Origin of the sequence: Pseudomonas sp. JV449, from assembly GCF_032424295.1 — a bacterium.
GTDB classification, from domain to species: domain Bacteria; phylum Pseudomonadota; class Gammaproteobacteria; order Pseudomonadales; family Pseudomonadaceae; genus Aquipseudomonas; species Aquipseudomonas marginalis.
Window position 1 is genome coordinate 173015 of the sequence record NZ_VYKD01000014.1, and the last position, 115343, is coordinate 288357.

The following is a 115343-nucleotide window of genomic DNA, read 5'->3' on the forward strand; positions in this document are numbered from 1 at the left end:
GTCAGTTGCTGGTTCAGAATCATCGACGCCTGGTGGTCGAAGATGGAGCCTTCGGGTTCGTAACGATTACAGGTAATCGTGCTGGCCTGGTAGTGCGCCGCCAGGCGCTCGCCCCAGGCCTGCAAGAGCGCGTCCATTGAGGCAAAGGATTCGACTTGCCCGTTTGGCGCACACAAAAGGGCTGGCGCCACGCCGTTGATGGCGCGGGTCAGCACCATGTGTTCGGTCAGTTGGCGATCGGCCTGGCCATTTCTGCTCAGCGTGGTCTCAAGCCCATAGGCGAGCACGCTGTGGTCGCCGTGTTTGGCCAGGCGTTGTGCACGGTCCGGGGTGGTGATGAGTTGGTCCAGGGTTTGCCAGGCGGCCTCGTCCAGTTCCGGCTGGCGCAGGGTGCTGGCGCGCAAGGTGCTCCTGAGCATGTCGCTGAGCCAGCGCCAGCGGCTGACTGTTGTGTCTGACGGGGCATTCCAGTACTCGGCCAATGCGTCTTGCAGGGCAATGGGCAGGGTGGGCGGCAGCGTCTTGATCAGCGCCTCAATGACTTTCATGTCCGGCCCAGGCGTCTCGGTGCCGGGTAGCTTGAGGCGCTTGGGCGGGACATCCGACAGGTAGTAGGGCAGATGGTCGACTTCGTTGAAGTCCAGTGGTCCACCTTCGGCCAGGTAGCGCTGGATAACCGTCATCAAGGGGGCCAGGGTCCAGCCACCTTTCCCGGTGGGGGTTGCCAGGCGTGTGCGCGACAGGTCGATGATCAAGTCGGGGTATGTTTCGGCAATGGCTGCGCCGAGTAAGGGTTGGATCACCGCCTCCAGGGAGGGGCGACTGGCAAATTGGGCACTGACGGCCTGGGCGGTCAGCGCATGAGTAGTGGGTGTTGCGTGCATCGACATAAAAATCCTTTTTATGGGCGGTCAGCCCGACGCGGGGCTTATTCAGGTATCAGGAGGAGGAACAGTTGTTGGTCCAGCGGCCGGTTGATGGGGCTGTAGAGGTCATTGACGATCACGTGGCTGTCCGGGCCTGCCTTGGCGATCAGGTCCTTGAAGGTGGTGAACCGGTGTTCCGGGCGTTTGAGGTGGGCGGCGGTGTAGTCGCCGCGCGGGCTGTCGGCGCTGCTGTAGTGAAAATGCGCGTACCACAGCACGTCGACGCGGTTCCTTTCGCGAATGGCAAACTCCGAGACATAGTCATTCGCGGCAGTGCGCTGCGGGCCATGCACCAGGCCGATATCCACGGCGGCATGGCGACGCAGGTAATCAATGTTTTCCTGGCGCGGACGCTGGGCCTTGTAGCCTTCTATGCAGTGTTGCTCACCCTGACGGCGCAGGTCCGTTGCACGCATGCGCAGGCGCTCCAGGGCCTGGGGGACATCAGGCTTATCCAGGTGATGGGCCTGGATTTCATCGGCAATCGCCTCGATTTTCCTGGCTTGGTGGCCGAACATGTCATTCCAGTCTTGTGGGTTGACGTCGTCACGGCGCTGCGGGTCGGCCAGTTTGCGTTTCTGAAACTCGATGGATTTTTCCAGGGCGGTGATTTGATCGATCAGCCGCTGAGCTTCCGTACGCAGGGTCGCCAGGGCTCGCTGGCGTGGCACGGGTGCCGGGCGCTGCGGCGGTGCGTCGACGATTTCCACCCAGCCTTCATGGGGATGCTCCATGAACCGCGCGCTGATTTCGTCGGTCAGCGGGTTTTTGACCACAATGGTTGGAAAGGGCATCTCGGCGTCGGGGGGCAGCAGGTTGCCCACCAGTGTTCCTTTGTCCCGCGACCGGAACACGCGCTTGGTCGGGGATGGCAGTTGCGCTGGTTTGAAACGCACGAACTGGGCAGGCAGGAATTCATCCTCGCGAAGTACATCCGCCAAGTCTGTCTCGGCTGCGGCGCGCAGGGTTTCCAGGCGCTCGATCAACAGCGGCATATAGCGCGGACGCAGCAGTGTCGAGTCCAGTTCCATCAGCATGCGGTAGGCCTGGAGGCGCCGGCTGTAATGCTCGATCACATTCACCAACACCTCTTTGCGCTCGGCAGAGGTGAAGCCTTGGGTGGTCAACAGGTCGATGTACGAGTGCTCTACGGAGACCTGAGGGAAGTGCAAGGTCTCCAGCCGCGCCATAAAGTATTCTTCCTGGGCGGTGGCTGGCTCCCTCAGCTCATCAATGCTCAACGCCGCCAGCAGGTCGAGCGGCTCGACAATGGCACAGAGGCGGTTGTAGAAGCGCCGATGGGGCATGGCATTGAGGAACTTCAGGCGCTCTGCCGGCCCGGTCTTGAGGCGGTTCGCCATCTCTTCCAACGTCATGTCGATAGCAATCAGGGACTCGGCATGGCGCTCGGAGGTGGCAAAGTGCATTTCAGTCATATCGAGCAACCGCTGATTGGCCGGCTCGTCGCGCTCCATCCGCAACAGGTCGTTCATCAGCTCGCCCCGATCAGACACAAACGTGGCGGTGTGCAGTGACGCCAGGAAGCTGACATCCACCTCCTGCGCCGCCAGCAGGGTTTGGTACTGTTCCAGGCAACTGGACTCATAATCGAACTTGCCATCGGCCGCCTTGACCTGCGCGTAGGCGTCGATTATCGCGCGGCGATTTTGCTGTAACTGCTCGGTGACCGGGGCGTACTTTTCATAGGCCACGAGAAAGTGCAAGCGAGCCCGGGTCCTGTTACGCGCCTCAACGGCGTGGGCGCTGACGGCTGACGGGTCATTAGGGGACAGGCGCAGGCGTTGCATTGCATGGGCCAACTCGCGGTCGCGCACTTCAAATTGTTTCTTGGTTGCCGTCACGGTGTCGAACAAATGGGCGGTTTGGTCAATTTGTTCAAGGATTTGGCTTTCCAGGCGAGTGACCTTCAGCCACGCCTCTGCACGTTGCTGTTCAATTTGCGCCAACTTGGCCTTGAGTCGGTTTTTCGGCCCCCCTCCACGCAGTTTGAGACCCAGGTCCAAGGCCCAGCGTCCTTGCCCGTCGTAGCTGAGCTTAAAGCCTGGGTGCAGGTTTTTTTGTGGATTGACGATGAACACTTCGCCTGCGTCGGGAACGATGCTGACCTGGAACAGCAGGCCGGCTACCGAGGCATGCCACTGCTGACCAATGCGGTACAACCCTTTGAAGGCACCCAACTCGACCGGAGAGGGAGCGGGCACCGGCCAGGCTACGTGGTGCTCGAGCAACGCGTTGAACAGACGGCGTCGGGAACCGTCACGCGCGGTGGAGTGGATGAAGTCCACCTCGGTACGATCACTCGCAGGCGGCTCGGACGGCAGGCCAACCGGGCCTTGTTCAATCTTTGGCGCAACGTGTGCAGACGGCGTGGGAGGTCGTCGCAGCAAGGTACTCAAGGCCTTGGACACGGGCGGTTTGGCTGGGGTGAAAGCGGGCTCGATTGATGGATGTTGCGCCGACGCCCTGTGTATCAGTAACAGGCCGATATTGAGCAGGACATCGACCCAGGCCAGTTCGCGTGCGACCGGGTCATCGCCGTGCAAGGCCTCCAGGTCATGTTGCAGGCTGACGGCCAGTTGTACCATCCAGCCCGCGACCATGGCGGGGCCGCGCAGCAACGGCAGCAATAGTGCGTTGAACAGCAGCCAGCCACCCTCCAGCAAAATCGCCCAGCGGCTTTCGGCGTTGGACACGGCGTCACGGTCGGCCAGGTCGACCAGCGCCCGCGCGTTGCTGCCGTACAGGTATTGGGTCAGGTTGCCAGCGGCCAACGACTGGGCGAGAGACCCCAGCACTGCATCCCCGTTGCTATCGTCCGCCAACTGCGCGGGTGCCGGTGCCGGCCATTGCACGGTGTCGTCGCCCTGGCCAAAACGGATGATATGCGGGCTGACAAAGCCATTGTTGCTGTAGATCGGCCGGGCGTGGTCGGGTAGCCAACTGAGCACACTGTCTTGCAGGGGGCCAGGCTCAGCAATGGCGCCCAACAGCGCGTCACGGCTCGCAAACTGGCGTAGCGAGTCCGGATACAGCGGCCGGTAGAGGATATGCGGACCGACCTGACGGTCCGACGCCTCGATAATGAACATGTTGTTGACCACATCCGGCTTGGAATGCGGTGTGCGGTGGAAGGCCAGGGCGTGAATCACAATGCTCAGGTCGTCGACCACCCGGTCCGCGGCGCTGCGCTGCATCAACGCCTGCACATAACGGTAGCCTTGCCAGGTCATGCCATGCTCGCCCCGTATCTTGTGCTCCAGGGCCTGCAGTGGCAGGCGCACGCGCAATGCTTGGTCGAACAACGCTTCACGGCGTTGGGCTTCACTGTCGTTGCCCAACAACAGGGCCCTGAGGGTGGTGGGGTAGCGTTCGCCGATATTGGTGCGAGCGATCAGCCCCTGGGTGCTGGTGAACAGGCCTTTTTCTCCCAGCAGGTAGTCGGCGTTCATCCAGGCCGGTATCGTCGCGCCGGATTTGGAGCGCAGGGTCAGGCTTCCCTGGGGCGCGGCCGCCAGGTTCTTGATCGCCAATTGCGTCAGGCTCATGGACACGGGCGTGAGGTAGCCGCTGCCCAGGTCGCCGACGGGTACATGGAAGGTCAATTCAAGGTCGTCCGGATCAATCGTCGTGACCTCGGGATGATCGGCGTGGATCTGTTCGAGCAAGGTATTGCGCGTGAAGTCATGCAGGTTCTCGACGCCATCCAGAAACGAAGCCCCCGCTGTTTGCCGGTGTACGCGTGCCAATTCAGCCAGCTGTTGGCGGTAGGCAAAACGATCACCGGGTGTCGCTGTTTGCAGCCACACGGGAAGGTTCGCCTGGAGGGTGTGCTCAAAGGTCGGGCTCGGCGCCGGGGCCTGGATGAACCAGGGCGTGGGGTCTGTGGTGTCGGCAATGCGCTGTTCCAAGGCGTTCAGGCCGTCGCTGGCCGGCAGCACGACGGTGCCGAGCGCTTCCAGTTGTTGGTTAAGCAGCAAGGCCGCGAGGGTGTCGAAGCTATTGCCGTCGGGCTCATAACGTTTGATGGTCACGCTGTCGGCCAGCACCTGGCGCGACAGGTCCCGCCCCCGCGCCTGGGTGAAGGCTTCAAGGGAATCATGGAACTCCAATGTGCCGTTGCTGCGGTACAGCATGACGTTTTGTGCCTGCACCACCAGCAATTCGGGTTCCATGATGTTGGCGGTGTGGCTGCCCTGGACGATGCTCGTTTCCAGGCAATAGGCATGCACCCCGCCTTGCACCGGCGTCGGGCGCGTTCTTTGGTCCGGGTAAGCGGTCAAGTGGTGCAGGGCTGTTTGTTGTTGCTGGTATTGGGTCGGTAACAGGCTGGCGGTGCTGCTCAAGCCTGTGGCCAACAGGTCGCCCAGCCATTGCCAGCGGATAGGGCCGGTATCGCCCGGCTGGTTCCAGTAATCTGTCAGAGCGTCCTGGAATACCGTCATCAGGGTGGGTGTCAGGTCGAGGATTTTTGCCTTGATCAGTTGCAAATCCGGCTCTCTGATCGCTTCGGCCTCATAGGTCAGGGGATGGGGCGCTCGGTTGGTCAGGAAGCAGCGGCGCCCGTCGATGACCGTGTCCGTGTCTAACAGCGTACCGCTGCCCACGTAATCGAGCGCCACATCCAGCAAGCGCTTAAGGTCCCAGCCCCCGACCAGGTTAGGGACCGCTAGCCGGGTAAGCTGCACGTCAAGGTCCAGCGGCGGGTATTGCTCTTTGATCGCTTTTTGCAGCATTTGCCCGAACACCGCTCTCAGGCTCGGGCGCGAGGCGAACTGACGGCTGACCGCCTGGGCCGGGGCGTCGCTGTGTTGGGTAAAGGTCGGGGGTGTGGGCGGCAGCGGGGGGGGCGTAGTTGGCATAGCAGATTCCATTCCGTGGCTGAAGAAGTGTCGTATCGGCCCAAGCATGGCGACTGGTTGGCGGGGAAAGGTGGTAGTCGATTACCGCAAGAGGGGAAACGCGCGCGAGATTGGCCTATCATCAGCGTCTTTATGAACTGATGAATGATCCTGATGACTGCCGACAACCTGAAAACCGTCCTTGAAGCCAGCGATATGCTTGAAATCGACGGGCTGCACGCCTTCGACTTCCAGCTCGCTGATGAAAAGCTGCTGATCACCGCCATGGACGGCCGTGCCGAAAAACGCTGGAGCTTCAGCACGGCGCAGGTGCAGGCCGCCACCTTCGACGAGCCCTTGCAAAGTTGGACCCTGACCGGTGAGTCGGGCGAGCACCGCCTGATCTGCATGAGCGCGTTCACCGGCAACAATAACGATGAGGACCCAGCCGATGATGATGCGTAAATTCTGGCCGCTGCTGATGGCCGGCAGTGTCGGTGCGATGTCGGTACACGCCGCACCGGCTGACACCTACGAGCTGTTGGTCGGCAGCTACACCGCCGGTACCAGCGAAGGCATTTACCGCGTGCAGTTCGACAGCCGCACCGGCCAATTCCAGGGCGCGCCGGTACTGGCGGCCAAGGCAGCCAACCCATCGTGGCTGACGGTCTCGAAGGATCAGAAACACCTGTTTGTGGTCAACGAAAACGGCCCAGGGCAGAAAGACGCAGTGGGGCGTGTGAGCAGTTACAGCATTGACCCGCAGAGCCACCAGTTGACCTTGATCAACCAGGTCCAGAGCCTGGGCAACGAGCCCACCCACTCCAGCGTCGCCGCTGATGGGCGCTACCTGTTCGTCGCCAACTATTCGGTGCTGCAAGATCCGGGCGGCAGCCTGGCGATCCTGCCGGTGGACGCCACCGGCAAGCTGTCTGCGCCCGTGCAGTTGAGCGGGCACCCCGCCAGCCGCGTGAACCCCGAGCGCCAGGCGTCCAACCATGTGCACTCGGTGGTGTCGTCGCCGGATGGCAAGTACGTGTTTGTGCAGGACTTGGGTGCCGACAAGGTGTTTGCCTACCGTTATGACCCCAAGGCCAACCACGAACTGCCGTTGACCCCGGCCAACCCGGCCTCGGTGCAATTGCCTCCAGGCAGCGGCCCGCGTCACTTGCTGTTCAGCGCAGATGGCAAGCATGCCTGGCTGACCACCGAGATGAGCGCCCAGGTCGCGGTGTTCGATTACCACGACGGTACGCTCACACAGACCCAGTTGCTGGACTATGCGCCGGGGCAGCCGGTGTCGGACAAAGCCGGCGCGGCGCTGCACGCGTCAAGCGATGGCAAGTTCCTCTACGTGAGCAATCGTGGCACGGCCAATCAGATCCTGGTGTTCAGCATCGACCCGGCCACTGCGCACCTCAAGCAGGTGCAGCAGCGCTCGGTGGAAGGCGATCACCCGCGAGAGTTCAGCCTGGACCCGAGCGGCAAGTTCCTGCTGATCGCCAACCAGAAGAGTAACGAAATCGTGGTGGTCGAACGTGACCCCAAGACCGGCCTGCTGGGTAAAACCGTGCAGAAATTGCCGATCGATGCGCCCAGCGACCTCAAGTTCCTGGTGCGTCAATAAGCCACAGGCCCCGCCATGCGGGGCCTGACCCTTAGTATTAATTGTATTAATAGCGGCTACTGTTTCAAAGCATTTCTAAGGTTCAACCCTCGGGCGTAAGTTGGGTTCCAAGGCCTTCCCCGGCCACCCAACCGAACGAACATAAGGGTTACCGACATGAACTTGAATCTCTTCTCCATCATCGCCGCCTCCGCCGTTTCCGCCACCGTGGCCCTGCCTGCCGCCGCCAGCGTGGAAGTCAGCGGCAAAAAATCCAGCACCAGCGCCTACACCCAGAAATACCTGCAACAGAGCGCCAACTTCTACGCCGCCCTGGATCACAAGACCCAGCAATGAGCGCTGATTGACCCTGCACACAAGCAGACGCCAAACCACTGGAACGTAAACGCGCGTTCGAGTGGTTTGGCGTTTGTGCAGCTGTCGAAGAAAAAAATGAGGTAATGGCGCATTGCCATGTGTTTAAATTGACGCTTAAATATTGACGCGCTCTTTCATGGAATCGACAGCATGGCACTTCGACTCGCCGCACTTATCCTCGCCCTTTATTCCACCCCGATCCTGTCATCCGTGCAGTTGACGGACGGCGAACCGGAGATCGCTCGCGAGCGGTTGTTGAGTCTGATCGAAGGCTAAGCCTTCGCCATCACGCCGATAAACAGTGGCGATTGCAGGAATTCTTCCAACCAGCGTTGCAACGCTTTGTACGGCGTACCGGCAAACCATTCGCGGTCCACGTGGGCAAACTGCCGTATAAACGGCGCAAGCGCCATGTCCGCCAGGCCAGGGTGGTCGGCCAGCAGATAGGCGCGCTGGGCCAGCAACCCCTCGAGCTTCTGCAAGAACACCTCGCCTTCGGCTCGATAGTGTTCCACCGGCTGCTCGGGATAGCGCTCGGGGTACTTGTATCGATTCAAGTGATGTTTAAAGGTTGAATCGTTCTCGGCGATCAGCTCAAGTACCGCTGGATCCCCCTGCAATAACCAGTTATCCGGATCATGCCGGGCCAAGGCCCATTGCATGATCGCCAGGCTCTCGTCGATCACCACGCCATCCACCACCAGCACCGGCACCGTGCCCTTGGGCGACAGTGCCAGCATCTCCGCCGGCTTGGCCTTGAGGCTCACCTCGACAATCCGCACCGCCACCCCCGAGTAGCGCAGCGCCAGGCGTGCGCGCATCGCATAGGGGCAGCGCCGGAACGAATACAGCAGCGCCTCGCTCACTTGACCTCCAGGGTGCTCAGGCCATTGCCCTGGCGCTTGACCTGGATCTGCACCGGGATGCGTTCGTGCATTTCCTGCACGTGGGAGATCACCGCCACCTTGCGCCCCTGGGCCTGCAAGCCGTCGAGGGCGTCCATGGCCAATTGCAGGGACTCGGGGTCGAGGCTGCCAAAGCCTTCGTCGATAAACAGCGATTCGATCTTCAAGGTGCTGGACGCCATCGACGCCAGGCCCAGGGCCAAGGCCAGGGACACCAGGAACGTCTCGCCGCCGGACAACGAATGCACCGAGCGCAGTTCATCGCCCATTTCCGTGTCCATCACCAGCAGGCCCAACATGCTGCCGCCGCGCTTGAGACGGTAGCGGCGCACCAGTTGGCGCAGTTGCACGTTGGCGTGGTGCACCAGCAGGTCGAGGTTGTAGGCCTGGGCAATCTTGCGGAAGGTATCGCCGGTGGCCGAGCCGATCAGTGCGTTCAGGCGTGCCCAGCGTTGCCACTCGTCATAGGCCTTGGCGATCTGTTCGGCCAGGGCACTGTTGGCGTCCTGGCGACGCTGGTCTTCGGACTGGCGCGCGCGCAGTTCGGCGCAGTGTTTTTCGCCGTCGGCCAAGTGTTGATTGAGCGCAGCCAGGGCGCCGTCGAGTTGTTCGGCGTCCAGGTTGCCGTTGTGCAGGGCCTGGTGTTCGGCGAGGCGTTGTTCGCGTTCCTGCAGCAATACCTTGGCTTGCTCGACGGCTTTTTCGCTGCTGTGCAGATGCTCGCGCAGCGTGGCGATGTGTGTGTCATCGAACGCCAGCAGACGCGCCAGGCCCTCGTCATCCAGCTCTGGGTGCAGGGCGCGCCATTCGTGGGTGCGGGTCTGGAGGGCCTGCTGCTCGGCTTCAAGGGATTGCCGGCGCTCCTGCCGGGCATTGAGGTCGGCGGCCAGCTGGATCAGTTGGTTGCAGATGTCCTGCAACTGCTGGTTGGCGTCCGTCTCGCTCTGGCGTGCCTGCACCACGGCCTGTTCCAGTTGTTGTTGCCAGTGTTCGGCGCTGGCGTGCTCGCCCAGCAAGGCCCCGAGTTTTTCCTGGGCGGCCTGTTGCTGCGCGGCCAGCTCGGTAAATTGCTGGTTCAGGGCCTCGAGCTGCTGTTGGCGATGCTGCTGGTGCGTGTGCTCTTTCTCGATGGCCTGCTGGCGTTCCTGCTGCTCGGCCAGCTCATCCTTCTGATGGCCCAGTTGTTCAAGGCGTTGGCTGACCTGCTGGTCCAACTGCATAAAGGTCGCGGCCGGGTCGCTGCGCAAGCCTTCCAGGGTGTCGGCGGGGAGCAGGTTGGCGAAGGCGTTGAGTTCTTCGTCGAGGCGCTCGCGGTCGTTGGACAGCTCGCGCTGTTGATCCAGCATTAATTGGCGGGTCTGCTGGCTACTGTCCTGAGCGGCTTGCAGTTGTTGCTGCAAGCGCCCGGCGTTTTGCTGCAGGTTGAGCAGGGCGGCCTGGCGCTGTTCGTCCTGGGTGATGCTTTGGGTCAGTTGGCTGAGTTGCTGGGCCAACCAATGGCTGCGTTTGGCTGCGTCCTGATTGAACAGCGAGGCCGCCAGTGGGTGTGCGTCCAGGCTGGGCTGGAGCGCCTGCTGTTGGGTGACCAGGTGTTCCTGTTGTTGCAGGAATTCTTTCTGCTGGGCGATCAGGCCGCCGACTTCACCGCGCAGTTCGGTGAGTTTTTCCTTGAGGGTATCGACCGCTTTCTGCGCCGTGGCCTCTTCGTTGTCGTCGTGGCGCCCGAGGCTCTGCAGCAGGGCTTCGGGCTGGTGGTACGGGTGTTCATGGCTGCCGCACACCGGGCAGGGCTGGCCGTCCTGCAATTGTTCGCGCAATTCCTCGACGCTGGCGCTGCGGGCCAGGCGCTGGCGCTCCAAGAGTTGCTTGGTCACCGTCAGGGTCTGTTCAGCCACGGCCAGCTCGGCCTTGGTTTGCAGGCCGGTCTGGTTCAGTTGGTCGCGTTGCTGGGCGGCATCGGCGAGCTTTTGCGTGAGGGCAACGGCTTGCTGCTCCAGTTGCTGCTGGCTGTCCCACAGGCGTGACAGGTCTTCGAAGGCGCGCTGCTGCTTGCGATTGTCCTGCAACAGGCTGGCCAGCAGTTGCACCTGTTCGGCCACGGCATGGGGTTCGGCGCCGGCTTCTTGATACAGCAGGTCGAGGGCTTCGCGTTGCTGGGCAAATTTTTCTGCGGCGCTGGTCGCACGCTGTTCAAGTTGTGGCAGTTCGGCCTGGCCTTTTTTCAGGCGATTTCCGATCAGCATCAACTGTTGCAAGCGATCGCGGTAGGCGTTCCAGGCATCGCTGAGCGGGGCGAGGGCGCTGCTGCGTTCAAGTTCGGCGGCCAGGCGTTGCAAGCGCTCGGCAACGTGGGCGTGTTTGTCCTGCAAACCCTTGAGCAGCGTCTGGCCTTCGGCACAGGCGGCTTCGTGTTGCTGTTTTTCCTCGTTGCGCTTGGCCAGGTCTCTGGTCAGGTGGGCAAGGGTGTTTTGTGCTTCAAAGGCCTGGCGCAGCAACGGCACCGCATCGCCCTGGGCCTTGAGCGCTTCGGCCAGTGCCGCCTGGGCGGATGCCTGCTGCTGTTGGGCCTGCGCCTGGCGGGTATGCAATTCGGCCTGTTGCTCGATGTGCGCCTGAATCTGCGTAGCCAGCGGTGTGAGCAAGGTGTCGAGTTCTGCCTGGCGCGCAAACTGATGCCGCTGCGGCGCCAATTGGTCCAGGCGGCTCAGGTCTTGGCGCTGTGCATCCTGGCTGTCCCAATCGGCCTGTGCGCGCTGGAGCTGCTCGGTGGCACTGCGCTGGCGGTCCTGCCATTCGCGCAGTTCCTTGAGCCAGGTGTGCTGCAACTCCAACTGCTTGAGCTGCGCCTGCTGGGTCTTGAGCTGCTGCTGGGCCGCGTCGAATTGCTGGTCCAGTTCGGCGCGCGCTTCAGGGGCCAGGGGCACTACGCCGGTAGCCTGGTCCTGCAGGTGTTTGTGCGTATCCTTGGCCTCCTTGGCCTTGTCGAATGCGCGGCGGCCGAGCTGGGTGTACAGCGCGGTGTCGGTGAGCTTTTCCAGCAGTTCGCTGCGCTCATTGTCGTTGGCCTTGAGGAAGGCGCTGAACTCGCTTTGCGCCAGCAACACCGCGCGGGTGAACTGCTCGAAGTTCAGGCCCAGGGCCAGTTCCAGCTGGGTTTTGTATTCGGTCTTCTGGCTGGCCAGCAGTTGGTCGCTGTCCAGGTCGATCAGGCTCTGCCGACTGTTCTGCAATTTGCCGCTGGCCTTGTCGCGGGCGCGATTGGCTTCCCAGCGCGCCCGGTAGCGACGGCCGCTGACACCGACAAAGTCCACTTCGGCGTAGCCGCCACCGGTGCCACGCCGGATCAGGGTGCGTGGATCGCCGATGGAAATATCGCTGTCGGCATCCGGCATCTTGGCCTGGCCGGTATCGCCCAGGCGTGGCACGGCGCCAAACAGCGCCAGGCACAGGGCATCGAGCAGGGTGCTTTTACCGGCGCCGGTCGGCCCGGTAATCGCGAACAGCCCGGCACTGGCCAGGGGCTCGGCAGTAAAGTCGATCTCGAACGGCCCGGCCAGGGAGGCGAGGTTTTTCAGGCGGATGGCAAGAATCTTCATGGCTGTTCACCTGCCTGTTGCACTTCCTGGAGCAGCACGGCGAAATCCTTCAAGGTCTGTTCATCCACTTCACTGCCGTAGCTGTCCTGCCAGGCACGGCTGAACAATTCCTGGGGCGTGAGCTGGTCGAGTTCGATCAGTGCGTCTTCGTTGCTGTCGTCGCGGCGGCCTTGGCCGGCGTATTCGGCGGCGATGCGCACCAGGCGCACGGCCTTGCCTTGCAGGGCGGTTTCGATTTGCTGGCGCAGGTCCGGTTGCGGTTCGTCGAGGCGTACGCGCACTTCCAGCCAGGGATGGCGCTGGGTTTCGGCGAGCAGGTCGATATCGGGCAGCTCTGCCAGCTGTTTAAGAATATCCGCCAGCGGCGCGGCTTCCAGGCGTTGCAGGTCGACCGAGCGGGGAATCAGCAGCGGTTCGACACTCGCCAGGCATTGGCCTTGGAACGTCACATCGAGAATCTGGTGCTTGTAGCCGATTTCGGAAAACGACAGTGGAATCGGTGAGCCGCTGTAGCGAATGCGCTCCTCGCCATTGACCTTTTGCGGCTTGTGCAAATGCCCGAGGGCAACATAGCCGACACTTTTGTCGAACAGTGTGGCCGGCAGCGCCTCGGCGTTGCCGATGATCAGGCTGCGCTCGGAGTCTTCCGACACCGAACCACCGGCCATGTGCGCATGGCTGATGGCAATCAGCGCCTGGCCTTTTTTGCGTTTGGCGTTGGCGGCGGCGATCAGCCATTCATGTACCTGGCCGATACCCTGCAGGTAGTCATCACCCAGGTGGGCACCGGTGACTTCCGCCGGGCGCAGGAACGGCAGCGCCAGGCACCACGCGGCGACCTTGCCCTTGGCATCCGGCAGGGGAATCAGCAGGCGTTCGGCGTCCAGCTGGCCGTCGTCCAGCCACAGCACGCGGCCCAGCGCATGGGTGCGCAGGCGCCGCATCAACGGCGCGGGCAGTTCGATGCGCGAGCCGGAGTCGTGGTTGCCGGCGATCATCACAATGGTCAGCTTGGGGTTTTGTTCGTGGGCGCTGATGATGAAATCGTACAGGCGCTCCTGGGCCTTGAGCGGCGGGTTGACGGTGTCGAAGATATCGCCGGCGATCAACAGCACATCGGGTTGCTGGGCCGCGATCTGGCGCAGCAGCCACTCGAGGAAGCAGGCGTGTTCGAAGTCGCGTTCCTGGCCGTGGAGGTTTTGGCCCAGGTGCCAGTCGGAGGTGTGGAACAGACGCAAGGCGAACTCCGTAGAGGAAAAGAGGATGAATGGCCGCCGAAAACAAAGCAGGGCGATAAAGCTGGAGAGTTTACCTGTAAATACCCTGTTACCAGGCGCGCTTGGAACTGACCGCTGATGAACATGCACTCAAAACAGGTCCCACCTGAAGGTGGGATACCTATGAACTGTTTGAAGGATAAATTGAATATGAGTGCAATTAATCCCGGTGGTGATCACCTTCTTTACTCGTTCACCTTACCTCCCGTACATCATCAGTCGCCGGAAAAAAAAAGCGAGCCAAAGGAAACACCAATGAATCCCAGGGATTGGCTTGAAAGTGTGACCAATGAAAAGCGCGATCCAAAACTGGCTGAGGCTGGCGCTGATTACGCGCGGTTTATGGTCAACTGGTTCGATTCCGGAAAACCCACATAAGGAGCCGATGCAGGAGTGCTCATCGGCATTGTCTGCCAATCAGTAAGGCCTGCTTTAACGCCTTTAGACGGTGGATGTCCTTTGATTGATTATTTCCACGCCCCACGCGGGAATATTCAAAGGAGGGCGTCCACCCTGGATGCGGCCCGCCGCTCCGTCGGCGAGGCTATTGGCGCTGCTGATCAAATGCACGTCCTGCAATTTTAACGAACTATGGATTGCTGGCCTTTAACAATACAGGTCCCCCAGGCAGCACAAGTCAAATCTGGGAGGGCTTATTTGGGATACAGCGGCGGCAAACTGGTGGTGTCCGTCGCCGGGCCCTGCTCGCGCTCGGCCATGGGGATGGCCTTGACCGCACGCCACAGTTCTTCACCCAGCCAGTATTGACCGCTCTCGCTGTACAGCGCGCCATTGAGCCCATCCAGTGCATCCGACAACGGCACAAACCGTGCCGCCATATCCGCCAGGGTTTCCGGCTGTTGCCGCGCCCAGGCATCCAGTGCCTGGCGGGTGGCCTGGGGGTCGTTGGCCTGGGTGGCACGCTTGAGGTCGTCGAGCAGGGTGCGCGGGCTCGGGCCGGTTTGCGCGGCGCGCAGTACCGCCGGTTGCCGACGGGCCCGCCACCACAGGCCGAAGCCCAGCAAGGTGGTGCAGGCCAGGAGCAGGGTGCTGAGTTGCCACAGCCACAGGCGGCTGTCGTCCGGTGCGGTGATGATGGTCGGGATGGCCGGCGTGTCCACCGCCAGGCTGGGGTTGTTGGCCACTTGCAAGGTGCGGGCCGGCAGGCTGGTGCGTTCCAGATGGTCCTCGTGGGTGTTCCACCACACCACCTCGACGGCAGGCAGTTCCAGGGCGCCGACACGGTTGGGCACCAGGGCCTCACGGTCTTCGCGACTGCCGATCAGGCCACGGTCACTGGTCTGGTTGCCGAGCACCGGCTGGTCAGGGTAGCGGCGCAGGCCGTTGATGTCGGTGCTGGGCAGGGCCGGCAGTTGGGCGCTGGACAGGCCTTCGGCCTTGACGATCAGGCTGCGGGTCAGGGAATCGCCGACTTGTACATGTTCCGGCTCCGGGTTCCAGCTCTCGGTGAGCGTGAGGCTGCGAGCCGGCAACCAGGGCGCATCGACGGGGTACAGCGCGGGCTTGGGCTTGACCGCCAGTGGCAGCGCCGCCGAACTCACATGGATCAGCTTGCCGGGCTTGGTGCCCTGCAGTGTGTTTTCCTGGGGCGGACGCGACTCCACCAGCGTGGCGCTGAACGTCTGCGCGGGAATCTCCAGGGTGCCGCTGTGCTGCGGGTAGATCGCGTAGCGGGTTTCGATCACGCCATGGCGGATGCTGTTGATGACCTTTTCATAGGTGCGCGACTCGCCCAACTGTTCGACACGGGCATCGGGGATCTGCAACGGCGTCAAGCTGCTGTCGTCATACAGCGACACCGAGTGGTACACGCGCACGGTCAACAGTGCCTGGGCCTGGACGTACACGCTGGTCTGGTCGAGGTTGGCTTCGACAAACACCGGGGCCAGTTCGGCGTTGGTGTCCTGGCTGGTGGTTTCCAGCACTTGCAGGCTGATCGGCTGGGTCGTGTACTCACCCACTTGCAGCGGCGGAATCACCACCGTGCCGTTCTGTTTGGGCAGCAGGGTAATGATCCAGCGTGTGGTCGCATGGTTATCGCCACCCAACGTCGTGAGTTGGTTGAGCTGGCGCGTGCCACTGACTTCGAATTGCGCATCCAGGGGCGACAGGTCGGGCTTGCCGAACTGGGTGACATCGCTGGATTCCACCGTCAGTTCCACCGTTTCCCCGGAATTGAGACGGTTGCGGTCGACGCTGGCGACCAGGCTGGCCGCCTGGGCGTGGCCTGCCGACAACGCGAGCAGAAGCAGAAGGGTGGTGCGGCGGCTCATCGAGTCTTGTCCTGATGCTGTTGCTGTTCGTACCAGAATTTGCGTCGCAGCAGTTCGCCGGGATTGTCCGGGATCTCCTGCAGCCATTGTTCCAGGGCCTGGCGGTGTTCACCGTCGAGGTTGGCGTCGGCAGCAAGCAGCGGCGGGGTGGTGGTGTGCTCATCGCCCAACTCGCTGCCCGGCACGTCGTTGCCAGCGGCTGGCGGCGGGGTGCCGGCCTGGGTATCGCCGGTGCCGGCTTCGCCCTGGCCCTGGGACGACTGCTCACCACCTGTGGCATTTTGCCCAGTGGCGCCCGGTTGCGCAGTTTGGCCGGGTTGGGTGGTTTCGTCATCCTCGTTTTTTGCCTGCGTTTGCGGCTCGGGTTCTGTCTGTTCCTGGATCAGGGCTTCTACCAGGGCCTTGTTTTTCAGTGCCGGTTGCAGGTCGGGCTGGGCTTCCAGGGCTTGTTCGTAGGCGTCGATGGCCGCTTCGAGTTCACCGGACCTGGCCAGGGCGTTGCCGCGATTGTAGTGGGAATAGGCGTCATTGCCCTCGGCAAACCGCTTGATGGCCTCGGCATAGTTGCCGGCCGCGTACAGGGCGACGCCTTGCCACTGCGGATCCTGGAAGTGCTCTGCGGCCTCGGCGGGGCGTTTCTGCTTGAGCAGGTATTGGCCTTGCTGGTCCGGCCGCAGCCACAAATCCTGGAATTCAAAGGCATAGCTGGGTTGTGGCGCGCCCAACAGCAGAAGCGGTAAAAAGAACAACCAGCCGCGCCGCCCGGCGCAGGCGGCCAGCAGCAACAGCGGCAGCAGCAGCCAGTATCCCTGGTCGGCCCAGGTGTCGAGGTGCAGTAACTGGCCGTCGTTGCGCAGGGCTTGGGGCGGGTCCAGCACGCCGAGCTGGCGCAGGTCTTTATCGTCCAGGCGTGCGGCCCGGTAGCGGCCGCCCATTTCGTTGGCGAAGGCCTTGAGTGTCGGGCTGTCGAGGCGCGGTACCAGGATCGCGCCTTGTTCGTCCTTGAGGAATTCGCCGCTTTCCTGGGTCACCGGCGTACCTTCACGGCTGCCGATGCCCAGGATCGACAGGCTCGGCGCCTGGTTGCCCTGCAGCAGCAGGCGAATGCCCTGGCGTTCCTGTTTGGACAGCGATGAGCCGACCAGCAGCAGGCGACCCTGGCCCAGGCCGCCATGCTTGAGCAGGTCCAGGGCTTTCTCCACCGCCAGGTCGGCGCGGTGGCCGGACTCCGGCATGATCGAGGGGCGCAGGGCGTCGAGCAGGTTGCGGCTGGTGGCCAGGTCGTCCGACAGCGGCACCAGGGTGTGGGCGCTGCCGGCATACACGACGATGGCGGTTTGCGCATCGCTGCGCGCCTGCAACAAGTCATAGAGCTTGCGCCGTGCCTGTTCGAGGCGGTTGGGCGGGCTGTCGGTGGCGAGCATTTCCGGGGTCAGTTCGAGCAGCACCACCAACGGGTCGGAGGGTTTCTGGCTGGTTTGTTCAACCCGTTGCCAGCTGGGACCCAGCAACGCCAGCACCGCCAACAGCCAGGCGAGGCCCAGCAACACCCACGGCGATTTGCTTTCGCGCCCGCTGCCACCGCTGAGCAGTACGGCGTGAAAGGCCGGCGGCAGGATCATCTGCCAGCGCCCGGCGCGCTTTTGCCGATGCCACAGTTGCCACAGCAACCAGCCGAGCAGCGGCAGCAGCAACAGCCACCAGGGACGGAACCAATGTGGCCACAGGGCGATCATCGACGCCTCCGTAGACGCAGGCGTTTAAGGCGCTGGCGCCATTCCGGATGCTGTTGCAGGAAGATTCCCTTGCTCGACAGTTTGTTGAACCCGCGTTGCAGGGCGTTGTTTGGCCAGCGTTCGTGGATCACCAGCAACATGCTCAGGATCAGCGCCAGGGCCAGCGGTCCGCTGTACAGCGCCTGCGCCGGGCGTGCCTGGGTCGGTTGCTGTTCGACGGGCTCGAGCTTGTCCAGTGTCTGCTTGATCGCTTCCAGCTCCTGGCCATCGCGGGCACGGAAGTATTGGCCGCCGGTGGCCTCGGCAATCGCCCTGAGTGCCGGCTCGTCGAGGTCCAGGCTCGGGTTGACGCCAAGGATGCCCAGGGAACCGGTTTGCTCAGGGTCGGCGCCGATGCCGATGGGGTAGATCTTCACCCCTTCTTCGGCCGCCAGGCGCGCGGCGATCAGGGGCGCGATCTGCCCGGCGTTGTTGGCGCCATCGGTGACCAGGATCAGCACGCGGCTTTGCGCAGGCCGCTGACGCAGGCGTTTCAGCGCCAGGCCTATGGCATCGCCAATGGCGGTGTTCTTGCCGGCGATGCCGATGCGCGCCTCATCCAGCCAGGTGCGCACGGTGCGGCGGTCAAAGGTCAGCGGTGCCTGGAGGTAGGCCTGGCTGCCGAACAGGATCAGGCCCACGCGGTCGCCTTCGCGGCCTTCAAGGAAGTCGCCGAGCAGGTGCTTGACCAGGTTCAGGCGGCTGACGTCTTCGTCCTGCCAGTGCATGTCGGGAAAGTCCATGGAGCCGGACACGTCCACCGCCACCAGCAAATCGCGGCCGCTGGCGGCAATCGGCAGTGGCTCGCCCAGCCATTCCGGGCGCGCAGCTGCGCTCAGCAGCAGCAGCCACAGCACCACGAAGGGCGCCTGTTGACGCCAGCCCGGCAGGTTCACCCGCGCACGGCGGCGGGCCAGGCTTTCGAGATCGCCGAGGTAGCTGACTTTAAGGGCGGGCTCGCCGCTGTCGGCCGCCGGCAGGATGAACCGCATCACCCAGGGCAAGGGCAACAGGACGAAGATCCACGGCCAGGCGAACTCAAACATGTTTGCGAATCCAGGTGTCGACCGCTTGGGTCAGGCCGGCGATGGCCTTGTCGTCGAGTTTGCATTCGGGTTTGTAGGCACCCTCCACCAGCACCATCCAGCGCGTGAGGCCGGCGGCCGGGCAACGGTTGTCGAGGAATGCCAGCCATTTGCGGCCGTTGAGGGTATGGCTCTGGCTATAGGGATAGTCGTTGCGGCACAGGCGCTTGAGCAGGCCATTGAGCTGTTGCAGCCAGGCACCGGCGGGCGCGCCATCGTAGGGTTTGGGCATCAGCGCCAATTCCGCCAGGGCGGCGATGCGCAGCGGGTCCAGCGGCTGTTCGGCACGGGCCAGGGGGCGTCGAGTCGGCAAGAAGCGGCGCAGCGACCACAACCCCCAACCCAGCAGCGGGATGACCAGCAGCAACAGCCACCAGCCCGGCGCGGGCGGCCAGAAGCCGATGGGCGGCGGGGCGATCAGCGGTTGCAGTTGGTCGAGGCTGCTCATTGCTTTTTAACCGGGCGTTGCGGGTTGAGGTATTCGCGCAGTTGTTCGACCATTTCGCTCTGGGTGCTCAGGGGCATCAGCAGGATCCGCAGTTTCTGCGCGAGCAGTTCCCAACGGGCGATGCGCGCTTCGGCCTGGGCCTTGTAGGCCTGGCGCAAATCGAAGTTCAGCGTATCCAGTTCCAATTGCGCCCCGCGTTGCGCAAAACGCAGCAGCCCGGCGGCGGGGAGGGCGTGGTCCAGCGGGTCGGAGATCGGCAACAGCAGCAAGTCGCAATGGCGTGACAGCAGGCTCAATTGCTGCTCGGCGCCCTCGGTGAGGGCACGTTCGTCGCAGATCACGATTACCAGGCTGCCGGGACGCAGCACTTCGCGGCCACGGCGCAGGGCCATGCCCAGGGCGTCGGCCTCCGGGCGGCTTTCGGTGTCCAGGCTCTGGTTGACGCGCACCAGGCGGTTGAGCAATTGCAGCAGGCTTTGCTTGCTGCGGCGCGGCTTGATTTCGTAGTGCTCGTTGTCGCCAAACACCAGCCCGCCGACGCGGTCGTTATGCCCCAACGCGGCCCAGCCGATCAGGCTGGCGGCTTGAGCGGCGAGCACCGACTTGAACATCTGCCCCGAGCCGAAAAACAGCCGGCAACTTTGCTCCACCATGATGAAAATCGGCCGTTCGCGTTCTTCGTGGAACAGCTTGGTGTGGGGCTCCTGGGTGCGTGCGGTCACGCGCCAGTCGATGGTGCGCACATCATCGCCGGCCTGGTACACGCGCACCTGGTCGAAGTCGACACCGCGCCCGCGCAGCTTGGAGTGGTGCAGGCCAATCAACGGGCTGCGCTGGCTTGGCGTGGAAAACAGCTGTACTTCGCGCACGCGGTGGCGCATCTCGATCAGCTCGCTGAGCGTGACGCGCACCCCATCGCTTGCGTTCATCGACTTCAAGCGACGGCAACGACGTCGAGAATGCGTTGCACCACACGGTCCTGGTCAATCCCGGCCGCTTCGGCTTCGAACGACAGGATGATGCGATGGCGCAGCACGTCGAACAGCACCGCCTGGATGTCTTCCGGGCTGACAAAGTCGCGACCGGCCAGCCAGGCATGGGCGCGCGCGCAGCGATCCAGGGCGATGGAGCCACGGGGGCTGGCGCCGTAGGCGATCCATTCGGCCATTTCCGGGTCGAACTTGGCCGGGGTGCGCGTGGCCATGACCAGTTGCACCAGGTATTCCTCCACCGCATCGGCCATGTACAGGCCGAGGATTTCCTTGCGCGCGGCAAAGATCGCCTGCTGGCTGACGCGGCGCTCGGGCTTGGTTTCGCCGTTGAGGGCTTCGCCACGGGCCTGTTGCAGGATGCGCCGTTCGACGGCCGCGTCGGGGAAGCCGATCTTGACGTGCATCAGGAAACGGTCGAGCTGGGCCTCGGGCAGCGGGTAGGTGCCTTCCTGCTCGATGGGGTTTTGCGTGGCCATCACCAGAAACAGCGGGGACAGGTCGTAGGTACTGCGCCCGACGCTGACCTGGCGCTCGGCCATGGCCTCCAACAGCGCCGATTGCACCTTGGCCGGGGCGCGGTTGATCTCGTCCGCCAGCACCAGGTTGTGGAAGATCGGCCCTTGCTGGAACACGAAACTGCCGGTTTCCGGGCGATAGATCTCGGTGCCGGTGATGTCGGCGGGCAACAGGTCGGGGGTGAACTGGATACGATGGAACTGCGCTTCGATGCCTTCGGCCAGCTCTTTGATCGCCTTGGTCTTGGCCAGGCCCGGCGCGCCTTCCACCAGCATATGGCCGTCGGCGAGCAGGGCGATCAGCAGGCGATCGATGAGTTTTTCCTGGCCGAGAATCTGCGTAGAAAGAAAGGTTCGCAGCGCGAGCAGCGCTTCACGATGTTCCATCGATGACGGTTCCTGGAGAGATGAGCCTGTGCGTCATGTAACAAACGACAGCCTGGGGCGCCTACTTTAATGCATGGCAGGGGGTGGCGACTAACGGCACGCGGGGTATTTTTAGCAAAACTTGTAGGAAAATTGTGTGAGAGGCACAAAGGACGGCGAGCAGGCGTGTCCGCTCACCGCCTCTGCTTCAACGGCAGGGCACCCCGGGATGCCAAGGCTGGCTATGCACGGCAGAGTTGAGATCCGGGCGTTTGTCGAGGCTGTAGAAGTTCTGTTTGTAGGCCATGCCGTTGTACGACACCGCCTCTGCGTAGGTTGAATACACCTTGGTGGGCGACCACGCCGGAATGTCGCGGCAACTGCCCGAAGGTGGCGGGGCCTTGACGGTGATCGGTTTTTCCAGTCGCAGCGTACCGCCGCGCCCGTCACTGACCACGACACTGACGATGACGCGGGTATCGCCGGTGACCGCAGGGGCGGTGAGGGTGACGCTGCGGGTATTGCCGATGGTGCCGGTGAAGCCGGTCGGGCGCGTCCACGTGTAGCTCATCGCGTCGCCGTCAGGGTCGCTGGTGTTGGCGATGAAGCTCACAGCCTTGCCCGAATCGACCGTTTCGCTGCCCTGCAGGCTGCCGACGGGTGGGCGGTTGGCGGGGGTGCCGGTGGTCACCGTGAGGCTGTGGCTGGCCGTCGCACGGCGATCGCGTTCATCGGTGACGGTCAGGGTGATGACGCGTGTTCCCGCCGTATTCGGAGCAATAAAGCTGCTGGATGCTTGCGCCGAAAAGTCCGGGTTGAAGCCAGTGGCCGCCCAGGCGAAGCGCAAGCCTTGGCCCGTGGAGGAGGCCCCCGATAGCAGCACCGCCTTGCCGGCCTCAACACTGGAAGGGCCGGTGATCCTGGCGACCGGCAGCCCGTTGCCGCAGGTGCCCAGGCGCCGCCAGGGTTTGGCGGCGCCGGTTTCAACAAAGTTCAGATCGGGGCGAGCGTTTTGCGTCCAGTGCGCCACTTGGTAGTTGTAACCGCTGTAGGAGACTTTTTCGCCAGCGGAGGCATATACCTTGCTCGCAATCCAGGGGGCGGCGCAGTCGCCGACCGGAGGCGCGTCAGGGGCCTTGATGGTCATGTTTTCCCTCAGGTTGAGGGTGTGGGTGCCGTCGGACACCGCCACGGAAATCGAGGTCAGGGTATCGGCGGTTACGGGCGGGGCGGTCAATGCCAAGGTCGGTCCATCCCCGTCCGGAGGGGTAAACCCGTCGGCATTCCAGCGATAGGTCAGCGGTTTTTGCGTGGGCGATTGCGCATAGACATGGCCGTTGAACGTCTCTCCCGATTTGGCTTGCTCGGGGATGGCCAGCCGGCCCGTGGGCGGTTGGCCGGCGCCGTCGGCAAGCAGTTTGCGGATGGCGGCCTCCAGGTCCGGTTGCACGCCAATCTCGGTACGGTTGCCGTTGGCTTGTGGATAGCCGGTCTCCACGAGGATTCTGCGCAGTTCCTTGGGGGCGAGATTGCCCAGGCCATTGGCCCGCGCCACACCTTGCAGCGATGCCATCACCCCGGCAATGATCGGGTTGGCGGAGGAGGTGCCGCTGTAGGTGTGGGTATAGGCGCTGGTGGGGTTGGCGGTGGTCCAGGTCGTCGTGGTGACGGAGCCGCCCCAACTGAACAGGTCGACGCGTCTGCCGTATTGGGAGTAATAGGCTCTCAAACCGCTCGTGGGGGACACGGCGCCCGCGTAGATGCTGCCGGAATCGAATCTGTTGCGATCAAAGTAGCCGTTGAAGTAGGGGTGGTCCAGGTTGATATTGCCGTTTGCCGCAGCCAGTACGACATGCACACCTTTTTCCATCGTCAGGTAGGTGATGATGTCGCGTACCATGCTGTTGTATTCCAGGGGCATGTAGCAGTTCTGGGTGCAGCCGACTGCTGGAAAGGGCGTGTAATTCATATGCACGCCCAGTTGCAACACATCGCCGGGGCTCAGTTGTTCGGCGGTTTGCAGCAATCGGCTGGGGCCATATTGCGAATAGCCCAGTTGTGCATGGGGCACGATGCCGGTGGTGCCGAAGCCGTTGTCCCTGGAGCCTATGGTGCCGACGCTGGCCGTGTCGTGGTAGCCAGTAAGAGCCCCTGCATCGACTTCCAGAAAAGGTTTGGGCAGGTCCACGTGGTTGTAGGCCCAATGATCGATCTCCGAAGAGATCACCCGCATGTTGTAGCCCTTGCCACCGGGTACGGTCCAGGCCTTCACCGCGTTTACACCGCCGATGTTGTAGGGCGGCACGGCTTGTCGGCCAAGCAGGTAGTGCTGGCGTCCGGTATGGTCCGGTATGCTGCCGCGCGCACTGCCTGCGATGGGTTCGGCCTTGTCGTCGTGCATGCCCTCCACCACGGGTTCAAAGTCGACGTCTTCTATGGCCGGGTCTTGCTTGAGTTGGTGGCGCAGTGCGTCAGCCTGCCTGTGGCTCAAGTGGCGCGTGTCGACGATGTAGTAGCGGTCCAGCCGATGGCGGCGCAGGGCTTCTGCATCCGCCAGCGTGCGGGCCTTGCTCGGCGTTACCAGCGGCTTGATGTTGGGCACGCGGTGCTGGAAGGTGCTGGAGGGGTCGACGAGGTCCTGAAGATTTCGCGACCTAGATCCGTCGTCTTTGATCAGCAGAATCAAGTGTGAATAGTCAGTGTTGGCTGCGGATGCCGCCAGCGCTGATGAAACCGTAGCCAAAAGGCCAATGGCCAGGAACTTGCTGAGGGATTTCATCGAGGCACCCGTGCAGTCACCGTTGCTTTGCTCAGCTAAGGCCGGAAACACGGGGCCGGGTACTGTTAGAAATAACAGTACCGACCAACGGTCAAGGGCATCGGTGAAGGCTGCGCCAGTGCGATTCAGGCGCGGATGTAGGTGCCGGTGCCCTTGAGGATGTTTTGCAGGGTTTGTTCCACTTCTGCCATCTCCGCTGCGGCGGTGGCGTGGGTTATCTCCAATTGGTCCTTGCCGCCCAGTGCATCGGCATCGCCCGCTGCCAGCTCTACCCGCAATGTCGTGTCGCTGAGGGTGACTTTCAGCCCATCCAGGGTCGACGGCTCATAGTCCCAGGTCAGTTCCACTTCGTCTTCGTCGGGGTAGCGGGTGAGCATGAACATCTCGCCGTTCCTGCCGTGGCAGCAGAGCATGGCCATGTTGTCTTCTTCGTCGTCGCACGGGGTGGCCATCAGGGCGTCGGTTTTCAGTTGCAGCATGGGGAATCCTGTCTGGGGTAGGGCGTTGCGTAGGCAATTGTGCCATTGCGGCGAATTTTGTGCTGCTTCCTGTGTCAGACCCAGCGCATGACCTGACGGGCAATACCGGTCATTTTCGGTACTCGGGGCGGGGAAAATAGCCGGTTTTTCTACCGGGAATTCCGGGTTGCCCAAGTCGCAACCCCACGCCTGCGTACCGATGACCGAATATGTCGCAGCATCGCAAGCACCCGGCTTCCCACACTCGTTAAGCTGCGCAACGGATGTGCACGTGCCAGGCGCCTGACCTGCCCGTCGTACCGTCACCCGGCAAGGTGCGCATCTTATGGAAGTTGTATGTGACCTCATTGTCTTGTCCAGCTTCACCCACCTGTCACCCTGATTCGTTTATGGTGCTTAACTCGTTACCTGCGAACAGAGCTGACGGTCTCCCCACCAGGGGATAACACGCGACGCTTCCATCAATAACAAGCCCAAGCGGAGTACCACAGATGGCGTTCTTCACCGCAGCCAGCAAGGCCGACTTCCAGCATCAACTGCAAGCGGCACTGGCGCAGCACATCAGTGAACAGGCACTGCCACAAGTGGCGCTGTTCGCTGAACAATTCTTCGGCATCATTTCCCTGGATGAACTGACCCAGCGTCGCCTTTCCGACCTGGCCGGTTGCACCCTGTCTGCCTGGCGCCTGCTTGAGCGCTTTGATCACACCCAACCGCAAGTGCGGGTCTACAACCCCGATTACGAACGTCATGGCTGGCAATCTACCCACACTGCGGTCGAAGTGCTGCACCATGACCTGCCATTCCTGGTGGACTCGGTACGCACCGAGCTGAACCGCCGTGGCTACAGCATCCATACCCTGCAGACCACCGTGCTCAGCGTGCGCCGTGGCAGCAAGGGCGAGTTGCTGGAAATCCTGCCCAAGGGCACCCAGGGCGAAGGCATCGAGCAAGAATCGCTGATGTACCTGGAAATCGACCGCTGCGCCAACGCCGCCGAACTGAACGTGCTGAGCAAAGAGCTTGAGCAGGTACTGGGCGAAGTGCGCGTGGCCGTGGCCGATTTCGAACCGATGAAGGCCAAGGTTCAGGAGCTGCTGGATGGTATCGACGCCAGCCCGTTCGGCATCGACGGCGAAGAGAAAGCCGAGATCAAGAACTTCCTGGAATGGCTGGTGGGCAACCACTTCACCTTCCTCGGCTATGAAGAGTTCGTGGTACGTGACGAGGCGGACGGCGGTCATATCGAATATGACGCCAGCTCGTTCCTCGGTCTGACCAAGCTGCTGCGCGCCGGCCTGACCGCCGACGACCTGCGCATCGAAGACTACGCCGTGTCGTACCTGCGCGAGTCGACCGTGCTGTCGTTCGCCAAGGCCGCGCACCCAAGCCGTGTGCACCGCCCGGCTTACCCGGACTACGTGTCGATCCGCCAGATCGATGCCGACGGCAAGGTGATCAAGGAATGCCGCTTCATGGGCCTCTACACCTCGTCGGTGTATGGCGAAAGCGTGCGCGTCATCCCGTATATCCGCCGCAAGGTCGCGGAAATCGAGCGTCGCTCGGGCTTCCAGGCCAAGGCGCACCTGGGCAAGGAGCTTGCTCAAGTCGTTGAAGTGCTGCCCCGTGACGACCTGTTCCAGACCCCGGTCGACGAGCTGTTCAGCACCGTGATGTCGATCGTGCAGATCCAGGAACGCAACAAGATCCGTGTGTTCCTGCGTAAAGACCCGTACGGTCGTTTCTGCTACTGCCTGGCCTACGTGCCGCGCGACATCTATTCCACCGAAGTGCGCCAGAAGATCCAGCAAGTGCTGATGGATCGCCTGAAAGCCTCGGACTGCGAATTCTGGACCTTCTTCTCCGAATCCGTGCTGGCGCGCGTGCAGCTGATTCTGCGGGTCGACCCGAAGAACCGCCTGGACATCGACCCGCTGCAACTGGAAAAAGAAGTGGTGCAGGCCTGCCGCAGCTGGCAGGACGACTACTCCAGCCTCGTTGTGGAAAGCTTCGGCGAAGCCCACGGCACCAACGTGCTGGCGGACTTCCCGAAAGGCTTCCCGGCCGGCTACCGCGAGCGTTTCGCTGCGCACTCGGCCGTGGTCGACATGCAGCACCTGCTCAGCCTCACCGAAGCCAACCCGCTGGTGATGAGCTTCTATCAGCCGCTGGGCCAGGTCTCCGGCCAGCGCGAGCTGCATTGCAAGCTGTATCACGCCGATACCCCGCTGGCGCTGTCCGACGTCTTGCCGATCCTGGAAAACCTCGGCCTGCGCGTGCTGGGTGAGTTCCCGTACCGCCTGCGCCATGCCAACGGCCGCGAGTTCTGGATCCACGATTTTGCGTTCATCGCCGCCGAAGGCGTGAACCTGGACATCCAGCAGCTCAACGACACCCTGCAGGACGCGTTCGTGCACATCGTGCATGGCGATGCAGAGAACGATGCGTTCAACCGCCTGGTACTCACCGCCGGCCTGCCATGGCGCGACGTCGCGCTGTTGCGTGCCTACGCCCGTTACCTCAAGCAGATCCGCCTGGGCTTCGACCTCGGCTACATCGCCAGCACCCTGAACAACCACACCGACATCGCCCGCGAGTTGACCCGGTTGTTCAAGACCCGCTTCTATCTGGCGCGCAAGCTCACCGCCGATGACCTGGAAGACAAGCAGCAACGCCTGGAACAAGCGATCCTCACGGCCCTGGACGACGTCCAGGTGCTCAACGAAGACCGCATCCTGCGGCGCTACCTGGACCTGATCAAGGCCACCCTGCGCACCAACTTCTACCAGACCGACGCCAACGGCCAGAACAAGTCGTACTTCAGCTTCAAGTTCGACCCGCGTGCCATCCCCGAGCTGCCCAAGCCGGTGCCGAAGTTTGAAATCTTCGTCTACTCGCCGCGTGTCGAAGGCGTGCACCTACGCTTTGGCAATGTGGCCCGTGGCGGCCTGCGCTGGTCCGACCGTGAAGAAGACTTCCGTACCGAAGTGCTCGGCCTGGTCAAAGCCCAGCAAGTGAAGAACTCGGTGATCGTGCCGGTGGGCGCCAAGGGCGGCTTCCTGCCGCGTCGCCTGCCATTGGGCGGCAGCCGTGACGAGATCGCGGCCGAGGGCATCGCCTGCTACCGCATCTTCATTTCCGGCCTGTTGGACATCACCGACAACCTGAAGGATGGCGCCCTGGTGCCGCCGGCCAACGTCGTGCGCCATGACGACGATGACCCGTACCTGGTGGTGGCAGCGGACAAGGGCACCGCGACCTTCTCCGACATCGCCAACGGCATCGCCATCGACTACGGCTTCTGGCTGGGCGATGCCTTTGCCTCCGGTGGTTCCGCCGGTTACGACCACAAGAAAATGGGCATCACTGCCAAGGGGGCTTGGGTCGGTGTGCAGCGTCACTTCCGTGAGCGCGGCATCAACGTGCAGGAAGACAGCATCACCGTGGTGGGCGTCGGCGATATGGCCGGCGACGTGTTCGGTAACGGCCTGTTGATGTCCGACAAGCTGCAACTGGTCGCGGCCTTCAACCACCTGCATATCTTTATCGACCCGAACCCGAACCCGGCCACCAGCTTCGTCGAGCGCCAGCGCATGTTCGAGCTGCCGCGTTCGGCCTGGACCGACTACGACACCAGCATCATGTCCGAAGGCGGCGGTATCTTCTCGCGCAGCGCGAAGAGCATTGCCATCTCGCCACAGATGAAGGAACGCTTTGACATTTCGGCCGACAAGCTGACCCCGACCGAACTGCTGAACGCCTTGCTCAAGGCGCCGGTGGACCTGTTGTGGAACGGCGGTATCGGTACCTACGTCAAGGCCAGCACCGAAAGCCATGCCGATGTAGGCGACAAGGCCAACGACGCGCTGCGCGTCAACGGCAACGAGCTGCGCTGCAAGGTGGTGGGCGAGGGCGGTAACCTCGGCATGACCCAGCTGGGCCGTGTGGAATTCGGTCTCAATGGTGGCGGCTCCAACACCGACTTCATCGACAACGCCGGTGGCGTGGACTGCTCCGACCACGAAGTGAACATCAAGATCCTGCTCAACGAAGTGGTGCAGGCCGGCGACATGACCGACAAGCAACGCAACCAGTTGCTGGCGAGCATGACCGACGAAGTCGGCAGCCTGGTGTTGGGCAACAACTACAAGCAGACCCAGGCCCTGTCCCTGGCTGCGCGCCGTGCCTACGAGCGTGCCGCCGAGTACAAGCGCCTGATGAGCGACCTGGAAGGCCGTGGCAAGCTGGACCGCGCCATCGAGTACCTGCCGACCGAGGAGCAGCTCACCGAGCGCGCTTCCACCGGCAAGGGCCTGACCCGTCCGGAACTGTCGGTGCTGATTTCCTACAGCAAGATCGACCTCAAGGAAGCGCTGCTCAAGTCGCTGGTACCGGATGATGACTACCTGACCCGCGACATGGAGACCGCGTTCCCACCGAGCCTGGTGGCCAAGTTCGGCGAAGCCATGCGTCGCCACCGTCTGAAGCGCGAGATCGTCAGCACCCAGATCGCCAACGACCTGGTCAACCACATGGGCATCACCTTTGTGCAGCGACTCAAGGAGTCGACCGGCATGAGCCCGGCGAACGTGGCCGGTGCCTACGTGATCGTGCGCGACATCTTCCACCTCCCGCACTGGTTCCGCCAGATCGAAGCCCTGGACCACCAGGTCTCCGCTGACGTGCAATTGCAGTTGATGGATGAGTTGATGCGCCTGGGCCGTCGCGCCACGCGCTGGTTCCTGCGCAGCCGTCGCAACGAGCAGGACGCCGGCCGTGACACCGCGCACTTCGGTCCGCACCTGGCCGCGTTGGGCCTCAAGCTCGACGAACTGCTGGAAGGTCCGACCCGCGAAGGCTGGCAGACCCGCTACCAGGCCTACACCGAAGCCGGCGTGCCGGAGTTGCTGGCGCGCATGGTTGCAGGCACGACCCACCTGTACACCTTGCTGCCGATCATCGAAGCCGCTGATGTGACCGGGCATGACGCCGCCGAAGTGGCCAAGGCCTACTTCGCTGTCGGCAGCGCCCTGGACCTGCCGTGGTATCTGCAGCAGATCAGCGATCTGCCCGTGGCCAACAACTGGCAGGCCCAGGCCCGCGAAGCGTTCCGCGACGATGTGGACTGGCAGCAACGTGCGATCACCATTTCCGTCCTGCAAATGGCCGACGCGCCACAGGACATGGAAGCCCGCGTGGCCCTGTGGCTTGAGCAGCACAAGGACATGGCTGATCGTTGGGTCGCAATGATGGTGGAAATCCGTGCTGCGGTCGGCACGGACTACGCCATGTACGCGGTGGCCAACCGTGAGTTGCTGGACCTGGCGTTGAGTGGTCAATCGGTGTTGTAAAACAACGACTGGTACTGGAAAAATCCCTGAATCTCACGATTCAGGGATTTTTTTTGGCCCGGTGAACCCGGGCAGCCCGCTATTGGACGATTATTTCGCAGTGCCCGGAATGATCAACTCCTCAAGGCGAGAGAAGGGTTCAATAGCCTTTTCTGCAAGTTGGGTCAGGGTCGTGTTGGCCTTTTCCCAATCCATTTGCGTCATCTGCATTTCGATTGCGTGGAGGTCGGATGCAAGCATGGGAACCTCTTCAACCTCCGCTGTTTTCTTGAGTACATACTTCAACATCGCGTAGGCCAGGCCGAGGTCCTTGGCTAGGCCGTACGTGCGCGGCGCCTGTCGCTCGCCAGGGGCATAGCGGGATGCGTCTTTTTGCGCGCGTGCAAAGTTGGCGAGTGCGTAGCCGTATTCGAGCATCCCGTATACCTGTCCCATCCACGCCAGTTGAGCAAGACGTGATTGTTTTTCGGCAAAGCTGGCATTCGACTCATCAGAAAAGACTCGTGCGTGTACCGCCAAAGGCAGTCCACCGTCTGCGGACGCTTGCAGGAGTTCTTCGATTCGGGCGTGGCGTAGGGTGTCGTTACTAAAAATCTCAGGCTTTTGTTGATACAACTGGGCGAGTTTGTATTGGGCTTGGTTCCAGCCGACGGCGGCGGACTTCTCCAACCAGTGGGTGTCATTGGTAATGAGGTACATGTAATACATGCCCTGGGGATTCTCTTGGCTCGCCGGGTTGGTCAGCAGGCCCTTGGCTTTTTCCAGGGACTGGGCGTCACCCAGTTGTATCAAGGCAGGAATATAGTTCTGAGCCGCAGCCAATCTGAGCCATTTCTTTGTATCGTCGCTTGCGTGGGAAGTGACCTCACCGTTCTTGTGATGCCAGATGCCGTCGCGGTAAGCACCGCATGTGGCCAGGGCGAACTGAGACCAAGCGTTGCCGGTCGCGGCGGCTATGTTTAGAAAGCGCTCGGCTTCTTCAAGTTTGTTGAGCTGGAATATTTTCGCTCCCGTGTAAAGCGCAGCATCGTTCAACTCGTTCAGAGCCGTCTGCATTTCCAGTGGCATTGTTGTTTTTTGCGTGTTCAGTTGCGAAAGCACGCTGAACAGTGCTGGTCGTATTTTTGAATCTGATTTCATGATTGGTACCTGTAATACGCACTCAAATTGTGCGCAAACAGGGTGTGAGATTGCCTGGGCCCTCAGGCGTTAGATAGCTATTGCGTTAGCTTGAGCAGTTTCGATTCCAGGTGATCCAAATGCTGGGTCATCAGGCTGATCGCACGGTTGACGTCGCGTTGCTCAACTGCGTCGACAATCGCCACATGCTCCTGCCACGCGCAATACGTGCAGGCTTTGGCCTCATATTGCGCAATGATCAACGACGTCAGCGGCACCAGGCTGTTCAGGAACTGCGCCAGCGGCGCATTTCCTGCTATGGCTGCCAACTGCAGGTGAAACTCCCCCGACAAGCGTATCGCCGGCCCACGCTGGTCACGTTCAATGCAATCGCGCTCGCGGGCGATCAATTCGCGTAATTGGCGGATTTGCCCGGAGCTGGCCTGGGCGCATGCCAATTGCACCACGGTCATTTCGGTCATGCGCCGCGCTTCGAGGATTTGCCGCGTCTGCTGGGCATCCGGCGCCGCCACTTGGGCGCGCTGGTTCGGACGCAGGATAATCACTTGCTGATGGGACAGTTTGGCCAATACCCGACGGATCACGCTGCGGCTCACGCCGAAGGTTTCGCCCAGGCTTTCTTCGGTGAAGCGGCTGGCCGGGGCGATGCGTTGTTCGAGGATTGCGTCGAACAACCGTGGGTAGATGTCATCCACCGAAGGCTTCTTGCCGGCCACCAGGCGCAGGGTGGGCAAGTAGGGGTCGTGTTGCAGGGCGTGGGCGGTCATGGCCGGTCTCCAATAAATCAGCTGCCCAGATGATCGTCCGGGATATTCAGGCGAATGCCCATGCGCAGGCCTTCCTGGAGGATATGCCGGCGCATCTCGGCACTGGCCAGGGCGCTGTTCTTGTTGCGGATGGCGCGTACCACCGCCTCATTTTCCTGCAGGCGTTCCGCCAGGTGCTCGGGTGAGTTGCGCAGCACCTGGGTGCTTTGCTTGAGGGCATTGCTGGTTTGCTGCACCACGTTCTGGAAGATCGGGTTGGAGGTGAGCGCGAACAGTTCCTCATGAAAGTCGAGGTAAGCGTTCATGCCGGCTTCGGCGTCACCGGCATCCAGGGCTTCGCGCATGTCCATCAGGGTCAGGCGCAATTGGCCGACTTCCTTGCTGCTGATGGACTGGGCCACCAGGCCGACGATAAAGGGTTCGAGGGTGTAGCGCAGTTGCAGGATGTCTTCGAGGCTGGCGTCGGCCACGGCGTCGCTCGATTGTGGTTCGCTGACGCTGGTTTCCAGCACGACCACACCTTTGCCGGGCATGGAGCGCACCAAGCCGAGGGTTTCCAGCACGATGACCGCTTCGCGCAGGCTGGGGCGGCTGATGCCCATCTGTTCGGCCAGTTCGCGCTGGCCGGGCAGCATTTCGCCCCGGCGCCACTGACCGCGAGCCAGGGCGGCGCGGAGTTTTTCTACGACTGAATTGACGACGGTTGAGGTGCTGATCACGTCGTGCGCTCCTTAAAAATGAATAATTCCTGCACTGTAGGAGCGAGCTTGCTCGCGAAAAACTTCAAGTCACCGCGTGCATCCAGAATGCCCGCGTTATCGTTGACGACCTTCGCGAGCAAGCTCGCTCCTACAGTGGAAAGCGTTTGGCGTTTTAAAATTCCTGGTGGGCCGGCACTACCGGCTTCCTGGCCTGGAAGGCATAACCTTGCTGGCCGTCCAGCACCTTGTTGGCGCGTTGGATATCGATGTCTTTTTCCCAGCGCGCGATGGCCACGGTGGCGACGCAGTTGCCGATCAGGTTGGTCAACGCGCGACCGATGCCCATGAACCAGTCCACCGCCAACACCAGCACCAGGCCGACCACCGGAATCGCCGGGATCGCCGTGAGCGTCGCCGCCAGGATCACCAGGGCCGAGCCGGGAATCCCGTGGGCACCCTTGGAGGTGATCAGCGACACCAGCAGGATGGTCAGCAGATCGGTCATCGACAGCGGCGTGCCGGTGGCGTTGGCGATAAACACGATGGCCAGGGTCAGGTAGATCGAGAAACCGTCGAGGTTGAACGAGTACCCGGTTGGAATCACCAGGCCCACGGTGGAACTGCCGATGCCCAGGTGTTCGAGTTTGCGCATGACCTGCGGCAGCACCGCGTCGGAGGAGGCGGTACCCATCACGATCAACAGTTCTTCGCGCAGGTACTTGAGCAACGGCAGCATGCGCAGGCCCGACAGGCGCATCACCAGGCCGAGGATCAGCGCGACGAAGGCAAGGCAGGTCAGGTAGAACAGGCCCACCAGGCTGCCCAAGTGTTGCAGGGAGTCCAGCCCGTAGGTGCTGGTGGTGAAGGCGATTGCGCCGAACACACCGATCGGCGCCAGGCGCACGATCATGCCCATGATGCGGAAAATCACGTGGCTGAGTTCGTTGATCAGCCGGGTGATGCCCGAGGCTGCTTCGCCTACCAGGTTCAGCGCGCTGCCGAACAGTACCGAGAACAGCAGCACTTGCAGCACGTTGTTGTCGGCAAAGGCGCCGATCACCGAATTAGGGATCAGGTCCATCAGGAACTGGCTGGTGCCTTTGATGTGCTGGCCCTTGTCGGCCAGTTCATTCAGGCCGGCAGAGGAGAGCTGCTCCAGGTGGATATTGGCACCTTGGCCGATCCCGGTGCTGAAGGCCATGATCAGGCCGATCACCAGGGCGATGGTGGTGAGGATCTCAAAGTAGATCACCGACTTGAGGCCGATGCGCCCGACCTTCTTCAAGTCGCCGGCCCCGGAAATACCACTGACCACCACGCAGAACACGATCAGGCCGATCAGCATCTTGATCAGCTTGATAAAGCCGTCACCCAGGGGTTTGAGTTGCGAGGAGAATTCGGGAAGGGCCAGGCCGCACACGATGCCGAGCATCAGGCCAATCACGACTTGCAGGAAAATCGAACGCGAGCACCATCTGAGCATGGGAGGGATCTCTATTCGGTGCCCTGGTGGTTCCAGGGCTTAATTGTTGTGGTCATACCGGTAAGTCCAGTGCGTCGCCAGTCTAGGCCAGGTATTTTTGAAATCACAAGTAAAAATTCGGCGGTTGGCAGGTCCCGGTCTGACCAGTTGGTCGCGAAGGTGGATGCTTGAGCGGTTGGCGGGGCGCAAATTTTTTCGCTTATCATTCGCCGCCTGGCACATGAGGTGATGGATGGACAAACCAGGACTGACCACCGACGAAGCAGGGCTGACCCACTGCACCTGGCGCACGGCCGCGCCGGAATACCTCCGTTATCACGACCACGAGTGGGGCGTACCGGTGGCGGATGATGTTCAGCTGTACGAGAAGATCTGCCTGGAAGGCTTCCAGGCCGGCATGGCCTGGATCACCATCCTGCGCAAGCGCGAGCCGTTCAGGGCGGCATTCGACGGTTTTGATTTTCGCCGGGTGGCGCAGTACGGCGAGGCGGATGTCGAGCGGTTGATGCAGGACGCGGGCATCGTGCGTAACCGGGCGAAGATCGTTTCCACCATCAACAACGCCCGCCGGGCGTGTGAGCTGGTGGATGAGACCGGCTCGCTGGCGCAGTGGTTATGGGCGTTCGAACCCGGCCCTGAAGAGCGCCCGGCAGTGGTGGACCTGGCTTACTGGACGGGCAATCCCATCTCGCCGGCCTCGGTGCGCCTGTCCAAGGCCTTGAAGAAACGTGGCTGGACGTTCGTCGGGCCGACCACGATGTATGCGCTGATGCAGGCGATGGGGATGGTCAATGATCACCTTGATGGGTGCGTGTGCCGCCCAAAGATCGAAGAACTGCGCCGCCAGTTCAAGCGCCCGTGAGTCGCTGACGGAGGGAGGGGGCTTCATCCATATTGCTGATTGGTGATGAGGCTGATTAGTGAGGAAGAGGGGTCAACACCTCGGCCTTGTCATCCAGCACCATCACTACCAGCAGCCTGGCCGGCTGGGTCTGGCTGGCATTGCTGGATTCAAAGTGTCGCGAACCCGCGGGCTCGTAGAACGATTCGCCAACCGTGTAGGTCCTGGCTTTCTCATCATTCACCCGCGAGGTAATCGCGCCTTCGAGCACATAGGCCACGGCCGTGCCCGTGTGGCTGTGGGGTACGGTGGCCTGGCCGGGGGCGTAGTCCACGGTGAGCATGAGGGTTTTCTTGCCGGGCACCTGGGGCAGCGCGTGTTCTTGCAGGACCTTGATCGATTCCTGGTTGTACACGGGCGGGTGGGCAAAGGCGCTGAGCGAGGCGAGCATCAGGGTGGTGGCGAGCAGGCGTTTCATGGCGAAGTTTCCGAGTAGTTCGAGACCTGCCCACCCTACGCCGGGATTTTCCAGCGACCAATGACCAATGCGCCGGAAAACCGCCTAGCCAATCTGTAGGAGAATATCGCGCACCTTGTCCAACGCCGGGTCGATGTCGAGGGTCTCGATGGCCCCAAACCCGATGATCAGGCCCGGACGCACCGGCGTGTCGTGGAAGAACACGTCCAGCGGGTATAGGCCGACTTCCACCTGGCGCGCCAATTCCATCAGCAACGGGATATTCACCGGTACTTTGCACAACGCCGCCATATGGAACCCGGCGACGGTGGGCACCGCTTCGAACCACGGCGACAGGTCGCCCGCCAGGCGCTGCAAAATGCGCTCGCGGCGCCCGGCGTATACGCTGTGGCAGCGGCGAATATGCTTGAGCAAATAGCCTTCGCTGATGAATTTGGCCAGCGCCCATTGCGGCAATGTGGAGCTGTGCTGGTCGGTCAATTGCTTGGCCTTGAGCACCGCGCCGTAGATCGCCGGCGGCAGCACCGCATAGCCCAGGCGCAGTTCGGGCAACAGGGTCTTGGAGAACGTCCCGACGTAGGTGACCACGCCACGGCTGTCCATGCTTTGCAGGGAGTCGGTCGGCCGGCCTTCGTAGCGGAACTCGCTGTCGTAGTCGTCCTCGATGATGATCGCACCCAACTCGAAGGCGCGTGCCAGCAGTGACTCCCGACGTGGCAGGCTCATGGGCATGCCGAGGGGGAACTGGTGGGAGGGCGTGACGTAGATCAGCCGGGCGCCATCGGGGATCCGGTCGACCTGAATGCCTTGTTCATCGATGGGAACCCCGATGACCAAGGCCCCCATCGCCATGAACAACTGGCGCGCGGGGCTGTAGCCGGGGTCTTCCATGGCGACGATGCTGCCCGGCTCCAGCACCACGCGGGCGATCAGGTCCAACGCCTGCTGCGCACCGTTGGTGACCACGATGTCGCTGTCGCGGCATTTGACCCCACGGGAAAACGCGATATGCCCGGCGATGGCACTGCGCAGTGCCGGCACCCCTTCGGGCTGGCTGTAGAACCCACTGTTCTGGGCGATGCGCCGCAGCGCATCCTGGGTGCAGCGCCGCCATTCATCCTGGGGGAACTGGTTGCGGCTGGTGGCGCCGCCGATAAATTCGTAGCGCAACGTGCTGTCGCGGGTGGGATGGCGCATGGGCGAGGGCAGTGACTGCCACTTCGCCAGGTTGGCGGCGCAGGCCAGGTCGGTGGCGGTCTGCACGCGATTCGGCTGTGGTGCCCACGCGTTGACGAAGGTGCCACGGCCAATCTTGCCCACCAGCAGGCCTTCGTAGGTCAGGGTGGCGTAGGTATCGGATACGGTCTTGCGCGATACGCCTAATTGCTCGGCCAGCAGGCGGCTGGGTGGCAGTTGCGCGCCCGCCGAGAGACGCCCGGTGGCGATGGCTTCACGCAACTGCTGATAAAGCTGGGCCGCCAGGTCCTTACGCCCGTTGATGACGATGTGGAGTTCCATGTTTCATCCTGAGACAGATCGATCTGCGCCAAGGTTACGCGTAAATCGATCTGTAGAAACCCAGGCGTACTCAGGACAGGAAGCCGCCATCCACATTCAGCGACACACCGGTGGTGTAGCTCGACGCATCGCTGGCCAGGTACAGCACCGCACCGGCCATCTCGCTCGGGTCGGCCACGCGCTTGAGCGGGATCTGCGCCAGGGCCATTTTCAGGATCGCGTCGTTCTTCACCAGCGCCGAGGCGAACTTGGTGTCGGTCAGGCCGGGCAACAGGGCGTTGCAACGAATGCCGAATTCGGCGCATTCCTTGGCGAACACCTTGGTCATGTTGATCACGGCGGCCTTGGTCACCGAGTAGATGCCCTGGAACACGCCCGGCGAAATGCCGTTGATCGACGCCACGTTGATGATGCTGCCGCCACCGTTCTCGCGCATCAGCTTGCCGGCTTCCACCGACATGAAGAAGTAGCCGCGAATGTTCACGTCAACGGTCTTCTGGAAGGCGCCGAGGTCGGTGTCCAGCACGTTGCAGAACTGCGGGTTGGTCGCGGCATTGTTGACCAGTATGTCCAGGCGGCCGAACTGTTCGCGGATGCCGGCAAACACCTGGGTAATCTGCTCCATTTCACCGATATGGCAGGCAATCGCCGTGGCCTTGCCGCCGTCGGCGATGATTGCATCCGCCACATGCTGGCAGCCTTCGAGCTTGCGGCTCGAGACGATCACGTGGGCGCCTTGCTGGGCAAGCAGCTTGGCGATGGCTTCACCGATGCCACGGCTGGCGCCGGACACAAAGGCAATCTTGCCGTCGAGGTCGAACAGGTGGGTCTTGGACATTAGCGATTCCTTAGAGGGCTGATTTACCGATGACATTCAGGCTCATCTGCTCCAGCAGCTTGTTCATGTGGATGAACTGCGCAAAGCGTTTGTCCTGGGTCTGGCCGTGGAAGAAACGGTAGTAGATCTGCTGCACGATGCCGGCCAGGCGGAACAGGCCGTAGGTGTAGTAGAAGTCGAAATTGTCGATCTGGATCCCGGCGCGCTCAGCGTAGTAATCCACGAACTGGCGGCGGGTGAGCATGCCGGGGGCATTGCTCGGTTGGCGGCGCATCAGTTGCACCGGCGCCGGGTCGTCGGCTTCGATCCAGTAGGCGAGGGTGTTGCCCAGGTCCATCAGCGGGTCGCCGAGGGTGGTCAGTTCCCAATCCAACACGCCGATGATCTGCATCGGGTTGTGCGGGTCGAGGATCACGTTATCGAAGCGGTAGTCGTTATGCACGATGCTCGAGGTGGGATGGTCGGCGGGCATCTTGTCGTTGAGCCAGGCACGTACCTTTTCCCAGTTGGGGGCGTCGGGGGTCAGGGCCTTTTCGTAGCGGTCGCTCCAGCCACCAATCTGGCGTGCCACATAACCTTCAGGCTTGCCCAGGTCGGCCAGGCCGCAGGCGCGGTAGTCGACCTGGTGCAGTTCGACGAACTTGTCGATAAAGCTTTTGCACAACGCCTCGGTCCGGGTGGCATCCAGGCCCAGTTCGGCGGGCAGGTCGGAACGCAGGATGATGCCGTTGACCCGTTCCATCACATAGAACTCGGCGCCGATCACCGACGCGTCGGTGCAGTGCACATAGGCCTTGGGGCAATACGGGAAACCATCCTTGAGCTGGTTGAGAATGCGGTATTCGCGGCCCATGTCGTGGGCGGACTTGGCCTTGTGGCCAAAGGGTGGGCGACGCAGCACGAATTCCTGGCCGGGGTATTCCAGCAGGTAGGTGAGGTTGGATGCGCCACCGGGGAACTGGCTGATCGTGGGCGTGCCGCTCAGGCCTGGGATATGGGCCTTGAGGTAGGGATCGATCAAGTTGGCATCAAGTTCTTCGCCTGGGCGAATCTGGGTCGATTGGTCGTTAAGCGCCATGCTTATCCCTTCTGCTTATTCTAAAGGCGTCGGACTATTTCCTAATCTAATGCGCACCACCGCCCAGCGACAAGGTCGGGGCGGCTTAATAGGTTAGCGTGTTGAAGGGTGATCAGCCTGCCTGATTGGTCATTTTACGGGCGGGGGCAGGACGACCGGGGTAAGCACCGGCCGGCCGGCAAAGTACTCCACCAGGTTGTCGGCCACACGCTGCACGGTGTCGTGGGCGGCCTCGGGAGACAGGCCGGCCACATGGGACGTGAGCACGGTATTGCTCAAGCGCTTGAGGGCATCCGGCACCTTGGGTTCATCGTCGAACACGTCCAGCGCCGCACCCCCGATACGGCGTTGTTCAAGGGCGGTGACCAGGTCGGCGGTGACCACCACGCTGCCACGGCCGATATTCACCAGGTAACCGTTCGGGCCGAGGGCGTCCAGGGCGTGGCGGTCGATCAAGTGGCGCGTGCCGGCGCCGCCGGGCGTGGCCAGGACCAGGAAATCCGAGCTGCGCGCCAGCTCCACGGCCGTGGCGCAGTAGGTGTAGTCCACATCATCGCGCGGCTGGCGGTTGTGATAGCTCACTTCCATGCCAAAGCCGAGGGCCGCGCGCTTGGCGATTTCCAGGCCCACCGCGCCGAGCCCGAGGATGCCCAATTGCTTGCCGCCCAGGGACGGGCGCATGACCTTGGGCCATTCGCTGCGGCGTACCGCTGCGTCCGTCTGGGGAATGCCGCGCACCAGCGACAACAGCAGCGCCATGGCGTGGTCGGCCACCGACGGCGCATTCACCCCGGCGCCATTGGTGACCACGATGCCGCGATTGCTCGCGGCCTGCAGGTCGACATGCTCATAACCGGCGCCGATCACGCAGATGATCTCCAGCATTGGCAGGGCCGCGATTTCTTCGGCATACAGGCCCAGCGGGCCCCGGGTCAGTACGGCCTTGATCTGCCCGCCATGGGTCTTGATCGCCTGGGCGCGCTCGCTGGGTGTGGGCGCCAGGATCACATGAAAGTCGTTGCTCTCGATGATTTGCAGGTATTCATTGATGGTTTCAACCAGAACCAGAACAGTGGTGGTCATCGGAAGGCTCTTCCTGAAGGGTTTGAGGGCATCAGTATGCGGGATTTGCAGGAGGGCGCGTTTTGCTCGGGTAGAAAAAATCTACGACTGCAGGCGCGAGCATGCTTGCTCCTACAGTCTGTACCGGTCAGAACCTGACGTCAGCCGCTTTCATACTCAGCCCAAACGCCCCCGCCAGCGTGGCATTGTGATGCGCGATGATCGCCTCGGCCTTCAGCGCCGGGGTGTCCATGCAGGTATGGGCGTCTTCAGGCACGATCACCGAGAAGCCCAGCTCTACCGCCACGCGGCAGGTGGTGTCGATGCAGTACTGGGTTTTCATCCCGACGATCACCAGTTGATTAACCTCCAGGGCTCGCAGTCGTCGGGCCAGGTCGGTACCCAGGAAGCAACTGGGGCGGGTTTTGTCGAGCAGATGGTCGTGAGTTTCGTCTACCAGCAGCCCTTGCCACAGTTGCCAATTCGGACTGCCCGCAGCTATCGGCGAGCCCGCCGGGCCGGTATGGCGGGCGACCAGGATCGGCGCGCCGGCTTCACGGGCGCGGCCGATCAACGAGTTGATGGTGCCCAGCACACGCTCGCGTTCAAAGGGTTTGTCGGGGCCATCGTACAAGCCGGTTTGCATATCGATGATCAACAGGGCATCAGCCATGGTATTGCTCCTTGTGAGTGCCAGGCGACGGAGCAATAAAAAGGCCCCGTCCATTGCTGGCGGGGCCTTGGGTTGAATCTGGGGGGTGTTTAGCTTGAGCACCCACGGCAACCGCACGACCCGCCTGGAGCGGTCGTGGTGGTGGTGCGGGTGAGGAGCTGCTGGAAAAAGGTCATGCCTCGATCATGCTGGGACAGGGGCGAGGCTGTCAAATGCATCAGGTGCCGAAAAAGTTGCGCCCCAGCTGGAACAGGGGGCGCGGATGCTAGCAGGAGATCACTGCGGGGGGCTAAGCCGTGCCTTTTCCTGCTCGGCCTGAGCGATGGCCATGAAATTGTAGGTGGGGAAGAATTCCGTGGTGTAGACCCCCCATGCGGTGTTTTCGATCGCCAGGTTGACTTCCGCCAGGCGCGACGCCGGCAGGCGCAGCACAACGACCTGCCCGATACCCATGGTGATGTTCCAGCTCACTACTTCCACTCCTGCTGGTGGGAACACCTTGTGAAATTCCTGCTTGGCCAGTTGTCGTTTCAGTTCGCTCAACGGGCGTGATTGATCGTGTTTAAGAAATACGGTCAACATGACGGCGTTGTCCGCTGTGGCAACAGCGTTTTTTGCGGGAAGGGTTGTTGAAGTTTGCGCAGTCGCTACACCGGGTAACAGTGTCGCGGCCAGCAGTGCGGGTATTAACAGTTTGCGCATATTCATTGTCGGGTGCCTTGTTTGTTGTTCGGTTTTATCATTAAACATGAATGTTTAATCAGTTCGACATGACTGTCTTCATGGGGCCGGTGTAGGGGGCGTGTACCACATAAATCCGAACGGGCGGGTTAGTGCTGACCATATCGCGCGGCACTTCGCGGGAATAAGTGAATTCGCTGCTGTCGAGTTTTTCGAGTCTTCTAACAATGGTTCTGGTCGGGCCAACGTCAGGGACCAGGATATGGGTCTTTTTATCGCCGGTGACCAGGAAGTAACCGCCGCCGCCATCGGCGTGTTTCGAGCGGCCGGTATCGGTGTAGAAGAACTCATAGCGATTGCGCTGCGGGTCCCACATCGATATGCCTACCACGCCGGGGTAGCTGGCCTTGACGTCGGTGTCCGGCTCGCCTTCGATATAAACCTTGGTGGTCAGCCATTGAGGCGAGGAAGCCAGTGCGTGAACGTCAGGTTCAGACGCGGTTTGATTGGCGTAACTTTCAGACGAGCAGAGTAGGCCCGTGATCAACAAACCAGCAAAAACAACAGTGAGTCTTCGCATATTGGAATCCTTGTTATTTTAAATAAGCATGTTGTTCTTCGAATGGAGCGGGGCGATGTTAGGTTGGTTCTTGGCGAATGCTCAATGGCTATGTAGGGTTGTGTAACAATTGCAAGGTTGTTGTGGTTAAACTTTTATTTAGATATAAGGTGTTTCTGGTCTTGCTGTAGGCGACTTCTCTAAAAGTATGGGAAGTCCATTGGTTAGAATCCCCGATCGCGCTCGTCAATGGCGCCTGGCAGCCACTCGAGAAACCCGCGGCAGCCCCCCGAAACCACTGCCCAGGGCCGCGCTTGAGCCTCTGCACCGCATAACCGTTCCTCAGCTAAGTCTTTGCTTATTCACGAGAATCCCGGACAATCCGGCCCCTTCTATGGTCGGGGCGCTGCCTGTCAGGTTTTTCTGACTCGTCCCGGCCGTGTAAATGCGGAGATCCGACCGGATGAATGATCAGGCCAATAGCGTCGACGAACGCTATGCAACGACACCTGCAACCCTCTCAGGCTGGAGCCGCCAGGACACCACCTGGATGCTTGGCCTGTTCGGCACCGCCATTGGCGCCGGCACCTTGTTCCTGCCGATCAACGCCGGCCTGGGCGGCTTCTGGCCCTTGGTGATCCTGGCGGTGCTGGCGTTCCCGATGACGTTCTTTGCCCACCGTGGCCTGACCCGTTTCGTACTCTCCGGTCGTGCGGGCTCCGACATCACCGATGTGGTCGAAGAGCATTTCGGCATCAAGGCCGGTGCGTTGATCACGCTGCTGTACTTCTTCGCGATCTTCCCGATCCTGCTGATCTACAGCGTGGCCCTGACCAACACGGTCAGCAGCTTCATGGAGCACCAGTTGCACATCATGCCGCCGCCACGGGCGTTGCTGGCGTTTGTGCTGATCCTGGGGCTGCTGGCGGTGGTGCGTTGCGGTGAGCAGGTGATCGTCAAGGCCATGAGCCTGATGGTGTACCCGTTTATCGTCGCCTTGCTGTTCCTCGCGGTGTACCTGATCCCCCATTGGAACGGTGGCATCCTCAGCACCGCCAGTGTGGTGCCGGCACCGTCGGCGTTGCTCAACACCCTGTGGCTGGCGATTCCGGTGATGGTGTTCTCGTTCAACCACTCGCCGATCATCTCGGCGTTTGCGGTCGACCAGAAGCGCCAGTACGGCGAACACGCCGATGAGCGCAGTTCGCAGATCCTGTCCCGCGCGCACCTGTTGATGGTGGTGATGGTGCTGTTCTTCGTGTTCAGTTGCGTGCTGACCCTGTCGCCGGCGCAGTTGGGTGAGGCGAAAGCGCAGAACCTGTCGATCCTGTCGTACCTGGCCAACCACTTCAACAACCCGACCATCGCGTTTGCCGCGCCGTTGATCGCGTTCGTGGCGATTGCCAAGTCGTTCCTGGGTCACTACATCGGCGCCAGCGAAGGCCTCAAGGGCCTGGTGCTCAAAAGCGGTCGCCGTCCGGCCGCCAAGACCCTGGACCGCATGACCGCCGCCTTCATGCTGGTGGTGTGCTGGATCGTTGCCACGCTGAACCCGAGCATCCTTGGCATGATCGAGACCCTGGGCGGGCCGATCATCGCGTCGATCCTGTTCCTGATGCCGATGTACGCGATCCGCAAGGTGCCGGCCATGGCCAGGTACCGTGGGCAGGCGTCCAACGTGTTTGTCACGGCGGTGGGCCTGGTGGCGATTACCGCATTGATTTATTCGCTGCTGTCCTGACCCCGGGGCTCACGCCCGCAAGCCGATTCGCGCACACCGCGAATCGGCTTTTTTTTTGCCTGCGCAAAAGCTGACGCGGCGCAACCGTCGCCGACCAATGAGGGCTAAGCTTACCCACGCTTTTTGCCAGGATGGGTTGGGCCGATTGAAGACTGAAACCGATGCACCCGTTGCCGTAACCTCTAACCGCACCCAAGACCTGCTGGCCGGCTTATCCATTGCCGGTTTGCTGCTGCCGGAGGCCGTGGCCTATTCCAGTATTGCCGCGCTGCCGCCCCAGGCCGGGGTGATCGCCTTGTTTGCCGGGCTGGTGTGCTATGGCCTGTTCGGCAGCAGCCGCTTTGCGATTGTCTCGGCCACCTCGTCGTCGGCAGCCGTGTTGGCGGCGGCCACGGCGAGCCTGGCGGGTGACGACCCGGCATTGAGGCTGTCCCTGGCCTTCGGGCTGGTGTTGCTCACCGGGGTGTTTTTCCTGTTGGCCGGACTGTTCAAGCTCGGCGGCGTCACCTCGTTTATCGCCAAACCGGTATTGCGTGGCTTCGCCTTCGGCCTGGCGCTGACCATCATCCTCAAGCAATTGGCCGGTGTGGTGGGTGTGCACCTCACCGATAACAACCTGATCCGTTTTCTGCCGCAGTTGCTGGAGCAGCTGCCGCGCTGGAACTGGCCTGCGGCACTGGTGGCGACGCTGGCGTTGCTGGTGCTGTGGCTGTGCGCACGCCTCCCGCGCCTGCCCGGTGGCCTGGTGGTCGTGGTGCTCGGCATCGCTGCCGGGCAGTACCTGGACCTGCAGGCCTATGGGGTGGCGCAGATCGGCATGATCGACCTGCGCCTGGAGCTGGGGCATTTGCCGGTGCTGCCGTTTGCCGACTGGCTGCGCCTGGGGGAATTGGCGTTTGCGCTGGTGATGATCCTGTACGCGGAGTCCTACGGCTCTATCAGTTCGTTCGCGCTCAAGCATGGTGACCGGGTGTCATCCAACCGTGACCTGCTGGCGCTGGGCGCGGCCAACCTGGTCTCCGGGTTGTTCCACGGCATGCCGGCCGGTGCCGGGTATTCGGCGACGTCGGCCAACGAGGCGGCCGGCGCCTATTCGCGCCTGGCGGGGATTGTCGCGGCGCTGGTGATCTTGCTGATTGTGCTGACGGTGCTGCCTTATGTCGCGCTCACGCCGGAGCCGGTGCTGGCCGCCGTCGTCATCTATGCCCTGGGACGAGGCTTGAGCGTGCAGCCGCTCGGGCGTTATTTCCTGTGGCGGCGCGATCGCGTGCTGGTGATCTGTGCGGTAACGGCAGTGCTGGTGCTCGGTGTGCTGGATGGTTTACTGGTGGCGGTCGCGATCAGCGTGATGTTGATGCTGCGCCAGATGTCCTCAGCCGACATCCAGGTGCTGGGGCGCTTGGGTGACAGTCATGACTTTGTCGATCGCCAGCACCATGCCGATGCCCTGGCCGTGCCGGGGGTCTTGATCGTCCGGCCCAGCGAGGCGCTGTTTTTTGCCAATGCCGAACGCATCCTGGGCGCGGCCTTGCGCCTGATGCGCCAGTCGCCGGTCGAGGCGGTGGTGTTGAGCCTGGAAGAATCCCCGGACCTGGACGGCACCAGCATCGAAGCCCTGGCGGCGTTTTTTGCCCAGGTGCGCGGGGAGGGCAAGCGCCTGGTGTTGGCCCGTGTGCGGCATGACGCCCGCGAGGTGTTGCAGGGGTTGCCCGAAGCGCTCGCGCCCCATGTGCTGCTCAGTGGCTTGAGCGTCGATGGCGCGGTGCAGTTGGCGCTTGAAGTGGGCAAAGCGTAACGCGTGGGGCTTGCCCTCGATAGCGGTGGGTCAGTGACAGATGCATCAACTGAATGTGTTTGTATTCCAGGCATAAAAAACGCCGCGTACCTTGCGATACGCGGCGTCTTTCACATCAACACACCGTTAAGCCTGGATCACCGGGATGTTGGCGCTTGCTGCGATTTTGCGGAACTCGGCGATCTGGTCGAAGTTCAGGTAGCGGTAGACGTCACTGGCCATGGTGTCCAGTTTCGCTGCGTAGCCCATGTACTCTTCGACGGTCGGCAGGCGACCCAGGGTGGAGGCGACTGCCGCCAGCTCAGCCGAAGCCAGGTAGACGTTCGCGCCGTCACCCAGGCGGTTCGGGAAGTTACGGGTCGACGTCGATACCACGGTCGAGTTCGGCTCTACACGTGCCTGGTTACCCATGCACAGCGAGCAGCCCGGCATTTCCATGCGCGCGCCAGCCTTGCCGTAGATGCCGTAGTAGCCTTCTTCGGTCAACTGGTGAGCGTCCATCTTGGTCGGCGGCGACAGCCACAGGCGAGTTGGCAACTGACCCTTGACCTGCTCCAGCAGCTTACCGGCAGCGCGGAAGTGACCGATGTTGGTCATGCACGAACCGATGAACACTTCGTCGATCTTCTCGCCGGCAACGCTGGACAGCAGACGGGCATCGTCCGGGTCGTTCGGCGCGCAGAGGATCGGCTCGTTGATTTCGGCCAGGTCGATCTCGATGACTTCGGCGTATTCCGCGTCGGCATCGGCTTCCATCAGTTCCGGGTTGGCGACCCAGGCTTCCATCGCTTGGGCGCGACGTTCCAGGGTGCGGGCATCGCCGTAGCCTTCGCCGATCATCCAGCGCAGCAGGGTGATGTTGGAGTTCAGGTACTCGGTGACGGATTCTTTCGACAGCTTGATGGTGCAACCGGCAGCCGAACGTTCGGCCGATGCGTCGGAGAGCTCGAAAGCCTGCTCCAGCGTCAGGTCGTTCAGGCCTTCGATTTCCAGGATGCGGCCGGAGAAGGCGTTTTTCTTGCCTTTCTTCTCTACGGTCAGCAGGCCAGCCTGGATCGCGTAGTAAGGAATGGCATGAACCAGGTCACGCAGGGTGATGCCAGGTTTCATCTTGCCTTTGAAGCGCACCAGGATCGATTCCGGCATGTCCAGCGGCATGACGCCGGTGGCTGCGGCGAACGCGACCAGACCGGAACCGGCCGGGAACGAGATGCCCATCGGGAAACGGGTGTGGGAGTCACCACCTGTGCCGACGGTATCCGGCAGCAGCATGCGGTTCAGCCAGCTGTGGATGATGCCGTCGCCTGGACGCAGCGATACACCGCCACGGGTCATGATGAAGTCAGGCAGGGTGTGGTGGGTGGTCACGTCGATCGGCTTTGGATACGCCGCGGTGTGGCAGAAGGACTGCATCACCAGGTCGGTCGAGAAGCCCAGGCACGCCAGGTCTTTCAGTTCGTCACGGGTCATCGGACCGGTGGTGTCCTGGGAACCCACGGTGGTCATCTTCGGTTCGCAGTACGTACCTGGACGAACGCCTTTGCCTTCCGGCAGGCCGCAGGCCTTGCCGACCATTTTCTGGGCCAGGGTGAAACCCTTGCCCGTGTCGACCGGTGCTTCAGGCAGCTTGAACAGGTCGGTAGGGCCCAGGCCCAGCTCGGCGCGCGCCTTGTCGGTCAGGCCACGGCCGATGATCAGCGGGATACGGCCGCCGGCGCGAACTTCGTCGAGCAGGACCGGGGTCTTCATTTCGAAGGTGGTCAGGACTTCGTCGGTGCCGTGCTTGCAGACTTTGCCAGCATGAGGGTACAGGTCGATCACGTCGCCCATGTTCATGTTGGTCACGTCGAATTCGATCGGCAGTGCGCCGGCATCTTCCATGGTGTTGTAGAAGATGGGAGCGATCTTGCTGCCGAAGCAGAAGCCGCCGGCGCGCTTGTTCGGCACGTAGGGAACGTCGTCGCCGAAGAACCACAGCACCGAGTTGGTCGCGGATTTACGCGAAGATCCGGTACCGACCACGTCACCGACGTAGGCGATCGGGAAGCCTTGGCCGCGCATTTCTTCGATCTGCTTCATCGGGCCGGTCTTGCCTTGCTCGTCCGGCACGATGCCTTCACGTGCCATTTTCAACATGGCCAGGGCGTGCAGCGGGATGTCAGGGCGGGACCAGGCGTCCGGGGCAGGGGACAGGTCGTCGGTGTTGGTTTCGCCGGTGACCTTGAACACGCGCAGGCTGATCTTGTCGGCCAGGGTCGGGCGGTTACGGAACCACTCGCCGTCAGCCCAGGACTGGATCACGCCTTTGGCGTGCTCGTTGCCGTTGCGGGCTTTTTCGGCGACGTCGTGGAACGCATCGAACATCAGCAGGGTGTGCTTGAGTTGGGCAGCCGCGACAGGCGCCAGCTCGGCGTCGTCCAGCAGCTCGACCAACGTCACGATGTTGTAGCCGCCCTGCATGGTGCCGAGCAGTTCAACCGCGCGTTTCTTGTCGATCAGGGGGGAAGTGGCTTCGCCCTTGGCCAGGGCAGACAGGAAGCCGGCCTTGACGTAGGCAGCTTCGTCAACGCCCGGTGGAATACGGTTGGTGATCAGGTCAACGAGGAATTCTTCTTCGCCAGCCGGGGGATTCTTCAGCAGCTCAACCAGGCCTGCGGTTTGTTCGGCATTAAGCGGCTGGGGAACGATACCCAGTGCTGCACGCTCTTCGATATGTTTGCGGTAGGCTTCAAGCACAGTTATTACCCTCATCAGTGGTCCCACGGGACGCTCATCCAGAAATGAACGGCACGCATGCGCTCGGGGGCTTTTTGGGCCGCAAAGCCAGCGCTGCCGGCATTCCTTACAGAAGCTGCTTTCAAAGTTTTACGCCTGCAGAACGGAGCTGATGAGGGTTGGCGCTGATCATTACCTGCCGGGTAATGACCATCGCCAACACCGTTCTGAAGGAACGACTGTGCTCGTGACGCTTTGAAAACAGCTTCCAGCGGATTATTGGCGCCTTACAAGGCCGGATGATTCTACGGCAAAAAATTTCTAAAGGTAAGTTGCATCACCAAGTTTGCTGGGTGATCAACCTTAGACAAAGGGCTAACATGGCGCACTGTTTCGCTGATTTGCGTGTTGTTGCCCATGTCCAACCAAACCATCAAGACCCCCTGCGTCGGCCTGTGCTCCACGGTCTACGGCGATCTCGTGTGCCGTGGCTGCAAGCGTTTCCACCACGAAGTGATCCAGTGGAATGGCTATAACGAGGAAGAAAAACGCGCGGTCTGGCTGCGGCTGGAGCAACTGTTGGTGCAGGTGATGGCCGGCAAACTCGAGATTTTCGACCCCAAGACCCTGCGCGGCCAACTGGAGCAACGCAAGATCCGTTTCGTGCCGCACCAGTCCGAGTACTGCTGGGCGTACCAGCTGATTGCCCGCGGCGCGCGGGTGATCAATAACCTGGAGGCTTACGGCATGGTGCTGTTGCCGGAGTTTCGCGACTGGGCCTTGCCGGAACTGCGCGATGCCATCGACCGTGAGTTCTTCATTCTGTCCGAGGCCCATTACCAGCGCTATATCGCCCCGGGGTTCCTGAGAGACGCGCTCGCTGACTGACAACACACATCCAACTGTGGGAGGGGGATCGGCGTCAGGCCTTGGTCGCCAGTTCCTCCAGGTGATCCATCAACGTCTGCGGCTTGAGCACCAGTACATCACTGTCCACCGCATCCAGGATCACCTCCGCCGTATTACCGATCAACGCCCCGGAAATGCCGGTGCGCCCCACCGTGCCTATGATGGTCACGGCCGCTTTCAATGTGTGGGCCAGGTGGGGGATCAATACATCCGCCGGGCCCTCCTCGACATGCAGGTGCGCGTCATCCACATCGAATTCCGCCTGGAACGCCTTGCACTGCTCCCGATAACGCGCCTCGATGGTTTCCTTGAGCTGGAACGTCGGGTCCGCCGCCGACAACATCGGCGACGGATGGGCGCTGATCACATGCAACTGCGCCTTGGCCAGGCTGGCGATGTCGAAGCCATGGTCGATGATCGCGTGATGCAGCTCGCGGTGTTCCCCGTCGTTGTTGCCCACATCGATCGCCGCCAGAATTACCCCGCCCGCCCACGGTGTGGACGTCTTGACCAGCAACACCGGCGTCGGGCACAAGCGCAACAGCTTCCAGTCCGCCGGCGTCAGCAGGGCCTTTTTAAGCGGGCTGTCGGGAAAGTGCTGCTTGATCACCAGCCCACAGCCTTCGGCCTGCTGCACATCGATAATGGTGTCATGCAGGCTTTCATTCCACGCCTGCTCGGTGGTCACGCTGTAACCGTCCTCCTGCAAGCCGGCCTTGAGCAGGCTCAACAGCGCCGAATGCTCGTGTTTCTTGTCGCAGACCAGCAAGTGCAGGTGCGCGCCGGTAACCCCGGCGATCAGCTTGGCGCGCTTGAGGGCCAGGCTTTCCGAATGCGCGGGCTCGATGACCACCAGGATGCTGCGAATGGCTTGCATGATCGGATCTCCAAAAGGGTGGGCGTGGAACAACTATAGTTGCTGCCCGCCAGACGTCATGTTGATGCACATCAAGGCCGGTGGCTGGTGGTCTGCGGCGCGGTGGGTATAATCGGCGGCCTTTTTGTGATCCTTTGTCCGTGAGCCCGATGAACCTGCCCGAAATCCACGAATTCCTCGGTTGCCGAACCCCCGATGCCTGGGTGCAGGCCGCATTGGCCGATCAGGACACCCTGTTGATCGACCACAAGAACTGCGAATTCAAAGCGGCCAGCACCGCCCTGAGCCTGATCGCCAAGTACCACGCCCATGTTGACCTGATCAATATGATGTCGCGGCTGGCCCGGGAAGAACTGGTGCACCATGAGCAGGTCATGCGCCTGATCAAGAAGCGCAAGGTCGAGTTGCGCCAACTGCACGCCGGGCGCTATGCCTCCGGTTTGCGCAAGGTGGTGCGCAGCCACGAACCGGTCAAGCTGGTGGATACCCTGGTGGTCGGCGCCTTTATCGAAGCGCGCAGTTGCGAGCGTTTCGAAGCCCTGGTGCCGCATTTGGACGAAGAACTCGGCAAGTTCTACTTCGGCCTGCTGAAAAGCGAGGCGCGGCACTTCCAGGGTTACCTGAAGCTGGCCTACCAGTACGGCGACGCCAAGGACATCGCCCAGGTGATCGAGCGGGTGAGGGCGGCCGAGCAGGAACTGATCGAATCACCCGACATCGAGTTCCGCTTTCACAGTGGCGTGCCAGCCTGAGGCCACGGCCACGCCGATCAAGGCGCTGATCCCGGTCAGTAGCAGGATCACCGTCTGCGTGCCCAAGGGCGCCGCCAGCACTGCAATCACCAGGCCCGCCAGCGGCTGGGCCAGGTTGTTGAGCAAGGTGATCACGCCCACGGTCTTGCCGAAGTCCTGCACTGGAATGACCCGCTGACGAGTACTGCGCAGGTAAACGTTGAACATCTTGTCGAAGCCGGTGACCAGCAGGAATCCCAGGGTGTACGCCCACAGGCTGGGACTGACCGCCATCACCAACGCCCCGGCGCCGATCATCGAGTAAGACAGCCCGCCCAGCACTTTCAAGGGCAACGTGGCGCGCGCCAGGTAAAACAGAATCGCGATGGTCACCCCCGCGCCGGCCGCCTGCAGCAGGGCATAGGTGTCCTTGTCGGCAGCGTAGAGGCCGGTGACCATGGCCGCGGAGGTGGCCAGCGTCACGCCGATGATCAGGTTCACACCGACCGCCAGGGTAATGATCCGCTTCAGCTCCGCCAGGTTGCGGATATGCCCGAAGGCGATGCGCAGCGGTTGCAGCCAGATATCCCGGTGCTGCCGATGGGTGTCCAGGCTTGCCGTGGTTTTGCGCTGCCAGGCCAGCATCGCCAGGTCCGCCAGCACAAACAGCCCGGCAATCCCCAACACCACCCAATGCCAGGCCCACACCTCCAGCATCAGCGCGGCCACCAGCGGCCCCAGCACCAGGCCGCTCTGGTCGGCGATCTGCGAGTAGGAGAGGGTCTTGGCATAGCTGTACTGCGAGAAGACATGCGGCATCAACACTTCGCGGGCCATGATGCCCTGGGTCGTCAGCACCCCGCATAACGCCGACAGCAGCACCAGCCAGTAGATACCGTCGAACACCCCATACAACGCCACCGCCATCACACAGGCCAGTGCCCGGTAAACCTGGCTGATATGCAGGATGCGCACCGGCGAATACTTGTCGCACAACGCCCCGCACACCGGAAACGCGAGATAGCGCGGCAGTGATTCGACAAAGAAGGCCAGCCCGGCCCAGGACACGCTGTGGGTGGTCTGGAACACGATCAGTGGCACGATAAACAACAGGATCTGGTCCGCCAGCCGCGACAGGAACAGCGAAACGAAGAACGCCAGGTAATCCTTGCGCATACAACTCCCTGTGGATGGCGTTAAAAAATGCAGGCTATTTGTTAAAAACTCTTAAAAGCATGAAGCTTCGTCGGCACCAACTGGCCAGTTGCTTTAGTTGACCAGCTTGCCACCTATAATGCCCGCTCTTCAATCCGTCTTTGCACACTGAGAACTTATGGAAAACCTGGGTCTGGGCAAGGTCCTGCTCGTTGAGGACGACGAGAAGCTGGCAGGGCTGATCGCGCATTTTCTGTCACAGCATGGCTTTGAGGTCCGCGTGGTGCACCGCGGCGATGAAGCCCTGGCGGCGTTCCTCGACTTCAAACCCAAGATCGTCGTGCTCGACCTGATGCTGCCGGGCCAGAGTGGCCTGCATGTGTGCCGCGAGATCCGCACGGTGTCCGACACCCCCATTGTGATCCTCACTGCCAAGGAAGACGACCTGGACCATATCCTCGGCCTGGAGTCGGGTGCCGACGACTATGTGATCAAGCCGATCAAGCCGCCGGTACTGCTCGCACGCCTGCGCGCCCTGCAACGTCGCCAGGCGCCCGAGCCGACGGTGCGCGGCGCCCTCGCGTTCGGCCGCTTGGCGATTGACCGCAGTTGCCGGGTGGTCAGCCTGGGGGACGAGCAGATCGACCTCACCACCATGGAGTTCGAACTGCTGTGGTTGCTGGCCAGCAGCGCGGGCAAGATTCTTTCCCGCGACGACATCCTCAATCGCATGCGCGGCATCGCCTTCGACGGCCTTAACCGCAGCGTCGACGTGTACATCAGCAAGCTGCGCGGCAAGCTCAATGACAACCCCCGTGAGCCGGTGTGCATCAAGACCATCTGGGGCAAGGGCTATCTGTTCAATCCGTTTGCGTGGGAGGTCTAGATGCTGCGCCTGTTTCTGCGCCTGTATGTGATTCTGGCGATCGGCCTGGCGGGGGCGATCTGGCTGGTCAACTACACCTTCGACGAACTGCTCCCCGAAGCCAACGAGACCTATAACCGCGAAGCCATGCGTGGCCCGGCATACGGCTTGGTGGAGCAATTGCGGCCGTTGCCCGTGGAGCAGCGCGCCGCACGGCTGGCCGAGTTGCAGTCCCACTACGGCCTGCGCCTGAAGCTGGTGCAGAAGGATGCCCAGGCCCTCACCGAGCGCGAACAAAAGCTTCTGGAACAGGGCTTGCTGGTGGTGCGCGGCGACTTTATGGAGTTTCTCACGGCCATCGACGGTGGCCCGCAACTGCTGGAAATCAAACTGCCGGAAGAGCCCAAGTGGTTATACCTGTGGGCCTACGGTTTTCTCGGGCTGTGCCTGGCCATCGTCCTGTATTTCTGGGTGCGCCCGCACTGGCGCGACCTGGAACATATCCGCCTGGCCGCGCAGCGCTTCGGCGACAACGACCTCGGCTCGCGCATCCTGCTGCCGCGCAGCTCCACCGTGCGTGCGCTGGCCGGGCACTTCAACCAGATGGCCGAACGCATCGAAAGCCTGATCGCCAACCAGCGCGAACTCACCAATGCGGTGTCCCACGAACTGCGTACACCGATTGCACGGTTATCGTTCGAACTCGACCAACTCAAGCAACAGGCCGACCCGCGCCAGCGGGGCGAATTGATCGCCGATATGTACGCTGACCTCGGCGAGCTGGAGGAGATGGTGTCCGAGCTGCTCACCTACGCCAGCCTGGAGCGCGGCGCCACTCAGGTCACCCGCGAGCGCATCGAGGCCCACAGCTGGCTCGACAGCGTGATCGGCAGCGTCGCGCTGGAGGCGGAGGCGGCCGGTATCCAGCTGACGTTGCGTACCTGCGAGGTCGACTTTATCCAGATCGAGCCGCGCTTCATGGCCCGCGCCGTGATCAACCTGCTGCGCAATGCCATCCGTTATGCCGAGCGCCGGGTCGAGGTGTCGCTGGTGAAGTTCGGCGAGGGCTACGAAGTGCGTGTGTGTGACGACGGCCCCGGCGTGCCCGAGGACGGCCGGGCCAGGATCTTCCAGCCCTTCATGCGCCTGGATGCCAGTCGCGACCGCCGCACCGGCGGCTTCGGCCTCGGCCTGGCGCTGGTGCAGCGGGTGTCGCAGTGGCATGGCGGGCACGTGCACGTGATGGATTCGGAGTGGGGCGGGGCGTCGTTTCGCATGACGTGGGCGTATGCCGAGTAATACATTTTGAATGCTGTGGAGATCAAATGTGGGGGGGGGGGGGCGAGCCCTCTCCCACATTTTTTGACTGGCTTACCCTGTCAAAAGGTGTATTCCAGCCCCATCACCGACGCCTGCTAACGACGCCCCACAATTGGGCTCTTGCCTGCGTCATCCGCCAGGTATTGCACATCCAGCAGGCACTGTGAAGAGAGCGACAGATGCAGGGTTTTTGAACACATAAGGGGGTTAGAAGGCCAAGGGTTTATAAGGGGAGCGGGTGCGTTTGAAGGCGTAGCCCGAAGCGCTGAGACCGTTGATCTGGCGGCTCACCGTATCGCCCAGGCCATAGCCGTTGCCGGCGAGGACGGCATGGGCGTTGTCGATGGGCAGCAGGATGTAGTCGGTCAGCGGTTCGTCGTGCAGTTGGCCGCGGATCACCAGGAAGCCGTCTTCCAGGCGCACGCTGATGCCGCTCAGGGGGGCGTCCGGCTCATGGGTGTTGAGCACTTGATAGGTGCCGATGGTGTCGGCCCAGGCCGAGGGCAAGGGCGGCGGTTCGATGCGCTCACCGATAGCCACGCGCTGGCCGTGGCTGCGGGCGGTGAGCATCTGGCGGCCTTGCACGCTGATCACGTCCAGTTGCACGCGGCCCAGTTCGCCGAGGTCCTTGAGCCAGAAGCCGAGCACTTTCTTCTGCGCGCGCAACCAGCCATCGTCGTCGCGCAATAATTCGAAGGTGTAGCAGGCCAACTCGCCCGACAGCCGCTGATCGTCATCCTTGATCCGGAACACGCCCCAGGCGGTGGCGTAGAAGCCGGCCAGGCGCCTGCGGTCGATGGCGGCCGGCACGTGGCGCAGTTTCAGGCCGTGGCTGGGCGCCTGGCAGTCGTCGGCGCAGACGGCGTGGCCGGTTTGCGCCTGGAGCAGCAGGCGCAGGGTGTCGGTGGCCAGGCCGGCCACCAGGTCTTCGGCGTTGCTGTCATTGGCCATGATGATCACGGCCAGTTGTTGGTCGGGCAGCAGGCTCAACTGCGCGGCAAAATCATCGCCGCCACCGCTGTGCTGGTAGGTGCGTATACCGGGGCCGACGGGTTCGTCACCGCATGGGGCGAGGAACCAGCCCAGGCCCATCTGGCAATCGAAGTCCAGCGCATTGCCGGTGTTCTGCTGGGTGAACATCGCGTCGATCGAAGCGCTGCCCAGCACGCGGTTGCCTTTGTAGACGCCTTGGGCGAAGAGCATGTGCACGTAATGCGCGAGGTCTTTCGGGCTGGCCCACAGGCCGCTGGCGGCGATGTCGCGCACCGGGGCATCGGTACTGGCAACGCCGTCCGTGTAGCCCAGGGCGCGGAACGCCTGCTGGCTGGCGGTGCCGACAAAACTCGACTGGTTCATTTCCAGCGGCTTGAGCAGGCTGTTTTGCAACTGGGCTTCAAAGCTTTTGCCGCTGCTGCGCTCGATGGCCGCGCCCACCAGGGCATAACCGAGGTTGGAATACGCCACCTGCGAGCCTGGCGGGCTGCTCAGCCAAACCCCCGACACGCGCATCGGCATCTGCCCCATGGCGTAGGTGCTGTGCAGGTCACGCAGGTGTTCACTGGGCAGGCCGGACTGGTGGCTGAGTAAACGCCGCAGGGTCACAGCGCGGTCGGCAGCGGCCTGGTCGTCATGAAAGCGCGAGCGCACGTAAAACTCGCGCAAGGTCTGCTGGATCGGCGCATCCAGCGCCAGCCGCTGTTGTTCCACACATTGCAGCGCGGCCGTGGCGGTGAGCAGCTTGGAAATGCCACCGGCACGGAACGCGGTGTTGGGCGTGACCGGCACGCCCCGGGCCTTGTCGGCCAGGCCGAAGCCCTGGGCCCAGATCAGCTCCTGGCCATTGACCAGGGCAATCGACAGGCCGGCGATATGCTCTTGGGCGATCGCCCGGGGAATGCGGGCTTGCAGGTAGCGGATGATCGCGCCGTAGTCACCCTTCTGAATGGGCGGCGGTGCCGGCGGTTGCCCATGGCAACCGAGGCTGCCCAGCAGGCAACCCAGCAGCGGAATACCGCGCAATCTGCGAAACATGAGGAGCACCCGAATGGCTGTTTGGATGCTCGAATGCTAGGGAAGGGCCGTCCAACAATCTTTGCGAGCTTTGTCGGGAAACTGTCAAAGACTGTTAACGGCTGAGCCCATGGCGTTCATGCCACTGCGCGATGGATTCTTCGGGGTATTCATCAAACTGCAGGTCGCCTTTGCGCACGCTGACTTCGACCCACGGCGCCTTCGAGCCCAGCATCAGGTGCGTATGCGCCGGCGGTACTGGCAACGGCGTGTCGATGGCCGAGGCAAACGGGTGGATCAGCTCCGGCCACTCCGGGCTGAACAGCCATAGCGCACTGCCGCACTGCGAACAGAAATGCCGCTCGGCGCTACTCGCAGGGGCACGGCTGGCGCCCTCGGGTTTGAGCCGGGCGTGGTAGATCGAAATCTGTTTGCGCCCGCGCACTTGCAAGCTATTGGCATCCCCGGCCAGGTTGATCGCATAACCGCCGCCGCCCTGGGTCTTGCGGCAGATCGAGCAATAGCAACGCTGGTAAGGGTACGGGTGGGCGCTGGTGAGGCTGAACGTCACGGCGCCGCAGTGGCAGGATCCCTCAAGCTGCATCGGGGCTGACTCCTCTTGGGTTTATGTAACAACGCTTTGCTAATACCTTAGCCTCAGGCAAGATTCCTTGCTTTGGTTTCAGGGAAGACACCCATGATTGCTGAGTTGCACAGCGCTGCCGCGCAAATTCGCCATGCCGTGCGTGCGGCCACCGAAGGCCTGGTCGGGCGTGAGCAACTGGCCGAGCTGATTGTATTGGCCGCCGTGGCTCAGGAGCACATCCTGGTCATCGGGCCACCTGGCACCGCCAAGAGTGCCGTGGTGCGGCGTGTGGCGCAGTCCATGGGCGGGCGTTATTTCGAATACCTGCTGGGGCGCTTTACCGAACCCTCGGAATTGTTTGGTGCGGTGGACTTGAAGAAACTGCGCGAAGGCACCGTCGAAACCGACGTCAGCGGCATGCTGCCGGAAGCCGATATCGTCTTTCTCGATGAGGTCTTCCTCGGTTCGACCGCCATCCTCAACACCCTGCTGGGCGTGCTTAACGAGCGCCGCTTTCGCCGTGGACACACCCAGATCCAATGCCCGCTGCGCGTGTGTGTCGGTGCTGCCAACGGCCTGCCGGACGACGAAGCGCTGGCGGCGTTCGGGGATCGTTTCCTGTTGCACCTGTTTGTCGAGTCGGTGCCGGATAACCAGTTGGAGGCCATGCTCGCGGGTGGCTGGCAGTCGGAACAGCGGCCGGTGCAGCAGTTGCTCGGTTTGACCCAGTTGGACACCCTTGGCCATGCGCTGAAAAACGTTGACCTCAACCCCGTACGTCCGTTACTGGCCCAGGCTATCCGCCGCTTGCGTGAAGCCGGCATTCAGTTATCGGACCGGCGTATCGTCAAGTCTCAACGGCTGATCGCAGCGGCTGCCTTGCTGGGCGGGCGCCTGGAAGCCAGCGATGCCGACCTGTGGCCGCTGCTGTACGTGCTGCCGACCCAGGAAAGCCAGCAACACGGTCGTGAAGTGCTGCGCGACCTGTTTGCCGCCTCCAGTAACCGTCATTTGTTCAGTGCGGTGGAGGAAGCCACCTTGCAGCCGATGTCACGATTCAATCGCCTGTTGGAAACCGCCGAAGATTACCTGGCACGCACCGAGCCACCGGCGAGCCCGGCGCTGGAAGGCCTGCTGCGCGAGATTGACGCCAACTTCAACAGCCAGACCCTGCCTGAGCCGTTGCGACAGGTACGCGGGCAATTGGCGCGACTGCTGACGCCCACGCCATGAGTGCAGCGTTGCAGCGTTGGACCTGGCGCCCACGGCAGGTACCGACCGAGCCGCAGGCCGCTGTCGCCTGGGGTGACGCTGCTCGGCTTCTGCACGCGCGCTTGTTACAGCTGCCGGACGAACAGGCTGCGCGACTGCAAGCCACGGCCAGCGGTGAAGTGCTGGTGGTTACCGGCGCCGGTGTTGACCTGCCCTGGGTCGACGGGGTGGCCTACGCCGCACCGGGAGATGTCGCGCCAGGGCTGTGGTTGCCCACCAGTTGGGAGCCGACAACTGCGGTAGATGTGCTGGGCCAGGCCCTGGCGGCACGCTTCAAACGTTCGCCGTTATTGCTGTGGCGTGAACCGCAGGCCGTGGTGCCGCTGGATCGCTTGCTGCCCGTCAGCCGCGATCATTTGCGGCGAATCGCTGCTCACTGGGGGATGCCCGATGCAACTGCCTGATGCCCTGCAACCCTGGCGGCAGTGGCTGGAATGGTTTGCGCCCGAGCACCTGCCAGTGTTCGCCGATCTGCTGGGCCGTCTCAACCCGCTGCTCGGCCCACTGCGGGGCAGGCAACAAGGCGGTGTGCCGGAGCCTGATGGCCTGGGCGACCTGCAACGCCGTGGCCCCTATGAGCGTCTGCTCTCCAGTGAATGGTTGCTGGCAGAGGAGGTACCCGATGAGTTTCTCCGCCGTGCGGTCGGGGGCGAGCATATGTTCCTCGCGCCCCAGTACCGTGCCCGTGAGGCCAACCGCCTGATGGTGGTGCTGTTCGACGCCGGTCCCTTGCAGTTGGGGGCTGCACGCCTGGTGCATATCGCATTGCTGATGCTGTTGGCGCGGCGTGCCGAAGAGGCGGGCGCCGAGCTGCGTTGGGGGCTGCTGCAAGGCCCGCCGGTGTTGCATGAACTGGATTCGCCGGCACAGATCAAGCGTCTGCTTAACGCCCGCACCTATGAAGGGGTGAGCGACAGCCATTGGTATGCCTGGCGCGACTGGATGGCCGCGCAGGATCGTCCTGTGGGTGAATGCTGGATGGTCGGGCAACGCTTGCCGGTCGCCGACGCCAGGCATTGCAGCCACCGGGTCCAGGTCAAGCGCAGCCTGGATGGGCGTAGCCTGTCGTTTGAGTTGCAGGCAGGCCAGACGCGACGGGTGTTGCTGCCGATGCCGCAGGCGCAGCACGCGGTGCAATTGCTCAAAGGGCAGTTCGATCACGAGGTCAAGGCACCGCCCGCCACCAAGACTGGTGTGGTGCCGCGCGTGGTCCTGACCTTGCCGCCGGTGATCTCAGGCTCCGGCAGCCATGTCGCCCTGCGCATGCTGGATGAAACCGGAATGGTGGTGATCAAGCTGCCGTCGAGGAACCAGAAAAAATCCCTCGAGGTGCGTCGGCGCCTGTGGTCAGGCCACCAACGCGCGCTGAGTATGAGCTTTCACTACCGCAGCCTGGGCGCGGTGCTCAGCAGTGACAATACCTTGAGCTTCTGGAACATACCGGGCATTGCCCCGATCGACAAACCACCCGCCGAACGACTGCACCTTCCTCCAGGCACCGCGACGTTCCTGCCCTCGGTGTGGTTGCGCAGTCAGAAAAGCGAACGGCTCTACCTGCTGGACAGCAAGGGCCGGCTCGCCTGCTGGCAAGGCGCGGTGCTCCGCGCTCCGGCGCGTGAGGGCTGCGAGATCACCGACAATGTCATCGGCCTGGCCCAGGTCGACACCTTGACCCTGGCCTACGCCCGCAGTGAAGGCGGGCAAGTCGTCGTGTATGCGGCTACGGGCGATGGGCTGAGGTCCGGTGGTTACGCGGTGGGTGCGGCCAATGGCGTGAGCCAGGTGCTGTTTGCAGGCACCGCCTATTGGCGGCAGTACTTTGGCGGCTGTGCACTGCTGGCCGATAATCTTGGCAGCCAACGTTGGCGCGTGGTCACCCACGACAGCTTCCCCTCGAAAAAAGCCCAGATCGACCTGGCCCCCGGCTGGAAGGCCATCGGCCTGCACCATGAGGTTGGCCCCCAGGAACTGCACGCGCTGGTACTGCTGGGCCCGAACCAGCACACCGTCGGTTTGTATATCGAAGGGCAGCAGCGTGTGCTGTTCACCACCTCGGCAGCGATTGCGCGGGCAACGTTTTGCCCGATGAGTGGCCTGGTTGCCGTTATCACCAGCGCCCGTGAACTGTTGGTGTATTCGGTGCCCGAGCGTGCCATGCGCCTGCAAGTGCTGTGTAACCAGGTCGCGTTGTTAACCCATGAGCGTGAGCATGCTTGAACAGGACGCAATGCTGATCAGGCGCCCGCTGCTGACGGGGCATCAACACATTGATGGGCTGTGGTTTTCCAGCGACCGCTTGGATTTGCACGAGCGCGCCGGCTTGATCCTCGAATACTGGCAGCCCGGCGCCCGTGCCTACCGCTTTGCCGACGGCGATGTGTTGCAGTTCGCGCGGCCTGAATCGGTGTTGTGCGAAACCCTGGTCGGTTGGCCGCTGGTGCGCCAGGGCCGTGGTTTGTCCTCCGCGCTGCTCGACCCGCAGGAGCTGCGGGCCTTGCCGGCTGCCGACCTGTGGCTGGTGCGTGGCAGCCAGGTGCAGGCCTTGCAGTTGCGCGATGCGCAGTTGCTGGCGCCTGGGCAGTGGCTGGATATCAGCGCCTGCACACTGTTGGATACCTTCGACTGCCATGCACCGGTACTGGAACCGGTGCCGCCGCTGCGGGTCACCGATGTGCGTGAGATTCTCGGCGGGGCACTGGGACCCGTCAGCCCGGAGCGGGAAGGGGTGATGCAGGCGCTGATCGAACGTCAGCGCCATGCGCCGAAGAGCCCGCCGGCCAAAGCGACCGCGGCTGGCAACGGCGAGTGGGACTCACGCGAGCCAGCCTCGTTCCCGGCACTCAAGCTTGGCGCGACCTTGGCGCTGGTGACTGCTGTGCTGTGGATGGCCAACCAGGGTCAGCACGCGCCCTTGACACCCATGCCAACGCTGAGCAGCGACCAGGTTTTTGCGGTGGTCGGCGTGACGTTGGTCGGTGGGCTGTTCTTGACCGGCTTTTTATGGGGCCTGAACCGAGCCCTGCGGCGTGGGCGCACGCCAGTCTCCGGCACACCAACAGCACCGGCCGCCCCAGGCGTCGCTGCGCGCAGCGAACCGCGCCGGCACAAACCCGCTGCGTGGCGCCGCTGGCTGACCCGCCTGACCCTGCATTCGCGCTTGTCCACGTTGTATGGCAAGCGTCAGGCTGCTTATGTGCGGCGGATGCTCGAGATGTTCGAGGACGGCAATTTCGAAGAAGCCTTGCGCCATGCCATTCCCTTGAATGGTGAGCAGTCCGGTGACGAGCAGAGCTTTGGAACCCCCCAACGCCGCCAGGACCTGGCCCTGGACCGGCAAAACGGGGCAAGCCGTTCGATGTTCTTCGAAGAGGGGATGACCGAGCACCTGCGCCAGGTCTACCGCCAGAGCTATGAGCGCCTGGACCGCGCCGGGCGCATTGAAGAGGCGGTGTTTATCCTCGCCGAGTTGCTCAAGGAGCGTCAGCAGGCCCTCGATTACCTGGAAAAACACGCGCGCTATCAACAAGCCGCCGACCTCGCCCTGGCCTGGGATATGCCACCTGGGGTGATCGTACGCCTGTTGTGCCTGGCCGAGAACTGGCAACGCGCCTTGATGGTGGCGCGCCGTGACGATGCCTTCGGCGATGCGGTGCTGATGCTCCAGGCCAAATCACCGGAAACCGCCGACCGCCTGCGCCTGGAGTGGGCCGAAGCGTTGATCGCCAAGGGGTTGTGGCTGCAAGCGGTCGATGTGATCTGGAGCCTGCCGGCTGAACGCCCACGCGCCGCGCAATGGCTGCTCAATGCCGAAGCGGCCGGTGGGCGCCTGGCCATTGGCGCGTTGGTCAAGCGCGCCATCCTGCTGCCGGACACCCTGGAGGCGTACGGCGAATGGGTCGAAGACGTGCGTGACGACCCCGCGCGCGGCAGCGAGCGCGCCGCCCTGGCCGAGGCATTGCTGGAACATAAAGCCCAATCCTCGGCCCTGGCCTGGCTGGCAGGCGCTACCGTGCACGCGATTCTTGCCGACCAGTTCAGTGGGCACGGGCGTCTGAACTTCAATCAGTTGCAGGCGCTGGTCAAAATGAGTCGGGATAAATTGCTTCAGGCGGACTTGCCGGGCCAGGCGCTGAAACGTCCAGCCGTTGTGTCGCTGGACCGCGTGAGCAGCACGCTGGAGTGGTCCGCACCGGCGGCGGGCAATCGGCCGATCCTGGATGCCGTGCCCCTGCACGATGAGCGTTACCTGTTGGGGCTGGGCGAGGCCGGCGCGCTGGTGGTGGATGCGCAGGGCAAGACGCTGTTTCATTTTGCGGTGCCGGCGCAGCAGATTGTCATCGGCCACAGCCGCCAAGTGGCCTTGGCGCTGACGCGTCGAGACCGGCTGTGGCGTATCAGCAAGCTGGACCTGGTAAGCCGCACGGCCACGGACCTTGGTGTCTTGGCGCTGGACGTATTTGCCAAGGTGTTTGACGGCACTGCCTGGACCGTCGGCCGTGACCGGGAACTGAGGGTGGTGGACGTCGATCGTGGGTTTGAAACGTTATGGCACGTGGGCGATCTACCGGCACGGGTGCATGCCCTCGAGACGGATCAGCACAACGAATACCTGTGGCTGTTGGAAATGGGCGGGATCCTGGCGCTCTGGCATTATCGTTTGCCGGAGCGTCGCTTGATCAGTCGCGACCCTGGAATCGATGTCATAGAAGCGGATTTCGGGCTACCCAGTGCAACCGGTCAGGCGGCGCAATACTTGATCAAGTACGACAGCGAAGGGCCGCCGGTCCTCGTCCTGAAGCAGGGTGGGGCGCGCAAGGGCTATCGTTTGCCCGGCAACCTGCGGGAGGAGGAGTGGGATCAAACGGTCTGGCCATTCCTGTTCGAGGACTGGCTGCTGATTCGCTATGGCGTGGAGGAAGAGGCGACCCGTTGGCATTTCATTCATCGCGCCAGCGACCGGCTCTGCGTCAGCCTGCACTGGCCACAAGCGCAAGTCCAGGCGCGGCGCCTGGGGACGGACTGGCTGTTATTCGATGATCAAGGCCGCTTGAGCCACATCAACCTCGACCACGCCAGCCAGCACAACCTCACCCTGCATTGACCGTTTCCGGCATCAGCGTGGCAATCAATGCCCGTATGGTGCCGGGCAGTGCCTCAAGCTCCCTGACCAGAATACTGCGCTCACGAATCGCCCACGGCTCATCCAGCGTCACCGCCACCAGTTGCATGGTGCGGCTGTGCCGTACGGCGGCGGACTCGGGGATGATGCCGATGCCCACGCCCGCTTCGACCATCCGGCAAATCGCCTCGAAACTCGACACCTGGATACGCAGCGACAACTGCTTGCCCAACCGCTCGACGTGTTCACGCAGGAAGCTGAGCAAGGTGCTGCCTTCATGCAGGCCGATATGCTGATAGGCCAGGGTCTGTTCCAGGGTGACCGAGGCTTGATCGGCCAAGGCGTGGCCGACGGGCACCATCAGCACCAGTTTGTCGGTGCTGAAGTGCAGCACCTGCAAACCCGCCGCCTCCACGGGGCCGGCGATGATGCCCATGTCGCTGGTGCCATCCAGCACGCCGCGCACGATATCGCGGGACAAGCGCTCCTGCAGGTCGACGGTCACGCCAGGGCGCTGGGACAGGAAGCCGGCCAGCACCTCCGGGAGGAACTCGGTGACCGCCGTGGTGTTGGCGAAGATGCGGATATGCCCGGCGGAATCCACGCCGTATTGGGTGAACTCACTCTTGAGGTAATCCACCTGGCGCATGATCAACCGCGCATGGTGCAGCAGCCGTTCGCCCGCAGGGGTGATCTCTACGCCACGGCTGTCACGGTACAGCAGGCGCGTGTCGAGCTGGCCTTCCAGCGCCTTGATCCGCGCACTCGCAGCGGCCGGCGAGAGGAACGCGCGCCTGGCGCCCTGGGTCAGGCTGGGGGATTCGGCGATATGGATAAACAGGCGCAGGTCGGCCAGGTCGAAGTGCATGCAAAACTCCCGTATGAATGAACCCGGTAGATACCGTCCTATCCAACACCGCCCAAATCCTACGGATCTGGGCCGCGCGGGTGTTATGTCGGGGAAAGAGCGTTCAGCATAGCCGAACGCTGGTTTATTGAAATGCAAATTCTCAGAACGGGCCGGCGCTTGCATGATCCGGGGCAGACACTCACTGCCCGAGGACCTGTACCTGATGAGCGCTACTGACTGGATCGGCCGAAGCGAAACCGCCCACGACCACCTGAGCCATAACCTGCTCAAACGCATTGCCGCCACCTTTGGCGAAGCCGTCCCCGAGCAGGGCGCGGTCCTGCCGCCGCTGTGGCAGTGGTGCTTCTTCCAGGACCCGCTGCCGGAAAGCGCCCTGGGCGGCGACGGCCACCCGGCCCGTGGCGGCTTCCTGCCGCCGGCGGATAACCGTAATCGCATGTGGGCCGGCGGGCGTATCGAATTCCTGCACCCGCTGCGGGCCGGCGAGGCGGCGACCCGCGTGTCGACCATCACCCAGGTCGAAGAAAAGACCGGCCGCAGCGGCTCGCTGTTGTTTGTCACCGTGCGCCATGACTATGCCCAGGACGGTCGCCTGGCGATCCGCGAAGAACAGGACATCGTCTACCGCGAGCCGACGCCGCCCAAGCCGGGCAGCGGCGAGGCCCTGGCCCAGGGCGAGTGGCAGGAAACCATCGACCCCACGCCGACCCTGCTGTTTCGCTACAGCGCCGTGACCTTCAACGGTCACCGCATTCACTACGACTACCCCTATGTCACCGGCACCGAAGGCTACGCCGGGCTGGTGGTGCATGGCCCGCTGATCGCGACCTTGAGCCTGCGCGCGTTTTGCCGCGCCCATCCCGAAGCCACCGTGCGGCGCTTTGCCTATCGCGGCGTGCGCCCGTTGATTGCGCCGCAGCCGTTCGCAGTGGGCGGTCGCATCAGTGAAACCGGGGCGGCGGCGTTGTGGGCCGGGAATACCGATGGCCTGGCGCAGACCGCTGAAGTGCATTTCGAATAAGCCAAGAACAACAGGCGGAGAGCCGTGAGATGAACCTGAATGACAACGAAGCACTCAATGCCATCCGCGACGGCGTGCGCGCCTTGTGCGCCGCATTCGACGCGGCCTACTGGCGCCGGATCGACGAAGAAAAGGGCTTCCCCGAAGCCTTCGTCAAGGCGCTGACCGACGCCGGCTGGCTGTCGGCGATGATTCCCGAGGAGTACGGCGGCTCCGGCCTGGGCCTGGCCGAAGCCTCGGTGATCCTCGAGGAGGTGAACCGCTGCGGCGGTAACTCCGGCACAGTGCACGGGCAGATGTACAACATGTTCACCCTGTTGCGTCACGGCAGCGAGGCGCAAAAACGCTTCTACCTGCCCAAGCTCGCCAGTGGCGAATTGCGCCTGCAATCCATGGCGGTCACCGAGCCCACCACCGGCACCGACACCACCAAGATCAAGACCACCGCGATCAAGCGTGGCGACAAATACGTGATCAACGGCCAGAAGGTCTGGATCTCGCGGGTGCAGCATTCCGACCTGATGATCCTCCTGGCGCGCACCACCCCGTTGGCACAGGTGAAGAAAAAGTCCGAAGGCATGTCGATCTTCCTGGTCGATCTGCGTGAGGCCATCGGCAACGGCCTGACCGTGCAGCCCATCGCGAACATGGTCAACCACGAGACCAATGAGTTGTTCTTCGACAACCTTGAACTGCCCCTCGATAGCTTGATCGGCGAAGAGGGCAAGGGCTTCAAATACATCCTCGATGGCCTCAATGCCGAACGCACCCTGATCGCCGCCGAATGCATCGGCGATGGCCGCTGGTTTATCGACAAGGCCAGCGCCTACGCCCGCGACCGCGTGGTGTTCGGCCGGCCCATCGGGCAGAACCAGGGCGTGCAGTTTCCGATTGCCGAAGCCCATATCGAAGTCGAGGCGGCCGACCTGATGCGCTGGCGCGCCTGTGCGGAATACGACAGCGGCGTGAATGCCGGCGCCAGCGCGAACATGGCCAAGTACCTGGCGGCCAAGGCGTCCTGGGAAGCGGCCAATGCCTGCCTGCAGACCCACGGCGGCTTTGGCTTTGCCTGCGAGTACGACGTCGAGCGCAAATTCCGCGAGACGCGCCTGTACCAGGTGGCGCCGATCTCCACCAACCTGATCCTGTCCTACGTGGCCGAGCACCTGCTCGAGCTGCCACGCAGCTTCTGAGGGCCTGCCCATGAGCCATACCCAAGCCCTGTGTCGGTTCCTGGCCGACCTGGCCTACGAGCAGTTGCCCGAACCCGTGCTGGCGCGCACCGAAGACCTGTTCCTGGATTGGCTGGCGTCCGCGTTGGCCAGCCAGGGCGCGCACCCGATCCCGTTGTTCGAGCGCTATGCCCAGAAGATGGGCCCGAGCAGCGGCCCGGCCCAGGTGATCGTCAATGGCACCGGCAGCAGCGCGTATTTCGCCGCACTGGTCAACGGCGCCTCGTCCCACCTGGTGGAACAGGATGACCTGCACAACAGCTCGGTGCTGCACCCGGCCACCGTGGTGTTTCCCGCTGCCTTGGCCGCCGCCCAGGACCTCGGTAAATCCGGCCGTGACGTGTTGCTGGCCTCGGTGGCCGGCTATGAGGCCGGGATCCGCATCGGCGAATTCATGGGGCGCTCCCACTACCGCATCTTCCACACCACGGCCACGGTGGGCACCCTGGCGGCGGCCGTGGCGGTGGGCAAGTTGCTGGATTTCAATCAGGACCAGTTCATCCATCTGCTCGGCAGCGCCGGCACCCAGGCCGCCGGGCTGTGGGAATTCCTGCGCGATGCCGCCGACTCCAAGCAACTGCACACGGCCAAGGCGGCCGCGGACGGTTTGCTCGCCGCGTACCTGACGGCGGATGGCCTGACCGGTGCGCGCAATATCCTCGAAGGCGACCAGGGCCTGGCGGCGGGTATGTCCACGGATGCCGAACCGAGCAAGTTATCGGCTGGCCTTGGTAGCCGTTGGGCGCTGCTGGAGACCTCGTTCAAGTTCCACGCGTCGTGCCGCCATACCCATCCGGCCGCCGATGCGTTGCTGGCGTTGATGCAACGCGAAGGCCTGGAGGCCGTCGATATCGCCCGTGTGGAAACCCGTGTGCACCAAGGCGCCATCGATGTGCTGGGGCGAGTAAGCGTGCCGACCAGCGTGCATCAGGCCAAGTTCTCCATGGGCACCGTGCTGGGGTTGATCGCCGTGCATGGCAAGGCCGGGCTCACCGAGTTCCATGAATCGGCGTTGACCGATCCCGCCGTCGCCGCCTTTCGCGACAGGGTCAGCATGACCCTCGACCCCGAGGTCGATGGCGCCTACCCGAAGCGCTGGCTCGGCCGCGTCACCGTCACCACGGTTGACGGCCGCACCCTGCACGGCGCCATCGACGAGCCCAAGGGCGACCCGGGCAACACCCTGAGCCGTGCAGAACTGGCGGATAAATTCCAGCGCCTCGCCCGGTTCAGTAACGCTCGCACACCGGCCCAGGCCGCCGCATTGATCGCCAAAGTCTGGGATGTGCGCAACGCCGCGTCCATGGCCCACTGGCTCTGAGGAACTGTCATGACTGACCCACGACCGCTGGACGGCATCACCGTTGTCAGCCTGGAACACGCGATCGCCGCGCCCTTTTGCACCCGTCAACTGGCCGACCTCGGCGCCCGCGTGATCAAGATCGAACGCCCCGGTGCCGGTGACTTCGCCCGTGGCTACGACGAGCGCGTGCGTGGCCTGGCCTCGCATTTCGTGTGGACCAACCGCTCCAAGGAAAGCCTCACCCTGGACCTCAAGCAGGACGACGCCGACGCCATCCTCGACAGCCTGCTGGCGGATGCCGATGTGCTGGTGCAGAACCTTGCACCGGGCGCGGCGGCGCGCATGGGCCTGTCGTTCGAGGCGCTGCATGCACGCTTTCCACGGCTGATCGTCTGCGACATTTCCGGCTATGGCGAAGGCGGGCCCTACGAGAAAAAGAAAGCCTATGACCTGCTGATCCAGAGCGAGGGCGGCTTTTTGTCGGTGACCGGTGGCCCGGGTGACGAGCAGATGGCCAAGGCCGGTTGCTCCATCGCCGATATCTCCGCCGGCATGTACGCCTACAGCGGCATCCTTTCCGCGCTGCTGTTGCGCGGCAAGACGGGGCAGGGCAGCCGCATCGACGTGAGCATGCTCGAAAGCCTGGTGGAATGGATGGGCTACCCGATGTACTACGCCTTCGACGGTGCGCCGCCGCCGCCGCGTGCCGGCGCGGCGCATTCGACCATCTACCCCTACGGGCCGTTTCCCACCGGTGACGGCGGCACGGTGATGCTCGGTTTGCAGAATGAGCGCGAATGGGCGGCGTTCTGCGACAAGGTGCTGCTCACGCCTGGGCTGGCGACGGATGAGCGCTTCGGCGCCAACTTCAAGCGCTCTGCCAACCGCGAGGCGCTGCGCCAGATCATCGTCGACAGCTTTGCCCAACTGGATGCCGAGGCCGTGATCCAGCGCCTGGAGGACGCGCAGATCGCCAGCGCCCGCGTCAACGATATGCAAGGCGTGTGGGACCACCCGCAGCTCAAGGCCCGCGACAGTTGGCGTGAAGTTGCAAGCCCTGCCGGGCCGTTGCCGTCGCTGTTGCCGCCGGCACGCAACGGGGCGTTTACCCCGCGCATGGACGCCGTGCCGGCGCTGGGGCAGCACAGCCAGTGCATCCTCGAGCAGCTCGGTTACTCCGGCGATGCCATCGACAGCCTGCGCGCGCGCGGCGTTATCTAATAAGGAAGTCCGTTATGCCAAACCCTCTTGTGCGCTCTGCGCTGTTTGTTCCCGGCAGCCGACCGGAGCGATTTTCCAAGGCGCTGGCCAGTGGCGCCGACGCCGTGATCGTGGATTTTGAAGACGCGGTGGAAGAGCCGCTCAAGCGCCAGGCGCGGGATAACCTCGGGGCGTTCCTGCAAAGTCACCCGCAGGCCCGGGTGTGGGTGCGCATCAACGCGCCGGAACATGCCGAGCATTTTGAAGATGTGGCGTTCTGCAAAGCCCACGTCAACGTGGCAGGTGTGCTGTTGCCGAAAGTGGAAAGCGCGGCCCAGGTGGCGGTGGTCGCCACGGCGGGCAAGCTGATCTGGCCGATTATCGAAAGCGCACGCGGCTTGCTGGCGCTGGCCGACATCGCCCAGGCGCCGCAGGTCGAACGTCTGTCATTCGGCGGCCTGGACCTGGCGCTGGACCTCAACTTGAGCAGCAACTCCCCGGCCGCGCAGTTCGCCCTCGACCAGGCACGCCTGGCGCTGATCGTGCATTCCCGCGCGGCTGGCCTGGTGGCGCCACTGGATGGCGTGCACCCGGCCATCGACGATCCTGAAGGCCTGCGCCGTTCGATCCGGCATGCCTATGAAATGGGCTTTGCCGGCGCGTTGTGTATCCATCCCAGGCAGGTGGCGGTGATCCATGAAGCGTTGGCGCCCAGCGCCGCCGACCTGGCCTGGGCACGGCGGGTGGTTGACGCCGGGGCGCATGGGGCGGGGGCTTACCAGATTGATGGGCAGATGGTGGATGCGCCGGTGTTGTTGCGGGCGCAGCGGTTGCTCGCACAGTTATAGCTGACGGAACCGAATCAAATGTGGAGGGGGGAACTGCATTTTTCTTGAGGTTGGTGTTCGGCGTGGCCGAACGCAGGTATCAAAAATTCGAAATTCACTACACGCGTCATATCAGGCACCTTGCCCTACAACACAACAATAAGAAGGTGATTTTCCATGCTCAAGCTTTCTCGGGCGCTGTTCTGCGCCGCCACCTTGTTTGCCGCGGGCCTGGCCCAGGCGGCGGACCCGATCGTGATCAAGTTCGCCCACGTGGTCGCTGAAAACACCCCCAAGGGCCAGGGCGCGTTGCTGTTCAAGAAGCTCGCCGAAGAACGCTTGCCCGGCAAGGTCAAGGTCGAGGTGTACCCCAACTCGTCACTGTTCGGCGACGGCAAGGAAATGGAAGCCCTGCTGCTGGGCGACGTGCAGATGCTGGCGCCGTCCCTGGCCAAGTTCGAGCAATACACCCGGCAAGTGCAGATCTATGACCTGCCGTTCCTGTTCAACGACCTGGCCGCCGTCGACCGCTTCCAGGCCGCCGAGGGCAAGCAACTGCTGACCTCGATGCAGAGCAAGAACATCCTCGGCCTGGCCTATTGGCACAACGGCCTCAAGCAACTCTCCGCCAACAAGGCACTGCATGAACCCAAGGACGCCCGTGGCCTGAAGTTCCGCGTGCAGGCCTCCAGCGTGCTGGAGGAGCAGTTCAAGGCGATCCGTGCCAACCCGCGCAAGATGAGCTTTGCCGAGGTGTACCAGGGCTTGCAGACCGGCACCGTGAATGGCACCGAGAACACCTGGTCGAACTATGAAAGCCAGAAGGTCAACGAAGTGCAGAAGTACTTCACCGAATCCAACCATGGCCTGATCGACTACATGGTCATCACCAATGCCACGTTCTGGAACGGCCTGCCGCCGGACATCCGCGGCACCCTGGAGCAGGTCATGGTCGAGGTCACCGTCGAGGTGAACAAACAGGCCGAAGCGCTGAACCAGTCGGCCAGGCAGAAGATCGTCGAGGCCAAGACCAGCGAAATCATCGAGCTGACCCCCGAGCAACGCCAGTTGTGGCGCGAAGCGATGCGGCCGGTGTGGCAGAAGTTCGAAGGGGAAATCGGGGCTGATCTGATCAAGGCGGCGGATGCCTCCAACCATTGAATCCGGTTTCCGCCCTGACATCTCATTTGCTTTCGCGAGGTTTTGCCATGCAAACGCTAAGGCGCGTCTGGGAGCACCTGGAGGAAGGCTTTATTGCCTTCCTGCTGGCGGCCATGACCCTGGTGACATTTGTTTACGTCATGCTCAACAACATCTACACGCTGTTCTTTGCCCTGTCTGACAAGTGGGCGTGGAGCAGCACGTTCTTCGGCGCGCTGGGCGACCACACCATGACCTGGGCCCAGGACATGACCTGGAGCGTGGCGCTGACCAAGGCCATGTTCGGCTGGCTGATTTTCTTCGGCATTTCCTATGGGGTGCGCACCGCCGGCCACCTGGGGGTGGACGCGCTGGTCAAGCTGACCCGGCGTCCGGTGCAGCGCGTGCTGGGCATGCTCGCCTGCCTGTGCTGCCTGGCCTATGCCGGGCTGTTCATGGTCGCCAGCTACAAGTGGGTCAGCGCGGTGATGACCGCCCATATCGGCGCCGAAGACCTCGACCAGTTCGGTATCGACGTGGGTGACATTGTGATCATCGTGCCCATCGGTTTTGCCCTGGTGTTTATCCGCTACCTGGAGATCTTCTACCGCATCTTTACCCGCCGTCAGGTCGGGTTGGGGCTGGCTGACGAGGCCGGTGAGGCCAGCAAATTGGCAGGCAGCCATGGGGAGCGTCACTGATGGCCGTGCTCTGTCTGTTCCTGCTGTTGTTCGTGTTCATGTTCCTCGGCGTGCCGATTGCCATTGCGCTGGGTTTGTCGGGCGCGGTGTCGATCCTGATGTTCAGCCCGGACTCGGTCAGTTCCCTGGCGATCAAGCTGTTCGAAACCTCCGACGCCTATACCTTCCTGGCGATCCCGTTCTTCCTGCTTTCCGGTGCGTTCATGACCACCGGCGGCGTGGCGCAGCGGCTGATCGACTTTGCCAACGCCTGTGTCGGGCATATCCGTGGCGGCCTGGCGATTGCGGCGGTACTGGCGTGCATGCTGTTTGCGGCGCTGTCCGGCTCATCCCCGGCGACGGTGGCGGCGGTGGGTTCGATTGCGGTGGCGGGCATGGTGCGCTCCGGTTACCCGAAGGAATTCGGCGCGGGGATCATCTGCAACGCCGGCACCCTGGGCATCCTGATTCCGCCGTCGATCGTAATGGTGGTGTACTCGGCGGCGACGGAAACCTCGGTGGGCAAGCTGTTCATGGCCGGGGTGATCCCGGGCTTGCTGCTGGGCCTGATGCTGATGGTGGCGATCTACATTGTCGCGCGCATCAAGAAGCTGCCGGCCCAGCCACGGGCGACGTTGGGTGAATGGCTGGGCTGTGCGCGCCGCGCCTTCTGGGGCCTGTTGCTGCTGGTGATCATCCTCGGCGGCATCTACAGCGGCATGTTCACCCCCACCGAAGCGGCGGCGGTGGCGGCGGTGTACTCGGCCTTTGTGGCGTTGTTCGTCTACAAGGACATGAAGCTGCGCGACTGCCCCAAGGTGCTGCTGGAGTCCGGGCGCCTGGCGATCATGCTGATGTTTATCATCGCCAATGCCATGCTCTTCGCCCATGTGCTGACCACCGAGCAGATCCCCCAGGAAATCACCGCCTGGGTGCTGTCCGAGGGCCTCACGCCGATTGGCTTTTTGATCATGGTCAACGTGGTGCTGCTGATCGCCGGCAGTTTCATGGAGCCTTCGGCCATCGTGCTGATCCTGGCGCCGATCTTCTTCCCGATCGCCATGAAGCTGGGCATCGACCCGATTCACCTGGGCATCGTGATGGTGGTCAATATGGAAATCGGCCTGGTGCACCCACCGGTGGGGCTGAACCTGTTCGTCACCTCGGCGGTGACCGGGTTGACGCTGGGGCAGACCATTCGTGCGGCGTTGCCGTGGCTGATGATCCTGTTGGTGTTCCTGATCATGGTCACGTACTTGCCGTTTATCTCGCTGGCCTTGCCGCACTGGTTGGGGATGTAGCGCGGGTCAGCAAGTGACTCACTGTAGGAGCGAGGGGGACGCCTAGTTCTTGCTCGCGAAGAACTCAGGGCCACCACGTTTATCGAGAATGAACGCGTTGCCTGGGCGTTTTTCGCGAGCAAGAACTAGGCGTCCCCCTCGCTCCTGCAAAGTGTCTTAACTGACTGGTATTGGGGCTTGCCCCTCCCACATTGGTTTTGCGTCAGGCTCTATTGGTCCAGTGCACTCAAGATTGCATGGGCGACCTTTACCCGTTCGGCATTCGGGTAGTTCTTGTTCGCCAATATCACCACGCCCACTCCCTTGCTCGGCACGTACGCCACGTAGGCGCCAAACCCATTGGTGGAGCCGGTCTTGTTCACCAGGGTGTCGGCGTGGGGCGCCTGGGGCGGGGTCAGCCAGTTGACCGCGTGCGGTTCCATTGCCATGGGTGTGGAGTTGCCGGCCATCAACCCATCGAGCGGGATGGGGTAGGGGTACATTTCCCAGCCCAGGCCCTGGGTCATGCCGTCCACGCTGTAGTAACCCGTGTGAGTCACGCTGATCGCCTGCTGCAGGGTTTTATCCAGCGTCGCCGGGTGCATGTTCGCGTCAACGTACTTCAGCAAGTCCGCAGCGCTGGTCTTGATGCCGTAGGCCTCGCTGTCCAGGGCGCCGGGGCCGACGCGTACCGGTTTGCCATCTTTGCCATAGCCTTGGGCGTACAGGCTCATCTGGCTCTGCGGCACCTTGATGAAGGTGTGCTTGAGCCCGAGTGCGGGCAACAGGGTTTTTTCCATCGCCTGATCGAACGGCTGCTTGAGGCTCTGCGCCGCCAGGTAGCCGAACAACCCCAGGCTCGGGTTGGAATACAGGCGCTGGGTGCCAGGGGCGAAGTCGGGTTGCCAGTGCTGGAAGTAGCTGATCATGCGCTGGCTGTTATCCGCATTGGCGGGGAATTGCAGGGGCAAGCCGCCGGCGGTGTAGGTGCCGAGGTTGAGCACGCTGATGTGGTCGAACTTGCCGCCGCCCAGTGCCGGCAGGTAATGGCTGGCCGGGTCGGAGAGCGTGAGTTTGCCGCTGGCTACCGCGTAACCGGCCAGGGTCGCGGTGAAGGTCTTGCTCACTGAACCCACTTCGAACAGGGTGTTTTCGCTGACCGGCTGGCGGGTATCGGTGGCGGCGATTCCGTAGTTAAAGTATTGCGTCTTGCCGTCCCGCACCACGCCGACCACCAGGCCGTTAATCGACTGCTGCTGCATCAGCGGTTTTACATTGGCATCCACCACCGCCTGCAGGTCGGTGGACGCCAGGCAGTTGCCGGCGGCGATAAACACCGCGAGGGCGGTTAAATTACGCACGCCAGACAGTAAATGTTGGGGCATGATAACGCTTCCATGAGAATGATCGATTGAATAAAGAGCCTGCGCGGGCGAGGCAAATGTAGGCCGTTCGCCGGTCCTGGGCAAACGATGATATCTCGCAGCAGTCATTAGAAATATTGGGGTCAATATGCTCCGCTCCCACTTACCGTTGAACGCCTTGCGCGCCTTCGAAGCGGCCGCCCGGCATTTGAGCTTTACCCGCGCCGCCATTGAGTTATGCGTGACCCAGGCGGCGGTCAGCCATCAGGTCAAGAGCCTGGAGGCGCAGCTCACTGTCACCTTGTTCAAGCGCCTGCCCCGCGGGTTGATGCTCACCCGCGAGGGCGAAACCCTGCTGCCGGTGGTGCGCGAGTCGTTCGACCGCATTGCCCACACCTTGGGTCAGTTCGAGGGCGGGCATTACCGCGAGGTACTCACCGTGGGCGCGGTCGGCACCTTTGCCGTCGGCTGGCTGCTGCCACGTCTGCCGGACTTCCAGAGCCGCTACCCGTTCATCGACCTGCGCCTGTCCACCCATAACAATCGAGTCGACGTGGCTGCCGAAGGCCTGGATTACGCGATTCGTTTCGGTGCAGGTGCCTGGCACGGCACGGATGCGCTGGAGTTGCTGGAAGCGCCGCTGACGGTACTGTGTGTGCCGTCACTCGCCGCGCAGTTGCACACGCCGGCCGACCTGTTGAAACACACGCTGCTGCGCTCCTACCGCGCGGATGAGTGGAGCCTGTGGCTTCAGGCCGCCGGGCTGCCCGCCGACACCCTGGTACCGCGCAGCATCGTGTTCGACTCGTCGCTGGCGATGATGGAGGCTGCGCTGCAAGGCAGCGGCGTGGCGCTGGCGCCGGCGATGATGTTCTCGCGGCAACTGGAGAGTGATGTGATTCGCCAGCCCTTCGACGTCGGCATCACCACTGGCAGCTACTGGCTGACGCGCTTGCAGTCGCGGGCCGAGACCTCGGCGATGCTGGTGTTCAAGGACTGGTTGCTGGGGGAGGGTGGGAGTGTCTGAGTTTTCTTGGAGCATAAAGAAACATTAAGGTGGTGATGGTCAATGTGGGAGGGGCGGTGCGACGATTCGACTTGCCCCCGATAGCGGCGGGTCAGTTACCTCAATTGTTGCTGATACACCGCAATCGGGGGCAAGCCCCCTCCCACATGTTGACTGCATTCAGGCCAGGTATTTGCGGAACCAACCCAGTGTCCTTTCCCACGCCAGATTCGCCGCCGCCTCGTCATAACGCGGTGTCGAATCGTTATGGAAACCATGGTTGGCGCCCTTGTAGATATACGCTTCATAAGTCGTGCCGGCGGCCTTCAGGGCCTTTTCATACGCCGGCCAACCCTCGTTGATCCGCGTATCCAGCTCGCCGAAATGCAGCATGATCGGCGCCCTGATGCGCGGCACGTCCTTGGCTTCCGGCTGGCGCCCGTAGAACGACACCGCCGCGCCCAGTTCCGGGTACGCCACCGCCGCCGCATTGGTCACGCCGCCGCCATAGCAGAAGCCGGTGATGCCAACCTTGCCGGTGCTGCTGTCGTGGTGCATCAGCCATTCGATGGCGGCGAAGAAGTCGTTCATCAGCTTGGTCGGGTCGACTGTCTGTTGCAGCGCCACGCCTTTTTCATCGTTGCCGGGATAGCCGCCCACCGAGGTCAGGCCGTCCGGCGCGAGGGCGATAAACCCGGCTTTGGCCAGGCGCCGGGCGACGTCTTCGATGTAGGGGTTGAGGCCACGGTTCTCGTGGACCACCACCACGGCCGGCAGCTTGCCGGTGGCCTTGGCCGGGCGCACCAGGTAGCCACGCACGGTGCCGTTGCCCTTGGGCGAGGGGTAGGTGATGTAGTCGGCGACGATGTCCGGGTCGGTGAATTTCACCTGTTCGGCCAGGGCATAGTTGGGGCTCAGGGCCGCCAGCAGGGCCGAGGCGGTGAGGCCGCCAAAGGTGAACAGCGCCGCGCGGTCGAGAAATTCGCGGCGGTTGAGCTTGCCGTGGGCGTAGCCGTCGTAGAGTTCCAGCAGTTCGGGGGCAAAGTCTTTCGCGGTGAGACGAGTCATCGGTTCGGTCCTCGATTAGCGGTGCCAGTCAATGTAGACCAGGATCAGCTGTCACGGCCATGGGCGGCCGCAGCCAGTTCGCGGGTGTCGACGCGCACGAACAGCGAATCGCCGATGGCCGTGAGCACCGCGCCGGCGTACACCTCGCAGACCACGCGGCTTTTGCGGCCCACTTCGCCTTCGACCCGCGCACGCAAGGTGAGCGGAGCGCCCATGGGGGTCGGCTTGATGAATTTGATCCCCAGGTTGCCGGTGACGCAGTCGATGCGCGGCAGGCTGCCGGGTTCGCGCTGTTCGGCACGGTAGTGGTAGGCCATGGCGGTCCAGTTGGAATGGCAGTCCACCAGCATGGCGATCAAGCCGCCGTAGACCAGGTCGGGCCAGCCACTGTATTTTGCCTCGGGGTGATGTTCGGCGATGAGATGGACACCATCGGCATCCCAGCGGCTCTTGATATGCAAACCATGCGGGTTACTGCCGCCGCAGCCGTAGCAGATGCCTTCCGGCGCGGTGATGTCCTGTAGAGAAGGGGTGGGCATGCAGCGTCCTTATTGGTGTGAGCGACTAGTCTGTTTAGCAGGACAGGCACCTGATGGGAATACATCCATTTTTTGCGGAGCGTGGCATGAAGCGTCGAATTCTCCCGTTGGTCCTGGTCCTGGGTGCTATCGGCTGTGCCCAGGCGGCGGAATACACCGACGTCAATCGCACCGCCAGCCAGATCAGTTTTACCTATAAGCAGTTGGGGCAGCGGGTGTATGGCACCTTCGGCGACTTCGAAGGCACGCTGAGCTTTGACACGCAAAAGCCCGAAAGCGGACATGCCTTGCTCAAGATCCAGCTGGCGAGTATCGATGCCGGCAGCCCCGATGCGAACGACGAGCTGCAACGGGCCTCGTGGTTCGATACCGCGACCTATCCGGTGGGCGTCTATGAGTCCACCGCTGTAAAGGCCCTGGGGGATAACCGCTTCAACATCAGCGGCACCCTGACGATCAAGGGCACCACGCGCCCGGTGGCGGTCAACGTGGTGCTCAAGGAGCTGGATGGCATCGGCGTGTTCGACGGTGAGTTCATCCTCAAGCGCGGCGACTTCAGGATCGGCGAAGGCGAATGGGCCGGCAACAGCGTGGTGTCCGACGACATCAACATCAAGTTCAAGATGGTCGCGCCCCAGCGTTAGCGCGCGAACCGCTTGGCCCCGGCCACGCAGCCGATCACCGCGACCGTCACCAGCAGCATGCCCAGGCTGACCTGTTCATGCAGCAAGCCCGCTGCCAGCGCCAGGCCGAAGAACGGTTGCAGCAGTTGCAACTGTCCGACGGCGGCGATGCCACCCTGGGCCAGGCCGCGATACCAGAACACAAAGCCGATCAGCATGCTGAACAGCGACACATAGCCCAGGCTCAGCCAGGCCGGCAGGCTGATACCGCTGACGCTCGACGGCGCCAGCACCAGGCTCAACGGCACCACCACCGGCAACGACACCACCAGCGCCCAGCAGATCACCTGCCAGCCGCCCAGGCTGCGCGACAGTTTGGCGCCTTCGGCATACCCCAGGCCGCACACCAGCACCGCCAGCAGCATCAGTACGTCACCCGCCGGTGCGGCGCTCAAGCCCTGGGCGAAGGCGTACCCCATCACCAGCGCACTGCCGAGGATCGAAAACAGCCAGAACACCGGGCGTGGACGCTCGCCGCCACGCAGTACAGCAAACACGGCGGTCGCCAGCGGTAGCAGGCCGATGAAGACGATGGAGTGCGCGGAGGTCACGTATTGCAGCGCCAGCGCGGTGAGTAACGGAAAGCCGATCACCACGCCGAGGGCGACGATTGCCAGGGGCATCCATTGCTGGCGCGCGGGGCGTTGCTCCTTGAACAGCCCCAGCAAGGCCAGCCCCAGCAGCGCGGCAATGGCGGCGCGGATCATGGTCAGGAACACCGGGTCGAATTCCATCACCGCCAGGCGCGTGGCCGGCAGCGAGCCGCTGAAGATCACCACGCCGATAAAACCGTTGATCCAGCCTTGGGTGCGGGTGTCCAGGTTGCTGAGGGGGGCTGTACGTTCCATATGGGTGTCCGAAAAGGATGAGTTGCGTGGCAGGCATCCTAGGGTTGAAGATAAAGACAATCAAAAAATTGTCATGGATACATCGCTATGCCCCGCGCCCGCTACAAGTCGTTGGTCGACAGCTTCGCCGAGGCCATTCGCTCAGGCAGCATGCCCCCCGGTACGCGACTGCCGACCCACCGCCAACTGGCCGCCGAACATGGCCTGGCGCTGGTCACCGCGAGCCGGGTGTACGCCGAGCTGGAGGCCATGGGCCTGGTCAGTGGCGAGACAGGCCGAGGCACCTTTGTGCGCGAAATCTCGCTGCCGCCGGGGCAGGGCAGCGGGCAGATGAGCGTGGCGGCGGGCATGCTCGATCTGAGTTTCAACTACCCGTCCTTGCCGGGCCAGGCCGACTTGCTGCGCACCGCATTGCGCCAGTTGGCGCTGTCCGGCGACCTTGAAGCGCTGCTGCGTTACCAGCCCCACGCCGGTCGCCTGCATGAGCGCGCCGCTGTCGCGCGGCACCTGTTGAGTCGAGGGCTGACGGTCGAGGCCGAACAGGTGCTGGTGGTCAGTGGCGCCCAGCACGGGTTGGCCGTGACCATGATGACCTTGCTCAAGCCCGGTGATGTGATCGCCGTCGACGCCTTGACGTATTCGGGGTTCAAGGTGCTGGCCGAGACCCTGCACCTGGAGATCGTCGCCATCCCGGTCACCGCCGACGGCCCGGACCTGGACTACCTGCACAGCCTGTGTCGCAAGCGCCCGGTGCGTGCCGTGTACAGCATGCCGACTTTGCATAACCCGTTGGGCTGGGTGCTGAGCCTGGCGCAGCGCGAGCAGTTGGTGGCGGTTGCCCGTGAGCACAACCTGATGATCATCGAGGACGCGGCCTACGCGTTCCTGGCCGAGGACGCGCCGCTGCCCGTGGCCAGATTGGCGCCGGAGCGCACGGTCTATGTGGGCGGGCTGTCGAAAAGTGTCGCGACCGGCCTGCGCGTGGGGTTTATCGCTGCCCCGTCGGGTTGGGTCAAAGCACTGGAACGCACCATCATGGCCACCACCTGGAACGTGCCGGGGGTGATGAGTGCGATTGCGGTGGCCTGGCTCGAGGATGGCACCGTGGCGCAACTTGAAACCCACAAGCGCCAGGATGCGCGGGCGCGGCAAGCCTTGGCCGCGCAGGTGCTCAAGGGGGTGGCCTACACCAGCCACCCGTCATCGTATTTCTTGTGGCTGCCCCTGGCGGAAGAGGCCCGCGCCGATCAAGTCGCCATGACCTTGCAGCGCGACGGTATTTCCGTCTCCACCGCCGAGCCCTTCGCCGTCTCGGCCCACGTGCCCCATGCGTTGCGCCTGGCATTGGGCTCGGTGGACATGCCGGCGCTGCGCGAGGCGTTGGTGACGGTGCGCAAGGTGGTGCAGTGGTGAGCCCGATGGCCCACCGCTAGCCATCAGAATTTAAACGCCTGGCGACCGATCAGCAGCCAGTGGCCTTTCTGTTTTTGCCAGATCTGGAAGTTCTCGATTTCGGTGGGCACTTCCTTGCCGCTGTTCACCGCCAGGGCGGAGAAGTGGTTGCGTACCAGGGCGGTATCGCCACTCAGGGTGATGGTCTGTTTCTGCATTTCCAGGGTCTTGAAGCCGCTGCGCCCGGTCTCGATATCGGCAATGAATTCCTGCTTGTTCTGGATCTTGCCGCTGGAGTGGCCGTAGGTGAGGTTCTCGGCGGTCAGGCTCTGGAGCTGCTTGAGGTCTTTATGCAGCATGGCCTGGGTGAGGTGGTCGACCGCTTGGGCGACGTCTTTGTCGGCGGCAGGGGCGGCGGCCACATAGCCGCTGAACAGGCACAGAAATCCGATCAGCACTTTGACGTTTTGCATGGGTGTTTCCTTATTGTTGTTGGGGAGGTGTACGGGCAACACGTTACTGAATATGTTGTCGTACAACATTGCAATAGTCGAAGGGCTTTTGGAAAGTAAAATTTGGAATATTTGCGCAGTGCCTTACGTTGTAAAGGGTGGTTGAAGTCTTCAATCTTGTACGATGTCTCATCACAGGTTAAAACTAGTCTCCCGTCTAACAATAAAATAACGGAGATACCCATGGATTTTCCCCCTTCGCCTGCCCGCTCCGAACACAGCCGCCGGGTCTTTCTCCAGCGATCCCTGGCGGTTTCCGCGTCGGTGGCGGTGCTGGGCAACCTGCCTCGCCTGGCAGACGCGGCCGAGCCCTTGAGCCAGCGTTATCCAGACCCCCTGATCAAGGTGCTCGACGACAGTTTCCTCGAGCTGCGCCTGTTCAATGCCAGCGTTGAGCGCCTGGCGACCGGCCTGCGCTGGGCCGAAGGACCGGTGTGGATCGGCGATGGCCGCTACCTGCTGCTCAGTGATATTCCCAACAACCGCATCGTGCGTTGGGATGAGGTGACCGACAGCCTGTCGGTGTACCGTGAAAACGCCAACTTCTCCAACGGCATGTGCCGCGATCGCCAGGGCCGCCTGCTGGTGTGCGAAGGTTCGACCACTTCTGGCGAGGGGCGGCGCATCACTCGCACCGAACATAACGGTAGCATCACGGTGCTGGCGGACAGCTTTGACGGCAAACCCTTCAACTCGCCCAACGACATCGTGTGCAAACGCGATGGTTCGGTGTGGTTCAGCGACCCGCCATTCCAGACCGGCAACAACTACGAAGGCCACAAGATCACCCCCACCCAGCCCCATGGCGTGTATCGCATTGACGCTGACAGCGGCAAGGTCACGCGGGTGATCGACGACCTCAACGGTCCCAACGGCCTGTGCTTTTCGCCGGATGAAAAGACCCTCTACGTGGTGGAAGGGCGCGCCAAGCCCAACCGACTGATCTGGGCGATTGACGTCAAGGACGACGGCACCCTGGGCGAACGGCGCAAGCATATCGAAGGCCTCGAATACGCAGCGCTGGACGGCATCAAGTGCGACGAGAGCGGCAATCTCTGGTGTGGCTGGGGCGGCAATGGCGACCCCAAGGCCGACCTGGAAAAGCTCGACGGCGTGCGCGTGTTCAATTCCCAGGGCAAGGCCATCGGGCATATCTCGCTGCCGGAACGCTGCCCCAACCTGTGCTTTGGCGGCCGCGAAGGCAACCGCCTGTTCATGGCCGGCAGCCATTCGATCTACGCGTTGTTCGTCAATACGCGAGGGGCGGATTTCGCCTGATAGGCGCTGAAAAAAATCCACTGTCAGCGCCGGTTGGCCGGCGTTCACAGTGGCTATTTAGCGCTATGCTGCGTGCTCCTGAAACATCAGAGCGTTACGCAAATGGACTTTGATTGGCACAGCGCCCCTATCACCCGCAGCACGCCTGTCACTTCACACTACAAAAACACCCAGAACGTACGCCGTTTCATGCGTGAGCACTGTGGCGCGGGGTTCACGTTCGACCGGCCTTTCATGGCGTGGATTCGCAACGCAACACCCAAGACAATGGGCGACGTGGTGGATGAGTGGCAGCGTCGCAACGAGGACTCCCGAGCATGACACCGGATGAAAAATACCAAGCCGTGCAAAAACGCCTCGGCTATCAATTGGATGAATTCAAAGTCGGCGGCAACTACACGCCGCTGGTGCGCGACGGCAACCATCTGTACATCAGCGGGCAGATCCCGCGTGTCGGCGACACGGTCATGCTGCCGGGTAAGGTCGGTGACACCTTGACCCTGGCCCAGGCACAGATCGCCGCCGGCATCAGTGCATTGCGCTGCCTGGGCCTGCTCAAGCAGGCGCTCGGTTCGCTGGATCGGGTCAAGGCCATCCCGCGTATCACCGTGTATGTACGCAGCGCCGAGGACTTCGATCAGCAGAGTGAAGTGGCCAACGGCGCCTCGGACCTGTTGCACGAGATCCTCGGCGGTGCCGGGGTGCATTCGCGCACGTCGGTGGGGGTGATGCAACTGCCGAAGTCGGCGGCGGTGGAAATCGACATGGTCGCGGTCGCGCACGACTGATGGTCAGCCAAGGTCTGGTCGTCCTGCTCAACTACGGCCTGCACCTGGCGCCGGGCTTGCTGCTGTTTGGCCTGTGGTTCGGGTTGACGCCCAAGTCGTTGCCGGCCATGCGCATCCTGATTTTGCTCGCGGCGTTCGTGCTGATGCGCGATGTGATGACGCCCCTGGGCATGTGGGCGCTCAGTGACGACGTGCAAATCGCCTTCACCGCGAATGCCTTTGTATTGGCGGCGCTGGGTGGCCTGTCGGTGCTGCTGGCCGTAGTGTTGGTCCGGGTGGCGCCGGAGTTGTGGCGCCTGGTGGTATGGACCCGGGGCCACCGCGCCCTTGGCCTGGCGGTGGGGCTTGCGGTCGGTTGCCTGATCGGTGTGCCGTTGCGGCTCTATCAAAGAATAGAGCCGCACGCGATCCCCGGCTACTGGGTGTGGCTGCCGGGCATGGTGGTGTTGGCCTATGGCGCCAATGCGCTGGAGGAAGTGTTGTTTCGCGGGTTTTTGCAGGGCTACCTTGAACAGCAGGTGACACCGCTGCGAGCGGCGCTGATCAGTGGCGTGGCGTTTGCCGCCTGCCATGCCTTCCTGGCCTTGAGCGTGACTCAACTGGGCTGGCCGGTGTTGCTGTTTACCCTGATCGAAGGGCTGGCCTGCGCACTGGTGCGCATGCGTCATGGCGTGTTGGCGGCGACGGCCTGCCATGGCACGGCAATCCTGCTGATTGCGGTGCCCTATATGGCCTGACTTGAAATGCGGTTAGAACTGTGGGAGGGGGCTTGCTCCCGATTGCAGTGGGTCAGCCACCGATGCATCAACTGACACGCCCTCATCGGGAGCAAGCCCCCTCCCACATTTTTTACCGAGTACACCAGCCCCAACTCCAATTGGCTCCAAGGCCGAAAAAGCCAGAGCAAAAGCAGCCCGAGATCTACCTGATATATGCAGTTCCAAATGTGGGAGGGGGCTTGCTCCCGATGGCAGTGGGTCAGCCACAGATGCATCAACTGACACTCCCTCATCGGGAGCAAGCCCCCACACTTAACCGAGTACACCAGTGACAACTCCGGTCGGCTCGAAGACTGCAAAAGCCAGAGTAAAAGCAGACCGAGATCTACCTGATATATGCAGATCCAAATGTGGGAGGGGGCTTGCTCCCGATGGCAGTGGGTCAGCCACAGATGCATCAACTGACACGCCCTCATCGGGAGCAAGCCCCCTCCCACAGTGAATCAGTTAGTTTGTCGCCAGCGGCGGCGTACGCGGCGGGATCAGGCGTTTGCTGCCGGTGGCTTCATACGCCGCCGCAAACCGCAGCAATGCCGAATCATCGTAGGCGCGCCCGGCAAAGGTCAGCCCGACCGGCATGCCGATGTCCGCCATCACGCCCATGGGCACGGTAACGGTAGGCACGCCCAGGTGGCGGATGGCGAGGTTGCCGTTGGCCACCCACACACCGTTGCTCCAGGCAATGTCCGCACTGGCTTCGTTCACATCGGCATCCGCAGGGCCTACATCGGCCACGGTGGGGAACAGCACAGCGTCGAGGCCGAGCTTATCCATCCAGTCTTCCAGGTCGATCCGCCGGGTTTGCTCCAGGCCGCGCAGGCCATCGGGGACGGTGCTGATCTCGTTCCACGGGGTGATGCCACGCTCGGCCATGCGCACGTACTCGTCCATGCCGGCGGCCAGGTCGTCTTCACGGTTGGGCAAGGTGCCAGGGTCGTGGGGGAAGATTTTCGGCCCGTCCACATCGGCCAGGCGGTTCAGGGCCGGGTCGTTGTTGGCGCGCAGGAAATCATCGAAGGCCCAGGCCGACAGTTCCCACAGTTCATCGTGCAGGAATTCCTTGGACACCAGGCCACGGGTAAACACGGTCGGCGCGCCTGGGCGGTCGCCTTCGCAGTTGGACACCAGTGGGAAGTCGACCTCGATGACTTCGGCACCGGCGGCTTCCAGCGCCTGGCGTGCGTCTTTCCAGAGGTCGATCACGCTGGCACGGGTGTTGATCTTCTGCCCGGTGGGGCCGCCGATGCCGGGCTTTTCGCTGGTGCCGGCCTCGGGGTCGGCGTTGATGTACATGCGCGGCACGCCGAAGCGTTTGCCGGCCAGGGATTCGGCCGTCGCCGCCAATTCAGGGTAAGACGCCGGGCGTACCGAGGCGACGCTGGGGATCGGCACCCACGGCTGCAGGCGCCACAGGTCGCCACGGGTGTGCGGGTCTTCAGCCACTACCACGTCGAGCACTTCCAGCAGGTCGGCCATGGTGCGGGCGTAGGGAACTACCACGTCCATGGTCGGGGTCAACGGCCAGTTGCCGCGCACCGAAATCACCCCACGGGACGGGGTGTAGGCGCACAGGCCATTGTTGGACGCCGGGCCACGGCCGCTGGACCAGGTTTCTTCCGCCAGGCCGAAGGCGGCAAAGCTGGCGGCGGTGGCGGTGCCGGCACCATTGGATGAACCGGAGGCGAACGGCGCGGTGAGGTAGTCGGCGTTATACGGGCTTTCCGCGCGGCCATACACGCCGCGCTGCATGCCGCCATTGGCCATCGGCGGCATGTTGGTCTTGCCCAGGCAGATGGCGCCACCGGCGCGCAGGCGCTCGATGGTGAACGCATCGCGCTGGGCGACCAGCTTGGCGAAGGCCGGGCTGCCCGAGGCGGCGGTCAGCCCCTTGACCAGGTAGCTGTCCTTGGCGGTGTAGGGAATGCCATCCAATGGCCCCAGGGTTTCGCCCTTGGCCCGACGTGCATCGGAGGCTTGGGCTTCCTTGAGGGCGTCGGGGTTACGCACGACGACGGCGTTGAGGGCGGTAGCGGTCTGCGGACCGTCGTAGGCATCGATCCGCGCGAGGTAAGCCTGCACCAGTTCAACGGCTGTGGTCTGGCCGGATTCGAGCGCCGCGCGCAATTGGGCAATGGAGACTTCGGTAACTTGCATGACGTTTTCTTCGCCGCCTTAAGTTGAGGTATGGCGGCAGTCTACGTACAGATATTTCACAAAACCAGTGCGGCATTTTCCCCATGGGCGGCACGCATCACCTGCCAGGTGGCGTCGTCTGCGGGAATCAGATGTTCGATACGCAGGGAGGCGAGGGTGATGTCCTGGGGCATGCCGAAGGTGGTGAAGGTGGACAGAAAGCTCAGCTCGCCCTGGCTGGTATGCACGCGGGTCAACACCAGCGGCGGCATTTCAGGCGGCGGCGTGGTGTGGGCGGGGGCGGGCAGGCTCGCCAGTAGAGCGGCCAGCACAGGGTTGTCCAGCGCCTCGCGGCTTGCCCGTTGCCAGGCCAGGGTGCGGATTTCTTCGGCGTTGACCAGGTGGTCGCCCAGGCCGCCGGGTTGCAGCAGGGTGGTCAGCAGGTTCAGGCCTTCCAGCGGCGGCGTGACCCCCGCCAGTGCCAACAGCGCGCCGGTACTCGCATTCGCCGCCAGCACTTCCCAGTGGCTGCCCAGCAGGATCGCCGGGGCCGGGTTGTTGGCGTGCAGGACATGGCTGACCGCCTCGCGAATTGCGGCCATGGCCGGGGAGGCGAGCGGGGTAGCGGTATAGCGGGGCGCGAAGCCGGCGGCGAGGAATACGCGGTTGCACTGCTCCAGCGGTGTTTCCAGTGCGCTGAGCAGGTGATTCAACGTACCTGGGCTCGGCTTGGCGCGGCCGGTTTCGAGGCAACTGAGGTGGCGCTGGGACACGCCGGTGATCAGGGCCAGGTCAAGTTGGCTCAGACCAGCCTGTCGGCGTAGCTGGCGCAGATGTTCGCCGGCAGTAGCGGGGTTATCCATGGCGTGACTATGACCTCCGAGGTCATTGCGAGGGGGCAACCTTATCACTAGGGTGGGCCTCGATCACGTCAAGGAACAGACCATGCACAAACCTTATCTGGCCCTCGCCGCTCTGCTGGGTTTTTCGCTGTACACCCTGTTCACGCTGCTCACGGCCGAGCAATCGTTGCTGGCCTTCGGACGAGAGTTGATATCGCGCCCGGACACCGCGCAGGTCGTCATCGACCTGTACCTGATGGCCGTACTGGCCTGTGTGTGGATGTACCGGGATGCACGGGCGCGGGGGCGGTCGCTGGCGTCGGTGCTGCCGTACTTCTTGCTGACGGCGGTGTTCGTGTCGGTGGGGCCGTTGCTGTATATCGTCGTCAATGGGGTTGTGCGACGCGCAGAACGTCAGGACTGACGGGTCTACTTGTGGCGAGGGAGCAAGCCCCCTCGCCACGATGAAGTTTATGGGTTGAGGAATGCCTGGTAGTTGTCCTTGGTGATCTGCTGATAAGGAATGGTCAGCTCGGCGTCATACGGCTGTTTCTTGACCATCTTCACCGCCAGGTCAATGGAGCCCACGGCCTGCCCCTTGTTGTCCTGATACGCCGTCACCAGCAACTGGCCTTTCTTCACTGCGTCCAAACCGGCCGCGCCGCCATCGCTGCCGGCCACCAGAATATCCTTGCCGGGCTGCATGCCGGCCTGGCTGATCGCCATGGCCGCGCCAATCGCCATTTCATCGGCATTCGCCGCCACGGCGTCGATTTTGCGCCCGGACACGATCCAGTTGTTCATCAGGTCAATTGCCTTGCTGCGCTGCCATTCGGCACTCTGCTCCTCGACGATCTTTATACCTGGATAGTCCTTGAGCACGTTCTTGACCCCCAGCGTACGGTTGTGGGTGGCGTTGTTGGACAGCAGCCCGAGCATGATCGCCAGGTTGCCTTTGCCGCCCATTTTCTCGGCCAGGTAGCGCATCTGGATTTCACCGGCCTTGATCTCATCCGAGCCGACATAGCCAACCCCTGGCGGTACTTCCTTGAACTCGGGGCGGCGGTTGACGTACACCAGCGGGATCCTGGCCTGTTGGGCATTGACCGTCATTTTCTGGGTGGCGGCGGTGTCTACGGCGTTGACGATAATTGCGTCCATGCCCTGGGCGGTGAAGTTCTGCACCTGGTTAAGCTGGCGCACCACGTCGCCCTGGGCGTCTTCGAATTGCAGGGTCACGCCGGGCAGTTCCCGGGCGTGGGCGGCCATGTAGTCACGCATTTGCGCGAGAAATACGTCGTCGACCTGGGCGATGCTCACGCCGATCCGTATATCGGCCAGCGCCCAGGGGGTGATGGCGAGGGTCAAGAGTGCCGCAAGGAGTTGCTTCTTCATGGTTGTGCTCCGTTGTTTTTGTTGTTGTTAAAACATCACGCCTGGCGCTTGGCCCGCAGTTGCGCCACGGCCGCGGCGAAGTCCTCATACGCCCAGCGTTCGTCGAGGGCCTGCAGCATGAGTTGCTGCCCGGTTTGCGGGGCCAGGCCCTGCAAGGGTGGGTCGGTGTCGAGGTTGGTGGGGAAGGCATAGCCGTCGGCGGTGCAGGCCACCACCGCTGCAATCGCCTGGGCATCCAGGGCCGTGTTGGCCAGCAGGACCGGGTACACCGCCAGCATCATGCGGTCGCGGTCGAGGGCTTCCATGGGCTTGCCGAAGGCCGAGGAGATTTGCAGCAGGTTGGCCATGCGCTGGTGGCCGGCCGTGCGGTTGGTGCCGGCGGCGTGGAACAGCGCCGGGTTGAAAAACAGCAGGTCGCCCTTGTCCAGCGCCAGTTGCACGGCGTGCTGCTGGAAGTGCTCGATAAATTCGGGGCGCCGCCAGGCCAGGTAACCCAGGGCGTATTGCTGGGAAAACGGCAGCAACTGGGTGGGGCCGCTTTCCAGCGGCATCGCCGAGTGGGCCACTGCGCCCTGCAACGTCAGGTACTGGGACAGCACATGCAAGGGCAGGGGAAAGCGCTCCACCACCTCAGTGGTCTGGAAGCCCAGGTGATAGTCGCGGTGCGGCTGTTGCGCCTGGCCGCCGGGGTGCACCACGTTCACTTGCGCCGTTACCTGATAGCTCGGGCCCAGCCATGCCTCGGCGATCAGCCCCAGCAGCGGGTTGGCGTAATACTCCACAAAGGATTGCGGCGACTGTAGCGCGGCCTTCTGCAATGAATTCCAGATACGCCCGTTACTGCCGGCCTTGGCAAAATGGTCGGCGGCCACGCCTTGGGCGGCCTCCTGGGCAAAGATCGCCTCGAACACCTGGCTGTGGCGATCCACCACTTCCAGGTCCTCATAGGCGCGGCGCACCACCATCACGCCCGGTCCATCGCGAAACAAACGGTGCAGCTCATTCATCACCGTGTGGCGGTCGCTGTTGCGCAAGGTGCAGGCCTGATAGACCGGCACGTTGCCGAGCACTTCCGCAGCCAGGGGATAGTCCTCGGCACGCGCCTGTTGCGCGCAAATCCGCTTGAAATCCTCAATGCGTACATCCTGCAGTGTCACAAATGCCGACATTACTCACCTCCCAGGCTCAGGGCATTGAAGGGCTGCGGGCTGCCGCTGTCGGTGCAGCCGACCACGCCTTGCTCCAGGTCGATCACCGCGCCGGTCATCATCCCCGACTCGCGCGACAGCAGGAACGCCACGCTTTGCGCCACCTCTTCGGGCTTGAGCAGGCGGCCGAACGGCTGCGCGCGTTCCGCCTCAGCCAGCCAACCGTCCTGGGCGCCGTGGTACTGGCGCTGGATCTGATCCTCATGGGGCGTGTCCATCCAGCCGATGTTCAGGCCGTTGACGCGGATCCGGTTGCGCAGCGCACTGAACGCCACGTTCCTGGTCAGGATCGCCAGCGCACCTTTGGACGCCGCATACGCGCAAAGGAACGATTGACCACCATGCCCGGTGATGCTCTGGATGTTTACCACGGCGCCTTCCACGCCCTGGCTGATCATCAATTTCAACGCGTCCTGCATCAGGAAAAACGGCGCCCGCACATTCACCGCCATCAGCCGATCGAACAGCTGCGGCGAGGTGTCGACAATGGTGCCGCGGTCCGACATCCCGGCGCAGTTCACCAGGCCATGCAGGGTGCCGAAGTGGGTGCGCGCGGCCTCGATGATCGCGCGGCAATCCTCGACCTGTTCAAGGTCGGCCTCGACAAAAAACGCCTGGCAATCCAGCTGCGCCAACTGCCGCACCTGTTCTTCGCCCTGGGCGCGGCGCCGCCCGCAAATGATCAGCCCGGCGGCGCCGCGTCGCGCCAGGGTGTGGGCCACGGCGGCGCCCAGGCCCTGGGTGCTGCCGGTGACGACAAAATATTGGCCGTTGAACGTACTGGCGAGGTCGGCTTGAGGCATGGGGTTCTCCTGGATTGTTGTTGTTTTGATTGCCCGGCTCGACGCCGGACAAAACTGAGACTAGCATTGCAAAACCTCAGTAATACCTAAAAAAGACCTCATAAACACCTCAGGCGAAACCCATGCTCGAACGCGCCAAACACTTCTCCATCAAGCAACTCGCGACCCAGGCGGGCGTGAGCAAGGCCACGGTCGACCGCGTGCTGCACCAGCGCGGCAGCGTGCACGGCCAGACTCGCCGACGTATCGAGCAGGCGCTGGATGAACTGGAATCCCAGGAGAAAAACGGCCTGGCGGTAGGGCGCACCTTCCATGTCGACGTGATCATGCACACCCCTCAGCGTTTCAGCGCCGCGGTGCAGGCGGCGATCACCGCGCAACTGGCCAGCCTGGCGCCGTTTCGCATCGCCCCGCGTTTTCACTTGTTCGAAGAAATCGAGCCCCAGGCCATGCACGATCAGTTGCTGCGCTGCCTCGACACCGGCAGCCAGGGCGTGGTGCTCAAGGCCGCCGACGAGCCGGCGGTGAACCAGGCCGTCAAGCACCTGATCGCGGCGGGCATCCCGGTGGTGACCCTGGTGACGGACCTGCCGCAAAGCGAACGCATCGGCTACGTCGGCATGGACAACCGCACCGCCGGCCAGACCGCCGCCTACCTGATGTCGCGCTGGCTGCCGGCGTTGCCCCAGGACGTGGCGGTGGTGATCGGCAGCGAGTTGTTCCGTGGCGAGGAGGAGCGCGAGATGGGCTTTCGCGCCTGGCTGCGCGGGCGAGCCCCCCACCTGCGGGTGCTGGACGTCAGCGGCGGCTATGGCGTGTACCCGCGCACCTTCGAGCGGGTCACCCAGGCGCTGCAACAGCATCCCGGCCTCAAGGCGGTGTACAGCGTCGGCGGCGGCAACCGTGCGATTGTCGACGCCTTCGCCGCCCTGGGTCGCCCGCTGGAGGTGTTTATCGGCCACGACCTCGACGAAGAAAACCGCCAACTGCTGCTGGACGAAAAAATCGCCGCGATCATCGACCACAACCTGCAGATCGATGCCCGCCACGTGTTCCTGCACATCCTGCACTACCACCGGTTGTGGAAGGCCGGTCCGATTGCGCCGTCACAGGTGCAGATCGTCACCCCGTTCAACCTGCCGGACTGAGCACTCCCCCAAACAACAAGATCAGGAGTTCAACCATGCTACGTATCGCTGTTCTAGGTGCCGGGCGCATCGCCAGGATCCACGCCGCCAATGTCGCCGCCCACCCGAATGCCACGCTGGTGCTGGTGGCCGATCCCTGGCGCGAAGGCGTCGATGCCCTCAGCCGCCAACTGGGCTGCGAGGCGGCCTACGATTGCGCCGCCGTCCTCACGCGCAAAGACATCGACGCCGTGGTCATCGGCACCCCCACCGACACCCATATCGACCTGCTGTTGGCGGCGGTCGCCGAGGGCAAGGCGGTACTCTGCGAGAAGCCCATCGACCTCGACATCGCCAAGGCCCGCAGCGCCGCCCAGGCCGTGGAGCGCCAGGGCGGCAAGGTGATGCTCGGCTTCAATCGCCGTTTCGACCCCGACATGCTGCGCCTGCGCCAGGCCCTGGATGCCGGCCAGATCGGCGCAGTGCGCCAAGTGATCATCACCAGCCGCGACCCAGGCCTGGCCCCGCGGGACTACCTGGAACACTCCGGTGGCATCCTGCGCGACATGACCATCCACGACTTCGACACCGCCCGCCACCTGCTCGGCGAAGAACCGGTGGAAGTCAGCGCCATCGCCAGCCGCCTGGTGGACCCGAGCCTGGAACAGATCGACGACTACGACAGCGTGATGGTCCTGCTGCGTACCGCCTCCGGCAAGCAATGCCATATCAACTGCTGCCGCCAGGCGGTATACGGTTACGACCAGCGCGTGGAAGTCTCCGGCGCCCTTGGCGTGCTGCTCACCGACAACCATCGCCCCAGCACCCTGCGCCACTGGAGCGCCGACCACACCGAAGCGCTGGAACCGTTGCAGCATTTCTTCCTGGAGCGTTACGCCGATGCCTATCGCAATGAGCTGACCCGGTTTATCGATGCGCTGAACAACGGCCAGGCACTGCCCACCAGTGTGCGCGACGGGTTGTATGCGCTGCATCTGGCCGATTGTGCGTTGGAGTCGGTGAGGACGGGGAGGTGCGTGGCGGTCAGTTACGACCTGTAGGCCCCGGTCCGATCCACCAACCGAATGCTGTCCCGTCCGCCACGCTTGGATTCATACAGCGTGGTATCTCCCTGTTCGATCAGCGCCGCCAGGCTGGCCGGCGGCTGGTCGAACAGGGTGGCGCCGATGCTCAGGGTCACCGGCGCGGGCGTGGCAAAGGTTTGTGCGGCCAGTTGCTGGAACTGCTCGCGCAGGCTGCTGCCCAGTTCGACGATCTGCTCGGTCGAGGCCGGGTTAAGCAGGATCACAAACTCATCACCGCCCAAACGTGCGGCCAGCGCGCCTCGGGGCACGACTGCGCGAATCATCTCGCTCAAGGCGATCAGCACACGGTCGCCGGCGGTATGGCCGTGGAGGTCGTTGACCGACTTGAAGTTGTCGATATCGATCAGCAGCAGGGCGCCCGGTTGTTGCGCCGACACCTGGGCCAGCAGGCGCGGCGCGCGCAGGTCGAGGGCGCGGCGGTTGTAGAGGGCGGTGAGCGGGTCGCGGGCGGCGAGGCGGGCGATCTGCTGTTCGCGGCGGTAGCGTTCCGAGCCGGTCATCGACAGCGCAATCAGCATGATCGCCATGGCGCCTTCCACCAGGGACACCTGGATGATCTCGCCCTTGAACGCGGCGAGGTCGATCAAGGTGCCGGGGATCACCACCGACAGCGCCTTGGCCACGTAGAACATGCCGTGGACCAGCAGCACATAACGCAGTTGCACCGCGCCGATGCTCAATGATCGGCCGTGGGGCCGCAGCAGGAAACTGGCGCGCAGGGTCGGCAGCGCGACCAGCAGCGACTGCACGCCCAACATGGCTTTGGACCACGGCAGGTCGGTCGGGAGCATCAGCATGCCCAGCCACACGGCCAGCAGCAGCCACCACCGCGGCGACAGGCGTACCTGGGTAAAGCGCGCGACCCCGAGCAAGAACAGGCAGTGCGCGGCCACCAGCAAGCCGTTGGCAAACCAGATGCCGATGAGCAGGTAGCCATTGATGCGCAGCAGGGCCAAGGTGGAGCCGACGGTGATGGTGGCGAAACCGGCGCTCCAGAACAGCAGCGAAGGTTCGCGTACGCTGCGCCATTCTATGGCCAGGTACAGGGCAGCAGCGGCGGCCAGGGCAACGGTGAGTGCCAAAATCGTAGGAGGGTCGAGCGTCATTTCGTGCCGGGTCTGCCTGGGTGTGCGTTGAGGCTGGGGATTGTAAGCGCACACGCAGGTTTTTCAGAGCCCAAAGGATAATGGCATACAGCCATCCGATGATCGGCGGTCTAGACGCCTTTGGTCGACGGCAGCAGTATCGTCAGGATGCCCACCAGTGGCAGGAACGAGCACAGTGTGTAGACGTACTCGATGCCGTGGCTGTCGGCGAGCAGTCCGAGCAAGGCCGCGCCGATCCCGCTGAAGCCGAACATCAGGCCGAAAAAGATCCCGGCGATCATGCCGACATTGCCGGGCACCAGTTCCTGGGCAAACACCACGATGGCCGAGAACGCCGAGGCGAGGATGAAGCCGATCACCACGCTGAGCACGGCGGTCCAGAACAGGTCGACGTAGGGCAGGGCCAGGGTGAACGGCGCGGCACCGAGGATCGAGAACCAGATGACTTTCTTGCGCCCGATCCGGTCGCCGATCGGCCCGCCCGCGAAGGTGCCCACGGCCACTGCACCGAGGAACAGGAACAGGTACATCTGAGAACTCGATACCGACAGGTGGAATTTTTCAATCAGGTAGAACGTGAAGTAGCTGGTCAGGCTGGTCATGTAGAAGTATTTGGAGAACACCAGCACCGCCAGCACCACCAGGGCAAACGTCACGCGGCCTTTGGACAAGCCGTGGGTGGCTTTGCCGCCTTGCTTGAGCTTGAACAGGTTGAGGTGGTTGCGGTACCAGCGGCTCAAGCCGTACAGCACCAGGATCGCGAACACGGCAAACAGCCCGAACCAGGCGATGTTGCCCTGGCCGTAAGGAATGATGATCGCCGCCGCAAGCAACGGCCCCAACGCGCTGCCGGTGTTGCCGCCGACCTGGAAGGTCGATTGCGCCAGGCCATAGCGCCCGCCGGAGGCCAGGCGTGCGACGCGCGAGGTTTCCGGGTGGAAGGTCGATGAGCCGACGCCCACCAGGGCTGCCGCCAGCAGGATCGCCGGGAAGCTGCCGACAAACGCCAGCATCAGGATGCCGACCAGGGTGCAGACCATGCCCGCCGGCAGCAGCCACGGCTTGGGATGCCGGTCGGTGTGGTAGCCGATCCAGGGTTGCAGCAGCGAGGCGGTCAGCTGGAACGTCAGGGTGATCAGGCCGACCTGGGTAAACGTCAGGCCGTAGTTGGCCTTGAGCATCGGGTAGATCGACGGTAATACGGCCTGGATCAGGTCATTGATCAGGTGCGCCAGGGCACAGGCGCCGAGGATACGCAGGACTAACGGGCTTACTTGGGGCGGACTCGAGGTGGCGGCAGGTGATGCGGTCAGGGTCGACATGCAGGCATTCCATACAAGGCAGCGAAGAGGGGCAGCGAGTACTTGAGCAGGCTGCCCATTTCAATTTGTTTCAGAGCTTATGCTAGATTCGTCAGGAATGCCTGTCTCGCGTAATTCGGGAGGCAACCATCGTAAAAAGGGCGAAATGATCAAATCACTGGATAAATTTTTGCAGGAAATCGATGAGGGCGACTGGGCTGTCATCAGTTCGGCCACCGATTATCCGGAAAACTGGGTGATCCCCGACCACAGTCACGAAAAGCATCAATTACTCTACGCCACCGAAGGCGTGATGGTGGTGCATTCGGCGCACAACCAGTGGACGGTACCGCCCAACCGCGGCTTCTGGATGCCCTGCGGGCACGTGCACTCCCTGCGCTGCGTGGGCGCCCTGAAAATGCGTAGCGTGTTCGTGCGCCCTGACAGTTTCCCCAACCTGCCGACCGAGACCAAGGCGGTGAGTATTTCGCCGCTGCTGAGCGAGCTGATCAAGGCCTCCGTGAGCTTGAAACCGCCCTATACCGAAGACTCCCGCGATGCGCGGATCATGCACCTGATCCTCGACGAGCTGGCGCTGTTGCCGGCCTTGCCGCTGTCGCTGCCGCAACCCGCCGACCCGCGTATCCAGCAGATCTGCCTGGCGTGGCAGGAGGACCCGGGCGATGCCTCCACCGTGGCGGATTGGAGCGAGCGCCTGGCCCTCGACCAGAAAACCATCCAGCGCCTGTTCCGCAAGGACACCGGCATGACCTTCGGCCAATGGCGCCAGCAGGCGCGGCTGCTGCTGGCATTAGAGCGTATCGCGGTGGGGCAGAAGATTATCGACGTGGCCCTGGAGCTGGGCTACGAAAGCCCGAGTGCGTTTACCAGCATGTTCAAGAAACAGTTTGGCAAGACCCCGAGTCATTTTTTCCGCTGACGTCGGCGCAGTAGTCGTCCAGCAAGCCGTTGAATGCGTCGATATCCAGCGGTCGGCTGAGGAAGTAGCCCTGGCCTTCTTCACACGCCACGCTTTTGAGCATGGCCAGGTGCTCAGCGGTTTCGATGCCTTCGGCCGTGACCGTCAGGGCAAGGGCACGGCCCAAGCCGACAATGGCTTGGATAATCGCCTTGTCATCCTCGCTTTCCTCCAGTCGGGTGAGGAAGCTGCGGTCGATTTTCAGACCATCGAACGGGAACGCCCGCAGGTAGCTGAGGGACGAATAGCCGGTGCCGAAGTCATCCATGGCAATGCGGATGCCCAGTTGCTTGAGCGTGCGCATCACCTCAAGTGCGCCGACGGCGTCCTCGAGCATGACGCTTTCGGTCATTTCCACCTCAAGGCGCGCAGGGTCGATACCCGAGGCGTCCAGGGCGTGGCGCACGCGCTCCACCAGGTTGCCGCGCTTGAACTCGGTGGGTGACAGGTTCACCGAGACGAACAGCGTGTCGGGCCACTGCGCCGCGCACGCACAGGCAGTTGCCAGTACCCAGTCACTCAGCGCCAGGATCAGCCCCGATTCTTCGGCAATCGGAATAAAGGTGTCCGGGGCGATCAGCCCGCGTGCCGGGTGCTGCCAGCGCACCAGGGCTTCGGCCCCGACCATCTGCCCATCGGCGATGCGATAGCGCGGCTGGAAGTGCAGGCGCAGTTCGGCGTGCTTGATCGCAAAGCGCAGATCGCTCTCCAGGCGCCGCCGCTCGATGATCCGCGTATTCATGTCCCCGGAGTAAAAGCGCCAGGTATTGCGCCCGGCCGCCTTGGCCTCATACAGCGCGATATCGGCGTAGCGCAGCAGTTCGGTGGCATCGCGGGCATCGGTGGGCGCCAGGGCAATGCCGATACTGGCACTGATAAACACCTCTTGTTCGTCGATTTTGATCGCCTGCTCGATGGACTCGATCAAGCGCAGGCACAGGCTTTCGACTTCATCCTGGCTGCCGGCGTCGCTGAGGATCAGCACAAACTCATCGCCGCCGACGCGAGCCACCAGGTCACCATGGCGCACGCAAGCAGCCAGGCGGGCGGACACTTGATTGAGCACCCGGTCACCGGCGGCGTGGCCGAGCAGGTCATTGACCGGCTTGAAGCGGTCCAGGTCGAGGCTGAGCATCACCAGCGGCTGCTCGGCGCTGGGCAGGGCCTTGAGTTTGCCGTCCAGGAATGCCTGCAGGCGCGTGCGGTTGGGCAGCCCGGTCAGGGCGTCGTGTTGAGACAGGTACTCGATGCGCCGACGTGCTTCGACTTCTTCGGTGACGTCGGTGGCCGTCCCGCGAAACCCGCCACAGGGCATTTCCCGGGCCGACAGCCGGGTTGTGCGCTCCTGTCCCTGGGCATCGATATAGCGGCATTGCACACTGATGTCCACGCGCCGGCCCGGAGTGCTCAGCCACTGCGACAGCAGGTCGGCCTCGGTGTCCAGCAGGTCGCTCATGGCCGCACCGAGCCAGGCTTGCCGGGTCAGGCCGGTGACGCTTTCGAAACGCTCAGACAGGTAGGTAAAACGCCAGCCGACATCGATTTCCCAGACCCAGTCCGAGCTGGCCTCCACCACGTCGCGAAAGCGCGCCTCGCTGGTGGCCAGGGCGGCCTGGCTGTCCAGCAGGGAGGTGTGACTGGCATCCAGGGCGAGGGCGGCGGCGGTGGCGCGACGCAGAATGACCCAGGTCATCAGGCACACCAGCAGCGCGGCCAACCCCAGCAGCGGCAAGCCTACGCTCATCAAGCGCAGGCCGGGTCGCGCAGGTTCCCAATGCAGGCTGCCAGCGGCGCCGTTATCGCCAAGGGGGAAAACCAGGGTCTGGCCGATGTCATCGGGCGTGGCCACATGCAGCTTGCCCACGCCGAAGTCATCGCCGATCGCACTCAGCTTGGCGCTGTTGAGAACGTCGACGAAGATCAATACCGAGGCCGGCCGGCCATCGGGCTCTACCGTGGGATCGGTGCCGGGCGTGATCGCGGCGGCGGCCACCAGTGCCGGGCTGCCGCGTACATTGATGAACGCCGTGACCGGTGTTTCGTTTTCAGCCCCGGCACGCGCCTGCTCGATAATTTCGGTCAGGGGCTGGTCGAGCCACTGCGAGAGCTCGACGCTTTGCAGCGCGCCCTTGATCACCGAGTAGACCGTGCGATTGTCGTTATCGACCACGAACAGGCCTTGGAAACCGAAGTCCTGATACAGCGTGGCGCCGACGTTGCCGCGCGCGTAGGCCCAGTCGCTGTCCACGGTCATGTGCAGGTGCTTGTAGGCATCGCTCCAGAAGGCGTAGTCCTTGACGGTCACCCGCAGGGACTTCTCCAGGGATTGCACGGCTTTACGCGTATAAAACGCGCTTTCCTGCTGTTCGGAGTGATCCAGTTCGTGCGCAAGGTAAACCAGGGAGTAGGCGGCGGCGGCAAAGACCAGGGCCAGCAACGCCACGAAATTGAACAGCGATGTACGTGCCAGCGACAGGCTGGTGCGATTGGAGAGCTTGCGCACAATGGGGGCGAGAGAGTTCGGCATTATTTCCCGCAGGACGTCGCTGCAAGTAAGGGATATGCCTGCGTATCGGCTGTCTGGGCAAAATAATTAGCGCTTCAGCACCGTGCGCCCACGTGGGTTGGGCTTCACCGGAACGCTGTCGCCGTACTCGCGGCCCAGGCGAGTATCGCCGCCATGCACAGTAGCGCTGCGCTCAAGGCAAACGTCGCCTGGTAGCCCGACAGGTCAAACACCACACCGCCCAGCGTTGCCCCGGCGGCGATTGCCAGTTGGATGATGGCAACCATCAAGCCGCCCCCTGCCTCGGCATCCTCAGGCAGGGTTTTTGCCAGGCAGGTCCACCAGCCCACCGGCGCGGCGGTGGCTACCAGGCCCCACACACAGAGCAGCGCGCCGGTGATAACGGTCGAGCTGCCGAATGCGACCAATGCCAGGGCGATCACCGCCATCAATACGGGAATGGCGATCAGCGTGGGGTACAGGCCGTTCTTCAGGACACGCTCGATCAGCAGTGTGCCGGCCAATCCGGCCAGGCCGAGCACCAGCAACATCAACGACAGCAGCGACACACCCACCTGGGTAACACCTTCCAGAAACGGCCGCAGGTAGGTGAACAGCATGAACTGGCCCATGAAAAACACGCTGATGGCAAGCATGCCCAGGGCCACCGGGGCGCGCTTGATCAAGCGCAACAGGTTGCCGTTGTCGGCCTGGCTGCGGGGCGTGATCGACGGCAGGCTCAGCAGCAGCCACAGCACCGCGACCACGGCCACCGGCACCACGCAGAAAAACGCGCCACGCCAGCCGATCAAACCACCGAGGAAACTGCCCAGCGGTGCCGCGATCACGGTTGCCAGTGCGTTACCGCCATTGACGATAGCCAAGGCGCGCGGCACCTGGCCCTCGGGCACCAGGCGCATGGCGGTGGCTGCCGACAGCGACCAGAAGCCGCCGATGGCAACGCCGATGAGGGCGCGGCCCAGCATGAAGGTCAGGTAGTTCGGCGCGAACGCTACCACGCTGCCGGACACGATCATCAGCAAGGTCAGCGCGACCAGCAGGCGCTTGCGATCCATGCGCGCCGCCACTCGGGCGATCACCAGGCTGGTGAGCAAGGCAAACAGGCCTGACACCGAAATACCCTGGCCGGCCTGGCCTTGGCTGATGCCCAGGTCGGCGGCCAGCGGGGTCAACAGGCTCACCGGCATGAACTCCGAGGCCACCAGGGCAAAGGCCGCCAGGGACAGGGCGAAGACTGCGCCCCAGCGGGGCGTGTGAGGGTTTATCGAGATCACTTCAAGTGACTTTTGAAGAAGCTGGTGAGCTTGGCGAAGGGGATCAGGTTGACCCGGTCGTAGAGGTCCACATGGCCGGCGTTGGGGATGATCACCAGCTCCTTGGGCTCGGCGGCACGGTGGTAGGCGTCTTCGCTGAACTCGCGGGAGTGCGCATCGGCACCGGCAATCAACAGCAACGGGCGAGGGGAAATGGTCTCGATATCGTTGAACGGATAGAAGTTCATGAACTTCACGTTGCTGGTCAGCGTCGGCATGGTGGTGGTCTGCGGCGACGCGCCGGCCGGTGTGACTTCACCGCGCGGTGTGCGGTAGAAATCGAAAAACTCATCGCCAATCGGGTTGCCGCTCCGCTTGAGCGGCGTGCCGCTGGTGTAGAGGGTCTCGCCGCCCTGGAATTCCACGTAACGCTGGTTGGCCGCCTGCACCAGCACCTGCCGGCGTTGTTCCGCTGTCATGCCGTGCTTGAGGCCGTTGCGGTTGGCGGCGCCCATGTCGTACATGCTGACCGTGGCAATGGCCTTGAGGCGTGGGTCGATCTTTGCCGCCGCGATGGCAAAGCTGCCGCTGCCGCAGATGCCGATTACGCCGATGCGCTCACGATCGACCAGCGGCCGGGTACCGAGGAAGTCTACGGCGGCGCTGAAGTCTTCGGCGTAGAGGTCGGGCAGCACCGCATTGCGTGGTGTGCCTGCGCTTTCGCCCCAGAACGACAGGTCCAGCGACAAGGTGACAAAGCCCTGTTCGGCCATTTTGGTGGCGTAGAGGTTGGCGCTCTGTTCCTTGACGGCGCCCATCGGGTGGCCGACGATCAGCGCGGCATTTTTCGAGGCCGGGGCGAGCTGTTTGGGCACGAACAGGTTGCCCGCCACCGGCATGCCGTATTGATTGTTGAAGGTGACTTTTTCGGCGGTCACCTTGTCGCTTGTGTAGAAGTTGTTTGCACCGTTGGACATGTCGGCTCCCAGAGAAGAGAACGAAATCACCAGCAGACTCAGGGTGAGCAAGAGGCTTTTCATGGATGGATCCTTGAGAAGGGGGTCGGCACATTTTCCCGGCGTGGCTGAGGGTTCTGTAGTGCGTTCCACTGGATTACTTGCCTGATCCTCTGAGTCTGGCGGGTTGCCGGGGACGCCAGCGGGCCGGTCGGGGTAAAGTCCAACGATCAGAGCAAAGGGCCCTTTATGAAGATCAATCAAACGCCCCTGGACGTGCTGGTCCGCGTGATCGGCTCAAGGGTCTGCGTACCCGGCGACTACCCCACGGCCATCCCCGGCCTGGGCTTTTATCGGCGTGAGCAGCCCGCGACACCCGTGGTGTGCATGGTCGAGCCGAGCATCGTGCTGGTTGCCCAGGGTGAGAAGCGGCTGTGGGTCGGCGGCGAGGGCTACCCGTATGACACGGCACGATTTCTGCTCACGTCGCTGGATATACCGGCCAACTCCGAAGTACTGGTCGCCAGCCCGACCCGCCCGTGCCTGGGCCTGACCTTCAAGCTCGACCTGCGCATCCTGGCCGAGCTGATCGCCCAGGGGGAGTTGCCGCCAACGCGTGAGCGGGCGGTGATGAAAGGCGTGGGGATTGGTGTGGTGACCGGCGCCATGCTTGCCTCCTTTGCGCGCCTGGTTGAATTGCTTGATGAGCCCGAAGCGATACCGGTGCTCGCGCCCTTGATCCAGCGCGAGATTCACTTCCGGCTATTGCAGAGCGACCAGGCCGGCCGACTGCGCCAGATCTGCTCCGTGGACGGGCAGGGTTATCGGATTGCGCGGGCGATCGATTGGCTCAAGCTCAATTACGACGTGCCGCTGCGCGTGGACGAACTGGCCGCGCGCGTGCAGATGAGCGCGGCGACGTTTCACCATCACTTTCGCCAACTGACGGCCATGAGCCCGCTGCAGTATCAGAAATGGCTGCGCCTCAACGAAGCGCGGCGTTTGATGTTGAACGAGCATCGGGACGTATCCAGCGCGGCGTTCAAGGTCGGCTATGAAAGCCCGTCGCAGTTCAGCCGCGAGTACAGCCGGCTGTTTGGTGTGCCGCCCAAGCGCGATATGGCCGTGCTGCGCGGCAAAGCGGCGGTCAGCGATCCGCTGGCGTCAAGTTAGCGTAGAAGATGCAGCCGATCAGCCGCGCAAACAGGCTGAGGGTTTCCGGCAGGTTGGGGTCGTCAAACAGCATCGCCCGGGAATCCAGCGCACACAGTGCACCGAACAGCCGGCCATCCGGGAGGAAGATCGGCGCGCCGGCATAGCTCTCGATGGCGTATTGCTTGACCACCGGGCGTGCGGCAAAGCGGCCATTGGCGCTGACCTGCGGGATGAACAGGGTCTGTGGGTTGATGCAGAACTCGCTGCACAGGGTGGTTTCCAGGTCGAGCACGTCATCGGCATGAATGCCCATGTCGAAGGGGTCGTGCGCTGAACAGACAATCCATTCCAGGTCAGTGAACTTGGCGATGCCGGCAAAGCGCATGCCCGTCAGGCGGGTGACCAATTGCAGAATGCTGGTGGTGGCTTCGATTTCGGCGATGGCAGCGCGTTCGTCGGCGCTGAGTAACGCGTGTGCGGCGGTGCAGCTTGGAAGCATGGTTGAACACTCCACTGGCGTGGCGGCCCTTGCCACCACGCTTGGTCAGGTCTTAGTTGATACGCGGATGCTGCTGCACCAGGTTCTGGCGCTTGGCTTCCAGTTCGGCAATCTCGGCGTCAATGTCTTCGATTTTCTGCTCGATATTGTCGTGATGCTCCTGCAGCAACTCCTTGGCTTCTTCCATGTCCGACGCAGCCGGTGCTGCGCCGCGCAGGGGTTTGTTGGCGGTTTCCTTCATGGTCAGGCCGGTGATCAGGCCGACCACCGCAAACACCATCAGGTAGTAGGCGGGCATGTACAGGTCATTGGTGCTTTCAACCAGCCAGGCTACCGCGGTAGGCGTGACGCCGGCGATCAATACCGAGACGTTGAACGCACTGGCCAACGCGCTGTAGCGCAGGTGCGTGGGGAACATCGCCGGCAGCGTGGACGCCATGACGCCGATGAAGAAGTTAAGCACGATGGCCAGGATCAGCAAGCCGGCGAAGATCAGGCCGGTCTTGCCGCTGGTGATCAGCATGAAGGCCGGAATGGCCAGGAACAGCAGGCCGATGCTGCCGGCGATGATGAAGGGCTTGCGGCCGATCTTGTCGCTGACAAAACCGATGAACGGCTGCACGAACAGCATGCCGACCATGATTGCGATGATGATCAGCACACCGCTGTTTTCGGAGTAGTGCAGGTTATGGGACAGGTAGCTCGGCATGTACGTGAGCAGCATGTAGTACGTCACGTTGGTGGCCGCGACAATGCCGATGCAGGTCAGCAGGCTGCGCCAGTGCTTGGTGGCGATCTCCTTGAACGACACTTTCGGGCCATGGGTCAGGCCTTCGCGGTCACCCTGTTCGAGCTTGTCGACATGCTGTTGGAACGCCGGGGTTTCTTCCAACGCATGGCGCAGGTACAGGCCGATCATGCCCAGGGGCAGGGCCAGGAAGAACGGCAGGCGCCAGCCCCAGGCCTCGAAGTCGGCTTCGCCCAGCACGCTGGAGATCAGCACCACGACGCCGGCACCGAGGACGAAACCGGCGATGGAGCCGAAGTCCAGCCAACTGCCGAGGAAGCCGCGCTTGCGGTCCGGCGCATATTCGGCGACGAAGATCGAGGCGCCGGTGTATTCACCGCCCACCGAGAAGCCCTGGGCCATTTTGCACAGCAGCAGCAGGATCGGCGCCCAGATGCCGATGGAGGCGTACCCGGGGATCAGGCCGATGGCGAAGGTGCTCAGCGACATGATCACAATGGTCGCGGCGAGGACTTTCTGGCGTCCGTATTTATCGCCCAGCGCGCCGAAGAACAGGCCGCCCAGGGGACGAATCAGGAACGGCACGGAGAACGTCGCCAGTGCCGCGATCATTTGTACGCTAGGGGAGGCGTCGGGGAAGAACACCTTGCCCAATACATAGGCGACGAACCCGTAGACACCAAAGTCGAACCACTCCATGGCGTTACCCAGTGCGGCGGCGGTGATCGCCTTGCGCATCTTGGCGTCGTCAACAATGGTGATGTCTTTCAAACCGATGGGCTTGACGCTTTTCTTACGTAATTTCATGCGGACCACTCTAAAACAGAACAGGGGAGGTGCCATCGTTGCGATGGCACCGCTCTGTCAGTTCAGATACAAGCGGACATGAAATAATTCACCGCTATTTGCGTTTTTTTGCCTGGGGCGCAATTTGCGTGCAATTGCCTGGGTTTTCGGGGTGAGCACCTACCCTGGGGCGATCCGGCATTCTGTGGTGAGCGGGCTTGCCACAAGAAGCCCGCTCGCCGTGGTCATGTGCGCTTGTCGTCCTACAACCTAGCTGCGCCTGGCACTTTTTACACCCGCGAGATAGCCCGCAAAAGCCGTAATCTTTCAGATTGACAGCGGGTAGGTAGCCCGATATAAAAGCCACAGTTGTACGACGACATATGATGTTACATATGTCCTACCTAACAAAAATAAAAAGTGATGCCATGAACTTGATCGAGCCCATCAACGCCCAGCGCGTTGGCCAAGCTGTAGGCAACTATCGCTGGACCATCTGCGCGATGTTGTTTTTCGCGACCACCGTCAACTACCTCGACCGCCAGGTGCTCAGCCTGCTCGCGCCGCAGTTGTCGACGCAATTTGGCTGGAGCAACACCGATTACGCCAATATCGCGGCGGTGTTCCAGTTTGTGTATGCGATCTCCATGCTGTTTGCCGGGCGGTTCGTCGACAAGATCGGCACCAAGGCCGCCTACGTGATCGCGATTGCGATCTGGTCCACCGGCGCCATCATGCATGCGTTCTCGGTGCCGATGGGCGAGGGCATCGCCGCGGTCAGCGGTGCGATCGGCCTGGCGGTGATTCCGGTGTCCATCGCCGGCTTCATGCTGTCCCGGGCGGTGCTGGCTATCGGCGAGGCGGGTAACTTCCCGATTGCGATCAAGGCCACCGCCGAATATTTCCCCAAGAAAGAACGCTCGCTGGCCACCGGGATCTTCAACTCCGGCGCCAACGTCGGCGCGATCCTGGCGCCGATCTGTGTGCCGCTGATCGCCGGGATGTGGGGCTGGGAAGCGGCCTTTATGGTCATCGGCATGCTGGGCTTTGTGTGGGTGGCGGTATGGGCGGCGGTGTATGAGAAGCCGGAGCAGCAAAAACGCCTGTCGGCCGAAGAGCTGGCCTATATCCGCAGCGACCAGGCGCAGCAGCCCTCTATCCCGCCGGTTGCAGGCGCGGTACAGAAAAAAGTCTCGTGGTTCAAGTTGCTCACCTACCGCCAGACGTGGGCGTTTGCCTTCGGCAAGTTCATGACCGATGGCGTGTGGTGGTTCTTCCTGTTCTGGCTGCCCACCTACCTGTCGGCGCAATACGGCATGAAAGGCGCCGATATCGTCATGCCGCTGGCCGTGCTGTACAGCATGACCATGGTCGGCAGCATCGGCGGCGGCTGGTTCCCCAGCTACTTCATGGCCCGTGGCGATGCCCCCTACGACGGCCGCATGAAAGCCATGCTGGTGATCGCGCTGTTCCCGTTGGTGGTGTTGCTGGCGCAACCGTTGGGCTACATCAGCTTCTGGGTCCCGGTATTGCTGATCGGCGTCGGCGCCTCGGCGCACCAGGCGTGGTCGTGCAACATCTTCACCACCGTGTCCGACATGTTCCCGCAGAAAACCGTGGCCTCGGTGGTCGGCATCGGCGGCATGGCCGGCGGCATCGGCGGTGTGGTGATGACCAAGATCGGCGGCTGGGTGTTCGACTACTACAAGTCCATCAATGACATCCACACCGGCTACATGATCATGTTCGCGATCTGTGCGCTGGCGTACCTGGTGGCCTGGAGCGTGATGAAGACCCTGGTGCCGCGCCATAAGGAAATCACTGACCTGTAATACCTCGTGGCCGCCGCGCTGTCGCGCAGCAAACTGGTACCTCTGTGGCGAGCGGGCTTGTCCCGCGTTGGGCTGCGCAGCAGCCCCACGCGGGACAAGCCCGCTCGCCACAGGTCCGTCGAATCACCCATAACGTTGTGTCGAGACCCATTCCTTCAAGCGCCTTTTCTACAACGCGCGCGCCCAGGTCTGGCTGACCAGTTGCTTGCCGAAACTCAAGGTGGGCTCCTCTTCCACCAACTCGAAACCGGCTTTCTGGTAGAGCTTGCGCGCATCGGTCAAGGCGCTCATGGTCCACAACATCATGCGGGTGTAGCCGACATCGCGGGCAAAGCGCAGGCATTCGTCCACCAGGCGCTGGCCGATGCCCAGGCCCCGCGCACTCGCATCCACGTAGAGCATGCGCAGCTTGGCGGTTGTATCGTCATGGCGCACGACGAACACCGAGCCGACCACCTCGCCCTCCTTCTCCGCGATCCAGCAGCGCTCCCGCGCCGGGTCGAACTCGCGCAGGTACTTGGCGACGATCTCCGCCACCAGCGCTTCAAACTCCCAGTTCCAGTGGTATTCGCGGGCATACAGCGCCGCTTGCTGCTGCACCACCAGGCCCATATCCCCTGGCCGTGGATCACGCAGCAGGTAGCTCGACGGGCGGTCTTGCAGCAGGGCCTGGATACGTTGCATGGCGTCGGTCAATTGCTGCTGCCGGGGTTCGGGCAGACTCTCGAGCAGGGCGATGACTTCATCCTGGGTCTGCTGTTCCAGGGGCGCCAGGACCGCGCGGCCGAGATCGGTGAGGTGCAATTGCACCGCGCGCGCATCGGTGGCGCAGCGGACTTTCTGGATCAGGCCGTTTTTCTCGAAACCACTGGTCAGGCGGCTCAGGTAACCCGCGTCGAGGCTGAGCATCTGGCAGAGGTCGGCGCTGGTGAGGTCGCCACGGGAGGACAGCTCGTACATCACCCGAATTTCAGTCAGGGAATAGTCGCTGTGCAACAGGTGTTCCTGCAGCACGCCGATCTGGTGGGTGTAGAAGCGATTGAAGCCGCGCACGATGCCGGCGCGTTCCACAAGCAGGGGAGTGGACATGGCGGATACTTGAATGGTTGCCTTAGTCAATTATATTGTTGCTTCAGGCAAGCATGTCAACGGCTATGATCGCCGGTCATGGTCATCCCAGGCTTGGCCGTCGCCTGTGGGCTCGTCAATATGATTCGAATCGCCATGGCCACGCCGATCAGCACCGCAACCAGTCCCACGGCTTCCATGAGTGTGGGCCAGCGCCCGTGAAACCCCAGGCCGAGCAGGGTGGCGAAGAGGGATTCGAGGGCGATCAATTGGCCGCTCAGTACCATCGGCAGGCGTCGGGTCGCGGCGTTCCAGGCCCAGGCGCCGACCATGGTGGACATCACCGCGATCACCAGGCTCCAGGCATAGAGCGGGCCAGCCTGGGAAAGGCCGAAGCCGAGCATCGGCAGCTTGAACATGCCAAGCCCATGGATGAACGGTAGCAGGCACAGGGTGGCGACACCGCTGCCCACCATCATGAGTGCGGTCCAGAGACCGGTTGCCTGCGCCGCAAGGTGTGTCAGTTGCCTTTGGTTGATCACGCTGAACCACAACCAGAGAGCAACTGCACTCAGGGAAAAAAACAGCCCTGCCCACCAGGCGCTTGTGTCCAATGAAGGTTGATGAAAGCTGCTGATGTTCGACAGCAAGAGGCCCACCGTCAGGCATGACAAAGGGGTTGCCAGGCGGCGCCACGGGACTGTCCTCGTGCTGGCGTTACCCACCAGGGCCAACAACACCGGCACCGTGCCGATAAACGCCGGGGTCATGACCGGCCCGCCGAACATCACGCCGGCGGCGATGCACGCGCCGTAGCCCAGGCACCCCAACGCCCCGAGTGCTGCGGCGAGGCATCCCTCGCCGGGCCCGAGCAAGTGCAACTGTGCCCGGCATAGGATCACCCCCATGACACCCAATGTGCCGGCGATCAGAAATCGCACAGCCATCAAGTCATAGAGGCTGTAGTCGCCGGTGACGTAAGGCGCGATGAAGTTCAACGCCCAGCCCAATGTCGCAACAACCGCGAGCAGCACGCCGACGGCAATGGAGGTCTGTGCAGCGTTCATCCGGGGCATCCATTGAGGTAATGGATCCATGGTGCCCAGTCATGCGGGTGTGCTACAAACGAGTTCTCGGCCGTGGATGTATAACCTCAGATTATGAATACACTTGGCAAGACCCTGCCGCCCCTGGCCAGCCTGTTGCCGTTTGAAGCGGCGGCACGCCTGGGCAGTTTCTCCAAGGCGGCCGATGAGCTGCACATCACCCAGGCTGCCATCAGCCGCCAGATTCGCGGGCTGGAAGACAACCTGGGGGTGAAGCTGTTCAGTCGGCGCAACCGGGCGGTGTTCCTCACCCAAGAGGGGCGGGAACTGGGCCGGGTGGTCGGCGAAGCGCTGCGCAGCATCAGTGAGAGTGCCACCAGCCTGCGGGGGTCACCCCACAGTCATCGCGTGGTGTTGCTGTGTCAGTTGTGCGAAGCGTTTTATTGGCTGATGCCGCGCTTGTCGACGTTCCACCAGCAATACCCGCACATCGAAATCCAGGTGGTGACCTCCACCCGCCCCCTGACGGAGTTCACCAGTCACTTCGACGTGGCCTTGCAAAGTACCGGGCGCGCGAGTGGCAGCCATCCGCTGATGTTCACCGCCGCCGACGAAGTGTTCCCGGTGTGCAGCCCCGGCTATCTGGACAGCAAACCACCGCTGTCGCTCGCCGGGTTGCAGTCGCGCACCTTGTTGCACCACAGCTCCCATCCTCCGCACTTGATGGAGTGGGACAGCTGGTTGCAGGTGTTCGGCCAGGCCTTGAGCGGGGAGGTGCGCGGTGCGACCTTCGATAGCTACCCGCTGATGTTGCAGGCGGCGGTGGAAGGGCATGGGATCGCCATGGGCTGGCGGCGTACGGCGAGCCGGTTGATTGACAGCGGGGCGCTGGTAAGGCCCTGTGTCGAGAGTGTGCATTTGCCCCAGGCGCTATCGATTTACCGGCAGCAGGGAGAGGGCAGCCGGGCCGAGGTCGTGGCGTTGCTCGACTGGCTGGAGGCGCAATTGCAGGATGAAGGCTGACAGGGGCGCCGCCGCCCCTGTCATATGCCGCTATGGCTTGCGCGTCACCCGCCACACGGTATTGGCCAGGTCGTCGGCGATGATCAGCGCGCCTTTCGGGTCCACCGTCACCCCCACCGGGCGCCCACGGGTCTTGCCGTCGTCACCGCGAAAGCCGGTGGCGAAATCAATCGGCTCACCCGATGGCTTGCCATTACTGAACGGCACGAAGATCACCTTGTAGCCCACCGGCTTGTCGCGGTTCCAGCTGCCGTGCTCGCCGACGAATACGCCGTCGGCAAATTGCTCGCCCATGGCCGGGATGGAAAAGTCCACGCCGAGTGCGGCCACGTGGGAGCCCAGGCTGTAGTCGGGCTTGATCGCGGCGGCGACTTTGGCCGGGTTCTGCGGTTGCGCGCGCGGGTCGACGTTCTGGCCCCAATAGCTGTAGGGCCAGCCGTAGAACGCGCCTTCTTTCACCGACGTCAGGTAGTCGGGCACCAGGTCGGGGCCGAGTTCGTCGCGTTCGTTGACCACCGTCCACAGTTGCCCGGAGTCGGGTTGGATGGTCAGCGCCGTCGGGTTGCGCAGGCCAGTGGCATAGGGCTTGTGTGCGCCGGTGGCGGCGTCGATCTGCCAGACCATGGCGCGGTCGATTTCCACTTCCATGCCACGTTCGGTCACGTTGCTGTTGGAGCCGATCCCCACATACAACTGGCGTCCATCGGCACTCACCGCCAGGGACTTGGTCCAGTGATGGTTGATCTGCGCCGGCAGGTCGGTGACTTTCACCGGTGCGCCGCTGGCCTTGGTCTGGCCATCGGTGTAGTCGAAGCGCACCAGCGCATCCTGGTTGGCCACGTAGAGCTTGCCATCGGCAAACGCCAGGCCATAGGGCGCGTTGAGGTTGTCGGCGAACACCGTCTTCAACTCATAGGTGCCGTCACCGTCGGCATCGCGCAGCAGCGTCAGGCGGTTGCCGCCTTTTACCTTGGTGTTGCCCTGGGCCTTGATCACGCTGGCGATCACATCCTTGGGCTTGAGCTTGGCCGCACTGCCGCCACGGCCTTCGGCGATCAGGATGTCACCGTTGGGCAGCACCAGGGTCTGGCGCGGGATGGCCAGGTCGGTGGCGATGGCCGTGATGCTGTAGCCCTCGGGTACCTGGGGTTTCTGATCGCCCCAGGGGGTGGGCTCGGCGATCTTCATGCTCGGCAACAGGCTGCTTTGTTGCTCCGGCAACGTGGGGTCGGGGCCACGGGCCTGGGTCTTGTCGCCTTCGCCGCCGCAGGCGCTCAGCAACAGCGCGGCGCTCAATACGCTCAGTGTGTGGGACGTTTTCATTTGGCACCTCCCGAGCGCAGGCCGGTCCAGGTGGCCGCCAGTGTCAGCAGCAAGACGACGGCCGACATGATCAGCCCGGCAGGCATTGAGGCGTAGGCATCCTTGGCATGTTGAAAGGCATTGACCAGCCCTAATACCCAGGTGGCTAACAGCAGCAGGACATACCGCGTGGGTTGCCCCGCCTTGCGCTCGGCGCGAAGCAGGTTGACCAGCGCAAACAGGAACGCGAGCCCACAGAACACCAGAGCACCGGCAATCAACCAGGACGCAAAGTTGGCCCATTGAATCTGGTAGGTCTGGGTGTAGGCAATGTCGCTGAGCAAGGCACCCAGAAACAGCGGCACGGTGCCGGCCAGCAAGGTCGCATGCAGCGGCCCCGGCGTGTATCGGTAGGCGGGAAGGGTTGTCATGGTAAGGCGGCTCCTTGTTGTACAACGCCCCTGGTCGGGGCTGCGCATAGAAAATGAACGCCTTACGTATCAGATAGTTCAGCATAATTCGTGTCGAAATATTAAGAACCAGCCTGAAAGCTGGCATGCTCAGGGCTTCACATAAGGAGCCGTCCCCATGCCAACCCTGCACCTGCTGTGCGGCAAGATCGCCTCGGGCAAGTCAACACTGGCCAAGACCCTGGTGGCCGAACACGCCGCCATCCTGCTCAGCGAAGACACCTGGCTCGCCCAGTTGTACCCCGGTGAAATCCTCTCGATCGCCGACTACCTGCGCTGTGCCCAGCGTATTCGCGGGGTGTTGGGCCCGTTGGTGATCAACCTGCTTGAATCCGGCGTCAACGTTGTGCTGGATTTTCCCGCCAATACCCTGGCCAATCGCGAATGGCTGCTGGGGTTGGCGCAGGCCGCCAAGGTGCCGCACCGCCTGCATTACCTCGAGCTGGACGACGCCACCTGCCGCGCAAGGCTGCATGCGCGCAATGCCCGGGGCGATCATGATTTCGCGGCGACGGATGCCGAGTTCGACTTGATCACCCGGCATTTCTGCGTGCCGAGCGAGGCGGAAGGGCTGGTGATCGAGGTGCATCGCCCATGAGTACGCCTTCTGCGGGCATCGACGCGGACGGTTTTATCCTCACCGTCCCCGACACCCCCGTGCAGCGTGAATACCAACCGTTGCTGGCGGACGTCTGCGCGTCGCTCTCGAGGGACGACCTGGGCCTGGACGGCCTCTATCTCTACGGCAGTGTCGCAAGGGGCGACGCCATTCCCGGTGTTTCCGACCTCGACCTCACCCTGGTGCTGCGCGAGCCGGCAACGGCGGAGCTATTGGCCCGGCTGGAGGCAGTCCGCTGTGCACTGGAGCAGCGGCATTCCCTTGTCACCAAGGTGGATTTCGATATCGGCCACCGCGCGCAAGTACTGGCGGCGGAAAACCGCAACAGGTGGGGCTTCTGGCTCAAACACCAGTGCCGCTGCCTGTGGGGCAATGATCTGTCAGTGCATTTCGAACGGTTTCGGCCATCCCGTGACATCGCGCTGGCGGTAAATGGTGATTTTCACGCCGTATTGAGCGCGTACCTCACGCGCATCGCGTGCGCCGACACCGAAACGCAGCGCCTTAGCTTGCAGCGCGAGGCTTCACGCAAGCTGATCAGGTCCACCCATGTATTGCTTTCGGAAGATGCGTCGACATGGCCGCGCACCCTCGAAGAGCATGTGGCGATGTTCGTCCGGGGGTATCCGCAGCGGGTCACTCACCTTGCGTTCTTTCTCTTTGAGGCCAGGAACCCTGGCGCCACGATGGAAAACTTCACCACGCGGCTTCGAGCTTTTCTGGATTGGATGGCTTCACCCATCGTAGATACCGTCTTATCCAGCACCGCGTAAAACCCCGTAGCAGCTGTCGAGCCCCGGCGAGGCTGCGTCGGTCGCGGCTCGAGCTTGAATCGGCAGCGCGCCTGACGCAGCCTCGCTTGCGCTCGGCAGCTGCTACGGGGGGGGAGGCCTTGATGGGGTTGGCATTCGTAGCAGCTGTCGAGCCTTGGCGAGGCTGCGTCGGTCGCGGCTCGGGCTTGAATCGGCAGTGCGTCCGACGCAGCCTCGCTTGCGCTCGGCAGCTGCTACGGGGGTGAGGCCTTGAGGGGTTGGTATTCGTAGCAGCTGTCGAGCCTTGGCGAGGCTGCGTCGGTCGCGGCTCGGGCTTGAATCGGCAGTGCGTCCGACGCAGCCTCGCTTGCGCTCGGCAGCTGCTACGGGAGGAGGCGGATGATCAGGTGGCGACAATCATCAGGACTTGAAGCGCCCCACCAGGCCATTCAACTCATCCGACAGATTTGACAGGCGCCCCGAGTCGTCCTGCGCCGAGTTGGCCAGGCTTTCCACCAGGCGCGCCTCGTCGTAGATCTGCTGGATATGCCGGTTGATCTCTTCGGCCACACTGTGTTGCTCCTCGGCGGCGGCGGAGATTTGCAGGTTCTGGTCGCGGATCTCGTTGACCGACAGCTGGATGCCTTCAAAGCTGTCGCGCGCGCTTTCGATGGACGACACACTGGCCCGTGACAGGTCCAGGCAACTGCCCATTTTTTGCGTGACTTCCTGGGTCTTGTTTTCCAGGGTGCCGAGCAGGTGCTCGATCTCGCCGGTGGAGTCGGAGGTGCGCTTGGCCAACGCGCGCACCTCGTCGGCGACCACGGCAAAACCACGGCCCTGGTCGCCGGCACGGGCGGCCTCGATGGCGGCATTGAGTGCCAGCAGGTTGGTCTGTTCGGCAATCGCGCGAATGGTGCCGATGATCTGGTTGATGCTGCGGCTGCCGGCTTCGAGTTCGACCATGGCGTCGGACGACTCGGTCAAGCGGCGGCCCAGGCGGTTGACGTTATCGGTGGTGACTTCGATCTGTTGCTTGCCCTCGGCCACCCGGCGATGGCCGTTCTCCGCCGACTCTGCCGCACTGCTGCATGAACGCGCGACTTCGTTGGCAGTGGCGACCATTTCGTTGAACGCGGTGGACACCAGTTCCACCGCCTCGCGCTGGCGCCCGGCGGCTTCGTTCATGTTATGTGCGACTTCGCTGTTGACCTTGGAGGCGTTGTGCAAATTGGCCGAGGCCGCGCCGATGTGCTGGATCAATTGGCGAATCGCGGCCAGGAACTTGTTGAACCAGCCGGCCAGTTCGGCGGTTTCATCCTTGCCCTGCACCTGCAGTGCGTGACGCAGGTCGCCTTCGCCCTCGGCAATCGACTGCAAGCCGCTGCTGACCTGGCCGATGGGCTTGACGATCACCTTGGAAAACGCCGCCGCAAGCACGCCGAAGATCAGCACCAGCACGCCGACGATGACCGCTGTGAGGTAGGTCATGCGCGTGGCTTCAGCCATGACTTCGCGGTGCTCGATCAGGCCGATATAGCGCCAGCCCAGGCCGGGAGAGGTCCACACGTTGGCCATGTAGCGCACGCCGTTGATTTCCACCTCGGTAGAACCCTGGGACGTCTCGGCCAGGTGCGCATAGGCGGCGCCCAGGTCCTTGAGCGGCTTGAAACTGTGGGCGGCGTCGCGCGGGTCGACCAGCACCACGCCGTCTTCGATCAGCATCACGTAGCCGCTTTCGCCGAGCTTGATGCTCTTGACCAGTTCGGTGAGGTTCTTCAGCGACACGCTGACCACGAACACGCCCTTGGCTTTGCCGGCGTTATCCAGCAACGCCCGGGCAGTGCCCACCAGCGCCACATCGTCTTTGTCGTAGTAGTAAGCCGGCGTGCGCACGGTCTTGCCGGGGCTGGCCATCGCGGCCTTGTACCAGGGGCGCGTGCGTGGGTCGTACTTGGCCAGCTGCGGGTCATCCGGCCATTTGGCGTAGGTACCGTCTTCCAGGCCGATGGAGAGGATGGCGGCTGCCGGGTGCGTGGCGCCAAAGCGCGCAAAGCGCTCGATGACCGCTTGTGCCGCTGCTGGCATCGGTTGGCTGGCGGCGTCGGCGGGCTGGTAGTTCTTCAGCGTTTCCACGGAGGTGTACACAGGATCCATGGCCATTTGATCGACGTTCTGCAGCGTGCCGTCGAAGAACTGGCGGATATTGCCATCGATCTGGCGGATTTCCCGGGTGCTGCCGTCGATAAATTGGTCAACGGCCTGGGTCCGTGTGTTCATCACGGAGATGACCGCCACCAGGCTTACCGGGATAAACGCAACCGAGACAAATGCCAGTACCAGCTTATTTTTTATTTTCATCGAGACGACCATCAGCGTAGAGGGCGGTCAAATCGTCTCGCTCCGGAAAAAGAGCGCGGCGATTTGCTATCACCGCTGTTTCGGCCCGATGCCGGTAAATCTTTAGGGTTTTTTGTACACAATACAAAGTGCTTATTGTTCTGTATCCAATCAGTAGACATCACGCAGATAGCGCTTCTGTTCGCTCAACTGGCGCCAGTACTCCACGGCGCCCTCAACACCAAGCCCGCCGTGGGTTTGCGCGACCTGGCGCAATGCCTGGTCGACGTCCTTGGCCATATGGCTGGCGTCCCCGCAGATATACAGCTTGGCGCCGTCCTGCAACCAGCGCCACAGCTCGGCCCCCTGTTCGTGGAGGCGGTCCTGTACGTAGATCTTTTGCGCCTGGTCACGGGAGAACGCCAGGCTCAGGTGGGTGAGCAGGCCGTCGCGCTGCATGCCTTGCAGTTCATCCTGATAATAGAAGTCGCTGGCCGCGTGCTGCTCGCCGAAGAACAGCCAGTTGCGGCCTTGGTGTCCCTGGGCCCGACGTTCCTGCAAAAACGCGCGGAACGGCGCCACACCGGTGCCGGGGCCGATCATGATCATCGGCACGTCGCCGTCGGCCGGTGTGCGGAAGTGCTTGGACGGCTGCACGAACAACGGCACCTCGCTGTCTGCGGCGCGGTCGGCGAGGAAGGTCGAGGATACGCCCTTGCGCTTGCCATAGCGCACGGCGGCCACGGTGAGGTGCACTTCCTGCGGGTAGGCCTTGGCGCTGGAGGCGATTGAATACAAGCGCGGTTGCAGGCGTTTGAGGGTGCCGAGCAGTTCGTCCGCCGAGCAATCGATGGGGTATTCGTGCAGCACATCCACCAGTTGTCGGCCCCACAGCCAGCCTTGCAATTCGGCTTTGCGCTCAGGGTTCAGCAGTTGCTTGAGGCCTGGGTTGGTGCTGCGCTCGGCAATAAAGGCCAGGGTGTCGCTGCTGGGCCGGGCAATTTCGAAACGCTGGGTCAGTGCCTGGTGCAGCGGTACATCGCCGAAGGTGTCGATGTTCACGCTGGCAGCGGGATCCAGGCGCGTCAGGTCGAGCAGTTCGCTGACCAATTCCGGGCAGTTGCGCGGCATGACGCCCAGGGCATCACCGGCTTCATAACTCAGCCCGGAGTCGGTCAGGTCCAAGGCGAACTGGCGGGTTTCCTTGTGGGCGCTCTGTGGGTTCAGGTGCCGGTTGAGCAGCAGCCGTGAGCCATGCAGTTTGGTTTTGCCTGCGGGTGTGGCGGGCGTTACCGGGGCTACGGGCTTTGCCGGGTGGAGGGTCTGTTGGAACCGGGCCAGCCACGCATCGGCGCGCTCTTCGAATTCGGTGTCGCAGTCGACGCGTTCAAGCAGGCGGGTGGCGCCCAACTCCAGCAAGCGCTGGTCGAGTCGCTGGCCGTGCTTGCAGAACTGGTCGTAATTCGGATCACCCAAGGCCAGCACCGCAAAGCGCAGCGACTCCAGGCGGATCTCGACGGTGCTGAGGCTGTGCCAGAAGCCTTCGCCGTTGTCGGGCGGGTCGCCATCGCCGAAGGTGCTGCTGATCAGCGCGAGGTTTTGTGTGCTCGCCAGTTTGCTGGCCGGGAAATTTGCCATTGCGCTGAGCTCCACGCTGATGCCCGCGTCGCGCAAGCGCTTGGCGAATCGCTCGGCGAGGGCTTCGGCGTTACCGGTCTGCGAGGCCCATAACAGGGTAACGGCCGGGGAGGGCGGTGCTGCGACGGCGCTGGCTTCTGCACGGCTGAACAGCCCGCCGAGCAAACCGTCGAGCCACAGTCGGGTGTCCCTGGCCAGCGGCGCATGGCTTGGCATCACCGGTACACCGGCTGCCTGGCGCCCGGCGTCGGAGCGCAGGCCGCTGAGGAAACCTGCGAGGTAAGTGCGTTCGCTGTCGCTCAATGAGGGGGCCGGCACGTTGCGGATGCCGGCAATATCGGCGAAGGCGTCGAGGCGCGACATGGCGAGGTCCTCTGCTAAGGGGGAAAGGTCATTGGTGGCCGGCCTATCGAGAAACTGATGATCGATCAACTCGACTCGGGCCAAGGCCACGGCACAGAACTTGAACTCGGGCTGCAGGGAAATCGGATCGACCGCGTCGTTGGTCACCGCGTTGATCGCCAGGTGTTCGCCAAACACATCGTTCCAGTGGAAGGGCGCAAAACAATTGCCCGGGCGCACGCGGTCGGTGACCACCGCAGGCAGCACGGCACGCCCGCGCTGGGAGCGCACTTCCACGCGGTCCTTGTCCTTGATGCCGAGGCTGGCGGCGTCTTCAGGGTGCAGTTCGACGAAGGGGCCGGGGTTGAGTTTGTTCAGGGTGGCGACCTTGCCGGTCTTGGTCAGGGTGTGCCACTGGTGTTGCAAACGGCCGGTGTTGAGTACGAACGGGAAGGCAGCGTCGGGCATCTCCGCCGGCGGCCTATGCGGGCGCGCGAGGAACTGGCCCTTGCCGTTGTCGGTGGCGAATCTGAGCGTGCCTGTATTCAGGTAGCGGATCGGGTTGCGGTCGGCGCCCGCGTCTGAAGCGCAGGGCCATTGCAGCGGTTGCGCGCGCAGCCGTTGATGGCTG

95 protein-coding genes and 2 pseudogenes (2 of these 97 running past the window's edge) are annotated in these 115343 nt (G+C 62.8%); 41 read left to right on the top strand and 56 right to left on the bottom strand.

Annotated elements, in window-relative coordinates; all coding sequences use genetic code 11:
* Positions 1-884 carry the 5' portion of a dermonecrotic toxin domain-containing protein gene (locus F6S08_RS13390; RefSeq protein WP_315871709.1) on the bottom strand. The gene continues 3787 nt to the left of window position 1, outside the view, so only the first 884 of its 4671 coding nucleotides appear in the window; the start codon lies at positions 882-884; its stop codon lies off the left edge, out of view.
* Positions 885-928: 44 nt separating this feature from the next.
* Positions 929-5806, bottom strand: coding sequence for a dermonecrotic toxin domain-containing protein (locus F6S08_RS13395; protein ID WP_315871710.1), 4878 nt, complete (start codon positions 5804-5806; stop codon positions 929-931).
* A 153-nt stretch (positions 5807-5959) separates the two neighbouring features.
* On the opposite strand from F6S08_RS13395, the gene F6S08_RS13400 reads away from it, so the two are divergent.
* From F6S08_RS13400 to F6S08_RS13415, 4 genes are all read left to right on the top strand, one after another.
* Positions 5960-6250: a DUF5629 family protein gene (locus F6S08_RS13400; RefSeq protein ID WP_074848180.1), complete on the top strand. Its 291-nt coding sequence runs from the start codon at positions 5960-5962 to the stop codon at positions 6248-6250.
* Entirely contained in the window at positions 6237-7412 is a 1176-nt protein-coding gene (locus F6S08_RS13405) for a lactonase family protein (protein WP_065927981.1), read from the top strand. The genes F6S08_RS13400 and F6S08_RS13405 overlap by 14 nt, the downstream gene beginning before the upstream one ends.
* 156 nt (positions 7413-7568) lie before the next feature.
* Positions 7569-7748 (top strand): hypothetical protein, encoded by a 180-nt coding sequence (locus F6S08_RS13410; protein WP_016980181.1) that lies wholly within the window; start codon positions 7569-7571, stop codon positions 7746-7748.
* A gap of 171 nt (positions 7749-7919) precedes the next feature.
* Entirely contained in the window at positions 7920-8045 is a 126-nt protein-coding gene (locus F6S08_RS13415; RefSeq protein WP_256097795.1) for a hypothetical protein, read from the top strand.
* Here F6S08_RS13415 and F6S08_RS13420 read toward each other — a convergent pair.
* From F6S08_RS13420 to F6S08_RS13430, 3 genes are read right to left on the bottom strand one after another with little or no spacing between them, the layout of a single operon-like run.
* Positions 8042-8635, bottom strand: a complete 594-nt coding sequence (locus F6S08_RS13420) for a glutathione S-transferase (RefSeq protein WP_065927982.1) — start codon at positions 8633-8635, stop codon at positions 8042-8044. The two genes, F6S08_RS13415 and F6S08_RS13420, sit on opposite strands and share 4 nt — an antisense overlap.
* Positions 8632-12270, bottom strand: coding sequence for an AAA family ATPase (locus F6S08_RS13425; RefSeq protein ID WP_315871711.1), 3639 nt, complete (start codon positions 12268-12270; stop codon positions 8632-8634). Before F6S08_RS13425 ends, F6S08_RS13420 begins: the two co-directional genes overlap by 4 nt.
* Entirely contained in the window at positions 12267-13508 is a 1242-nt protein-coding gene (locus F6S08_RS13430) for an exonuclease SbcCD subunit D C-terminal domain-containing protein (RefSeq protein ID WP_315871712.1), read from the bottom strand. The genes F6S08_RS13425 and F6S08_RS13430 overlap by 4 nt, the downstream gene beginning before the upstream one ends.
* Before the next feature lie 189 nt (positions 13509-13697).
* On the opposite strand from F6S08_RS13430, the gene F6S08_RS13435 reads away from it, so the two are divergent.
* On the top strand, positions 13698-13925 hold the full coding sequence (locus F6S08_RS13435) for a hypothetical protein (RefSeq protein ID WP_315871713.1): 228 nt from the start codon (positions 13698-13700) through the stop codon (positions 13923-13925).
* Positions 13926-14200: 275 nt separating this feature from the next.
* Here the strand turns inward: F6S08_RS13435 and F6S08_RS13440 are convergent, their stop codons facing one another.
* The 8 genes from F6S08_RS13440 to F6S08_RS13475 all read right to left on the bottom strand — a co-directional run bounded on the left by F6S08_RS13440 (position 14201) and on the right by F6S08_RS13475 (position 24280).
* Positions 14201-15841 (bottom strand): BatD family protein, encoded by a 1641-nt coding sequence (locus F6S08_RS13440; RefSeq protein ID WP_315871714.1) that lies wholly within the window; start codon positions 15839-15841, stop codon positions 14201-14203.
* A complete protein-coding gene (locus tag F6S08_RS13445) occupies positions 15838-17577 on the bottom strand; it encodes a tetratricopeptide repeat protein (RefSeq protein WP_065927986.1) in 1740 nt (579 codons plus the stop codon). Before F6S08_RS13445 ends, F6S08_RS13440 begins: the two co-directional genes overlap by 4 nt.
* Positions 17574-18662 (bottom strand): VWA domain-containing protein, encoded by a 1089-nt coding sequence (locus tag F6S08_RS13450; protein WP_315871715.1) that lies wholly within the window; start codon positions 18660-18662, stop codon positions 17574-17576. The genes F6S08_RS13445 and F6S08_RS13450 overlap by 4 nt, the downstream gene beginning before the upstream one ends.
* Positions 18655-19149, bottom strand: coding sequence for a DUF4381 domain-containing protein (locus F6S08_RS13455; RefSeq protein ID WP_065927988.1), 495 nt, complete (start codon positions 19147-19149; stop codon positions 18655-18657). The genes F6S08_RS13450 and F6S08_RS13455 overlap by 8 nt, the downstream gene beginning before the upstream one ends.
* Positions 19146-20078, bottom strand: a complete 933-nt coding sequence (locus tag F6S08_RS13460) for a DUF58 domain-containing protein (RefSeq protein ID WP_027608569.1) — start codon at positions 20076-20078, stop codon at positions 19146-19148. The genes F6S08_RS13455 and F6S08_RS13460 overlap by 4 nt, the downstream gene beginning before the upstream one ends.
* Positions 20079-20083: 5 nt before the next feature.
* The gene (locus F6S08_RS13465) at positions 20084-21043 is read right to left on the bottom strand and encodes an AAA family ATPase (protein WP_003174327.1); all 960 of its coding nucleotides are present in this window, start codon (positions 21041-21043) and stop codon (positions 20084-20086) included.
* A gap of 187 nt (positions 21044-21230) precedes the next feature.
* Entirely contained in the window at positions 21231-23801 is a 2571-nt protein-coding gene (locus tag F6S08_RS13470) for a S8 family serine peptidase (RefSeq protein WP_315871716.1), read from the bottom strand.
* A gap of 125 nt (positions 23802-23926) precedes the next feature.
* Positions 23927-24280, bottom strand: a complete 354-nt coding sequence (locus F6S08_RS13475; RefSeq protein ID WP_065927991.1) for a hypothetical protein — start codon at positions 24278-24280, stop codon at positions 23927-23929.
* Positions 24281-24771: 491 nt separating this feature from the next.
* Between F6S08_RS13475 and F6S08_RS13480 the strand changes: the two genes are divergently transcribed.
* Positions 24772-29631 (top strand): NAD-glutamate dehydrogenase, encoded by a 4860-nt coding sequence (locus F6S08_RS13480; RefSeq protein ID WP_315871717.1) that lies wholly within the window; start codon positions 24772-24774, stop codon positions 29629-29631.
* 90 nt (positions 29632-29721) lie between these two features.
* Here F6S08_RS13480 and F6S08_RS13485 read toward each other — a convergent pair whose 3' ends face one another.
* The 5 genes and pseudogenes from F6S08_RS13485 to F6S08_RS13505 all read right to left on the bottom strand — a co-directional run bounded on the left by F6S08_RS13485 (position 29722) and on the right by F6S08_RS13505 (position 33737).
* Positions 29722-30771: a hypothetical protein gene (locus tag F6S08_RS13485; RefSeq protein WP_137212534.1), complete on the bottom strand. Its 1050-nt coding sequence runs from the start codon at positions 30769-30771 to the stop codon at positions 29722-29724.
* A gap of 77 nt (positions 30772-30848) precedes the next feature.
* Positions 30849-31538 carry a GntR family transcriptional regulator gene (locus F6S08_RS13490; protein WP_065927994.1) on the bottom strand — a complete coding sequence of 230 codons (690 nt, stop codon included), beginning with the start codon at positions 31536-31538 and terminating at the stop codon, positions 30849-30851.
* Positions 31539-31555: 17 nt separating this feature from the next.
* Positions 31556-32257 (bottom strand): FadR/GntR family transcriptional regulator, encoded by a 702-nt coding sequence (locus F6S08_RS13495; protein WP_065927995.1) that lies wholly within the window; start codon positions 32255-32257, stop codon positions 31556-31558.
* A gap of 32 nt (positions 32258-32289) precedes the next feature.
* Positions 32290-32418 (bottom strand): annotated as a pseudogene (locus tag F6S08_RS13500) (outer membrane lipoprotein carrier protein LolA); the annotation flags it as partial.
* Entirely contained in the window at positions 32412-33737 is a 1326-nt protein-coding gene (locus tag F6S08_RS13505; protein WP_176718771.1) for a C4-dicarboxylate transporter DctA, read from the bottom strand. The gene F6S08_RS13505 and the pseudogene F6S08_RS13500, both read right to left, overlap by 7 nt.
* Before the next feature lie 217 nt (positions 33738-33954).
* Between F6S08_RS13505 and F6S08_RS13510 the strand changes: the two genes are divergently transcribed.
* A complete protein-coding gene (locus F6S08_RS13510; protein ID WP_065948233.1) occupies positions 33955-34584 on the top strand; it encodes a DNA-3-methyladenine glycosylase I in 630 nt (209 codons plus the stop codon).
* 55 nt (positions 34585-34639) lie between these two features.
* Here F6S08_RS13510 and F6S08_RS13515 read toward each other — a convergent pair whose 3' ends face one another.
* The 8 genes from F6S08_RS13515 to F6S08_RS13550 form a co-directional block, all read right to left on the bottom strand.
* Positions 34640-35041, bottom strand: coding sequence for a cupin domain-containing protein (locus F6S08_RS13515; RefSeq protein ID WP_065927998.1), 402 nt, complete (start codon positions 35039-35041; stop codon positions 34640-34642).
* Positions 35042-35125: 84 nt separating this feature from the next.
* Positions 35126-36559, bottom strand: coding sequence for a PLP-dependent aminotransferase family protein (locus F6S08_RS13520; protein WP_315871718.1), 1434 nt, complete (start codon positions 36557-36559; stop codon positions 35126-35128).
* A 70-nt stretch (positions 36560-36629) separates the two neighbouring features.
* On the bottom strand, positions 36630-37397 hold the full coding sequence (locus F6S08_RS13525) for an SDR family oxidoreductase (RefSeq protein WP_027608558.1): 768 nt from the start codon (positions 37395-37397) through the stop codon (positions 36630-36632).
* 10 nt (positions 37398-37407) lie between these two features.
* Positions 37408-38475 (bottom strand): phosphotransferase family protein, encoded by a 1068-nt coding sequence (locus tag F6S08_RS13530; RefSeq protein ID WP_027608557.1) that lies wholly within the window; start codon positions 38473-38475, stop codon positions 37408-37410.
* 129 nt (positions 38476-38604) lie between these two features.
* Positions 38605-39558 carry a 2-hydroxyacid dehydrogenase gene (locus tag F6S08_RS13535; RefSeq protein ID WP_065928000.1) on the bottom strand — a complete coding sequence of 318 codons (954 nt, stop codon included), beginning with the start codon at positions 39556-39558 and terminating at the stop codon, positions 38605-38607.
* Positions 39559-39685: 127 nt separating this feature from the next.
* Positions 39686-40210 carry a cysteine hydrolase family protein gene (locus F6S08_RS13540; protein WP_137212539.1) on the bottom strand — a complete coding sequence of 175 codons (525 nt, stop codon included), beginning with the start codon at positions 40208-40210 and terminating at the stop codon, positions 39686-39688.
* Between the two features lie 276 nt (positions 40211-40486).
* Positions 40487-40918, bottom strand: coding sequence for a hypothetical protein (locus tag F6S08_RS13545; RefSeq protein WP_370671283.1), 432 nt, complete (start codon positions 40916-40918; stop codon positions 40487-40489).
* 52 nt (positions 40919-40970) lie between these two features.
* Positions 40971-41471, bottom strand: coding sequence for a DUF4822 domain-containing protein (locus tag F6S08_RS13550; RefSeq protein ID WP_065928002.1), 501 nt, complete (start codon positions 41469-41471; stop codon positions 40971-40973).
* Positions 41472-41913: 442 nt separating this feature from the next.
* Between F6S08_RS13550 and F6S08_RS13555 the strand changes: the two genes are divergently transcribed.
* Positions 41914-43191 (top strand): serine/threonine transporter, encoded by a 1278-nt coding sequence (locus F6S08_RS13555; protein WP_315871719.1) that lies wholly within the window; start codon positions 41914-41916, stop codon positions 43189-43191.
* Between the two features lie 145 nt (positions 43192-43336).
* Positions 43337-44986 (top strand): SulP family inorganic anion transporter, encoded by a 1650-nt coding sequence (locus F6S08_RS13560; protein WP_065948239.1) that lies wholly within the window; start codon positions 43337-43339, stop codon positions 44984-44986.
* A 126-nt stretch (positions 44987-45112) separates the two neighbouring features.
* Here F6S08_RS13560 and acnB read toward each other — a convergent pair whose 3' ends face one another.
* Positions 45113-47722, bottom strand: coding sequence for a bifunctional aconitate hydratase 2/2-methylisocitrate dehydratase (acnB, locus tag F6S08_RS13565; RefSeq protein WP_065928005.1), 2610 nt, complete (start codon positions 47720-47722; stop codon positions 45113-45115).
* Between the two features lie 396 nt (positions 47723-48118).
* On the opposite strand from acnB, the gene F6S08_RS13570 reads away from it, so the two are divergent.
* On the top strand, positions 48119-48589 hold the full coding sequence (locus F6S08_RS13570) for a DUF1289 domain-containing protein (protein ID WP_065928006.1): 471 nt from the start codon (positions 48119-48121) through the stop codon (positions 48587-48589).
* Positions 48590-48623: 34 nt separating this feature from the next.
* Here the strand turns inward: F6S08_RS13570 and F6S08_RS13575 are convergent, their stop codons facing one another.
* A complete protein-coding gene (locus F6S08_RS13575; protein WP_027608548.1) occupies positions 48624-49487 on the bottom strand; it encodes a universal stress protein in 864 nt (287 codons plus the stop codon).
* Between the two features lie 149 nt (positions 49488-49636).
* Here F6S08_RS13575 and F6S08_RS13580 point away from each other — a divergent pair, with 149 nt between their 5' ends.
* Entirely contained in the window at positions 49637-50239 is a 603-nt protein-coding gene (locus tag F6S08_RS13580; protein ID WP_027608547.1) for a tRNA-(ms[2]io[6]A)-hydroxylase, read from the top strand.
* Here the strand turns inward: F6S08_RS13580 and F6S08_RS13585 are convergent.
* Complete coding sequence (locus F6S08_RS13585; RefSeq protein WP_315871720.1) at positions 50195-51394, bottom strand: MFS transporter; 1200 nt, start codon at positions 51392-51394, stop codon at positions 50195-50197. The two genes, F6S08_RS13580 and F6S08_RS13585, sit on opposite strands and share 45 nt — an antisense overlap.
* A gap of 157 nt (positions 51395-51551) precedes the next feature.
* On the opposite strand from F6S08_RS13585, the gene F6S08_RS13590 reads away from it, so the two are divergent.
* Complete coding sequence (locus tag F6S08_RS13590; protein ID WP_065928008.1) at positions 51552-52259, top strand: response regulator; 708 nt, start codon at positions 51552-51554, stop codon at positions 52257-52259.
* Complete coding sequence (locus F6S08_RS13595; protein ID WP_065948241.1) at positions 52260-53537, top strand: ATP-binding protein; 1278 nt, start codon at positions 52260-52262, stop codon at positions 53535-53537.
* A 228-nt stretch (positions 53538-53765) separates the two neighbouring features.
* On the opposite strand, the gene F6S08_RS13600 is transcribed toward F6S08_RS13595, so the two are convergent.
* Positions 53766-55589, bottom strand: a complete 1824-nt coding sequence (locus tag F6S08_RS13600; RefSeq protein ID WP_315871721.1) for a serine hydrolase domain-containing protein — start codon at positions 55587-55589, stop codon at positions 53766-53768.
* A gap of 94 nt (positions 55590-55683) precedes the next feature.
* Complete coding sequence (locus tag F6S08_RS13605; protein WP_315871722.1) at positions 55684-56172, bottom strand: GFA family protein; 489 nt, start codon at positions 56170-56172, stop codon at positions 55684-55686.
* 93 nt (positions 56173-56265) lie between these two features.
* On the opposite strand from F6S08_RS13605, the gene F6S08_RS13610 reads away from it, so the two are divergent.
* Genes F6S08_RS13610 through F6S08_RS13625 form a run of 4 tightly spaced genes read left to right on the top strand, consistent with a single transcriptional unit; the run spans position 56266 to position 62527 of the window.
* Positions 56266-57387, top strand: coding sequence for an AAA family ATPase (locus F6S08_RS13610; protein WP_074846969.1), 1122 nt, complete (start codon positions 56266-56268; stop codon positions 57385-57387).
* Positions 57384-57830, top strand: a complete 447-nt coding sequence (locus F6S08_RS13615; RefSeq protein WP_065928014.1) for a hypothetical protein — start codon at positions 57384-57386, stop codon at positions 57828-57830. Before F6S08_RS13610 ends, F6S08_RS13615 begins: the two co-directional genes overlap by 4 nt.
* On the top strand, positions 57817-59643 hold the full coding sequence (locus F6S08_RS13620) for a hypothetical protein (protein WP_065928015.1): 1827 nt from the start codon (positions 57817-57819) through the stop codon (positions 59641-59643). Before F6S08_RS13615 ends, F6S08_RS13620 begins: the two co-directional genes overlap by 14 nt.
* Positions 59636-62527, top strand: coding sequence for a bpX6 domain-containing protein (locus F6S08_RS13625; protein WP_315871723.1), 2892 nt, complete (start codon positions 59636-59638; stop codon positions 62525-62527). The genes F6S08_RS13620 and F6S08_RS13625 overlap by 8 nt, the downstream gene beginning before the upstream one ends.
* Here the strand turns inward: F6S08_RS13625 and F6S08_RS13630 are convergent.
* Positions 62514-63413 (bottom strand): LysR family transcriptional regulator, encoded by a 900-nt coding sequence (locus F6S08_RS13630; protein WP_065928017.1) that lies wholly within the window; start codon positions 63411-63413, stop codon positions 62514-62516. The genes F6S08_RS13625 and F6S08_RS13630 overlap by 14 nt on opposite strands.
* A 205-nt stretch (positions 63414-63618) precedes the next feature.
* On the opposite strand from F6S08_RS13630, the gene F6S08_RS13635 reads away from it, so the two are divergent.
* The 8 genes from F6S08_RS13635 to dctM all read left to right on the top strand — a co-directional run bounded on the left by F6S08_RS13635 (position 63619) and on the right by dctM (position 72120).
* Positions 63619-64437: a MaoC family dehydratase N-terminal domain-containing protein gene (locus F6S08_RS13635; protein WP_065948315.1), complete on the top strand. Its 819-nt coding sequence runs from the start codon at positions 63619-63621 to the stop codon at positions 64435-64437.
* Positions 64438-64466: 29 nt separating this feature from the next.
* Positions 64467-65630, top strand: a complete 1164-nt coding sequence (locus F6S08_RS13640) for an acyl-CoA dehydrogenase family protein (RefSeq protein ID WP_315871724.1) — start codon at positions 64467-64469, stop codon at positions 65628-65630.
* A gap of 10 nt (positions 65631-65640) precedes the next feature.
* Complete coding sequence (locus tag F6S08_RS13645; RefSeq protein WP_315871725.1) at positions 65641-66990, top strand: MmgE/PrpD family protein; 1350 nt, start codon at positions 65641-65643, stop codon at positions 66988-66990.
* Positions 66991-66999: 9 nt separating this feature from the next.
* Positions 67000-68193 (top strand): CaiB/BaiF CoA-transferase family protein, encoded by a 1194-nt coding sequence (locus tag F6S08_RS13650; RefSeq protein ID WP_315871726.1) that lies wholly within the window; start codon positions 67000-67002, stop codon positions 68191-68193.
* A 14-nt stretch (positions 68194-68207) separates the two neighbouring features.
* The gene (locus F6S08_RS13655; RefSeq protein WP_315871727.1) at positions 68208-69020 is read left to right on the top strand and encodes a CoA ester lyase; all 813 of its coding nucleotides are present in this window, start codon (positions 68208-68210) and stop codon (positions 69018-69020) included.
* A gap of 156 nt (positions 69021-69176) precedes the next feature.
* A complete protein-coding gene (locus F6S08_RS13660; RefSeq protein WP_065928022.1) occupies positions 69177-70160 on the top strand; it encodes a TRAP transporter substrate-binding protein in 984 nt (327 codons plus the stop codon).
* A gap of 47 nt (positions 70161-70207) precedes the next feature.
* Positions 70208-70840: a TRAP transporter small permease gene (locus F6S08_RS13665; protein WP_065928023.1), complete on the top strand. Its 633-nt coding sequence runs from the start codon at positions 70208-70210 to the stop codon at positions 70838-70840.
* Positions 70840-72120 carry a C4-dicarboxylate TRAP transporter large permease protein DctM gene (dctM, locus tag F6S08_RS13670; RefSeq protein WP_065928024.1) on the top strand — a complete coding sequence of 427 codons (1281 nt, stop codon included), beginning with the start codon at positions 70840-70842 and terminating at the stop codon, positions 72118-72120. Before F6S08_RS13665 ends, dctM begins: the two co-directional genes overlap by 1 nt.
* A gap of 209 nt (positions 72121-72329) precedes the next feature.
* Here dctM and ampC read toward each other — a convergent pair whose 3' ends face one another.
* On the bottom strand, positions 72330-73484 hold the full coding sequence (ampC, locus tag F6S08_RS13675) for a class C beta-lactamase (protein WP_315871728.1): 1155 nt from the start codon (positions 73482-73484) through the stop codon (positions 72330-72332).
* Positions 73485-73611: 127 nt separating this feature from the next.
* Between ampC and F6S08_RS13680 the strand changes: the two genes are divergently transcribed.
* The gene (locus F6S08_RS13680) at positions 73612-74490 is read left to right on the top strand and encodes a LysR family transcriptional regulator (RefSeq protein WP_137212550.1); all 879 of its coding nucleotides are present in this window, start codon (positions 73612-73614) and stop codon (positions 74488-74490) included.
* A 159-nt stretch (positions 74491-74649) separates the two neighbouring features.
* On the opposite strand, the gene yghX is transcribed toward F6S08_RS13680, so the two are convergent.
* Both yghX and F6S08_RS13690 read right to left on the bottom strand, forming a co-directional pair.
* Entirely contained in the window at positions 74650-75537 is an 888-nt protein-coding gene (yghX, locus tag F6S08_RS13685) for a YghX family hydrolase (RefSeq protein WP_065928028.1), read from the bottom strand.
* A 44-nt stretch (positions 75538-75581) separates the two neighbouring features.
* Positions 75582-76076: a PaaI family thioesterase gene (locus F6S08_RS13690; RefSeq protein WP_315871729.1), complete on the bottom strand. Its 495-nt coding sequence runs from the start codon at positions 76074-76076 to the stop codon at positions 75582-75584.
* 86 nt (positions 76077-76162) lie between these two features.
* Here F6S08_RS13690 and F6S08_RS13695 point away from each other — a divergent pair, with 86 nt between their 5' ends.
* Positions 76163-76720, top strand: coding sequence for a YceI family protein (locus F6S08_RS13695; RefSeq protein WP_315871730.1), 558 nt, complete (start codon positions 76163-76165; stop codon positions 76718-76720).
* Here the strand turns inward: F6S08_RS13695 and F6S08_RS13700 are convergent.
* Positions 76717-77607 (bottom strand): DMT family transporter, encoded by an 891-nt coding sequence (locus tag F6S08_RS13700; protein ID WP_065928030.1) that lies wholly within the window; start codon positions 77605-77607, stop codon positions 76717-76719. The two genes, F6S08_RS13695 and F6S08_RS13700, sit on opposite strands and share 4 nt — an antisense overlap.
* Before the next feature lie 87 nt (positions 77608-77694).
* Between F6S08_RS13700 and F6S08_RS13705 the strand changes: the two genes are divergently transcribed.
* Positions 77695-79020 carry a PLP-dependent aminotransferase family protein gene (locus tag F6S08_RS13705; protein WP_315871731.1) on the top strand — a complete coding sequence of 442 codons (1326 nt, stop codon included), beginning with the start codon at positions 77695-77697 and terminating at the stop codon, positions 79018-79020.
* Positions 79021-79043: 23 nt separating this feature from the next.
* On the opposite strand, the gene F6S08_RS13710 is transcribed toward F6S08_RS13705, so the two are convergent.
* Complete coding sequence (locus tag F6S08_RS13710) at positions 79044-79472, bottom strand: nuclear transport factor 2 family protein (protein ID WP_024075865.1); 429 nt, start codon at positions 79470-79472, stop codon at positions 79044-79046.
* 222 nt (positions 79473-79694) lie between these two features.
* Between F6S08_RS13710 and F6S08_RS13715 the strand changes: the two genes are divergently transcribed.
* The 4 genes from F6S08_RS13715 (at position 79695) to F6S08_RS13730 (ending at position 82314) form a co-directional block, all read left to right on the top strand.
* Positions 79695-80789, top strand: a complete 1095-nt coding sequence (locus F6S08_RS13715) for an SMP-30/gluconolactonase/LRE family protein (protein WP_074846959.1) — start codon at positions 79695-79697, stop codon at positions 80787-80789.
* Between the two features lie 102 nt (positions 80790-80891).
* Entirely contained in the window at positions 80892-81110 is a 219-nt protein-coding gene (locus tag F6S08_RS13720) for a DUF6434 domain-containing protein (protein ID WP_065928033.1), read from the top strand.
* Positions 81107-81577 (top strand): RidA family protein, encoded by a 471-nt coding sequence (locus F6S08_RS13725; protein ID WP_065928034.1) that lies wholly within the window; start codon positions 81107-81109, stop codon positions 81575-81577. The genes F6S08_RS13720 and F6S08_RS13725 overlap by 4 nt, the downstream gene beginning before the upstream one ends.
* Entirely contained in the window at positions 81577-82314 is a 738-nt protein-coding gene (locus F6S08_RS13730; protein WP_315871732.1) for a CPBP family intramembrane glutamic endopeptidase, read from the top strand. The genes F6S08_RS13725 and F6S08_RS13730 overlap by 1 nt, the downstream gene beginning before the upstream one ends.
* Positions 82315-82803: 489 nt before the next feature.
* On the opposite strand, the gene F6S08_RS13735 is transcribed toward F6S08_RS13730, so the two are convergent.
* The gene (locus F6S08_RS13735) at positions 82804-84510 is read right to left on the bottom strand and encodes an amidase (RefSeq protein WP_315871733.1); all 1707 of its coding nucleotides are present in this window, start codon (positions 84508-84510) and stop codon (positions 82804-82806) included.
* A gap of 56 nt (positions 84511-84566) precedes the next feature.
* Complete coding sequence (locus F6S08_RS13740; protein WP_315871734.1) at positions 84567-85352, bottom strand: helix-turn-helix domain-containing protein; 786 nt, start codon at positions 85350-85352, stop codon at positions 84567-84569.
* Between the two features lie 82 nt (positions 85353-85434).
* Here F6S08_RS13740 and F6S08_RS13745 point away from each other — a divergent pair, with 82 nt between their 5' ends.
* The gene (locus tag F6S08_RS13745; RefSeq protein ID WP_065948254.1) at positions 85435-85755 is read left to right on the top strand and encodes a DUF2834 domain-containing protein; all 321 of its coding nucleotides are present in this window, start codon (positions 85435-85437) and stop codon (positions 85753-85755) included.
* 47 nt (positions 85756-85802) lie between these two features.
* On the opposite strand, the gene F6S08_RS13750 is transcribed toward F6S08_RS13745, so the two are convergent.
* Genes F6S08_RS13750 through F6S08_RS13760 form a run of 3 tightly spaced genes read right to left on the bottom strand, consistent with a single transcriptional unit; the run spans position 85803 to position 88737 of the window.
* Positions 85803-86726: a sugar ABC transporter substrate-binding protein gene (locus F6S08_RS13750; RefSeq protein ID WP_065928039.1), complete on the bottom strand. Its 924-nt coding sequence runs from the start codon at positions 86724-86726 to the stop codon at positions 85803-85805.
* A 35-nt stretch (positions 86727-86761) separates the two neighbouring features.
* Positions 86762-87895: a phytanoyl-CoA dioxygenase family protein gene (locus F6S08_RS13755; RefSeq protein WP_065928040.1), complete on the bottom strand. Its 1134-nt coding sequence runs from the start codon at positions 87893-87895 to the stop codon at positions 86762-86764.
* Complete coding sequence (locus F6S08_RS13760) at positions 87895-88737, bottom strand: SDR family oxidoreductase (RefSeq protein ID WP_065928041.1); 843 nt, start codon at positions 88735-88737, stop codon at positions 87895-87897. Before F6S08_RS13760 ends, F6S08_RS13755 begins: the two co-directional genes overlap by 1 nt.
* 122 nt (positions 88738-88859) lie before the next feature.
* Here F6S08_RS13760 and F6S08_RS13765 point away from each other — a divergent pair, with 122 nt between their 5' ends.
* Together F6S08_RS13765 and iolG are read left to right on the top strand one after the other, a co-directional pair.
* Positions 88860-89885 carry a LacI family DNA-binding transcriptional regulator gene (locus F6S08_RS13765; protein WP_065928042.1) on the top strand — a complete coding sequence of 342 codons (1026 nt, stop codon included), beginning with the start codon at positions 88860-88862 and terminating at the stop codon, positions 89883-89885.
* Positions 89886-89920: 35 nt separating this feature from the next.
* Entirely contained in the window at positions 89921-90925 is a 1005-nt protein-coding gene (gene iolG / locus F6S08_RS13770; protein WP_065928043.1) for an inositol 2-dehydrogenase, read from the top strand.
* Here the strand turns inward: iolG and F6S08_RS13775 are convergent.
* Positions 90913-92076 (bottom strand): GGDEF domain-containing protein, encoded by a 1164-nt coding sequence (locus tag F6S08_RS13775; protein WP_027608507.1) that lies wholly within the window; start codon positions 92074-92076, stop codon positions 90913-90915. The genes iolG and F6S08_RS13775 overlap by 13 nt on opposite strands.
* 110 nt (positions 92077-92186) lie before the next feature.
* On the bottom strand, positions 92187-93398 hold the full coding sequence (locus F6S08_RS13780; RefSeq protein WP_315871735.1) for an MFS transporter: 1212 nt from the start codon (positions 93396-93398) through the stop codon (positions 92187-92189).
* Between the two features lie 97 nt (positions 93399-93495).
* Here F6S08_RS13780 and F6S08_RS13785 point away from each other — a divergent pair, with 97 nt between their 5' ends.
* The gene (locus tag F6S08_RS13785; protein WP_315871736.1) at positions 93496-94317 is read left to right on the top strand and encodes a helix-turn-helix transcriptional regulator; all 822 of its coding nucleotides are present in this window, start codon (positions 93496-93498) and stop codon (positions 94315-94317) included.
* Here the strand turns inward: F6S08_RS13785 and F6S08_RS13790 are convergent.
* The 3 genes from F6S08_RS13790 to F6S08_RS13800 form a co-directional block, all read right to left on the bottom strand.
* The gene (locus F6S08_RS13790) at positions 94274-96883 is read right to left on the bottom strand and encodes an EAL domain-containing protein (protein ID WP_315871737.1); all 2610 of its coding nucleotides are present in this window, start codon (positions 96881-96883) and stop codon (positions 94274-94276) included. The genes F6S08_RS13785 and F6S08_RS13790 overlap by 44 nt on opposite strands.
* Positions 96884-96987: 104 nt before the next feature.
* Positions 96988-98157: an MFS transporter gene (locus F6S08_RS13795; RefSeq protein ID WP_315871738.1), complete on the bottom strand. Its 1170-nt coding sequence runs from the start codon at positions 98155-98157 to the stop codon at positions 96988-96990.
* A complete protein-coding gene (locus tag F6S08_RS13800; RefSeq protein WP_315871739.1) occupies positions 98154-99176 on the bottom strand; it encodes an alpha/beta hydrolase in 1023 nt (340 codons plus the stop codon). The genes F6S08_RS13795 and F6S08_RS13800 overlap by 4 nt, the downstream gene beginning before the upstream one ends.
* 165 nt (positions 99177-99341) lie before the next feature.
* On the opposite strand from F6S08_RS13800, the gene F6S08_RS13805 reads away from it, so the two are divergent.
* Positions 99342-100265, top strand: coding sequence for an AraC family transcriptional regulator (locus F6S08_RS13805; RefSeq protein ID WP_065928050.1), 924 nt, complete (start codon positions 99342-99344; stop codon positions 100263-100265).
* On the opposite strand, the gene F6S08_RS13810 is transcribed toward F6S08_RS13805, so the two are convergent.
* Both F6S08_RS13810 and proP read right to left on the bottom strand, forming a co-directional pair.
* Positions 100240-100746: a GAF domain-containing protein gene (locus tag F6S08_RS13810; protein WP_065928051.1), complete on the bottom strand. Its 507-nt coding sequence runs from the start codon at positions 100744-100746 to the stop codon at positions 100240-100242. The two genes, F6S08_RS13805 and F6S08_RS13810, sit on opposite strands and share 26 nt — an antisense overlap.
* Positions 100747-100798: 52 nt before the next feature.
* Positions 100799-102301, bottom strand: a complete 1503-nt coding sequence (proP, locus tag F6S08_RS13815; protein ID WP_065928052.1) for a glycine betaine/L-proline transporter ProP — start codon at positions 102299-102301, stop codon at positions 100799-100801.
* Between the two features lie 407 nt (positions 102302-102708).
* Between proP and F6S08_RS13820 the strand changes: the two genes are divergently transcribed.
* A complete protein-coding gene (locus F6S08_RS13820) occupies positions 102709-104112 on the top strand; it encodes an MFS transporter (RefSeq protein WP_065948259.1) in 1404 nt (467 codons plus the stop codon).
* 168 nt (positions 104113-104280) lie between these two features.
* Here F6S08_RS13820 and F6S08_RS13825 read toward each other — a convergent pair whose 3' ends face one another.
* Positions 104281-105201, bottom strand: a complete 921-nt coding sequence (locus F6S08_RS13825) for a helix-turn-helix domain-containing GNAT family N-acetyltransferase (RefSeq protein WP_074846946.1) — start codon at positions 105199-105201, stop codon at positions 104281-104283.
* A 56-nt stretch (positions 105202-105257) separates the two neighbouring features.
* Positions 105258-106247 (bottom strand): DMT family transporter, encoded by a 990-nt coding sequence (locus F6S08_RS13830; RefSeq protein ID WP_315871740.1) that lies wholly within the window; start codon positions 106245-106247, stop codon positions 105258-105260.
* Between the two features lie 93 nt (positions 106248-106340).
* On the opposite strand from F6S08_RS13830, the gene F6S08_RS13835 reads away from it, so the two are divergent.
* On the top strand, positions 106341-107249 hold the full coding sequence (locus F6S08_RS13835) for a LysR substrate-binding domain-containing protein (protein ID WP_065928056.1): 909 nt from the start codon (positions 106341-106343) through the stop codon (positions 107247-107249).
* A gap of 30 nt (positions 107250-107279) precedes the next feature.
* Here the strand turns inward: F6S08_RS13835 and F6S08_RS13840 are convergent, their stop codons facing one another.
* Both F6S08_RS13840 and F6S08_RS13845 read right to left on the bottom strand, forming a co-directional pair.
* On the bottom strand, positions 107280-108572 hold the full coding sequence (locus tag F6S08_RS13840) for a PQQ-dependent sugar dehydrogenase (RefSeq protein WP_065948261.1): 1293 nt from the start codon (positions 108570-108572) through the stop codon (positions 107280-107282).
* Complete coding sequence (locus F6S08_RS13845) at positions 108569-108982, bottom strand: DUF2231 domain-containing protein (protein ID WP_065928058.1); 414 nt, start codon at positions 108980-108982, stop codon at positions 108569-108571. The genes F6S08_RS13840 and F6S08_RS13845 overlap by 4 nt, the downstream gene beginning before the upstream one ends.
* 157 nt (positions 108983-109139) lie before the next feature.
* Between F6S08_RS13845 and F6S08_RS13850 the strand changes: the two genes are divergently transcribed.
* Positions 109140-109619 (top strand): AAA family ATPase, encoded by a 480-nt coding sequence (locus F6S08_RS13850; RefSeq protein WP_027608492.1) that lies wholly within the window; start codon positions 109140-109142, stop codon positions 109617-109619.
* Positions 109616-110413 carry a nucleotidyltransferase domain-containing protein gene (locus tag F6S08_RS13855; protein ID WP_315871741.1) on the top strand — a complete coding sequence of 266 codons (798 nt, stop codon included), beginning with the start codon at positions 109616-109618 and terminating at the stop codon, positions 110411-110413. The genes F6S08_RS13850 and F6S08_RS13855 overlap by 4 nt, the downstream gene beginning before the upstream one ends.
* A 399-nt stretch (positions 110414-110812) precedes the next feature.
* On the opposite strand, the gene F6S08_RS31400 is transcribed toward F6S08_RS13855, so the two are convergent.
* The 3 genes and pseudogenes from F6S08_RS31400 to F6S08_RS13865 all read right to left on the bottom strand — a co-directional run.
* Positions 110813-111580 (bottom strand): methyl-accepting chemotaxis protein, encoded by a 768-nt coding sequence (locus F6S08_RS31400; RefSeq protein ID WP_370737674.1) that lies wholly within the window; start codon positions 111578-111580, stop codon positions 110813-110815.
* 87 nt (positions 111581-111667) lie between these two features.
* A pseudogene (locus F6S08_RS31405) lies at positions 111668-112765 on the bottom strand (cache domain-containing protein); the annotation flags it as partial.
* 138 nt (positions 112766-112903) lie between these two features.
* Positions 112904-115343 carry the 3' portion of a bifunctional nitrate reductase/sulfite reductase flavoprotein subunit alpha gene (locus F6S08_RS13865; protein ID WP_315871743.1) on the bottom strand. It continues 1568 nt past the right edge of the window, so 2440 of the gene's 4008 nt are visible here — the last part of the coding sequence; its start codon lies beyond the right edge, outside the window; its stop codon occupies positions 112904-112906.

Coding starts and splice junctions, on each gene's coding strand:
- F6S08_RS13395 (WP_315871710.1), bottom strand. CDS start 5,806: ATGCCAACTACGCCCCCCCCGCTGCCGCCCACACCCCCGACCTTTACC.
- F6S08_RS13400 (WP_074848180.1), top strand. CDS start 5,960: ATGACTGCCGACAACCTGAAAACCGTCCTTGAAGCCAGCGATATGCTT.
- F6S08_RS13405 (WP_065927981.1), top strand. CDS start 6,237: ATGATGATGCGTAAATTCTGGCCGCTGCTGATGGCCGGCAGTGTCGGT.
- F6S08_RS13410 (WP_016980181.1), top strand. CDS start 7,569: ATGAACTTGAATCTCTTCTCCATCATCGCCGCCTCCGCCGTTTCCGCC.
- F6S08_RS13415 (WP_256097795.1), top strand. CDS start 7,920: ATGGCACTTCGACTCGCCGCACTTATCCTCGCCCTTTATTCCACCCCG.
- F6S08_RS13425 (WP_315871711.1), bottom strand. CDS start 12,270: ATGAAGATTCTTGCCATCCGCCTGAAAAACCTCGCCTCCCTGGCCGGG.
- F6S08_RS13435 (WP_315871713.1), top strand. CDS start 13,698: ATGAGTGCAATTAATCCCGGTGGTGATCACCTTCTTTACTCGTTCACC.
- F6S08_RS13440 (WP_315871714.1), bottom strand. CDS start 15,841: ATGAGCCGCCGCACCACCCTTCTGCTTCTGCTCGCGTTGTCGGCAGGC.
- F6S08_RS13445 (WP_065927986.1), bottom strand. CDS start 17,577: ATGATCGCCCTGTGGCCACATTGGTTCCGTCCCTGGTGGCTGTTGCTG.
- F6S08_RS13450 (WP_315871715.1), bottom strand. CDS start 18,662: ATGTTTGAGTTCGCCTGGCCGTGGATCTTCGTCCTGTTGCCCTTGCCC.
- F6S08_RS13455 (WP_065927988.1), bottom strand. CDS start 19,149: ATGAGCAGCCTCGACCAACTGCAACCGCTGATCGCCCCGCCGCCCATC.
- F6S08_RS13460 (WP_027608569.1), bottom strand. CDS start 20,078: ATGAACGCAAGCGATGGGGTGCGCGTCACGCTCAGCGAGCTGATCGAG.
- F6S08_RS13465 (WP_003174327.1), bottom strand. CDS start 21,043: ATGGAACATCGTGAAGCGCTGCTCGCGCTGCGAACCTTTCTTTCTACG.
- F6S08_RS13470 (WP_315871716.1), bottom strand. CDS start 23,801: ATGAAATCCCTCAGCAAGTTCCTGGCCATTGGCCTTTTGGCTACGGTT.
- F6S08_RS13475 (WP_065927991.1), bottom strand. CDS start 24,280: ATGCTGCAACTGAAAACCGACGCCCTGATGGCCACCCCGTGCGACGAC.
- F6S08_RS13480 (WP_315871717.1), top strand. CDS start 24,772: ATGGCGTTCTTCACCGCAGCCAGCAAGGCCGACTTCCAGCATCAACTG.
- F6S08_RS13485 (WP_137212534.1), bottom strand. CDS start 30,771: ATGAAATCAGATTCAAAAATACGACCAGCACTGTTCAGCGTGCTTTCG.
- F6S08_RS13490 (WP_065927994.1), bottom strand. CDS start 31,538: ATGACCGCCCACGCCCTGCAACACGACCCCTACTTGCCCACCCTGCGC.
- F6S08_RS13510 (WP_065948233.1), top strand. CDS start 33,955: ATGGACAAACCAGGACTGACCACCGACGAAGCAGGGCTGACCCACTGC.
- F6S08_RS13515 (WP_065927998.1), bottom strand. CDS start 35,041: ATGAAACGCCTGCTCGCCACCACCCTGATGCTCGCCTCGCTCAGCGCC.
- F6S08_RS13520 (WP_315871718.1), bottom strand. CDS start 36,559: ATGGAACTCCACATCGTCATCAACGGGCGTAAGGACCTGGCGGCCCAG.
- F6S08_RS13525 (WP_027608558.1), bottom strand. CDS start 37,397: ATGTCCAAGACCCACCTGTTCGACCTCGACGGCAAGATTGCCTTTGTG.
- F6S08_RS13530 (WP_027608557.1), bottom strand. CDS start 38,475: ATGGCGCTTAACGACCAATCGACCCAGATTCGCCCAGGCGAAGAACTT.
- F6S08_RS13535 (WP_065928000.1), bottom strand. CDS start 39,558: ATGACCACCACTGTTCTGGTTCTGGTTGAAACCATCAATGAATACCTG.
- F6S08_RS13540 (WP_137212539.1), bottom strand. CDS start 40,210: ATGGCTGATGCCCTGTTGATCATCGATATGCAAACCGGCTTGTACGAT.
- F6S08_RS13545 (WP_370671283.1), bottom strand. CDS start 40,918: ATGAATATGCGCAAACTGTTAATACCCGCACTGCTGGCCGCGACACTG.
- F6S08_RS13550 (WP_065928002.1), bottom strand. CDS start 41,471: ATGCGAAGACTCACTGTTGTTTTTGCTGGTTTGTTGATCACGGGCCTA.
- F6S08_RS13555 (WP_315871719.1), top strand. CDS start 41,914: ATGAATGATCAGGCCAATAGCGTCGACGAACGCTATGCAACGACACCT.
- F6S08_RS13570 (WP_065928006.1), top strand. CDS start 48,119: ATGTCCAACCAAACCATCAAGACCCCCTGCGTCGGCCTGTGCTCCACG.
- F6S08_RS13575 (WP_027608548.1), bottom strand. CDS start 49,487: ATGCAAGCCATTCGCAGCATCCTGGTGGTCATCGAGCCCGCGCATTCG.
- F6S08_RS13580 (WP_027608547.1), top strand. CDS start 49,637: ATGAACCTGCCCGAAATCCACGAATTCCTCGGTTGCCGAACCCCCGAT.
- F6S08_RS13585 (WP_315871720.1), bottom strand. CDS start 51,394: ATGCGCAAGGATTACCTGGCGTTCTTCGTTTCGCTGTTCCTGTCGCGG.
- F6S08_RS13590 (WP_065928008.1), top strand. CDS start 51,552: ATGGAAAACCTGGGTCTGGGCAAGGTCCTGCTCGTTGAGGACGACGAG.
- F6S08_RS13595 (WP_065948241.1), top strand. CDS start 52,260: ATGCTGCGCCTGTTTCTGCGCCTGTATGTGATTCTGGCGATCGGCCTG.
- F6S08_RS13600 (WP_315871721.1), bottom strand. CDS start 55,589: ATGTTTCGCAGATTGCGCGGTATTCCGCTGCTGGGTTGCCTGCTGGGC.
- F6S08_RS13605 (WP_315871722.1), bottom strand. CDS start 56,172: ATGCAGCTTGAGGGATCCTGCCACTGCGGCGCCGTGACGTTCAGCCTC.
- F6S08_RS13610 (WP_074846969.1), top strand. CDS start 56,266: ATGATTGCTGAGTTGCACAGCGCTGCCGCGCAAATTCGCCATGCCGTG.
- F6S08_RS13615 (WP_065928014.1), top strand. CDS start 57,384: ATGAGTGCAGCGTTGCAGCGTTGGACCTGGCGCCCACGGCAGGTACCG.
- F6S08_RS13620 (WP_065928015.1), top strand. CDS start 57,817: ATGCAACTGCCTGATGCCCTGCAACCCTGGCGGCAGTGGCTGGAATGG.
- F6S08_RS13625 (WP_315871723.1), top strand. CDS start 59,636: ATGCTTGAACAGGACGCAATGCTGATCAGGCGCCCGCTGCTGACGGGG.
- F6S08_RS13630 (WP_065928017.1), bottom strand. CDS start 63,413: ATGCACTTCGACCTGGCCGACCTGCGCCTGTTTATCCATATCGCCGAA.
- F6S08_RS13635 (WP_065948315.1), top strand. CDS start 63,619: ATGAGCGCTACTGACTGGATCGGCCGAAGCGAAACCGCCCACGACCAC.
- F6S08_RS13640 (WP_315871724.1), top strand. CDS start 64,467: ATGAACCTGAATGACAACGAAGCACTCAATGCCATCCGCGACGGCGTG.
- F6S08_RS13645 (WP_315871725.1), top strand. CDS start 65,641: ATGAGCCATACCCAAGCCCTGTGTCGGTTCCTGGCCGACCTGGCCTAC.
- F6S08_RS13650 (WP_315871726.1), top strand. CDS start 67,000: ATGACTGACCCACGACCGCTGGACGGCATCACCGTTGTCAGCCTGGAA.
- F6S08_RS13655 (WP_315871727.1), top strand. CDS start 68,208: ATGCCAAACCCTCTTGTGCGCTCTGCGCTGTTTGTTCCCGGCAGCCGA.
- F6S08_RS13660 (WP_065928022.1), top strand. CDS start 69,177: ATGCTCAAGCTTTCTCGGGCGCTGTTCTGCGCCGCCACCTTGTTTGCC.
- F6S08_RS13665 (WP_065928023.1), top strand. CDS start 70,208: ATGCAAACGCTAAGGCGCGTCTGGGAGCACCTGGAGGAAGGCTTTATT.
- dctM (WP_065928024.1), top strand. CDS start 70,840: ATGGCCGTGCTCTGTCTGTTCCTGCTGTTGTTCGTGTTCATGTTCCTC.
- ampC (WP_315871728.1), bottom strand. CDS start 73,484: ATGCCCCAACATTTACTGTCTGGCGTGCGTAATTTAACCGCCCTCGCG.
- F6S08_RS13680 (WP_137212550.1), top strand. CDS start 73,612: ATGCTCCGCTCCCACTTACCGTTGAACGCCTTGCGCGCCTTCGAAGCG.
- yghX (WP_065928028.1), bottom strand. CDS start 75,537: ATGACTCGTCTCACCGCGAAAGACTTTGCCCCCGAACTGCTGGAACTC.
- F6S08_RS13690 (WP_315871729.1), bottom strand. CDS start 76,076: ATGCCCACCCCTTCTCTACAGGACATCACCGCGCCGGAAGGCATCTGC.
- F6S08_RS13695 (WP_315871730.1), top strand. CDS start 76,163: ATGAAGCGTCGAATTCTCCCGTTGGTCCTGGTCCTGGGTGCTATCGGC.
- F6S08_RS13700 (WP_065928030.1), bottom strand. CDS start 77,607: ATGGAACGTACAGCCCCCCTCAGCAACCTGGACACCCGCACCCAAGGC.
- F6S08_RS13705 (WP_315871731.1), top strand. CDS start 77,695: ATGCCCCGCGCCCGCTACAAGTCGTTGGTCGACAGCTTCGCCGAGGCC.
- F6S08_RS13710 (WP_024075865.1), bottom strand. CDS start 79,472: ATGCAAAACGTCAAAGTGCTGATCGGATTTCTGTGCCTGTTCAGCGGC.
- F6S08_RS13715 (WP_074846959.1), top strand. CDS start 79,695: ATGGATTTTCCCCCTTCGCCTGCCCGCTCCGAACACAGCCGCCGGGTC.
- F6S08_RS13720 (WP_065928033.1), top strand. CDS start 80,892: ATGGACTTTGATTGGCACAGCGCCCCTATCACCCGCAGCACGCCTGTC.
- F6S08_RS13725 (WP_065928034.1), top strand. CDS start 81,107: ATGACACCGGATGAAAAATACCAAGCCGTGCAAAAACGCCTCGGCTAT.
- F6S08_RS13730 (WP_315871732.1), top strand. CDS start 81,577: ATGGTCAGCCAAGGTCTGGTCGTCCTGCTCAACTACGGCCTGCACCTG.
- F6S08_RS13735 (WP_315871733.1), bottom strand. CDS start 84,510: ATGCAAGTTACCGAAGTCTCCATTGCCCAATTGCGCGCGGCGCTCGAA.
- F6S08_RS13740 (WP_315871734.1), bottom strand. CDS start 85,352: ATGGATAACCCCGCTACTGCCGGCGAACATCTGCGCCAGCTACGCCGA.
- F6S08_RS13745 (WP_065948254.1), top strand. CDS start 85,435: ATGCACAAACCTTATCTGGCCCTCGCCGCTCTGCTGGGTTTTTCGCTG.
- F6S08_RS13750 (WP_065928039.1), bottom strand. CDS start 86,726: ATGAAGAAGCAACTCCTTGCGGCACTCTTGACCCTCGCCATCACCCCC.
- F6S08_RS13755 (WP_065928040.1), bottom strand. CDS start 87,895: ATGTCGGCATTTGTGACACTGCAGGATGTACGCATTGAGGATTTCAAG.
- F6S08_RS13760 (WP_065928041.1), bottom strand. CDS start 88,737: ATGCCTCAAGCCGACCTCGCCAGTACGTTCAACGGCCAATATTTTGTC.
- F6S08_RS13765 (WP_065928042.1), top strand. CDS start 88,860: ATGCTCGAACGCGCCAAACACTTCTCCATCAAGCAACTCGCGACCCAG.
- iolG (WP_065928043.1), top strand. CDS start 89,921: ATGCTACGTATCGCTGTTCTAGGTGCCGGGCGCATCGCCAGGATCCAC.
- F6S08_RS13775 (WP_027608507.1), bottom strand. CDS start 92,076: ATGACGCTCGACCCTCCTACGATTTTGGCACTCACCGTTGCCCTGGCC.
- F6S08_RS13780 (WP_315871735.1), bottom strand. CDS start 93,398: ATGTCGACCCTGACCGCATCACCTGCCGCCACCTCGAGTCCGCCCCAA.
- F6S08_RS13785 (WP_315871736.1), top strand. CDS start 93,496: ATGCCTGTCTCGCGTAATTCGGGAGGCAACCATCGTAAAAAGGGCGAA.
- F6S08_RS13790 (WP_315871737.1), bottom strand. CDS start 96,883: ATGCCGAACTCTCTCGCCCCCATTGTGCGCAAGCTCTCCAATCGCACC.
- F6S08_RS13800 (WP_315871739.1), bottom strand. CDS start 99,176: ATGAAAAGCCTCTTGCTCACCCTGAGTCTGCTGGTGATTTCGTTCTCT.
- F6S08_RS13805 (WP_065928050.1), top strand. CDS start 99,342: ATGAAGATCAATCAAACGCCCCTGGACGTGCTGGTCCGCGTGATCGGC.
- F6S08_RS13810 (WP_065928051.1), bottom strand. CDS start 100,746: ATGCTTCCAAGCTGCACCGCCGCACACGCGTTACTCAGCGCCGACGAA.
- proP (WP_065928052.1), bottom strand. CDS start 102,301: ATGAAATTACGTAAGAAAAGCGTCAAGCCCATCGGTTTGAAAGACATC.
- F6S08_RS13820 (WP_065948259.1), top strand. CDS start 102,709: ATGAACTTGATCGAGCCCATCAACGCCCAGCGCGTTGGCCAAGCTGTA.
- F6S08_RS13825 (WP_074846946.1), bottom strand. CDS start 105,201: ATGTCCACTCCCCTGCTTGTGGAACGCGCCGGCATCGTGCGCGGCTTC.
- F6S08_RS13830 (WP_315871740.1), bottom strand. CDS start 106,247: ATGAACGCTGCACAGACCTCCATTGCCGTCGGCGTGCTGCTCGCGGTT.
- F6S08_RS13835 (WP_065928056.1), top strand. CDS start 106,341: ATGAATACACTTGGCAAGACCCTGCCGCCCCTGGCCAGCCTGTTGCCG.
- F6S08_RS13840 (WP_065948261.1), bottom strand. CDS start 108,572: ATGAAAACGTCCCACACACTGAGCGTATTGAGCGCCGCGCTGTTGCTG.
- F6S08_RS13845 (WP_065928058.1), bottom strand. CDS start 108,982: ATGACAACCCTTCCCGCCTACCGATACACGCCGGGGCCGCTGCATGCG.
- F6S08_RS13850 (WP_027608492.1), top strand. CDS start 109,140: ATGCCAACCCTGCACCTGCTGTGCGGCAAGATCGCCTCGGGCAAGTCA.
- F6S08_RS13855 (WP_315871741.1), top strand. CDS start 109,616: ATGAGTACGCCTTCTGCGGGCATCGACGCGGACGGTTTTATCCTCACC.
- F6S08_RS31400 (WP_370737674.1), bottom strand. CDS start 111,580: ATGAACGAAGCCGCCGGGCGCCAGCGCGAGGCGGTGGAACTGGTGTCC.